Consider the following 96,163-nt stretch of genomic DNA (forward strand, 5'->3'; position numbering starts at 1 on the left):
TCAACTTCGCCCACGGCGAGGTGTACATGATCGGCTCGTACATCGCCTTCATCGCCATCACCCTGCTGGCGATGATGGGGCTGGACAGCGTTCCGCTGATGATGCTCGCCGCGTTCGCCGCCAGCATCATCGTCACCAGTGCCTTCGGCTACAGCATCGAGCGGGTCGCCTACCGCCCGTTGCGCGGCGGCAACCGCCTGATCCCGCTGATCTCCGCGATCGGCATGTCGATCTTCCTGCAGAACGCCGTGATGCTCTCGCAGGACTCCAAGGAAAAGGCCATCCCGACCCTGCTGCCCGGCAACTTCGTGTTCGGCGAAAGCAGCATGAACGGCGTGGTGATCTCCTATATGCAGATCCTGATCTTCGTCGTCACCTTCCTGGTGATGTTCGGCCTCACCCTGTTCATCTCCCGCTCCCGCCTGGGCCGCGCCTGCCGCGCCTGCGCCGAGGACCTGAAGATGACCAACCTGCTGGGTATCAACAGCAACAACATCATCGCCCTCACCTTCGTCATCGGCGCCGCCCTGGCCGCCGTCGCCGCGGTGCTGCTGGGCATGCAGTACGGCGTGATCAACCCCGGAATCGGCTTCCTCGCCGGGATCAAGGCGTTCACCGCCGCGGTGCTCGGCGGCATCGGCAGCATCCCCGGGGCCATGCTCGGCGGCCTGCTGCTGGGCGTCGCCGAAGCCTTCGGCGCCGACGTGTTCGGCGACCAGTACAAGGACGTGGTGGCCTTCGGCCTGCTGATCCTGGTGCTGCTGTTCCGACCTACCGGCATCCTCGGTCGTCCGGAGGTGGAAAAAGTATGAGCCAGTCCCTCAAGCGCGCGCTGTTCAGCGCCCTCCTCGTGATCCTGGTGTCCTATCCGATCCTCGGCCTGAAGCTGCGCACCGTCGGCATCAAGCTCGAGGTCCTCGGCGCCGATGCGCAGACCCTCTGGACCATCGCCGCGGCCGCCCTGGCCATGTTCGTCTGGCAGCTGTTCCGCGACCGCATCCCGCTCAAGCTGGGTCGCGGCGTCGGCTACAAGGTCAACGGCAGCGGCCTGAAGAACTTCCTCAGCCTGCCGTCGACCCAGCGCTGGGCGGTACTCGCCCTGGTCGTGGTGGCTTTCGTCTGGCCGTTCTTCGCCTCGCGCGGGGCGGTGGACATCGCCACCCTGATCCTGATCTACGTGATGCTCGGCATCGGCCTGAACATCGTGGTCGGCCTGGCCGGCCTGCTCGACCTCGGCTACGTCGGCTTCTACGCGGTGGGTGCCTACACCTACGCGCTGCTCGCCGAGTACGCCGGGTTCGGCTTCTGGACCGCCCTGCCGATCGCCGGGATGATGGCCGCGCTGTTCGGTTTCCTCCTCGGTTTCCCGGTGCTGCGCCTGCGCGGCGACTACCTGGCGATCGTGACCCTCGGCTTCGGCGAGATCATCCGCATCCTGCTGCGCAACATGACCGAGATCACCGGCGGCCCCAACGGCATCGGCTCGATCCCCAAGCCGACCCTGTTCGGCCTGACCTTCGAACGCCGCGCGCCGGAAGGCATGCAGACCTTCCACGAGTTCTTCGGCATCGCCTACAACACCAACTACAAGGTCATCCTGCTCTACGTGGTGGCCCTGCTGCTGGTGCTGCTGGCCCTGTTCGTGATCAACCGGCTGATGCGCATGCCGATCGGTCGCGCCTGGGAAGCGCTGCGCGAGGACGAAGTGGCCTGCCGCGCTCTCGGTCTCAACCCGACCATCGTCAAGCTCTCCGCCTTCACCATCGGCGCCAGCTTCGCCGGTTTCGCCGGCAGCTTCTTCGCCGCCCGCCAGGGCCTGGTGACGCCTGAGTCCTTCACCTTCATCGAGTCGGCGATGATCCTTGCGATCGTCGTGCTCGGCGGCATGGGTTCGCAGCTCGGCGTGATCCTCGCCGCGGTGGTGATGGTGCTGCTCCAGGAAATGCGCGGGTTCAACGAATACCGCATGCTGATCTTCGGCCTGACCATGATCGTGATGATGATCTGGCGTCCCCAGGGACTGCTGCCGATGCAACGCCCGCACCTGGAGCTGAAGCCATGAGCCGACCGATTCTCGAAGTGAGCGGCCTGACCATGCGCTTCGGCGGCCTGCTGGCCGTCAACGGCGTCAACCTGAAGGTCGAGGAAAAGCAGGTGGTCTCGATGATCGGCCCGAACGGCGCCGGCAAGACCACCGTGTTCAACTGCCTGACCGGCTTCTACCAGCCCACCGGCGGCCTGATCCGCCTCGACGGCGAGGAGATCCAGGGCCTGCCCGGTCACAAGATCGCTCGCAAGGGCGTGGTGCGGACCTTCCAGAACGTCCGCCTGTTCAAGGAAATGACCGCGGTGGAGAACCTGCTGGTCGCCCAGCACCGCCACCTCAACACCAACTTCCTCGCCGGCCTGTTCAAGACCCCGGCATTCCGCCGCAGCGAGCGCGAGGCCATGGAGTACGCCGCGCACTGGCTGGAGGAAGTCAACCTTACCGAGTTCGCCAACCGCAGCGCCGGTACCCTCGCCTACGGCCAGCAGCGACGCCTGGAGATCGCCCGCTGCATGATGACCCGCCCGCGGATCCTCATGCTCGACGAGCCGGCCGCCGGCCTCAACCCGAAGGAGACCGACGACCTCAAGGCGCTGATCGCCAAGCTGCGCAGCGAGCACAACGTGACGGTATTGCTGATCGAGCACGACATGAAGCTGGTGATGAGCATTTCCGACCATATCGTGGTGATCAACCAGGGCGCCCCCCTGGCCGACGGGACGCCGGAGCAGATCCGCGACAACCCGGACGTGATCAAGGCTTATCTGGGGGAAGCGTGAGCATGCTGAGTTTCGACAAGGTTTCCACCTACTACGGCAAGATCCAGGCGCTGCACGACGTCAGCGTGGAAGTGAAGAAGGGCGAGATCGTCACCCTGATCGGCGCCAACGGCGCCGGCAAGTCGACCCTGCTGATGACGCTCTGCGGCTCGCCGCAGGCGGCCAGCGGCAGCATCCGCTACGAAGGCGAGGAACTGGTCGGCCTGCCCTCCGCCACCATCATGCGCAAGAGCATCGCGGTGGTCCCGGAAGGCCGCCGGGTCTTCTCCCGCCTGACGGTGGAAGAAAACCTGGCGATGGGCGGCTTCTTCACCGACAAGGACGACTACCAGGTGCAGATGGACAAGGTGCTGGAACTCTTCCCGCGCCTGAAGGAACGCTACGAACAGCGCGCCGGGACCATGTCCGGCGGCGAACAGCAGATGCTCGCCATCGGCCGCGCGCTGATGAGCAAGCCAAAGCTGTTGCTGTTGGACGAACCTTCGCTCGGCCTGGCGCCGATCATCATCCAGCAGATCTTCGAGATCATCGAGCAGCTGCGTCGCGAAGGCGTCACCGTGTTCCTCGTCGAGCAGAACGCCAACCAGGCGTTGAAGCTCGCCGATCGCGCCTACGTGCTGGAGAACGGCCGGATCGTCATGCACGACACCGGCGCCGCCCTGCTGACCAACCCGAAGGTGCGCGACGCCTACCTCGGCGGCTGAGCACCGTCCCGCCGGAGACTTCAGCGCATACGAAAACGGCCCTCACGGGCCGTTTTTTTATGCCGAGGCGTACCGGCTACAGGCCGTAGCGCTCGATAGCGTCCAGGTGCGGCTGGGTGTCGACCTCCGCCGCTTCCGCCAGGCGCAGCCAGCACATGCGGTGCGGCCATTGCCCGGTGGCCTCCTGCAACGCCTGGTGCAGGTCGCGCGGCGCCTGCTGCGCAGGTGTCGCGACGGTGAAGTAGATCGCCCGCAGTTCCTCGCCGCTGCTGGCATCGGTGACCTGGTAGTCGCGGTTGCTGTGCACCCAGACCTTCCAGCCGCGCGCGTCGAGCGTTTCGCGGAAGGCGTCGAAGGCCTCGTCGCCCGGATAGACGCCGTCCACCAGCCAGCTCGGCGAGTAACCACCGCTCTCGAGGACGTGCACCACCGCATAGGTGGGAACGAAACGCTTGCGTTCCTCCTCGTCTTCCGGAGCCGGATAGATCAGGCCGGCGTCGAACACCACCCAGTCACCGACCCGCTGGCTGCGGTTGCCCGGCGCGTTCTCGAGGACCCGCGCGGTCACCGGGCCGGTGCGCCGGGCGTAGTAGTCGAGCGCTTCGCCATCCTCGATGTAGCGGACGATCACCCAGCCCCAGTCTTCCTCGATCGGTCCGTCGCCGGCGGCGAACTCCATGCCCATGCCGGCGGCGACCTCGCGCAGCATCGTCCAGTCGCGCGCGGCGCTGGCGGCGGTCATCTGGTCCCACTGCACCGACTGCGGCTCCTCCAGCTTGCCGGCCAGACGCTGGTAGGCCAGCGCCGCCTCGGCGAAGCGATCCTGCTCCATCAGCGCCTTACCCAGCAGGCTGTGGGCTCCCAGCGAGCCGGGAGAAATTTCCAGCACCGATTGGCAGGCGCGCTCCAGCTCCGGCCAGTCGTTGAGTTTCTCGGCCAGCTTGACTTCGCTCCACAGCGCGATCAGCGGCACGCTGTCGGCGTAGAGCCGGCCGAGGCGCTTGACCTGGTCGTACTCGCCGCGGGCCAGCAAGGCATTGAGCAGGTAGTAGGCCAGTTGCTGCTCCTCGTCGGTGTGGCGCTCGACGTACTCCCAGAGCAGGTCGATGGCCTCGTCGTCGGCGGAGCAGGCCTGTAGCGCCGAGGCGGCCACTTCGCGCAAGGCGGTGTCGTCGGGCCGCTCGGCCAGCGCCTGGAGCAGCCACTGCACTTCTTTCTCCGGGTTGCGCGGCGCGTCTTCGCTGCCCTGCGCAGCCAGCCAGTCGAGCAACTCCGCAGCCGGCACCGGCAGCTCCTGCTGCTGCGGCGCGGCATCGATCTCCTCCCTCAACCCGGCGAGCAACTGGCTGGCGCCCCGATCGCGCTGCAACTGTTGAGCATGCTGTTCGGCCAGCGCCAGGTGGCGCCTGGCGCTCCATACCGAACCGCGTTGCAACGCGAGGCGGATGGCCTGGCTGGCAACATCGATGACCACCCGGTGCGCGCCCTTCTGCGAGTAGTGTTCGAGCATCTGCTGCAGGCGCCCGCCGAAGTCCCAGGTGTTGCGCTCAGGGGTCCGTTGCAGCAGCAGGTAGACCGCGCGCAGCCAGATCGTACGGTAGCGCGGGGCAATCTCGGAGAACGGCAGCAGCGCCTCCAGGGCCTCCTCGTCGCGCCCCAGCAACGCCAGGCCGTGGGCCTTGTACAGACGCCGCGGCTGGCTGATGTTGTTCCACTCCGCGCCCTCGACCTTCTCCTCCATCTCGCCGATCAGGGCCAGCGCCTGTTCCGCGCGCCCCAGGTTCAGCAGGATCGCCACGCGCATCTCCAGGAGGCTGTCGAATACCTCCTCGCCGGCGGCGAGGATCTTCTTCTCCTGTTCGGCCAGGAAGGCCAGGGCATCTTCGCCGCGCCCGTCGTCGAGCAGCGCCTCGGCCTTCTCGTTGCTCAGGCAGTGGAAGCAGGCCCAGGTCGGGTCGATCCGCGCCAGGGTCTCGTCGCACACCTCGATGCGTTCCTCCACCCAGCCCGGGCCGTCGACGTTGGCGTAGCACGACGCCAGGTCCTGGGTCACGCAGACCGACTGCGGGCAGGTCTGGGTGTCGTCGCGGTTGGCCAGTTCGAACAGGGAAACGGCGTCGGCCAGGGCGGTCTCACCCTCCAGCTGGTTGCCGACCCGGTTACGCATCTCCCAGTGGCGGACGAAGATTTCCAGCCACGGGTTGTTCAACGTCCGGCTCAGCGCCTTGACCTCCGGCAACAGCGCCTCGGCGCGCTCCACCTCGAGGTCGCAGACGTACGCGGTGAGTTCGTCGATCAGCCGCGCACTCTGCTCCTGGCCGGCCTCACGCAGGTCGGCGCGAAGCTTCTCCACCCAGTTCCAGATATCCATATGCTTCAGTCTCCATCAGGCGTGTTGCGAATTTTCTTATTGCCCCAGCAGGCGCTTCACCGAATCGGCGAGTCCGGCCAGGGCCTGGTTCAGCGAGGTCGCGGGCTGGCCGCGTCCCTGTCCGGCGATGATCACCTTGAACGAGCGCAACAGCAGCGCCGCATGGGCCGCTTCGCCGCGTTCCTCGCCGACGGCCGCGAGCAGCGCCTGCACCGCCGGATTGTCGAGGTTGACGTAGAGCCGGCTCGGCTGGCGATTGTCGAGCCTGCGGGTGAACTGCCGGGCCAGGCGCAACGCCGCGGTGGAAATACGCTTGTCGGCCTCGTCGTCCTCCAGTCGCCGCTTGAGTTCGGCGTCGCGGTCGGGCACCACCACAAGCGGCAATTCCTCGGGGCTGAAGCGGGCGATCACCAGTTGCTCCTCGGCGCCGCCCAGGTGTTCGGCCAGCCAGCCGGTCTCGCGCTCGGGCAGTCGGTCGAGGCGGAACAACTGGCGGTTGCCCTGCTCGGTGCCCAGCTCCACCAGGCGCATCCCCTTGGCCTGCGCCCAGCGACGGAGGAAGGGTACCACCGCATAGCGATTGCCATGGGCCACCGGTACGCCCATGGCACGGAACAGCATTTCCTCGAAGCCGCTGTCGTTGTCCAGCAGCACATGCACCGCTCCGCGCGAAAGGAGTTCGGAAGCCGGGAGGTCGCCCTGGGAGGTGGGTACGCGCAGGCTGTCCATCATCAGCGCGAACAGACGCTCGTCGCACAACGCCGCTCCCAGCAGGGCCTCGTTGTGCCGCAGCAGGACCCGCCGCCAGGCCTCCGGCTGCTGCCGCGCCACCTCGCCGAGCCCGGCGATCAGCGCCTCGGCCAGCGCATGCTGGATCGCCGCGTAATGGTCGTCACGCTGCAGGTCCTCGCGGCTGGCGGTGGGCGTCAGGCGGTTCGACTCGATCACCCCGCCGACGAACCCGGCCCAGGACGGCAGCAGGTCGCGGGCGTCATCGTCGAGCAGCATGCCGCGGAGGAAAACCGAGAGATTGCGGTTGTCGCTGGTGCCATAGGTGCCGCCGTCCTGGATCCACAGCAGACCCTGCACGTCGACCCGCTCGTCCGGGCGCACCGGCAGGCAGCAGATCGGTTCGAAGTCATGTTCGAAACGCGCGGCGAACTCCAGGTCGCGGCGCTGCCGTTGCAGCGGGTGCAGCGCGGCGTCGGCGGCCAGCCGCCACGGCGGCGGCTCCGGGTTGATCGGCTGGGCGTCGCCGCCGACGTGGATCGGCTCGCGCAACAGCACGCAGTAGCGTTCAAGGATCTCGCGCAGGCGCGCGGCCTGGGTCAGCGCACTGTATTCGTCCTGCAGTTCGAGGGTGATCTCGGTGCCTACCGGGCGCGCCGGCATCGGCGTCACGCTGTATTGCTCGGCGTTGCTGGAGACGTAGCAGAAGCCCAGCTCCGGCTGCTGGTAGGACGTGGTCCGCACGCTGACCCGGCGGGCCAGGACGAAAGCGGAGAGGAAGCCCAGGCCGAACATGCCGATCAGCCCGCTGTCCTCGTGGCCGGACTGGCGCAGTCCGCGGGTGTAGCCGACGCCGACGGTGGCCAGGTAGGCGTGGATTTCGTGTTCGGTGAGGCCGGCGCCGGTGTCGACGATGCGCACGGTGTTGCTGGCGCTGTCGCCGATCACCTCGATTCGCGACGGCCCTTGCCAGTCGGGCTGCTCCAGGCGGCGACGGAGGATCGAGTCGTGGGCGTTCTGCACCAGCTCGCGCAACGCCACGGTGGGCGTGGAATAGAGGTGCTTGCTGAGCACCGACATCACGCCGTTGAGGTCGACTCCAGCGCGACGGATCTGGGGAGTGTTCGATTGCGGAAAGCTGCTTTGCATGTCCCTATCCAAGCGTTCGATGAATGGCGTCCGCTCGCGCGCGAGCGGTCCGGTGCGGGATTCTGCCACGTTCCGTCACGTTCCTTGTGCAACGGCGTGCCCGCGATGAGCTTCAGGCCGCACGGAAGCGGCCCGGAGTGCAATAGAGCCGCGTCGCGGCGAAATGTTCAACCCTCCAGGCCGATCAATTGTCGCCGGCTGCGCTCGAACCAGTCGAGCAGGTAATCGGCGAGCACCTGGGTGCGCCGCGGCAGGCCGCCCTGGAACGGATGGACGAGGAACATCGGCGTGCTGCGCGTCTGGTAGTCGCGCAGCAACCAGGCCAGGCGGCCGTCGCCCAGTTCGTCGTGGACCATGTATGACGGCAGCCGGGCGATGCCGGTGCCGGCCAGCGCGGCCTTCTTCAACAGGCTGTAGTGGTTGCTGGCGAGAAAGCCGGAAACCCGTACCCGCTCCAGCCGATGGCGGCGGTGATAGAGCCACTCCTCATGGCCGCTGTAGTGCGAGTTCAGCAGGCACTCGCGCTCGGCCAGCTCGGCCGGGCGTTGCGGCTCGCCATGTCGCGCCAGGTAGGCGGGACTGGCGCAGGTGATTTCCTGCAGGACGAACAGCGGCCGCGCCACCAGCCGGGCGTCCTGCTCGACCCCAGAGCGGATCGCCAGGTCGAAGCCCTCGCCAACCAGGTCGCGCAGGCCGTTGTACAGGTCCAGCTCGACGCGCAGCCGCGGATGGCGCTCCTGGAAGTCCTCCAGCAGCGCGTCGAACAGGGTCTCGCCCAGCGAGACCGGGAGGGTCACCCGCACCCGTCCTTCCGCTCGCTCCTGCAGGCGCGCCACCGCCTGCCGCGCGCGCTCGGCCTGCACCAGCAAGGCCTGCGCCTCGGGCAGCAGCGCGGCGCCGGCGGCGGTCAGCGAAAGACGGCGGGTGGTGCGGTGCAAGAGGGTCACGCCGAGCTTCTGCTCGAGGACGCCAATGCGCTTCGACAGTTGGCCCTTGCTGCAACCGAGGCGCTCGGCGGCGCGGGTGAAACTGCCCAGGTCGTGGAGTACGGCGAAGGCGGCGAGATCGTCCAGGTCCTTCACGATTGTTTCCCTATGAAAACGGTAGGTTGTCGATTGACAGGATTATCCACAGCAAAGGCGACTCTACACTGGAAACCACTCACCTTCACGCAACGAGAGGCCTGTATGAAAATCATCCTGATCGGCGCCAGCGGCACCCTTGGCAAGGGCATCGACAAAGAACTCGGCGAGCGCCACGAGATCGTCCGGGTAGGCCACAGCAGCGGCGATTTCCAGGTCGACATCAGCGACGCGGACTCCATTCGCGCCCTGTTCGAGAAGACCGGTCGCTTCGACGCGCTGGTCGCCGCGGTCGGCAAGGTGCACTTCGGCGCCCTGGAGGAAATGGGCGAGGCGCAATACCAGCTCGGCCTGCGCGACAAGCTGATGGGCCAGGTCAACCTGGTACTGCTCGGCCGCGAGTACGCCAACGACGGGGGCTCCTTCACCCTCACCAGCGGCGTGCTCGCCGAGCAGCCGATCCGCTTCGGCAGTTCGGCGAGCATGGTCAACTGCGCCGTCGAGGGCTTCGTCCGCGGCGCAGCCCTGGAGTTGCCGCGCGGCCTGCGCATCAACGCCGTCAGCCCGACCGTGGTCAGCGAGGCGCTGCCCGGCTACGCGCCCTACTTCCGCGGCTTCAAGCCGGTTCCGGCGGCGGACGCCGCGCTGGGCTACGCACGCAGCGTGGAAGGCGCGCAGACCGGCCAGGTGTACCGCATCTGGTAAGCGATATTTCTCAGGAGAGGCGGTCGGCGTAGCAGGTCGGCGAACTGCCCGGCTGCTGGCGGTCCAGCTCTTCCTCGAGGAACTCGGCCAGCACCACGGCATTGTTGTGCTGCTGGTCGTGGGCGCCGTAGAGCAGCGTCAGGGTGCCCTCGCGAGCGCAGTCGAGCAGGCCCCACCAATGTTCCGGGTGCGCCTGCAACTCGGCGCGGTAGTGTTCACGGAAGCTGTCGAAGAGTGCCGGATCGTGGCAGAACTGCTTGCGCACCTCGTTGGAGGGCGCGACCTCCTTCAGCCAGTCGTCCATGGCCAGGGCTTCCTTGCGGATGCCGCGCGGCCACAGCCGGTCCACCAGTACGCGCCGGCCATCGGCGGGCGACGCCGGTTCGTATACACGCTTGCATTGGATCATCGATCGACTCCCTGGTTGCGATGAAGTCCGATCCGGACTTGAGCTAGGCCCGGACGCTCGGTAACGTGGGCGCATTTTCGATGGAGTCTTCCCTATGCGCCCTGCCCGTCTGCTGGTCTACAGCCTGCTCCCCTTGTTCGCCGCCTGCCAGGTGTGGAAGCCCGAATCGCCGAGCACCAGTGTAGACACCCGCTTCCAGGGCGAACTGGTGAAGATCAACGGCGCGCTGCAATTCCGCCCCTGCACCGAGAAGCGCCTGTTCAGCATCGAGGACGTGGCCAATACCGGCCTGCGCCGCGAAGCCGACAGCCTGTTCGACGACGGCGCCCAGGGCCTGTTCGTCGACCTGCGCGGCACCATGGGACCGGCCAAGGTCCGCGGTACCGACGGCAAGCTGGAGGTCAGCCGACTGTACCGCGTGCAGAACGAGGGCCCCGGCTGCGACGACCCGAACTTCAAGCTGCTGACCTTCGCCGCCAACGGCAACGAACCCTTCTGGAGCGCCAGGGTGAACAACCAGGGCCTGCGCCTGGACCGCCCCGAACACGAGACCCTGGCCTTGCCTTACGTCGCCGAGGAACTGCCGAACGGCAGCACCAGCTATTCCAGCGAGGCGAACGGCAAGAAGGTCGAACTGTGGATCGCCCCGTCGTCCTGCACCGACAGCATGAGCGGTGCCTTCAGCAGCTACTCCGCCGAACTGCGCATCGATGGCGAGACGCTGCGCGGCTGCGCCTATCCGGGCGCACTGGGCAAGTGAAGCGAGGGGCCGCGCGACGGCCCTTTCCCTACAAGAGCAATCCGGCCTGCTCCAGGCGCCGCCGCAGCGCCGTCAGGCCGCCCTCGTACTCCCAGTAGGCGACGCGCCCGTGGGAGGCGCTGACCAGCAGGTATTTCTCGCTGATCGACTGGATCCGTTCGATGCGCAGCAGTTTCTCGACGAAGCGTTCCTCGCCGATCTGCTCGACGATTTCCCGGTTGTCCGCGTCGTAGCCGTGGACCATGAAGGCGGCGCGCACCTTGAGGCGGATGAAACTCATCGCACGGCTCTGCGCTGGAGGGAAAGATTGCGATGGCACACCGTCGAGCGCCCCGAGCCGTTCGGCCGCCGCGCCGGATCGGCGTAGGTCTCCAGCTCGACGAAGCCGGCCTTGCGCATCATTCCCGCCGACGCCAGGTTCTCTTCGTGACGATCGATATAGACATCCTCGATGCCTTCGTCGGCCAGTTGGGCCAGCACCGCCTCCAGCAACGCGCTGCCGAGCCCCTGGCCGGCCGCCGCCGGATGCACTACCGCCTCGCAGATGTAGGCCCGCGGCGCATCGGCACGCTGCGGCTGGTAATGGGCGAAATCCTCGGTGCGGCGGAAGCTGGCGAACCCCAGCAGCCGATCGTCGCGCTCGGCCAGGACGGCCCGTACCTCGCCGTCGGCGATGGCTCGCAGATGCGCACGCACCCCCTCCTCCGGCAGATGGTTCCAGGGATTCGGCCCGTGGCTCAGCAGCAGGTCGGTCATGGCCTCGATATCGCCGGTTTCGGCAGCTCGCAAACGGTGCATATCCACTCCTTCAAAGTCCAACCACCAGCAGCCCGTCGGGCAACGCCACGCCGCGCTCGACGCAGGCAGCCAGCGCCTCGACCAGGGGTTCCAGCGCATAGCCCTGCCTGGCCAGCCAGACCGGATCATAATAGGTGGTCGCATAGCGTTCGCCGCCATCGCAGAGAATCGCCACCAGCGACCCCTTCTCGCCGGCCGCGACCATTTGCCGTGCGGCCACCAGGGCGCCGATCAGGTTGGTTCCGCTGGAGCCGCCGACCCGCCGCCCCAGGCGCCGGGCCAGGTAATGCATGGCCGCCAGCGACCAGGCGTCCGGCACCTTGACCATCGCGTCGATCACTTCCGGCAGGAAGGACGCCTCGACCCGCGGCCGGCCGATGCCCTCGATCCGCGAACCGCAATCCAGGGTCAGGCCACGGTCGCCGCTGACATAGGCGTCGAAGAACACCGAACGCTCGGCGTCGGCGCAGAGTACCCGGGTGCAGTGCTGGCGATAGCGCACGTAGCGGCCGAGGGTCGCCAGGGTGCCGCCGGTACCGGGGCTGGAGATCAGCCAGGTCGGGGTCGGGTACGGCTCGTGGCGCATCTGCTGGAAGATCGATTCGGCGATGTTGTTGTTCGCCCGCCAGTCGGTGGCGCGCTCGGCATAGGTGAACTGGTCCATGAAATGGCCACCGCTCTCCCGCGCCAGGCGTTCGGACTCGGCGTAGATCTGGGTGGGGTCCTCCACCAGGTGGCTCTGGCCGCCGTAGAAGGCGATCTGGGCGATCTTTTCCTTCGAGGTGCTGGCCGGCATCACGGCGATGAAGGGCAGGCCCAGCAGGCGTGCGAAATAGGCTTCGGAAATCGCCGTGGAGCCGCTTGATGCCTCGATCACCGGCGCGGCCGGCCTGAGCCAGCCGTTGCACAGCGCATAGAGGAACAGCGAGCGCGCCAGGCGATGCTTGAGGCTGCCGGTGGGGTGGCTGGACTCGTCCTTGAAGTACAGTTCGACGCCAGGCAGGCCGGGAGTCTCCAGAGGGATCAAATGGGTATCGGCGCTGCGCTGGAAATCCGCTTCGATGATGCGGATCGCCTCGCGGGCCCATTGGCGTTGGTCGACGGTCATGGAAACTCCTTCAGTTCAGGACGCCGGCCGGAGGCGGCGGCGGAGCGCTGCGCCACTGGCTGATGGCGACGCCGATGAAGACCAGGCCGGCAGCGAGCATCTGCGGGCCGTTGAGGGTTTCGCCGAGGAACAGCGAGGCGAATACCAGGGTGAAGACCGGGATCAGGTTGATGAAGCCCGAGGCCTGGCTGGCCGGCAGTCGACCGACGCCGAAGTTGTACAGGCCGTAGGCGCCCACCGTGACCACCACGCCGAGATACACCACCGCCTGGATCCCCAGCGCGCTGGGCTGGCTCGGCAGGTCGGCGCTGGCCAGCGCCAGCGGCAGGAAGAACAACGTGCCGACGAAGGCCTGCATGGCGGTCAGGGCGAATGCCGAGTAGCGCGCCGACAGGTGCTTCAGCAACAGGGTATAGCCGGTGGCGCAGAGCATCGCGAGAAGTTCGAAGAAGTTGCCCAGCAGCGGCTGCGGCGCGTGCAGGTCGGGCTCGCCGGCGAGGCTCAGCCAGATCGAACCGAGCACCGCCAGGCCGAAGCCGATCCAGGTCATCCGGCCGATCCGTTCGTGCAGCAGCAACCAGGCCCCCACCGCCACCAGCAACGGCAGCAGCGCGGTGATCATCCCGGCCTGGGCCGCGCTGGTGTATTGCAGGGCGAAGGATTCGCAGAGGAAGTACAGGCAGGGTTCGCAGACGGCCAGGCCGAGCAGGTACTTCCAGTCGCCCGGGCGGTAGTCGATGCGTCCCCGCCAGCGCCAGGCGACGAGGAACACCAGGCTGCCGAGGGCCATGCGACCGAAGATCACCCAGAGCGGCGGCAGTTCGCGGAAAGCGACCTTCAGCACCACGTACGAACTGCCCCACAGCGCCATCGCCAGGATCAGGCAGGCCAGGGCGAACCAGCGCGTCCGAGTCAAGGGAATCTCCACCACGGGCGCCGTCGCGGCGCCGGAAAAAGGACTCCCAGTATAGGCAGCCGGCTAGCCGCGCCGACAGGCACAGAAAGCGGGCAAAACTGTTGCGCCGTGCCTCACTGCTCCCAGGGCTTGCCGCGAGTCTTCTTCTCCAGCGGCAACTGCTGCAGCACCGCGGCCTTGGCCAGCATGTAGGCGCTGACCGGAGCGCTGATGAAGAGGAACAGGCTGATCAGCAGCTCATGCAGGCTGATGCCCGCCTGGCGGTTGGAGAAATAGATCAGCGAGGCGACGATCACCCCGCCGACCCCGAGGGTGGTGGCCTTGGTCGGCCCGTGCAGGCGCATGAAGAAGTCCGGCAGGCGGTACAGGCCGATCGCGCCGATCAGGACGAAGGCGCTGCCCAGCAGGAGGAACGCCGAGACGAGGATTTCCACCCACAGGCTCAGGGGTTCGCCAGTCATTCGATGATGTCTCCGCGCAGCATGTATTTGGCCACCGCCACCGTACCGACGAAACCGAGCACCGCGATCAGCAGCGCCGCCTCGAAGAACAGGTCGCTGTCGCGCCAGATGCCGTACAGCACCAGCAGGGCGATGGCGTTCACGTAGAGGGTGTCCAGCGCCAGAGCCCGGTCCGGCAGGCACGGCCCCTTGACCAGGCGCGCCAGGGTCAGCAACAGGGCCAGGCCGAGCAGCGCCAGGCACAGCGGGATCACGTAAGCGAGCATGGGAAGATCTCCTTCAGCGGCGCTTCGTAGCGTTGCTTGATCTCGGCGATCAGCGCCGCCTTGTCCGGCACGTCGAGGCCGTGCACCAGCAGGGTCTTGCGGTCGTCGCTGAGGTCCGACGACACCGACCCCGGGGTCAGCGAGACGATGCTCACCAGCACGCTGATGGCGAGGTCGTTCTCCAGCTCGATCGGCACCTCGACGAAGGCCGGACGCAAGCGCTCGATCGGTCCGAGGGTCAGGCGGGCAACCTGGACATTGGCGACGAGGATGTCCCACATCACCAGCACCAGCAGCTTCAACAGCAGCAACGGATGCCACTCCTGGCTGCGCCCGACCAGCAGGCGGTTGGTCAGCAGCGGAATGCACACGCCGAGGAAGGCGCCGAGCAGCCAGTGGCCGATGGCGAAGGAATCCACCAGCAGCAACCAGACCAGCAACAGCAGGACACTAAGCACGGGATGAGGCAATACGCGAAGAAGCGGACGCGGCAACGAACGGCTGATCATGCGGCACCTCCGCGGGTGATGATCTGGCGATACAGGTCGAGGTCGTGCAACTGCGCCGCGGTGGCCTGGACGTAGGCCAGCAGTGGCTTCGCAGCGAACACCAGCAACGGGCCGGCGGAGAGCAACAGGATGCAGGCGAACAAGCGGCCGTGGTCCAGTTCGGCGCTACCGAGCACGGTATGCCCGGTACGCCAGAACAGTGTGCTGCCGGCCCGGCTCAACGCCACCAGCGCCACCAGGCCACTGCCCAGTACCACGCTCCACAGGGCCAGCGCCTGGCTGCCGGGAGCGACCGACTGCAAAAGCATGATCTTGCCGAAGAACCCCGACAATGGCGGCAGACCGGCGACGGCGATGGCACCGATGAAGAAGGCCCCGCCGAGCAACCGAGGGTTCTGCAACGCCGGGCCCTGGACCAGGTCGCCGGCCTTGTCGCCGCGCTGGCGGGCGACCAGGTCGGCGAGCAGGAACAGGCCACCGGCGATCCAGGTACTGTGCAGCAGGTAGTACAGCGACGCCGCCAGCGCCCGCTCGCTGCCCAACGCCACGCCAGCCAGGAGGGTTCCGGCGGAGACCACCACCAGGTAGGCCAGCAGGCCTTGCAGGGTCCGCGCCGCCAAGGCACCGATCGCGCCCAGGCCGAGGGTCGCCAGGGCCAGCGGCCAGAGCCAGGCCTGCGCCAGGTTGGCCAGCTCGCCGGCGGCCTCACCGAAGACCAGCGTGTAGACCCGCAGGATCGAATAGATGCCGACCTTGGTCATGATCGCGAACAGCGCCGCCACCGGCGCGCTGGCCGCGGCATAGGCGCGCGGCAGCCAGAAGTACAGCGGCAACAGCGCCGCCTTCAGGGCGAACACCACCAGCAGCAGGAGCCCGGCTGCCGCCAGCAGCGGCGCGCGCTCGGCATCGGCCATGGCGATCTTCTGCGCCATGTCGGCCATGTTCAGGGTGCCGGTGAGGCCATACAGGGTACCCACGGCGATCAGGAAGAACGCCGAGCCGACCAGGTTGAGGATCACGTAGTGCAGGCCCGAGCGCACCCGCTCCGCGCCGCCGCCATGCAGGAGCAGCGCGTAGGAGGCGATCAGGAGTATCTCGAAGAACACGAACAGGTTGAACAGGTCGCCGGTCAGGAAGGCGCCGTTGATACCGAGCAGCTGGAACTGGAACAACGCGTGGAAATGCTTGCCCAGGCGGTCGTCGCCACGCAGCGCGTAGATCAGCGCGGCGCTGCCGAGCACCGCGGTGGCCAGCAGCATCAGGGCGGCGAGACGATCGAGCATGAGCACGATGCCGAACGGCGCCGCCCAGTTGCCCAGGGCATAGACGCTCAGGTCGCCGCTGGCGGCCGTGCGCATCAGCAACAGGCTCAATGGGATCAGCGCCAGCGCCGCGAGCAACGACAGGCCGCGCCGCCAGCGCTCGGCCAGCGGCAACAGCAACAGGCTGCCGGCAAACAGGGGGAGCAGGATCGGCAGGATCAGCCAATGGCTCATGGGCGCGGCTCCTCCTCGTCCGGGCGTCCATCTACGTGGTCGCTGCCGAGGTCGCCGAGGCCACGCAGGGCCAGGACCACGACGAAGGCGGTCATGGCGAAGCCGATGACGATGGCGGTCAGCACCAGCGCCTGCGGCAGCGGGTCGCCATACTCGCCGGGAGTGCCGATCACCGCGACGCTGCCGCCGAGCCGGCCCATGGCGAACAGGAACAGGTTGACCGCGTAGGAGATCAGCGTGAGACCGAGCACCACCGGGAAAGTCCTCGCCCGCAGCAGCAGGTAGACGCCGCTGGCGGTGAGCAGGCCGAGGGTGATGGCGAACAGGGCTTCCATCAGAGCGCCTCCTCTTGTGCGACGGGTTCAGGCATCAGGCTGAGCTTGCCGAGGTAGGACAGGATCAGCAGCGCGGCACCGACCACGGTGAGGTACACGCCGAGGTCGAACAGCATCGCCGTGGCCAGCTCGATCTCGCCGATCAGCGGCAACTCGAAGTGGCCGAACGCGGAAGTCAGGAACGGATAGCCGAACAGCCAGCTGCCAAGCCCGGTGAGCCCGGCGATCAGCACTCCGGCGCCAGCCATGGCCGCATAGTTCAGCGGCAGGCGCTGCTCGACCCACTGCGAGCCGCTGGCGATGTACTGCAGCACCAGGGCGATGGCAGTCACCAGGCCGGCGATGAAGCCTCCGCCCGGCAGGTTGTGGCCGCGCAGGAAGATGAACACCGAGATCAGCAACGCCAGCGGCAGCAGCACCCGCGACAGGGTTTCCAGGATCAGCGGGTGCTTGGCGTGGGCCCAGTTGCGCCCCTGCGGGTCGCAGGTCGGCTTGTGCAGGGCGAAACCGGCGAGCATCGCGTAGATGCCGACGCCGGCGATCGCCAGCACGCTGATCTCGCCGAGGGTATCGAAACCACGGAAGTCCACCAGGATGACGTTGACCACGTTGTAGCCGCCGCCCCCGGAGACGCTGTTCTCGACGAAGAATCCGGCGATGCTCTCGTAGGGCCGGGTCAGCACCGCGTAGGCCAGCAGCGCCACCAGCATGCCGACCCCGCCGGCCAGCGCCACGTCGCGCAAGCCGCGCAGGCTGGAGGACTCCGCCGGAGTGCGCGAGGGCAGGAAATACAGCGCCAGCATCAGCAGGACCATGGTCACCACTTCCACCGACAGTTGGGTCAGCGCCAGGTCCGGGGCCGAGAAGCGAGCGAAGGCCAGGGCCACCAGCAGGCCGGCGACGCTGAGGATCAATAGCGCGACCAGGCGCATGCGATGGAACAGCGCCGTGGCCAGGCCGCTGAAGGCCAGCACCAGCATGCCCAGGGCGGTGATACCGTCCAGCGGGGTCAGCCCGCGCGAGCCGGTCAGCCTCGCCAGCGGCGCCAGCTCGACCGCCACCACGACCAGCGCCGCGCCCAGCAGCCAGGCCAGGTAGCGCTGCAGCGACCCGTTCTCCAGCCAGGCGGTCAGGCGCGCGGCCAGGGCCACCACACGTTGCACCTGCTGCTCGAAGACCAGCTTGGCGTCCACCTCCGGCAATCCGGCATACCAGTTGAACAGCGGCTTGCGCAGGACATAGACCAGCACACCGCCAACCAGCGCCACCACGCTCATCAGCAATGGCAGGTTGAAACCGTGCCAGATCGCCAGGCTGTATTCCGGCAGTTGCCCGCCAAGGCTGGCACTGGCGGCGGCGGCCAGCAGCGGCGCCACGGTGTAGGCCGGCAGCATGCCGACCAACAGGCAGAGGAACACCAGGATTTCCACCGGTACCTTCATGTAGCGCGGCGGCTCGTGGGGCGGGAACTTCGGCAACCGGGCCGGCTCGCCGTTGAAGAACACGTCGTGGATGAAACGCAGCGAATAGGCCACCGAGAACACCCCGGCCAGGGTCGCCACCGCCGGCACCAGCCAGTTGAAGCTGCCCAGCAGGTTCTGGCTGAGGGTTTCGCCGAAGAACATCTCCTTGCTGAGGAAGCCGTTCAGCAGCGGCACCCCGGCCATCGCCAGGGAGGCGACGATGGCCAGCACCGCGGTATGCGGCAGGTACTTCCACATCCCGTTGATCAGGCGCATGTCGCGACTGCCGGTCTCGTGGTCGATGATCCCGGCGGCCATGAACAGCGAGGCCTTGAAGGTCGCGTGGTTGATGATGTGGAACACCGCGGCGACGTTCGACAGCGGGGAGTCGAGGCCGAACAGCAGGGTGATCAGGCCCAGGTGGCTGATCGTCGAGTAGGCCAGCAGCCCCTTCAGGTCATGCTGGAACAGTGCCATGCCGGCGCCCAGCAACAGCGTTACCAGGCCGCTCAGGCTGACCAGGTAGAAGAACCACTCGGTGCCGGCCAGCGCCGGATACAGCCGGGCCAGCAGGAACACGCCGGCCTTGACCATGGTCGCCGAGTGCAGGTACGCGGAAACCGGGGTCGGCGCCGCCATCGCGTGGGGCAGCCAGAAATGGAAGGGGAACTGCGCCGACTTGGTGAACACGCCGAGCAGGATCAGGATCAGTACCAGCGGATACAGGGCGTGGGCGCGGATCAGCTCGCCAGCCGCGAGGACCTCGGTGAGTTCGAAGCTGCCGGCGATGTGGCCGAGCAGCAGCACCCCGGCCAGCAGCGCCAGGCCGCCCCCTCCGGTAACGGTCAGGGCCATCCTCGCACCCTTGCGGGCGTCGGAACGGCTGCCCCAGAAGCCGATGAGCAGGAACGAGGACAGGCTGGTCAGCTCCCAGAAGAGCATCATCAGCAAGAGATTTTCCGCGAGCACCACGCCGAGCATGGAGCCCATGAACAGCAGCAGGAAAGCGAAGAAACGCCCCATCGGCTCCTGTTCGGAGAGGTAGTAGCGGGCGTAGAGGATCACCAGCAGGCCGATGCCGAGGATCAGCAGGGCGAAGAGGAAACCGAGGCCGTCCAGGCGCAGGCTGAGGTTGATGCCGATTTCCGGCAGCCAGGAATAGCTGGCGGTCAGGGTCTGCCCGGCGAACACCGTGCCGCGCTGCCCGAGCAACAGGACCAGGCCGATCAGCGGCGCCACGCCGGCGGACGCCGCGCACAAGGTGCGGCCGCCACGCTCGGCGAGCAGGGGCAACAACGCCCCCATGAACGGCAGCGCGATGATCAGCGCCAGAATCATGGGCTACTCCTCTTCGGTGGCGGAGCCCCCGGCATGCCTGGCCGGCGGTGCTTCCCCGCGGTTGTCGGTGCGCGGCCGGATCGCCAGCAGCTCGAAGCCCCGCCCGCCACCGGCAGGCGCGGCGCAACGGAGCTGCGATTATCGCAATCTATCGAACGAACGTCATGGATTGAATTATTACAAAATTCAGGCGTTCCGACTGCCGGAAAGCCGAAAAAAACTCTGCAACGGCAACGACTTGAAGCTTAGCAAGACAACCCCGGCAATGGCTCGGCGACACAACGAAAACGGCCGGCGAAGTGCCGGCCGTGGGACAACGAGGGAAGAATCAGTGAGCGACGCGGCTGGTGCCGTTGACGGTCAGGATGCGCACGCGCTCGCCGACGCGGAAGATCTGGCCCTGGTCGACCTGCTGGACGTAGGCGCGGGTGCTGCCGTCGTCTTCGCGCACGGTGATCTCGACGCCCTGGGTGCGCGTCAGGCCTTCTTCGGTAGCCGCGCCCAGCAGGCCGCCAGCGACCGCGCCGATGATGGCCGCGACGTAGCTGCCCTTGCCGCCGCCCACCGCGCTGCCGGCGACACCGCCGACTCCGGCACCGGCGATGGAACCGATCGGGGTCTTGGTGCCTTCGATCTTGACCGGGCGCAAGGCCTGGATGGTGCCCATGCGTACAGTCTGCACGGTACGGGCTTCCTCACGGCTGTAGGTATCGCCGGTGAGGCTGGATTGGCAGCCGCCAAGAGCCAGGGCCATGGCGGTGAAGGAAGCAACGATCAAGGCAGACTTGCGCATAACGGCATCTCCGAAAGGGATAACTGACGAATATTAGACTCTCCCGCAGCCGCTCCTGTCACCTGGCCGGCGCGAGATAATCGAATCGATTCAGCAATGGTACAGGTTCGTTCAGTTTCGACCGAACCCTCCCGCTTTCATCGGCGGGACCGATCGGCTAGGGTGAGCGCCCGCAGAAGGAACAGCCATGGACTATTTCATCATCGTCGTCACCACCGCCGCCGGCCTGTATTTCCACTGGTGGATCTACTGGCGCATCCGCCGCTGGATGGACCGCGACCTGGCGCTGTCATTCGCCGGCGACGACCCGCAAAAGCGTGACTATCTGTTACAGCGGCTGGCCGAGGCCAAGGCCAGCAAGGTGAAGCGGCGCGACCTGCCGGCCTGGCTGGAGCGCGCCGCCGCCGACTACCCTTCCCGCGAAGCCTGAGCCAGGCGCCAGAGCCGGGCGATCTGCTCGGCGCGCGCCTCCAGTTCCGCCGCCGCTCCGGCACAGGCCTGCTCCAGGCTGATCGGTCCCGGCGCCAGGCTGAACGCCGCATCGATGCCGGCGTCGTGCAGGCGCTGGTAGCCGTCGCCCAGGCTGCCGGCCAGGGCTACCACGGGAACGCCGGCCTGGCGCGCGATCCGCGCCACGCCCACCGGGGTCTTGCCGTGCAGGCTCTGCGCATCCAGGCGGCCCTCGCCGGTCAGCACCAGGTCGGCACCGACCAGCGCATCGGCCAGCCCGGCCAGCTCCGCCACCAGTTCGATGCCTGGGCGGAAACGCGCGCGGAGGAATGCCCTCGCGGCGAAACCCAGGCCGCCGGCGGCGCCGACGCCCGGCACCCGGCTGAAGTCCTCGCCAAGGGTCGCCGCGACCACCTTGGCGAAGTGCGCCAGGGCGGCATCCAGTTGCGCCACCTGTTCGACGCTGGCGCCCTTCTGCGGACCGAACACCGCCGACGCGCCGCGCGGCCCGCATAGCGGGTTGTCGACATCCGCGGCGACTTCCACCGCGACATCCACCAGGCGCGGATCCAGCCCGCCCAGGTCGAGACTGTGCAGGCCAGCCAGCGCGGCGCCGCCGGGCGCCAGTTCCTCGCCGTCGGCAGCCAGGAAACGCACGCCGAGCGCGCCCAGCAGGCCGGCACCGGCATCGTTGGTAGCGCTGCCGCCGAGGCCGAGGATGATCTTCCGCGCCCCGGCGTCCAGCGCCGCACGGATCAGCTCGCCAGTGCCACGGCTGCTGCTGCGCGTGGCGTCGCGGCGGTCGCGCGGGACCAGGTGCAAGCCGCTGGCGGAAGCCATTTCGATCACTGCGGTGGCGTCGTCCAGCCAGCCCCAGTGCGCCAGGGTCGGCTCACCGAGCGGGCCTTCGACCCGGCATTCGCGACGTTCGCCGGCGGTGGCGGCGAGTACCGCATCGACCGTGCCTTCGCCGCCGTCCGCCAGTGGCCGCAGCAACACCTCGGCCTGCGGGAAGACTCGCCGCCAACCGCGGGCGATAGCCTCGGCGACGTCGGGCGCGGACAGGCTTTCCTTGAACGAATCAGGAGCAATCACGATTTTCATCAGTCACCTCACAGGGCCGGGAGTCCCCGGCCCCGCTTCAATCAGAGCAGCACAAGGCTGAGCAGCCATACCGCGAGCATACCGGCGATACCCTGGACCAGGGTCGCCAGGGTCTGGGCGCGATAGGCAGTGGATACGGTCATGCGGCTGAACTGGGTGACCACCCAGAAGAAGCTGTCATTGGCGTGGGACACCGTCATCGCCCCGGCACCGATCGCCATGACCGTCAGCACCCGGCCCATCTCGCTGTCCAGGCCGAGCTGCGGCAGCAGCGGAGCGACCAGCGCCGAGGTGGTGACCAGCGCCACGGTGGTCGAGCCCTGTGCGGTCTTCAGCGCGGCCGCCACCACGAACGGCATGAACAGGCCGATGCCCAACGCGGACAGGGTGCTGCCCAGGTAGTCGCCGAGCGGAGTGATCTTCAGCATCGCACCGAAGGCGCCGCCGGCGCCGGTGATCAGCAGGATCGGCGCGGCCGACTGGATGCCTTCCACCACGCGCTCATGGAACTCCTCGCGCTTGCTCTGGCCCTTGAGCAGGGTGCAGGCCAGGGCCAGGCCGACCAGCAGGGCGATCACCGGTTGACCGAGGAAGTTCAGGCAGGCGAACAGTACGCCCTCGCCCAGCGGCTTGCTCGGGAATACCGCGACCGAGCCAAGGCAGATCAACAGGATCGGTACGAAGATCGGCGCGAACGCCTGGGTCGCGCTGGGCAGCTTGCCGTAGCGGGCACGCAGCTCGCTGAAATCCTCTTCGGTCTGGACGACCTGGCCGTCGTCGACCAGGGGAATGTCCTTGCCGACGAAGCGATTGGCCCACCACATGCCGGCCATCGCGGTGACGAAGGCGACCACCAGGCCGACCACGATCACCAGGCCAAGGCTGGCGTCCAGGCCGAGGTTGCCGGCCGCGGCGATCGGTCCCGGGGTCGGCGGCACGAAGGTGTGGGTGGCGTAGAGACCGGTGGCCAGGGCCACGCTCATGGCGATGGTGGATATCTTCATCCGCGCCGCCAGGGCGTTCTTCAGCGAGTTGAGGATGACGAAGCCGGAATCGCAGAACACCGGGATCGACACCAGGTAGCCGATGATCGACATGGTCAGGGTCGGGAAGCGTTCGCCGAGCAGGCGGATCACGCTTTCCGCCATGGTGATCGCCGCACCGCTGCGCTCGAGGATCACCCCGATGATGGTGCCGAGCACGATGACGATGCCGATGTAGCCGAGGATGCTGCCGAAGCCGCCGGTAACGGTCTTGACGATTTCCGCCGTGGGTACCTGGTAGGCGAAGCCGGCGATCAGCGCGGCCGCCAGCAGGGCGAGGAACGGGTGCAGCTTGAGTCGCGTGGTGGACAGGACGATAAAGGCGATCAACGCCAGCAGGATCAGGACCAGGGTCATGAGCCGCCTCCTTGTTGTTATGGGTGTGGGATGGGCGCCCAGGGGCGGGTCATTTTCGCTCCGTCGGGACCGGACACGCCTTGTGCAACGGCCAGAGGAAGACGGCGCTGGAAGGGGAACATTTTGTGCGACTGCACAGTGAATCGATTGATCCGCCCGTTACCCGCGGCGCGGAACGAGCAATTGCAGCCCCAGCAACAATTGCTGGCGGTGCTCCAGGCGAGCGAGATCGAGCCCGCTGATCGAAGCGATGCGCTCCAGTCGGTAGCGCAGGCTGTTGCGATGGATTCCCAGCGCCTGGGCACAGGCCTGGGCGTGCCCGTCATGGGCGCACCAGGACTCCAGGGTAGCGGCCAGCGAACCTTGCGGATCGTGGTCGAGCAACCGCTGCAAGGGCGCCAGCAGCTGCCGCACCTGCCAACTGTCGCGCTGGCTGAACAGCAGGCTGGCGAGGCGGTGTCCGTCCAGGGTCACGACCCGCCGACCGGGCAACCGGCTGCGCGCATAGTCCAGCAGGTCGCGCGCGGCGCAGGCCGAGGCGCGCAGCTCGGCCAGGTCATGCGCCGGGTCGCCGGCACACAGGCGCGCCACGCCCCAGCCGCGCGCGTCGGCGCGCTCCAGCCAGTGCTCGAGCGTATCTGCGTGGGCTACCGGCCGGCACCAGAACACCAGGCGCTCGCCCAGCGCCGCGCTCCAGTGCTCCGCCCGGCCGCCGAGTGCCGCCAGCAGGCGAGCCTGGCAAGGCAGCGGATCGGCATGCTCGGGCAGCTCCAGGAAGACCGCCTGGCGCGGCCAGTGCATGGCCAGCCCCAGGTGTTCGGCATCGGCCGCCAGCGCCCCGAGGCCGTGGCCGGGATCGAGCAACTGGCGCAGCCAGGCTTCGTGACGCTGGCGTTGCCAGTGTCGCTCGTCCTGCATCTGGCGCTGTTCCATGAGCATTTCCGCTGCCATCCGCACCAGCTCGGCATAGGGCCGGACCACCTCCGGCGCGCCGGTGATGCCGAGCACGCCGACCAGCCGCTCGGCGTGCAGCAACGGCAGGTTCACCCCTGGCCGCACCCCGCGCAGGCAGGCGGCGGCCTGCTCGTCGATTTCCACCACCCGCCGGTTGGCCAGCACCAGTTGCGCCCCTTCGTGGCGGGTATGCAGGCGCGATGGATCGCCGCTGCCGATGATCATGCCCTGGGCATCCATCACATTGATGTTGTGCGGCAGGATGGCCATCGCCCGATCGACGATGTGCTGCGCCAGCGTCGAATCCAGTTCGAACATGGAGGACTCAGGGCGCCAGGCGTTCGCGCGACCAGCCGCCGTCCTGGCGTCGATAGTCGAGACGGTCGTGCAGGCGGCTCGGCCGCCCCTGCCAGAACTCGATGCGCTGCGGCAGGAGACGGTAGCCGCCCCAGTGCTCGGGACAGCTCGGCGGCTGGTCGGCGAAACGCCGCTCGGTGTCCGCGAGCAGCCGTTCCAGCTCGGCGCGATCGGCGATGACCCGGCTCTGCGGCGAGGCCCAGGCGCCCAGGCGACTGCCCAGCGGACGCACCTGGTAGTAGGCGTCGGATTCCTCGGGAGTGACCTTCTCGACGTTGCCTTCGATGCGCACCTGGCGCTCCAGCGCCGGCCAGAAGAAGGTCATGGCCGCCCGCGGATTGGCCGCCAGTTGCTGGCCCTTGGCGCTTTCGTAGTTGGTGAAGAAGGTGAAGCCGCGCTCGTCGAGGCCCTTGAGCAGGAGGATACGGCAATGCGGATAGCCGTCGGCGTCGACGGTGGCCAGGGTCATGGCGTTGGGTTCGACCGGCAGGCGCTCGGTCTTCACCGCGTCGTCGAACCACTGGCGGAACAGGCTGAAGGGATCGCTAGGGGCGTTGGCCTCGCTGAGGCCATCGCGGGTGTACTCGCGGCGCATATCGGCCAGGGACTGGGTCATGGCGCATCTCCAGGGGGAAATGCGCCATAGCTTAACCGCAGACTCCGCCTCGCGCTTGATCCGGGACAATGGCGCCAAGCGCCCTGCCCCGGTTCGGCTCAGTTGCCCTGGGCCAGGGACAGCAGGCTGGCGCGCTGGGTATAGAGCACTTCGACGCGACGGTTCTGGGCACGGCCGGCGGCGCTGGCATTGTCCGCGCGCGGCATGTCGGAACCGACCCCCTTCAGGCGCAGCTGGTCGCCTTTCAGGCCGCTGAGGCGGAAGATCGCCGCCACCGACTGGGCACGCTCGAAGCTCAGCTTGTCGTTGACCGCCTTGCTGCCGGTGCTGTCGGTATGGCCGAGTACCAGGATACCGCTCTGCGGATCGGCCTGGGCCATCTTGGCGACCTTGCCCAGCGGGTTGAGGGTGATCGGCATCAGCATGGTGTGGCGCTTGGGATTGAACGAGTAGTCGGCGGGGGCGATGACGATCAATGCGTTGTCGCGGCGTTCGAGGGTGAACTCGCTACCGGCGATCGCTTCGCGCAGGGCTTTCTCATGAGTATCCAGCCACTCCTTGGTGACCTTCTGCTGGACCAGTGCCGGCTTGCCCGACGCCTTGCTCGCCGAGCTGGCGCCGAACGGCCACCACCAGGGGTTGGCGGCCTTCGGCTCGGCTGCGGCGGCGACTTCTTTCTTCGCCGCGGCGATCTCGGCCTTCTGCTCCGCAGCCTTGGCGGCTACGTCCCGACCGCCTTCGTCCTTGCCGAACGGCCACCACCAGTGGCTGGAGCCGACATGCTCGGCTTCGGCCTTCTGTTCCGTGGCCTGCTTGGCGACGGTCTGTCCGTCGTCCTTGCCGAACGGCCACCATGAATGGCTGGAAGCCTGCTCGGCCGGAGCCTTGGCTGGCTGCGAGGAAGCATCCTGGGTCTGGAAATAGCTGCAGCCGGAGGCGGTCATGCAGAGAAGAAGCGTCGAGGTCTTAAGCAGTTTCATACGTCGGGGTCCGTTGGAAGTGAAAGAAGGCGAGCCCGATGGAACATTCGGCTCAACCGCCGGTCACATCGCAGCGATGCCGGAGTCGATCCACTGCCCCGGCAACGCCCTATCTCATACGACGCTTTAGATTGTGTCGCTAAGCCATTATTTGGCAATGAAATTTAGCGTCGAGCCGACAAGCGGTTAAAAGTTAACCAACGGATTACAGACACTCCCCCGCGACACGCGCCAGCTGTTGCGCCCGCGGATCCATCAGCACGTACGGCCCCAAGGCGTTGCTGACAAAGGAAAAAGCCAGGTCGCGCTCGGGATCGGCGAAGCCGATCGAGCCACCCGCCCCAGGGTGGCCGAAGGCCTTGGGGCCGAGTCCGTAGGTCGCATTGGCCACGCCCGGTTGGTCGAGCATGGTGCCGAGGCCGAAGCGGGTCCGGGTCAGCAAGGTCCGATCCTCGCCTACCGCGTGTTCGTGGGCCAACTGGCCCAGCAGTTCATCTTCCAGCAAACGTCCCTGCAACAGGCCGCTATAGAAGCCGGCGAGCGCGCGCGCGTTGCCATGGCCATTGGCGGCCGGCTGCTGCATGCGTCGCCATTCCGGCTTGTTGGTGCTGGTGAGGATCGACGGCGGATTGGTGAAGGCGCGGGTGGTCAGCGCCAATGGCTCGCTCATCATGGTCTTCAGCATGCGCTGGGCGGCAGCGTCGCCGAGGCTGCCCTTGCTCCGCGCCATGTGGGCGACGCGGCCGAACTGGCTGTCGTCCAGGCCGATATGGAAATCCAGGCCCAGCGGTGTCGCGGTACGCGCCACGATGGCCTCGCCCGGCTCGCGGCCGTCGACCCGGCGGATCACCTCGCCGAGCAGCCAGCCGTAGGTAATCGGTGCATAGCCGTGCGCTTCGCCGGGCGTCCACCAGGGCTCCTCGGCGGCCAGTGCCGCGGTCATCGCCTGCCAGTCGTAGAGTGCCTCGGGCGGCATCTGCTTGCGCAGCGCCGGCAGGCCGGCGCGATGGCAGAGCAACTGGCGCACGCTGATCGCTGCCTTGCCGGCCGCGGCGAACTCGGGCCAGTAGCGTGCCACCGGCGCGTCCAGTTCGAGCTTGCCCTCGGCCACCAGTTGCAGCACGGCAACGGCGGTGAAGGTCTTGGTGCAGGAGAACAGATTGAGGATGGTGTCGCGCTGCCAGGGCTGCTCGCCGTCCTTGTCCGCGACGCCGCCCCAGAGGTCGACCACCGTCTCGCCACCGACCTCCAGGCACAACGCCGCGCCGCGCTCCTGCGGATTGTCGAAAAGCCGGGCGAAGGCCTCGGCAAGCGGGGCGAAACGGCTGTCACAGTGGCCTTGGGGCGTCATGGGCAAGTTCCGGTGGGAAAGTGGTCGGGGCATTCTTCCAGCCCTCGGCGGCCTTGTGAACCCTGACATAAGAGGGGTTCGCCGCAAGCGGGCGGCGGTGAATGCGCGCTCATGAACCGGCTGAATCCTCGCGCGTCGGCGGAGGCTCGACGGCAGGCATGGAACTGGCCATCGCCGACAGTCGCGACAGGGCGGCAAGGTTGCTTCGGCGCACCGTGTCGACGAAGCCGGCGAACGGCAAGCCCGTGATCCCGACCAGGCCGATATGGCCGTTCTCGCCGTCCAGCAGGCGCCCGCTGGCCGGTTGGTCGAGGTACTGGAACCAGTGGGCGCCGACGATATACGGACTCTTCAGCGCCGCCTCCAGGAACGTTCGGTAGGAGTCGCCGCGCGCCCGCTCATTGGCCGCCTCGCTGACGCCACCCCAGAACGGACCGCGATCCCGCGAGCCGAAGTGGAACTCGCTGATCAGCACCGGCTTGTCCAGCCGCGCCAGCAGGGAGTCGTCCAGGCCCTGCCCGGGCAACGGCGTATAGAGGTTGAAACTGAGCAGGTCGCAATACCGGGCGCAGGAGGTGATCGCCTCGGGAGTGCTGACGGCGAAGCGGCCGCCGAGCAGGAGGTGGTTCGGTGCGTGCCATTGCAGGGCGTCGCGCAGGGTCTTGAAGTAAGCGTCGGCATACAGCCGGAGGAAGGCGCTGTAGTCCTCGGCGATGGCCGGATGCCCCTCGCCCGGCAGCGGAGCCGCGTAGCCCGGCGCCTCCAGGGCCTCCCAGGCGGCCAGCTCGATGCCCCAGGCCTGGGCCAATACCTCATGGCGCAGGTACTTGGCTTTCAATTGCTTGACGAAGGCGCGCTTCGCCGGACTGTCCATGGACAGCCTCAAGGCTCCGAAAGCGAGGCCGTAGCGCGCCTGGGCCGAGCCGTCGCGCCCGGCCCAGGCCAGTTCGTTGTCGGCGTAGTAGCCGAGCAGCCAGGGATCGTCGCGGTGGTCGCGAGCAGCGATGGCGATGACGCGCTCGGCGGCCATGGCGAAGCGCGGGTCGAAGGGATCGGGCATGGCTCCCCACCAGTCGAAACCGCTGCTGACCGTGGCGTAGTCGCCGGCGATCGACAGCGGCAGGCTGTAGGGCATCCGCGCCTGTGCGGCGAGCGCCGGATCGCTCCAGTTGCCGAGGCTGTTGAAACCCCATGCCGAGAGGCGCTCCAGGGTGCGCTGGCGCCATTCGCCGGCGAGCTGGTCGGCGCTCGCCTGGGGAGCGATGCGCTGGCGATTGGCACCGAGGAAATCGAACCAGCGGCCATGCCCGAAGCGCCGCGCGGCCTGCGCGGCGACGCCGCGGCGGTCGTCGCCCTCACCGAAGAATGCCGCCAGCGGCTCACCCTCCGCCGGCAGTTCGGCGAACATCGGCTCGCGTCCCTCGACGTAGGTCCGGCTGCCGTCGGCGGTCACCGCATTAACGCCCAGCGACCAGAACGGATGTCCTTCCGGAGTAACCAGCCACCAGCGCCCGCCACGTTTTTCCGTGCGGAAGAAACCGCTGGCTTCGAACACCGGCCCACCCAGCAGGCCGCCGAAACGGTCGCGCGCCGGTGTCTGCCGTTCCCAGTCGCGGAGCTGTGCGGCCTCGGCCGCATAGGCGCTGCGCAACTGTTCGTCGGAACGAATCTTTTCCGGCCAGTCGGCGCGGCTGTACTGGCCATAGCGATCGATCAGGCCGGTCAGGATGCTCCGCTCCACCGCTCTCCCTGCGCGTATGCCGAAACGTCCGAGCAGGATGCTCTGGGGAGCTTGCGGCGAGCGCAGGGACAGGCTCAGCGCCCCGACCCTGGCGCGGTCCAGCGAGCCCTCCACGCGTGGCGCCAGCAGCACCCGCTGGCCTTCGACCATCTGCGGCATCGGCGGCCCCGCACGCATGCCCAGAGCCTCTGGCGAAACCGCCCGCAACGGCACCAGCAGGGTCTGCGGCGGGCCTGCCGGAAGCTCGATGGATGCCTGCAACCCCGGCGCACCCTGCTCGCCCTCGATCGCGACCTCCAGGGTCATGTCCCAGCTCATGGCGTTCTGGATGCGCAGGCTCAAGTAGTCCGCTGCGGACCAGTCCCAACGGCCCTGCGCCGGACTCATGCGCAAGGTGGGCCGTTGCGCCGGGCTGAAGGTGACGCGACGGAGAATGTCGCCCTCCGGGGTGGCCTCCGCCGTCACGCTGGGCAGGTCGGCATCCTCCAGGGTGATGCCGACCACGGCCATCGGCTTGACGAAGTTGAACAGCACCTGCTGGGTGTCGTTCGCCGCCAGCGGCGCGGCCACCGCGAGCAGGCCGAGAAGCAGGGGAAGATGCCAACGCGAACGGATCATGAAGCCTGTTTTCCTTAACTCCATCCCGGCATGGACAAATGCCGGGAATTTCCCGATGCGGCTCGGACGTGAAGGCTGGCGCCCTCCGCGCAGATCAGCGCGTCAGGCGATTTCCCGGCGGAACGGCGGCAATGCATTGAGGATAGCCTTGCCGTAGCGCTGGGTGACCACGCGGCGATCCAGCAGGGTGATGGTGCCGCGGTCCTGCTCGGTGCGCAGCAGCCGCCCGCAGGCCTGGACCAACCGCAGCGAGGCGTCTGGCACGGCGATCTCCATGAACGGATTGCCGCCGCGCGCCTCGATCCACTCGGCCAGCGCCGCCTCCACCGGGTCGTCGGGTACCGCGAAGGGAATCTTGGCGATCACCACGTGTTCGCAATAGGCCCCCGGCAGGTCCACGCCTTCGGCGAAGCTGGCGAGGCCGAAGAGCACGCTGTCCTCACCGTCGTCGACTCGCGACTTGTGCTTGTTCAGGGTTTCCTGCTTGGACAGGTTGCCCTGGATGAACACCCGCTTGCGCCAGTCGCGGTCGAGACCGTCGAAGACCTCCTGCATCTGCTTGCGCGAGGAGAACAGCACCAGGCTGCCGCGCGCGCCCTTCACCAGTTCCGGCAGCTCGCGAATGATCGCCGCGGTGTGCTCGGCGGCGTTGCGCGGATCCGCCTTGAGGTCGGGGACCCGCAATACCCCGGCCTCGGCATGGTGGAAGGGGCTCGGCACCACCGCGGTGACCGCGTTGCGCGGCAGGCCGGCGCGCATGCGGTAGCGGTCGAAGGTGCCCAACGCGGTCAGGGTCGCCGAGGTCACCAGCACGCCATAGGCGACGTTCCACAGGTTGCGGCGCAGGGTCTCGGCGGCGAGGATCGGGCTCGCGTTGGCTTCGATGTCGTAGAAGCTGCCGCTCTCGGCGAGGGTCAGCCAGCGCGCCATCGGCGGGCTGTCCTGCGGGTCCTCGCAGGTGAATGCGGTCCACAGTTCCCAGTTGCCCTGGGCGCGCGCCAAAAGACTACCGAACAGCGGGTACCACTCTTCCGCCTGGTGGCTGGCGATGCCGCCGGCGCCTTCGCCGTCCATCGCCTCCTTGAGGATATCGGTGAGACGGGTGAACAGGTCGGTCAGCTTGGAGAAGCCTTTCTTCAGCTCGATGCCCATCTCGCGGATATGCTCGGGGACCACCCCGCCGACGAAACGGTGACGCGGCCGCTCGCGACCTTCCATGTCCTCGCCGGCGCGAAAATCGCCGATCTCTTCGCAGGCGGTGAACATGAACTGCTGCTGGGTCTTGATCTCCCGGGCCAGCTCCGGCACCTGTTCGATCAGGCGGCCGAGGTCGCCCGGCAGCGGGTGCTGGGCGAGCAGCTTGGTGAGGTTCTTGGCGATCTGCTCCAGCCAGTCGGCGGTAGCGCGCAGGCGGGTGAAATGGGCGAAATGGCCAATCGCCTTGTCCGGCAGGTGATGGCCCTCGTCGAACACGTAGAGAGTCTCGCGCGGATCGGGCAGGATGGCGCCGCCGCCCAGGGCCAGGTCAGCCAGGACCAGGTCGTGGTTGGTGACGATCACGTCGACCTTGGTCATCCCTTCACGCGCCTTGTAGAAGGCGCACTGCTGGAAGTTCGGGCAATGTCGGTTGGTGCACTGGCTGTGATCGGTGGTGAGCTGCGCCCAATGCGCGTCGTCGATCGCCTCCGGCCAGCTGTCGCGGTCGCCGTCCCAGCGGTTGCCGGCCAGGCGTTCGATCATCTGGTTGAACAGCTTGCTGCTGGTCTCGTCGACGTCGATGTTGAAACCGTCGTCGGCGAACAGTTGCGCCGTCGCGCTTTGCGCCTGGCCTTCCTGCAGCAGCACGTCGAGCTTGGACAGGCACAGGTAGCGCCCGCGGCCCTTGGCCAGGGCGAAGCTGAAGGCCAGCCCGCTGTTGCGCAGCAGGTCGGGAAGATCCTTGTGGACGATCTGCTCCTGCAGGGCGACGGTCGCGGTGGCTATCACCAGGCGCTTGCCACTGGCCTTGGCGCAGGCGATCGCCGCCAGGCTGTAGGCCACGGTCTTGCCGGTACCGGTTCCGGCCTCCACCGCGACCACCGCCGGCTCGCCCTCGCGGTGCCCCTCCTCGTCCTCCTTGATCGCGCCGAGGGCCTTGGCCACTTCGGCGATCATCAGGCGCTGGCCATAGCGAGGCTTCAGCTCCTTGGCTTCGAGAAAGCGGGTGTAGGCACCCTGGATCTGGGACTTGAGTTCGGCGCTGAGCATGGAATTCCTGGGCCCGGCGCGCAGCGGAAGGCGAATCCGCCGGCGCGCCATAGCTGGATAAATTTTCAGTGGTTCGACAGGGCGGCTATGATAACGCGCTTCGTCACAACCGCCAGCGGAGATCGCCGAATGACCCCCTACGCCCTCGTCTACGCCCTGCATGTCCTGGCCGCCCTGGTCTGGGTCGGAGGCATGTTCTTCGCCTGGACGATTCTTCGTCCGGCGGCCGTCGCCGCGCTGGAGGCCCCAGCCCGCCTAGGCCTGTGGCTGGAGGTGTTCCGCCGTTTCTTCCATTGGGTCTGGGCGGCGGTGATCCTGCTGCCGATCAGCGGCGTCGGCATGCTGCACCTGAGCTTCAACGGTTTCGCCGGCGCGCCGCGCTACGTACAGGTAATGATGGGGCTCTACGTCGCCATGCTGGCTCTCTTCCTGCGGGTGCAGGCGCTGCAAGTGCCGGAACTGCGCCGCGCGGTGCAGGCCCAGGACTGGCCGGCCGGCGGGCAGGCGCTGGGGAAGATCCGCCGCACCGTTGGCTTCAACCTGCTCCTCGGCCTGTTGCTGATAGCCCTGGTAGCGGCACGCCCGAGCCTCTGAACCGGCGAGGCGCCGGCAGCCGTGCTGCCGGCCTCTCCTCAGAAGCGCACGACGTCCAGGCTGCCGTCGCTGCCGTTGGCGCCGTTCGCGCCGTCCTCTCCGCTGCGCCCCGCACGACCGGCATCCACCGAGTAGATCCAGCAACCGGTGTCGTTATCCGCCGCACCCGGTTTGCCGGCCTTGCCTCCGGCGCCGCCGACGCCGCCTTGCAGACGGGTTTGCAAGCGCTCCAGAGGAAAATCGCCCGGCACTTCCAGACGAATCCGACCACCCGCCCCGCCCGGACCGCCGTCGCTTCCGGATTGGCCGTCGCCACCTTTCAGCGCGCTGCCCCAGAGGCAGCCGGAGGCCTTGCCGGAAGCCCCGTCCAGGCCATCGTAGCCTGGCGCGCCGACGCCACCGCGGGCGTCCAGCAGCAGGCTTTCCACCTCCACCGCCTGCAGGCGCAAGGTCAGGTCGCGGCCGTTACCGGCGCTTTGCCGGAAGGTGCCGGTCGCGCCGGGCGCGGAAATGATGCTGCCATCGGCCAGGTGGCCGCTGACGACTTCGATGCTGATTCGCTCCTCGCCCGGCGCCACGCCGATCCGGGCGTTCTTCGCCATGTGCAGTTCCTCGATGCGCAGGACGCTGACCTCCAGCGGAATCAGCAGGGCGGCATCCTCGCCGATCTCCACTCTGCGCAGGCGCAGCTCCTGGGCCCGCTTGGGCAGGCGCATCACCGAGTTCGCCTGAACCTTCACGGTTCCGCCGATACCCTGCTGGCGTGCCGTCGGCGCCTCGGCCGAAAACGCGGCGCCAGCCCAGGCCAGGGGAACGACCAGGAACAATCCGAGCATGGCCTTACGCATGATCGTCCTCCTTGTCCTGCGGCAACTCGCTGGCCGGGCTCAGCGCCGGCAACGCAAGCATGTGGAAGACCCCGAACAGCAAGACCTGGAGACGGTCCAGCCAGGGATGCGCACGCGCTTTCAGGCGTCGTCCGAGGACGAGAATCTCGATCAGGTGGATCAACAGGATCAGGCCGCCGGCTATCGACAACAGCCAGTTCAGCGGATAGGCGAACGGATGCAGCAGATTGACCAGCACCGCGCCCCAGAACACCAGGGTCACGAGCTTGCCCAGCCCGAGAAACGCTTTCATGGAACTCCCCCCAAGACATCGTGTGCGGGGGAACATACTCGCCAGCCCGCCGCGGCGCCAGCCATGAACGAAAACGGGGGCTTCGACGCCCCCGTTCTGCTCCGCGCCGCCAGCGTCATTCGCGCTTGATGAGGATTTCCACCCGGCGATTCTCGGCCCGCCCTTCGCGAGTCTTGTTGTCGGCGACCGGCTGGCTTTCGCCCAATCCCTGCACGCCGACGATGATGCTCGAAGGCACCCCGGCATCGATCAGATAGTTCGCCACGGCATTCGCGCGCCGTTCCGACAGCTTCTGGTTGTAGGCATCGGAACCGACGCTGTCGGTATGCCCGGTGATACTCAGGCGCGTACTGGCCGCCTCGCCTTTCAGGCGTTCGGCGATGCCGTTGAGCTTCTCGCTGTCGGCGGCGTCCACCTTCGACGAATCGAAGGCGAAGTGCAGGTCGCGCACGACAATGGTTTCTTCCTTGACGACAGGAGGCGGCGGCGCGACTTCCTCGACCGGCTGCGGAGGCGGCGGCGCGACCTGTTCGCCGGCACCGTGCACCCAGCAATAGGCGGCACCGACGCCACCGCCGATCAGGGCGCCCCAGCCGGCCCAGCTGCTGCTTTCGATCGCGCCCAGGCCGGCGCCGGTAACACCACCGACCGCCGCACAGGTCGGCCAGTCGCTTTTCTGCAACCCTGCGCAACCGGTCAGCAAGCCGCTGACCAGAATCAGGGGTAAAGCGGTCCTCGTGATGCTCATTGGAACTCTCCTCGTGGATCGGTTGTAACCGACAAATAGGGAGTAAAGACCCCAGCCGAAAAAAGCGCCAGCACTAGGCCATGCAGGCGCTTCAGGCTAGTCTTGGCGAATCCCAGGAGAGTGTTTTCCCATGAGCGAACCGATTTCTCCCCGCACCCCGCAGCAGGCCCTGGCCGCGTTGCTCGCCCGCTACGCGCCGAAGCGCTTGCTGCTGGTCGGCGCCAGCCGGCTGCCGGCGGTGGAGGCCTTCATCCACAACCATCCCCAGTGCCAACTGGCGCACAGCCCGGCGGCGGCATTGCCCGCCGAACTGGCCGGCCAGCGCTTCGACCTGGCGCTGTTCGTCGATTGCCTGGAACACCTGCCGCAGCGCACCGGTCTGCAGTTGCTCGCGGGCGTGCGCAACCTGAACGCCAGCCGGGTCGCCGTACTGGTCGACCTCGAGGCCAGCGACTGGCAGGAAACCGACTTCTTCGCCCTCGCCATGCAGAACAGCGAACGCTTCCAGCGCGAAGGCCAGACGCTGACCCTGTACACCTACGACCTGTACGAATACAAGCAGGTCCCCGATTGGCTGAACGCCAAGTTCTGGGCCAACCCGGAAAACTTCGGCAAGTACTGGTGGTAACCATGACCCAACCCTCCTGCCCCTGCGGCAGCGGCGACCCGCTCGACGATTGCTGCGGCCGCTATCACCAGGGACATCCCGCGCCCACCGCGGAAGCCCTGATGCGCTCGCGCTACAGCGCCTATGCTCTCGGACTGGTGGACTACCTGCGCGACACCACGCTGCCGGCGCAACAGGCCGGCCTCGATCTCGACGGCATCCGCGCCTGGAGCCACGGCAGCACCTGGCTCGGCCTGGAGGTGGAAAACCACGAGGTGCTCGGCGGCCAGCCGGAACATGCGCGAGTCACCTTCGTCGCGCGCTGGCACGACGCCGAGGGGGAACATGCCCATCGCGAATGTTCCGGCTTCGTCCAGCGCAACGGTCGCTGGTACTTCCTCGATCCGACCGTGGCCCTGAAACTCGGCCGCAACGACCCCTGCCCCTGCGGCGCCGGCGGCAAGCTGAAGAAATGCTGCGGTCCATGGATCACCTGATGCATTCGCTCGCCAGCTATATCCGCGCCATCCATGCCCTGCCCTCGCCAGTCTCGATAAGCGATGCGCAGGTCGAAGAGCAACAGCGCTGCGAGGACGGCGTCGAGATCCACAGCTGCGAAGCGCTCTACCGTTTCGACAACGGCGTGCGCCTGCGCCAGCACTGCGAGCGCGACCTCCTGCCAAGCAGCGGGGCCTGCGAGGAATGCTGGATCGGCTACGAAGTGCTGGATTTCGCCGGGCGGGAAATCAGCCCACGCCACAAGCACTTCGTCAACGCCTGCCAGGAACGCTTCTGGTTGCGCATGCACGCCTGAGATACAGCGCCAGGCGGCGCGGTTTGGGCGTTGACGAGCGCTCGGGTAGAATGCGCAGCCTTTTCATCCGGGCCCCATCCCCATGCTGCTGACCGTGCTCTACATCATCGCCATCACCGCCGAAGCCATGACCGGCGCGCTGTCGGCCGGCCGGCGCAGCATGGACCTGTTCGGCGTGGTGCTGATCGCCTGCGTCACCGCCCTGGGCGGCGGCTCGGTACGCGACATGCTGCTGGGCCATTACCCGCTGACCTGGGTCCGTCACCCGGAATACCTGGCGCTGACCGCAGTCGCCGCGCTGGTCACGGTGTTCATCGCGCCGCTGATGCGCCACCTGCGCTCGCTGTTCCTGGTACTCGACGCGGTCGGCCTGGTGGCCTTCACCCTGATCGGCTGCCAGGTCAGCCTGGAAATGGGCCACAGCCTGCTGATCGCGGCGATCAGCGGGGTGATCACCGGGGTGTTCGGCGGCATTCTCCGCGACATCCTGTGCAACGACGTACCCTTGATCTTCCGCCGCGAACTCTATGCCAGCGTGTCCTTCGCCAGCGCCTGGTGCTACCTGATCTGCGTGGAGCTGGAACTGCCCTCCGAGCAGGCGATGCTGATCACCCTGTTCAGCGGCTTCCTGTTCCGCCTGCTGGCCATCCGCTTCCACTGGGAAATGCCCAAGTTCGTCTACCAGGACGATTTCGACCACTGAGGCAAGCGCCTGCCCCTGGTCGACGCGTTCCTCCACCCCGCGCCTGTCCCCGATGCCACGGCCCGCGACGCGGTTATCCGCCCCACGCCCTGGCTTGTCGCAGGCCGCTGCCCGCCTCAGTCCTGCAGGCGCAGGTGGCTGGTGTCCGGAGCCGGAGCCGCTGGCTCGGGGCGTGCCTGGCCCATGTCGCTACCGACCGGGGCGACGCTGAAGCGGCTCAGGTCGAGCTTCGGCGCCTCGGCTTCGGCCTTGGCGTCCTGTAGGTCGGCGCCTACCGGAGCCAGGCCGAAATCCGGCGCATCGACCTCGGCGAACGCCGCCATGTAGCCGTCCCGCGGCGCTACCTGCAAACGCCCGGAGGGCGCGCTGTCCCGCGCAGCGACGCGGGCCTGTGGGGCTTCCACGGCGGCCTGCTGCGCAGGCGGCGGCGCCATGACCACCTCCTCGATCTCCATCTCGGCGACCACGGCGATCGCTCCCGCTCGCTCCAGCACGCTGCGGTATTTTTCCGCGGAGGCGGCATCGAGGTTGTTCTTGATCACCACCCGGCGGCCGGAGAACAGCAGTTCGATACGCTGCGCGTCGGCCTGGAACAGCTTGGCCAGGTTGGCCTTGACCACCTCGGGCCGGGCGCCGGCGACCAACTGGCCGGAAAAGGCGATTTCAAAGCGGCTCATTGGCATCTCTCCGAGTGAAGGGCCGCTCGGCATGGCGGCCCTGGCGTTTCGTCGAACGATTGTACCCATCGACAGCCACGCGTGGAGTGACTGGGTCCGGCAAATTGGCCGGCGGGTCCGTTCAGGTTAGCCGAGCCGGTCACGCCAGCCGACGGGAAGACTTGCACGGGCGTACGCGCTTCTCCATGCTCCCCCGACTGCGCTACCGGAAACATATGGACACAGGCCTGTACCTGAAACATCTTTCCTCTATACAACAATAAGTTGCAGCACAATCACTGCTTGTTAAACTGGGGCGTCTCGGGGGGAATAGCATGAATTACCAGGCGCAAATGATAAGAATTATCAGCCTAATAATGGCGTGGGGAGTTCTCTCCAATCTCTCGGGCTGCAGCTGGATGACCGGCAGCTTCGAAGACCCCGACGTCAAGCTGCTGAAGGTGGAAGTGGTCAAGGCACGCTTGCTGGAACAGGAGTTCGTGATGCGCTTCCGCATCGACAACCCCAACGATTTCAGCCTGCCGGTACGCGGCCTGCAGTACGCCGTGCAACTGAACGACATCCAGCTCGCAGAAGGCGAGTCCGGGCAGTGGTTCACGGTTCCCGCCCACGGCCACGAGGTATTCGACGTGCCGGTGCGAACCAATCTCTGGCGCCACATGAAATACATCGTCAAGCTCCTCGAGCGTCCCGAGGAGCCGATCCGCTACCGCCTGCAGGGCGAAGTGAAGACCGGACTGATGTTCGGCCGCAGCGTGCACCTGAGACGAAATGGCGAGATAATTCCCGGCGATTTCATCCCAGAATAGGTCCACCATGAGTCAGGAACCCCACGTACACGGCCCGAACTGCAACCACGACCACGATCATCATCACGATCATGGCCATGGTCATGTCCACGGTCCGCACTGCAACCACAGCCACGAGCCGGTGCGCAATCCGCTCAAGGCCGTAGGCCGCAACGATCCCTGCCCCTGCGGCAGCGAGAAGAAATTCAAGAAGTGCCACGGCGCCTGACCCTTCGCACGCGCCGGCATCCGAAGGCCCGCTGAGCAGCGGGCCTTTTCGTTGGCGCGCCACCAGCCCCGCCGGGGCGTCATGCGCGACAGCGGTTTGCATCGAACCTAGGTTCCTGGCGTAGAGTCTTCCGTTCGTAGCCCATCGACGAGCCGGAGACGCACCGATGATCGACCTGTACTACTGGACCACCCCGAACGGCCACAAGATTACTCTTTTCCTGGAAGAAACCGGCCTGCCCTACGCCATCCATCCGATCAATATCAGCCAGGGCGACCAGTTCCAGGCGGATTTCCTGAAGGTGTCGCCGAACAACAAGATTCCCGCCATCGTCGATCGCCAACCGGCCGACGGCGGCGCTCCCCTGCCGCTGTTCGAGTCCGGCGCCATCCTGCTCTATCTCGCGGAAAAGACCGGACGGTTCCTCGCCAAGGACCTGCGCGCGCGCCAGGAAACCCTGCAGTGGCTGTTCTGGCAGATGGGCGGGCTGGGGCCGATGGCCGGGCAGAACCACCATTTCAACCGCTTCGCCCCGGAGAAGATTCCCTACGCCATCGACCGTTACGTCAAGGAAACCGCGCGCCTGTACGGCGTTCTCGACCAGCGCCTGGCGGACCGCGCCTTCGTCGCCGGCGACGACTACAGCATCGCCGACATGGCCATCTATCCGTGGATCGTCCCGCACCAGTGGCAGGAGCAGGATCTCGCCGACTTCCCACACCTGCAGCGCTGGTTCGAGAGCATTCGCCAGCGTCCGGCGACGCAACGCGCCTATGCTTTGGTGGAGCGCATCAATCCGCCGCAGTAGCGAGTCCCGAGCCGGCCTGCGGACGTCCTCGCGGACGACCGCAGGCGGAGCTTGCGCAGCCCTGCGCTCCTCACTAACGTAGCGCCTCTCGACGCGACCACTCCCGCAGGAGCCCCCACCCCATGGCCTCGCCAGCCTTCATGCGTTTTCTTCCCCGTTGCGGCGCTGCCGCGGCCTTCGGCACCCTCCTGGGCCTGGCCGGTTGCCAGTCCTGGCTCGACGATCGCTACGCCGACAGCCTGCCGCCGACCTCCGGCGTACAACCGATCAAGGGCCTGGCGCAAAACGTATCGATCCGGCGCAACGCGCTGGGCATGCCACTGATCGAAACCGGCACCTTCCATGACGCGTTGTTCGCCCTGGGCTACGTACACGCCTCCGACCGCCTGAGCCAGATGGTCAGCCTGCGCCTGCTGGCCCAGGGACGGCTGGCCGAGATGGTCGGCCCCGGCGCGCTGGAGATCGACCGTTTCATGCGTACCGTGAACCTGCGCCAGGCCGCGGAGATCCAGTACAGGAACGCCTCGCCGCGCCTGCAACGCTTCTTCGAGGTCTACGCGCGCGGGGTCAACGCCTACCTGTATCGCTATCGCGACAAGCTGCCGATGGACCTGGCCCAGTCCGGCTACCGTCCGGAATACTGGAAGCCCGAGGACTCGGCCCTGGTCTTCGCCCTGCTCAACTTCGGCCTGGCGGTGAACCTACAGGAAGAAGTCGCCTCGCTGACGCTCGCGCAGAAGGTCGGCAGCGACAAGCTGGCCTGGCTGACGCCGACCTATCCCGACGAAAACCTGCCGTTCGACGAGGCGGAAAAGCTCAAGGGCCTGCGCCTGGACGGGCAGGTTCCCGGCCTCGCGGGCGTCGAGGGCGCGGCGCGGCAGGTCGCAGCGCTGAGCATGCTCGGGGTCGCCGCCTCGAACAACTGGGCTATCGCGCCACAACGCAGCCGCAGCGGCAAGAGCCTGATGGCCAACGACACCCACCTGCCGCTGAGCATGCCGTCGGTGTGGAACTACGTACAGATCCGCTCGCCCAAGTACCAGGCCGCGGGCGTTTCCATCGCCGGTCTGCCGGGCGTGGTGGCGGGCTTCAACGGCAAGCTGGCCTGGGGCATGACCATGGTCCTGGGCGACAACCAGGATCTCTACCTGGAACAGTTGCGACGCCAGGGCAACCGGCTCTATTACCTGGCCGACGGCAAGTGGCAGCCAACCCGCGAACGCCAGGAAACCTTCTTCATCAAGGGCCAGCGGCCGATCCGCGAGGTCATCCACGAAACCCGCCATGGCCCGCTGCTCAACAGCGCCCTGGGCGAACGCAAGAACATCCTCCAGCCGCTGCCGCTGAAGAGCGGCTACGGACTGGCCTACCGGAGCATCCAGCAGGAAGCCGACAAGACCCTGGACGGCTTCTTCGACCTGTCGCGGGCCAAGACCATCGAGCAGGCCTTCGACGCCACCCGCGAGATTCGCGCGATGCCGCTGAACATCGTGTTCGCCGACGAAAAGCACATCGGCTGGCAGGTCACCGGACGCTATCCGAACCGCAAGGAGGGTCGCGGCCTGCTGCCCTCCCCTGGCTGGGACGGCCGCTACGACTGGGATGGCTATGCCGACCCGATCCTCCACCCCTCCGACCAGGACCCGCAGCAGGGCTGGCTGGGTACCGCCAACCACCGCACCGTGCAACCCGGCTACGGCGCCCAGTTGTCCAACTCCTGGTACTACCCGGAGCGCGCCGAGCGCATCGCCCAGCTCGCCGGTGCCAGCAAGAGCCACGACACCCAGAGCATGATCCGCATGCAGTACGACCAGACCTCGCTGTTCGTCGCCAAGCTGCAAGCCATGTTCGACAATCCCGGCATGGCGGCGCCGCTGCGCCAGGCCATCGACGCCTTGCCGGAGGCGCAACGCAGCCGGGCGCGGGAGGCCTACGACCGGCTGATGGCGTTCGACGGCAAGCTGACAGCCAGCTCCAGCGACGCCGCGCTGTACGGCGCCTTCCTCCACGAGAGCGCCAGGCAGATATTCCTCGACGAGCTAGGACCGGAAGACGGTCCTGCCTGGAAAGCCTTCGTCGAGACCGCCAACCTCTCCTACTCGGCGCAAGCCGACCACCTGCTCGGGCGCGACGACAGTCCGTTCTGGGACGATACCCGCACTCCGCAGAAGGAGGACAAGCCGGCAATCCTCGCGCGCAGCCTCGCCGCCGCCGTGGAGTTCTGCGAACAGCGACTGGGGAGCGAGCGCAAGGCCTGGCAATGGGGCAAGCTGCACACCTACGAATGGCGGAGCGACAGCTCGAAAATGGCCCCCTACCTGGGCGCCGGCGAGCGCGCCGGACTCGGCGCGATCAAGGGCTATCTCGATCGCGGGCCCTATCCGGCCGGCGGCGACCACACCACGCTGGACGTATCGGCCTACGGCTGGGGCCAGGACTTCGACACTTGGCTGATCCCGGCGATGCGGCTAATCGTCGACTTCGGCCAGAGCGAACCGATGATCGGCGTGAACAGCAGCGGCCAATCCGGCAATCCGGCCAGCCCGCACTACGCCGACGGTATCGACGCCTGGCTCAAGGGGCGCTACGTCAGCTTCCCGTTCCAGCCACAGAACCTCGATCGCGTTTACGGCAACAAGCGGCTGACGCTCACTCCCGCTCGCTGAACGGACGGCGCGGAACTTTCCTCCGCGCCGTGGCTCTGAACAGCCGACTTACTCCATGATCATCTTCAGGGCGTCCTTCCGGACGCCCTTCTTTTATCCCCCTCCCGGAAAGCCTCCGTTTTCTCGAAAGCCCGGGCACGGGATCGAACTGATCTCACTCCTCTCCGGCCTCTTCCACGGGCGCCACCAGCGCCCGGTCCAGCCAGTCCGTCGGCAGGCTCTTGCTGGCGCGGGCACCGAGCAGCTTGAGTTGCTCGCTGCGACTGATCAGGTTGCCACGTCCCTCGGTGAGCTTGTTGCGCGCCGCGGCATAGGCCTTGTCCAGTTGCTGCAGGCGTGAACCGACCTCATCGAGGTCCTGGACGAAGAGCACGAACTTGTCATACAGCGAACCGGCACGTTCGGCGATTTCCCGCGCATTCTGGTTCTGCCGCTCCTGGCGCCAGAGGCTGTCGATTACCCGCAGGGTGGCCAGCAGGGTGGTCGGGCTGACGATCACGATATTCTGCGCGAAGGCGTCCTGGAACAGGTTCGGCTCGGCCTGCAGGGCCGTCGAGAAAGCCGCCTCGATCGGCATGAACAGCAGGACGAAGTCGAGGCTGTGCAACCCTTCCAGGCGTCGATAGTCCTTGCCGGAGAGGCCTTTCACATGGTTGCGCAACGACGTTACGTGCTGCTTCAGCGCCTGCTGGCGCAGCAGATCGTCGTCAGCGGCGATGTACTGCTGGTAGGCCGTGAGACTGACCTTGGCATCCACCACCACCTGCTTGTCGCCGGGCAGGCGGATCAGCACGTCCGGCTGGAAGCGTTCGCCCTCGGCGCCCTTCAGGCTGACCTGGGTCTCGTATTCCCGGCCTTTTTCCAGGCCTGCATGCTCGAGCACCCGCTCCAGCACCAGTTCGCCCCAGTTGCCCTGGGTCTTCTGGCCCTTGAGCGCGCGGGTCAGGTTGGTCGCTTCCTCGCCCAGGCGCAGGTTGAGCTGCTGCAGACGCTCCAGTTCCTTGCTCAGGGAGAAACGCTCGCGCGCTTCCTGCTGGTAGCTTTCCTCCACCCGCTTCTCGAACGCCTGGATGCGCTCCTTCAGTGGATCGAGCATCTGCCCCAGGCGCTGCTGGCTGGTTTCGGCGAAACGCTGTTCGCGTTCGTCGAAGATCTTTCCCGCCAGTTCGGCGAACTGTGCCCGCAACTCGTCGCGGGCCGACTGCAGGTCGGTCAGGCGCTGCTGGTGGCTTTCCTGCTGCTCGCGAAGTTCCGCAGCCAGCGCAGCCCGTTCGGAAGCCAGGCGACGCACTTCCTCTTCCCGGCCCTGGCGCTCGCTGGCCCAACGTGCCTCCGCCTGGGACGCCCGTTGCCGCTCCTCCCCCATCAACTCGGCTTCCCGACGCAGCGCGGCGACCTCGCCGGCGAGCCTGGCATGGCGCTCGCCGAGTTGCTGGTAAGCCTCCCTGCTGGTCTCCAACTGCGCATTCAGCCCGTCCTGGGCCAGTTGCGCGGTCGCCAGTCGCTCACCGAGCAAGGCTATCTCGCGCTCCGCCAGGCTGGCCCTTCTCTGTAGCTGCCATGCCAGGCCGGCCAGGGGAATCGCGGCAGCCAGCAGGCCAAGCAACAGGTTCGGTAGATCGACGGGCATGGGGCACTCCAGCGGAAAACGACGCAACACCCGCCTGGCAGGCGCGCGTGCAGCGGATTCTAGGTTCTTGGGAAAAGACCGTCGAGCGAATAGCGCCGCGCCGAACGAGTACTCCACTTCCGAGCTGTGCGTAACCCCATGCGCAGGACATTTCAGATACTTCCGTAACGGAAGCCATCGCCCTGCGCCCTTCGCCGCCGGGACATTTCTGCTTCCACGGCATTTTTGTCGCGGCTACAGGGCTTGCCTTGGAGCGTGCGATGTGCTGTCGAGCAAGCGCTTGGGAAATCCACAGATCCTGTGGATAACCCAGTGGAAAAGCCCCTAAAAAACTGCCGAACCCCCGATGGAGTGGGGCTATGGGACAGATTGACGATTTTTTCACCAACTATTTTTATCGTTATTTTTCAAAAAGTTACGTTTCAAACATGAAAAATCAAGCGTTTAGAGCCTAACGCTCTCAACCCTTGACAAGCTGCTTTCCATTTGTGCACAAATTTTCGCCGAAGCCTCTTGCCGCCCCATTGCAGGGCAATGCCGTTCGAAATCCCCAGCCACTCTTTCCCTCGGGGCATGCAGGCCAGCAGCCCCGCCCAACCAGCAGGTTGCGGCCTCCAGACGGCGACCCCGGATCGCTGACAACCGTGCGACCCTCCACTCACGCCGGATGCGGCAACTTTCCGTCCACCAGGAACAGCTCCCAGGAGAAGATTTTCGGCGACCCCGGCACATGCGCCGGCTTGAAGGCCACGTAACCGGCCGTGGTTTCGCACAGCCAGGGCGTCAGGTTGCGAGGACGCTTTTCGGTGAAGGCCGCGGGCGTGAACAGGGCGACATTGCAGCCGCGCTCCGGGCAACGCGCCGAACGGTATTCGAATGCCTGCACCCCGGCGCTGCGCATGGCACTCCCCAGTTCCTGGGGAGCGCGGTAGTCGGCGATGTCGGTCAGCGCAGCCTCGTGATCGGAGAAAGGCGGCGCCTGCAGACGGATTCCCCGCTCCACCTTCCAGCCCGCCTCGAACGAAGCGTGCTCGGACAGAATCCTCCCGCTCGGTGGCGGCACCGCCATGCCACTCCACAGGACACAACGGTAATACGCGCTTTCGGCCATGGCCGTTTCCAGCTTCAACGCGGCGTAGAACAGGCTTGGCTCGTGACGACGGCCAAACCGCGACCCCCAACGCAAGGGCGGATAACGGAACGGGGTCTTCAACAGGTAATGCAATGGCTCGGCATCCGCCGGCACCGGCGGCTTGCTCGACTCGAGCAGTTCCTCGAGCAACGCCTGTTCTTCCAGGGTGTCGACCAATTGCAGGGTCGCCACCTGCTCCTGGCTCTCCACCAACCGCACCAGCCGCCCCTGGAGCGGTCGGACATGCCGCTCACCCTTGCACTGTCGCCAGATCTCGCTCACCTTCCGCCCCTCGCTTCCTGTGGTGTCGGATGCCAGCGTAGCGGCACCGCAGTCTCCATTCAGCCAGGCGTGTCGCCTCTGGCTGCCAGCCTTTTCCGTGACAGGCGTAGGCCCCCGTACAGGCGCGCCGGGCATCAGACCTTGCCGCGGATCGCATCGAGGTATTCCAGCACATGAACCAGGCCCTGCACCTGTCCCATCAGTGCCAGCGGCTCGCCCGCCAGGTGATGGTTGGGAGTGCGCAGGAAGTGGCGCATGTCCTCCTGCTGCCCGCCGAACAGGGCATACAGTGCGCGATAGACTCGCACCAGCAGCAGAGCCAGCTCGCCGGTCTTGCTGTCCACCCGCAGGCCCTGGGTCTTCCAGCGGCTGATGGCGCTGCGATCGACGCCGACGATGCCGGCCAGTTCGAGCTGCGTCAGCCCCAATTGCTCGCGCGCGGCCAGGACGGCCTTGGCCAGGACAGCATCGGCGCTGGGACGTTCCTTGATGAGAGCGCTCATGACGATCTCCTCATGTGTGTTTACAACAAACTATCATTATTTTGCTGAAAACACACCTTGATTCGGTCGAACCTAGAGAACCACGCGCAAGCATTGACCGGCGTGATAGAGAGAAAAACCCATCTCGTAGGCGCAACTGCGCAGCCTGGCCGCGGGGACGGGCTTCATGTCACTGAACGGCAACGGCAATGTCGCTCGCTCGCCGCTCAGCAGGTAGTCGGCGAACGCCTTGCCCACTACCGTACCGGTGGTCACGCCGCGTCCGTTGTAGCCGGTCACCGCCAGCAAGCCTTGCGCAGGCTCGAACAGGCGCATCAGATGATCGGGGGTGAAGGCGATGCAACCCGTCCAGCTGTACTCCCAGTTGACCTGGCCCAGGTCGGGAAAGTAATGGCTCTGGATTCGATCGGCCCATTGCCGCAGGAACCAGGCGGGCTTGTTCGCGCCATTGCCGAGGCTTCCCAGCAACAGGCGGCCCTGGGCATCGCGACGGATGCTGCTGAGCACCGTTCTGGTGTCCCAGGAACCCTGGCCGTGAGGCAGGATGCGCTCGGCCGCGGCGCCGTGCAGCGGCGCCGAAGCCACCTGGTAGTAGTAGCCGGGAAAGAAGTGCCGCCTCAGGTTGGTCCACTCGCCCTCGGTATAGGCGTTGGAGGCGATCACCACCTGTTCCGCCAGTACCGCCCCCGCGGCGCTGCGCACCGCCCACAGCGCGCCCTGCCGCTCCAGGGCGAGCACCGGCGAGCGCTGGTACAGTTGCCCGCCCCGCTGTACGACGGCGGTGGCCAGTCCGCGCGAATAGGCCATGGGATTGAGAGTGCCGGCGCGTCGGTCGAGCAACGCCGCGCTGATTCGCCGGGTGCCGCAGGCCTCGTGGCAAGCCGCGCCGGTCAGCAACTCCAGCGGAGCACCGCGGCGCGTCCACTGCGCGTGACGGCGTTGCAGATCGGCCACGCCGCTGGCGTTGTGCGACATGTGCAGGGTGCCCTCGCGGCGCAACTGGCAATCGATGCCGAGGCGTTCGATGGTCTCCATCACCAGCGTCGGCGCCCGCCCCAGCACGGCGTTGAGCTTTTCTCCCTGCTCGGCGCCGAGGGTGGCGACCACCTCGTCCGGGGGAATCCAGGTGCCGGCGTTGATCAATCCGACATTACGTCCCGACCCGCCGTGGCCGACCTCGTACGCTTCCAGCACGCACACCGAACGGCCCGCCTCCAGCAGGTGGAGCGCCGCCGAAAGCCCGGTGAAACCGGCGCCGATCACACATACGTCGGCGCACTGCTCGCCGTTCAGGCTCGCCGCTCCGGACAGGCGAGGCGTAACCACTTCCCACAGACACCGTTGCTGCAAACCGCCCATGCGCGACTCCGCTGCCAGCCTCATTGCCATGCGGCGGGAGCCCGCCGCGCCCCGTTCAATCGAAGGTGATGCCCTGTGCCAGCGGCAGCTCGCGGGAATAGTTGACGGTGTTGGTCTGCCGTCGCATGTAGGCCTTCCAGGCGTCCGAGCCGGACTCGCGACCGCCGCCGGTCTCTTTCTCGCCGCCGAACGCCCCGCCGATTTCCGCCCCGCTGGTGCCGATGTTGACGTTGGCGATCCCACAGTCACTGCCCGCCGCGCCCTGGAACAGTTCCGCCTCGCGCAGGTCGGTGGTGAAGATGCACGACGACAGTCCCTGGGGAACCTCGTTGTTCAGGCGCAGGGCCTCGTCGAAATCGCGGTAGCCGACCACGTACAGGATCGGTGCGAAGGTCTCCGTGCGCACCACTTCGGTCTGTCCCGGCATCTCGACGATGGCCGGCGACACGTAGTAGGCATCCGGATAGCGCTCCTGCAATTGCCGCTCGCCGCCGAACACCCGTCCCCCCTGCTCGCGGGCTCGCGCCAGGGCGTCCTGCATGGCCAGGTAGCTGCGTTCGTCGATCAGCGGCCCGACCAGGTTGCCCTCCAGCGGATGACCGATACGGACCCTGGAATAGGCTGCCTTGAGGCGCTCGACTATCTCGTCCTTCACCGACTCATGGGCAATCAACCGGCGCAAGGTGGTGCAGCGCTGCCCGGCGGTGCCCACCGCGCCGAACAGGATGCCGCGCACCGCCAGGTCGAGGTCGGCGCTTGGCGCCAGGATCATCGCGTTGTTGCCGCCCAGTTCGAGGATGCAGCGAGCGAAACGCGCCGCCACCCGCGGCGCCACTTCGCGCCCCATGCGAGTGCTGCCGGTGGCGCTGACCAGGGCGACGCGACGGTCGTCCACCAGGGCTTCGCCGGCCTCGCGGTCGCCGATCAGCAATTGGCTCAGGTGCGCCGGCGCATCGCCGCCGAAGGCCCGCGCGGCACGCTCGAACAGTGCCTGGCAGGCCAGTGCGGTGAGGGGGGTCTTCTCCGAAGGCTTCCAGACCACGGAATTACCGCAGACCAGCGCCAGCGCGGTATTCCACGACCACACCGCGACTGGGAAGTTGAACGCGCTGATCACGCCTACCACGCCCAGCGGGTGCCAGGTCTCGCGCATGTGGTGGCCGGGACGCTCGGATGCGATGGTAAGACCGTACAACTGGCGCGAGAGGCCCACCGCGAAGTCGCAGATATCGATCATTTCCTGGACTTCGCCGAGGCCTTCCTGGGTGATCTTGCCCGCCTCCCAGGACACCAGTTCGCCGAGTTCGGCCTTGTGCCGACGCAATTCCTCGCCGAACAGCCGCACCAGTTCACCACGGCGCGGCGCCGGCACCTGGCGCCAGGCGCGGAACGCCTGTTCGGCGCGCTCGACCTTGGCGGCAACGGCGGCGCGCCCCTCCAGTCGCACCGCAGCCAGGCGACTGCCGTCGATGGGGGTATGCACGGCAAGCTCGCCATCGCGAAAAGCATTGGGGTCGAGGCCGAGACTGCGCAGCAATCCGTCGATCATGTGAGGTTCTCCTGGCTGTTCGTTTCCGCTCGTTTTAGTCGGTTTGCCCGGTAGCGACAAACGACCTTTATTCGCCACGTCATTCCGAGTTTTCATACTGGCTCCGAGCTGTCGCGATCCGCCGTCTTTCCCGTACCATGCACGCCTTCGCCGGCCAGCCCCCGCCTACCCGACATGGACAAGAAACAGCTGTTGCGCCTGATCACGGAAAAGCTCGCCGCGGACCTGGAAATCGCCGTCCGCGCCGCGCAGACCGCCCATGAGACGGCAACCCACGAAGAGAACGTCGCCGAGAACAAGTACGACACCCTCGGCCTGGAAGCGGCCTACCTGGCCGCCGGGCAGTCGCGCCGGGTCGAGGAGATCCGCCAGGCGCTGGGCCTGTACCGCAACCTGGTGCTGCGCGATTTCGACGAGGAACAGGGCATCCAGCTCACCGCGCTGGTCACCCTGCTGAACGCCGACGGCAGCCGGCGAACAGTGTTCCTCGGCCCTGAGGCGGCCGGGCTGAAGATCGATTGCGAAGGTCGCGAGGTGTTGGTCATCACGCCTCGCTCGCCACTGGGCCAGAGCCTGGTCGGCAGGCACCCGGGCGACGAGACCGGGGCGAAGGACTCCCTCCTTGCGGTGGAAATCCTCGCCGTCGACTGAGGCTACTGCTGCGGCGCACCGCAGGCGCCGCAGAACTTCGCGCCCGCCGCGAGATCGGCGTTGCAGGCGATACAGCGCAGCGGCGCCAGGGCGCCGCCGCAGCCCTGGCAGAATCGTGCCGTCGCCGCATTCGCGGTGCGGCAGGCGGGACAGGCCATTCCCGCCGCGACTGGCGCCGGCGGATAGCCGCCCTGACCGCGGTGATGACCGCCGCCGTGATGACCACCGCCCTGTCCATGATGACGCCCACCCATCAACAACCGTTCGAAGAACCCCATGGCACAACCCTCTCGTCTGGATCTGACGGCTTCCAGTGAAAAGGCTGTAGCCACTACAGGGTCAATGGCGCGGAAACATCGGGAAACTCAAGTCCACTTCACCACAGCGGCAACGCGTAGCTGACGATCAGCCGGGTCTCGTCGATGTCGTTGCCGAAATCGCTGCGGAAGGTGCCGTTGCGCAACTTGATCCCCAGGTTCTTCAGCGGCCCCGATTGCACCAGGTAGGCGATATCGGTGTCCCGCTCCCATTCCTTGCCGCGCCCACCGCCGTCCAGAAGGTCGATGTGTTCGCCACGCAGGTAGCGGCTCATGAATGTCAGGCCGGGCAGGCCGATGGCGGCGAAGTCGTAGTCGTAGCGCAACTGCCAGGAGCGCTCGTCCTTGTTGGCGAAATCGCCGATCTGCACGAAGTTGACCAGATACGGATCGGTCCCGCCCAGGTAGGCGAAGCCGCTATCGCCGGACATGCGCTGGTAGCCGAGGCCGAAGGCGTGGCCGCCCAGGCGATAGGTGAACAGCGCATTCAGCGCGCGATTGTCGACGCGGCTGCCGCCCTCGTCGGTGGAACGCGCCCAGCGGATGTCGGACTTCAGCGACTGGTCATCGGCGAGCGGCAAGAGGTGCTGCACGCCGAGATAATGCTGGCGGTAGAAATCCTCCAGGTTGGCGTAGTGGTAGCTGCTGCTCAGGCGCTCGCTCCAGCGGTAGGTACCGCCGGCGAAGTCGAAGCGGTCGCTGCCGGGGTGCCGGCCCGCCAGTACGTTGCGCTTGTTGCCGCGGGTGATGCCGAGGTCTTCGGCGTTGGTCGAGTCGCGCTGCTTGACCTGGCGCAACTGGCCGAACTGCAGCGCCAGCCCGTCGATCTCGTTCACTTCCAGCAGTCCGCCCTGGAAGGTTTGCGGGTGCAGGCGCGTGTCGTTGAACTGCACCACCGGCAGCCTGGGCATCAGGGTGCCGATCTTCAGCGTACTGTGCGAGACCCGTAGCTTGGCGGTCAGGCCCAGGCTGGAATAGTCGTGGGCGGCGCGCCGGTCGCTCGTCGAATACGGCAACAGACCGCTACCGGATCGCTCTGGCGAGGAGTCCAGCCTGACACCCAGCAGGCCCAGCGCATCGACACCCAGGCCGAAGAGCCCCTCGGTGTAGCCGGACTCGTAGCGCAACAGGAAACCCTGCGCCCACTCCTCCGAATAGGACTGGCTGGCGCCGGGCTGGCGATAGTCGCGATTGAAATAGAAATTGCGCAGTTCGAGGCCGGCCTTGCCGTCGGCGAAAAACTCCGCCTGGGCGAACGACGGCAGCAACGCCAGCCCCGCGGCCAGCATCGGAACGGGAAGAATTTTCATTGTTGTTGTCTCTTCGTCGTCAGTGGATAGACACGGCGCCGCGGCCACTCCCTGCCGCGACCGCCGTGGCGGAGCGGATCAGACCCCGGCGAGCATGCCCTCCAGGCGTTGACGCACCAGTTGGCGCGCCTGCTCGACGATGTCCCTGAGCAACTCGGCGCAGGCCGGTTCGTCGTCGATCAGGCCCTGGACCATGCCGGCCGACCAGATCCCCAGGTCGGTATCGCCCTGCTGGTACACCTGGCGACCGCGCTGGCCGCTGACCAGCGCGGCGATATCGGCGTAGCCGGCGCCGCCGCGTGCCTCGATCGCCAGTACTTCCTGGCTGATCGCGTTGCGCGCCACCCGCGCGGTATTGCGCAGGGAACGCATGATCAGGTCGGTGGAACGCTCGTCGGCCGCACGGATCGCCGCCTTCACCGCAGGGTGTATCGGACATTCGCGAGTGGCCAGGAAGCGCGTGCCCATGTTGATCGCGTCGGCACCCAGCGCCAGCGCCGCGACCAGGCCACGTCCATCGGCGAAACCGCCGGAGGCGATGATCGGCACGCGTAGCCGGTTGGCCGCGGCCGGCAGCAACACCAGGCCGGGGATGTCGTCCTCGCCCGGGTGGCCGGCACACTCGAAGCCGTCGATGGAGACGGCGTCCACACCCAGTCGCTCGGCCTTGAGCGCATGGCGCACGGCGGTGCACTTGTGGATCACCTTGACGCCGTGTCGACGGAATTCGGCGATGTGCTCGCCGGGGTCGTTGCCGGCGGTTTCGACGACGCGGATTCCCGCCTCGATGATGGCTGCGCGATATTCGGCATAGGGCACCGGCTTCTGCGTCGGCAGCAAGGTCAGGTTGACCCCGAACGGCCGATCGGTCAGCTCGCGGCAGCGGGCAATCTCCGCAGCCAGTGCCTCCGGGCTCGGCTGGGTCAACGCCGACAGCGTCGCCAGGCCACCGGCGTTGGCCACCGCCGCAGCCATCTCGGCACGGCCGACCCACTGCATGCCGCCCTGCATGATCGGGTGTTCGACGCCGAAGGTCTCGGTGAAACGGGTCCTGAACACGCCCATGGATTGCCTCCTCGGTCAGATCGGGTCCCAGGAGAACACGTCCGGGCTGCGCGCCAGGTCCATGAAGCTGCCGCGCAACGCCGGCATGCCGTGCTCGGCGATGCTCTCCGGGGTCCAGCCGTGCTCGCTATGCACACTGCGCAGCGGCCGGCTCTGGCTCATCAGGAAGAGTTCGTGGTGACGCGCGGCGAACACCTGGCCGGTGACCTCGCGGGCGGCGTCGGACGCCAGGTAGACGGCCAGCGGCGCGTTCTTCTCGGGGGTCATGCGCTGCAGCTTGTCGACGCGGGCCTTCTGCTCCGGGGTTTCGGCCGGAATCGAGTCGGTCATCCGGCTCCAGGCGAACGGCGCGATGCAATTCGAACGCACGTTGTAGCGCTGCATGTCGAGGGCGATGGATTTGCTCAAGGCGACGATGCCCAGCTTGGCCGCGGAATAATTGGCCTGGCCGAAGTTGCCGATCAGCCCGGAAGTGCTGGTCATGTGTACGAAGGCGCCGGCCTGCTGGGTACGGAAGCGTTCGGCGGCGGCCCGGCTGACGAAGAAGCTGCCGTTGAGATGGACATTGATCACCGACAGCCAGTCGTCGGCGCTCATCTTGTGGAAGATCGCATCGCGCAGGATGCCAGCGTTGTTCACCACGATATCCAGACGCCCGAAACCGTCCATGGCGCATTCGACGATACGCCGCGCGCTGTCCCAGTCGGCGACGCTGTCGGTGTTGATCAGACCTTCACCGCCTCGCTGGCGGATCAGGCCAAGGGTCTCTTCGGCCGGCGAGGCCGACCCGCCCTCGCCCTGTAGCGATACGCCGATATCGTTGATCACCACCCGTGCCCCGGAATCGGCCAGGGCCAGGGCGATCTCGCGGCCGATGCCGCCGCCCGCGCCGGTAACGATCGCGACCTTGCCTTCATTGAGTCTGCTGCTCATGGGTAATCCTCTTCGTCCCGTGGATGTCGTTCGGTTGCGCTCAGCCCGGCAGGCCGAGGACGCTCTTGGCCAGGATGTTGCGCTGGATTTCGTTGCTGCCGCCGTAGATGGTGGTCGGCCGCGACTGGATGAAGATCCCCGCCGGATGCAGCTCGGGGTCTTCGGCGAAGGGCTGTAGCAGGGCCGAGTCCTCCCCGGCGACCTCCAGGCCCAGCTCGCTGATGCGCTGGAACAGTTCGGACTGGAAGATCTTCAGCATGGATACCTCCGGGCCGAGGCTCTCCCCACGCCGCAGGCGTTCGGCGAAACGCTCGTAGAGCGCCTTGTGGCTGTCCAGGTCCATGCTCAGCGCGGCGAAGCGGCGCGCGAACAGAGGGTCGTGCCACAGTCCCAGGTGCCGGGCCAGGCGCTCCAGGCGCTGGAGGGCGAAGGTGGACTGCTTGGGCGAACCGAGGAAGATCCGCTCGAAACCGAGCAGCGCCTTGGCCATGCTCCAGCCCTGGTTGATTTCGCCGACCAGGCTGTCGTAGGGCACCCGCACGTCGTTGAAAAACACTTCGCAGAACTCGCCGTGCAGCTCCAGGTTGAGGATCGGCCGCACCTCGATGCCCGGGCTGTCCATCGGCACCAGCAGGAAGCTGATGCCGTGCTGCGCCTTGGCGCTGCGCTCGGTGCGGACCAGCAGGAAGATCCAGTTGGCCTCCGAGCCCATGGTCGTCCAGGTCTTCTGTCCGTTGATCACCCACTCGCCGTTTTCCAGGCGCGCCTCGGTGCGCAGGCTGGCCAGGTCGGAGCCGGCGTTGGGCTCGCTGTAGCCCTGGCACCAGATGTCTTCGCCGCTGAGAATGCGCGGCAGGAAGCGCGCCCGTTGCGCCTCGTCGCCATAGCGGATCAACAATGGGCCGAGCATGGTCACGCCGCTGTCGGGCAGGCGCGCGCAGCCGTACTCCTCCATTTCCTCCATCATGATCAGTTGCTTGCCGGCGCTCAGCCCCATGCCGCCGTACTCCCTGGGCCAGCCGGGACACAGCCAGCCCTGGCGCGACAACAGCAGGTACCACTCGCGGGTTTCCTCGCGCCCCAGGCGACGGGGCGGATTGCGGATGCGCTGCGGATAGTTGGCGGCGATCCACTCACGGACCATCAGGCGAAAGGCGTTGTCGTCGAGACTGTCGTAGTCGGTCATCTCAGTTTCCTCTGAATACGGGGGGACGCTTGGCGAGAAAGGCCGCCTTGCCCTCGGCGTGGTCGGCGCTGAGAAACAACTGGCTCTGCAACTCGCCCTCCCGCTCCAGCAATAGGTCAAGGCCCTCGGCGAGCAACGCCTTGGTCATCGCCAGGGGCAACGGCGCCTGCTGCTCCACCCGCCCGGCCAGTTCCAGCGCCATCGCCAAGGCGCCGCCAGCGGCGCAGAGGCGGTCGGCCAGGCCGATGCGCAGTGCCTCCTCGGCCTCTACCACCTGGCCGAACATCAGGATCTGCCGTGCCCGCCCCCAACCGATGCGCGCCGGCAAGGTATGCAACTGGCCAAGGTCGGCGAGCAGCCCGACCTTGCCGAAGCCAGCGGCGAAGCGGGCGCCGGCGCCGCAAACGATGCTGTCGCAGGCCAGCGCCACGGACAGCCCGGCCCCCACCGCCCAGCCCTCGACCGCGGCGATCAGCGGCTTGCCCATGCGCACCATCTGCCGCACCAGCCGCGCGTTGTCCTGCATTCGCGCCCTGCCGGCGGCCAACTCGGTCACCCGCATGTCGCCCAGGTCGCCGCCGGCGCAGAACACCTCTTCGCCACCGGTCAGCAGCACGCTGCGGATCGATGGGTCGCATTCGGCCGCCTCCAGGGCCCGCAGCAATTCCATGCGCAGCGCCGGCGACAGTGCGTTGCGCCGGGCCGGGTTGTCGAAGCGCAGCAGGCGCACCGTGCCGCGCGTTTCCTGCAACAAACCGCTCATCAGGCCACCTCCCGCTGTAGCAGCGCGGCGTAGCGCGCCTTGTGGAACGCCAGCGAGCCGTGGGCATTGAGCAGTACCATGGCGCGGCGCAGGAACAGGCCGATGTCCGCCTCGTCGGTGTAGCCGATGCCGCCGTGCAACTGGATGGCCTGGCGGGTCACCAGCAGAGCCGCTTCCGAGGCCCGTACCCGTGCGCTGGAAACCTGCCGCTGGCGCTCGCTTTCCGACGCCCCGGCATCGATCGCGGCGGCGGCCTGCTCGACCATGGCGCGCGACAGTTCGATCTGGATCCTCAGGTCGACCATGCGGTGCTGCAGCGCCTGGAAACTGCCGATCTCGCGGCCGAACTGGCGACGTACCTTGAGGTACTCCAGGGTTCGCTCGAAGGCGCCATCCATCAGTCCGACCAGATAGGCCGCGCAGGCCAGCGCTGCCTCGTCCAGAACCTGTTCCGCCACCTCGCCGGACAACCACCGTGCCGGCGCATCGCGGAAACGCAGGCGCGCCAGGTGAGCGCCATCCTGGGTCGCCTCGCAGAGCAGTTCCACGCCATCGGCATCGCGCTCGACCAGCGCCAGGCCCTGCTCGCAGGCCACCAGCCAGGCATCGGCGGCGCCAGCCAGATGTACGTGAGCGACTTCGCCGTGCAGCCGCCCTTCCTGCATACGAGGGCGCCGCCGCCCATCGCGGTAGGCGATGCCCGCCGGCAGGACCAGCCGCTCAGCGGCCAGCAACGCAACGCGCTCGTCTTCCGGCAGCAGCGGCGCCACCAGCCCGGCCTCGATCAGCGGCTCGGGCAGCAGGCCGCGCCCCAGCGCCTCCAGCAACGCCGCGTATTCGCTCATGCCCAGGCCGCTGCCGCCCAACGCTTCATCCAGGCGCAGCGCCGGCCAGCCCATGGCGCAGACCTCGCGCCAGGCCTGGCGGTCCACCCCGCTACCGGTGAAACGACCGCGGCGCACGCGGGTCAGGTCGCCGTCGCGCGGCACCAGCGAAGCCGCGCTGTCGCGGATCATCCGCAGACGCTGCTCGCGCTCGCCGGCCCACTCGTCTTGCTCACTCATCTGTTCGCCCTCCTGTCGATACGCCGACCGCCCGTCCGTCATCTGCACGGGCGGCGCCGGCTTGTCCGCGCGGAGCGACCGCGCAGGCCGTGGTCCGGACGCGCGACGGATGGCTCCGCTGCCGCGCCGCCGGAACTCCGCTACGGCTTAGCCGCGCGGTACCTGAAGCTGCCCGAGGCCATGGCGATGACCTCGCCGTCCTCGTTGCAGATTTCCGCCGTGCAGAAGCAGATCGTGCGGGTCCGCCGCACCACCCTGCCAACCGCACGAAGCTCGCCGCGGGCGCTACCCATGAAGTGGGTAGCCATGTCGATGGTCACCATCGAGCAGTCCGGCAGGCAGGCACGGATCGCCTGGGCCATGGCGGCGTCCAGCACCGACATCAACACCCCGCCGTGGAACTGTTGCAGGTAGTTCATCAGTTCCGGGCGATGCCCCAGGCGCACCCGCGCCACCCCGTCGGCATCGGTCCAGCGCTCGAGGCCGATGAACTCTTGGAAGCTGGCGGGCCGCTGCTCCGCCGCTGGCTGTCGTGGAAAAGAACTCATGGATGTGCACTCCTTCCGCAGGATCAGGCCTTGGCCGCGCGCCGCTCGGCGGTATCCACGGCACTGCCCGGCGCTTGCCGTCGGGAAGCGCTCTCGGCATCGCGGGACTCGCGGTTCGGGTCGTAGAGCCGGTCCGCAATGAACAGCGCCGGGATCAGCCCGGTGAGCACGTAGGTGATGCCCATCACCAGGAAACCCGCGCCGATCGACACGTGGGTGGCCAGCAGGCCGATGCCGGCGGGCGCCACCGCCGCGCCGATACGACCCAGGTTGTAGGCGGTGCCCACCGCCGAGCCGCGGACGCGGGTGGAGAAGCTCTCGGTCATGTAGGTGGCCAGCACCCCGACCGGAACGCCGTAGATGAAGCCGAAGGTGATGAGGATCCAGAGGATGTTGGAGGGCGAGTGGTAGAACACGATCAACGGCATGAAGGCGGCGCTGCCGATGGCCCCGGCGGCGAAGGTCAGGCGCCGGCCGAAGAGATCGGCGCAGACACCGGCGGCGACCTTGCCGAGGATCATCGCGCTGTAGGTGCCGACCATGTAGCCGGTCATCGACTTGAAGTTCATCCCCAACTCGCTCTCCAGGTAGGACGGCATCCAGTTGTTGGTGCCGTAGTAGCCGAACAGCAGGAAGCAGGAGGTGAGGCTCCAGAGCAGGAACATGCCGCGCGTTTCCGGATCGCCCAGCATCCGTCCCAGCGGGCCGGCGCCGCCAGCCTCGGCGTGGCTCTGCGGAGCCGCGCCGGGACGCTGGCGCCCGGCCTGGGCCGCGAGCCAGGACGGCGACTCCGGCACCCAGGGCCGCAGGGCCAGGCAGACCAGCGCCGGCGCCACGGCGGTGAAGAACAAGGTGCGCCAGCCGAACTCGGGGATGATCTGCCCCGCCAGCAGGGTCGCCACCAGGTAGCCCACGGTCCAGCCGGCCTGCATGGCGGCGAGGATGGTGGTGCGGTACTTGGTTCCGACGCACTCGGACATCAGGATGTTGCAGGCGACGAACAGCGAGCCGAGGCCGAGCGAGGCGACGAAGCGGATCAGCGCGAACTGCCAGTAGTTCTGGGTCAGCCCCAGCAACGCGGTACCGATGGAGAACAGCACGATGGTCCAGGTCACCACTCGCACCCGGCCGAAGCGGTCGCAGCACCAGCCGCCATAGATACCGCCGACGGCCATGCCGGCGAGAGTCAGGCTGCCGAGGGAGCCGGCTTCGAAGTTGCTCAGGCCGAATTCGGCCTTCAGGCTGTTGAGGCTGTAGGCCAGGAACATCAGGTCGACGCCGTCGGCGAGCAGGCCGAGGAAGCAGAAGACGAAGGCGATCAGCATGGTGCGCCGGGAAATGGCCGGCGCCGGGTTCGGGGAAGGCGCGGTTGCATTCATTATTCTTGTTCTCGCAAGCAGGATTTCGGTTGATCTTCACGGCAGCCCGACGGTCGTTCCCTCGCGCCACCGCCCTTCGCTTCAGTCCGGCCGCTCTGGCGGCGGACCTACCCGGCCGTTGTCCAGCACCACCACATCGCGCTCGACGACGCGAGTGCGGAACGAGCCGTCGCTCCACATCTCGGTACGCAAGGTCTCGCCGGGAAACACCGGAGCCGAGAAACGCACCTGCAGATGTCCCAGTTGCTCCGCGCGGTAGTCGGCGAGCCCGCGCAACACCGCGTGGAATGCCACGCCGAGGGTGCACAGGCCATGCAGGATCGGCCGCGGGAAGCCGGCCCGCAGCGCTGCCGCGGGCTCCGCGTGGAGCGGGTTGTCGTCGCCGTTGAGGCGGTAGTACAGGGCCTGCTCCGGACGGGTCGGCAGGTCGAGTCGCAGGTCGGGCGTCCGTTCAGGCAAGCGATGCGGCATTTCCGGCACCTGCCGGGAACCACCGAAGCCGCCGTCGCCGCGAAGGAAGGTGGTGCTGCGGGCGACAGCCAGCACCTCGCCGCTGAGCGCGTCGCTGAGCACCTTCTCGCTGTAGAGCAGCGCGCCCTTGTCGGCGCCCTTGTCTACCAGACCGGTGACCCGGGTCCGACCGATCACCTCGCCTTCCGCCGGCAACGGCCGCCGCCACTCCAGGCGCTGCTCGCCGTGAACCAGGCGCAGCGCGTCCACGCCAGTCGCCGGATTGCCCAGCCAGAAGCCCGGATGACCGAGCACCAGGGCCATGCACGGCAATGCCTGGAGATCGCGGCACGGATCGACGTAGACCAGTTGGCGCTCGTCCAGCGGGTCGCCGCCCAGACCGAGGGTCAATGCATAGAAGGCGCTGTCGCGCCGGCTGTAGCGCTGGCGTACTTCGGGGATCGGGTAGTTCAGGAGCACCTCAGGATCGAGCGCCATCGGCCACCTCCTCGACTTCCAGCACCGCATCCACCGCCCAGGCGCCCTGGCCCTCCGGCAAGGCGATGACCGGGTTGAGGTCCACCGAGCGCAAGCGCTCTCCCGCCTCCCAGGCGAACCGCGAGAGATTCGACAGCAGCCGTGCCAGCGCCGCGACGTCGGCCCGCGGCCGGCCACGCGCGCCGAGCAGGAGCGGCGCGCCTCTGATGCTACGGATCATCGCCTCGGCTTCGTCGACCTCGAACGGGCAGCGGCGGAACACCACGTCCTGCAGCACCTCGACGAAGATCCCGCCCAGGCCGAACAGCGCCACCGGGCCGAACAGCGGATCGCGCTGGATCCCCATGAAGCACTCCACCCCACCCTGCAGCTGACGCGCCACCAGGACGCCATCGAGACGCGCCTGCGGCGCCTTCTCGGCGGCCCGGCGCAGGAGCAGTTGGAAACCGGCGCGTACCGCGTCCGCATCGCTTACGCCAAGCAGCACGCCGCCGATTTCCGACTTGTGCTGGATGTCCGCCGAGGCGAGCTTCAGCACCACCGGGTATCCGATGCCCTCGGCGAAGGCAACCGCCTCTTCGGCACTGCCCAGCACCGCCTCGGCGGCGGACTCGATACCGGCGCGCGCCAGCAGGCGCTTGGCCTCGGCTTCGCCGGGCGTGGAGGCGGGCAACTGTAGCCCGCCGGCAGGCCGGCGCAGGCGCAACGGCCGGGCGAAGGCTTCGCCGAGCCGCCCCATGGCCTGGATCGCCACTACCGCCCGGGTGGGGTCTTCGAACAGTGCGAAGCCGGCCTCCTCGTAGGGTGCCAGCTCCTCCCCCTCGCCCATCACCGAGACCACGAACAGACGCTCGGGATGAGCCTCCTTGATCCGCCGGAACTGCTCGGCCAGACGCGCGCCGATGGAGGCGGCGGTGCCGGCCTGGGTGAAGAAGGCGAGCAGCGAACGGTAGCCACCGTCGACCACCATCGACTCGGTAAAGTCGCGCACCAGCGTCAGATCGTTCAGGGCCTGCGCGGTGCAGTCCACCGGGTTGATCGGCGACGCGAAGGACAGCCGTGCCTTCAGCCGCTCCTGGGCCATGTCCGGCATCGGCGGCATCGGCAGGCCGACCTCCTCGGCGGCATCGCTGACGATGATCCCGGCGCCGCCGCTGACGGTGATCATGCCGAGGCTGTTGCCCACCGGATAGATACGCCGGGTGGCGAGGTAGGCGATGTCCATCAGTTCCTCGGTGGTCCTGGCGCGGATCACCGCATAGTCGCCCAGCACGGCGTCCAGCACCTTGTCGTCGCCGGCCAGCGAAGCGGTGTGGGACAGCGCCGCGCGGCTACCCAGGGCGCTGCGCCCGACCTTGTGCAGGATCACCGGCTTGCCGGCGCGATGCGCGGCCTCCAGGGCGGCGAGGAAGCTGTCGACGTTGCGGATGGATTCGGCGTAGGCCATCACCACGTCGATCTCCGGCGACTCCACCAGCCAGCCGATGCTGTCGCCCAGGGTGACGTCGGCCTCGTTACCGGTGGCCACGCAGATAGGGGTTCCCAGGCGGCGCTGGCGCGCCATGCCGAGCAGGTGCGCGCCGTAGGCGCCGGACTGGGTGGCGATGCCTACCCGGCCGGGCAGCGGTACGCCACGTTCCAGGCTGGTGGAGAAGAACGCGTAATAACCCAGGTTACTGTTGAACGCGCCGAGCGCATTCGGACCGAGCAGGCGCATACCGTGCTCGCGGGCAGCGGCTACCACCGCATCCTGCATCGCCGCGCCGGCCTCGCCGACCTCGCTGAATCCGGAAGAGAACACGATGGCACTGCGCGCCCCCTGGCGGCCTAGCGCCCGGACGGTCTCCAGCACCTGAGGCGCAGGCACCGCGACAATCGCCACGTCCGGTGCCTGCGGCAGCTCCGCAACGCTGGCGAAGGCCGGCAGCCCCTGGATTTCAGCACGATTCGGATTGACCGGGAGGATTTGCCCGGCATAGCCATGGCGCAGCATGTAGGCGATGGGACGGCCACCGATGCGGGTCGGGTCGCTGGAAGCGCCGATCACCGCGACCGAGCGTGGTTCGATCAATGGAGTAAGACTGGCGAAACGGGGAGCGTCGATGAGCTGTTGCGAGTGGTTCGCTGACATGGGTTCACCTGATCCGTTTGTCTGTGGCCGGCACGACAACCTTCTCGCGGGCGAGCGCGCCCGCGGGACGCCGCCACGGCAGCGCCCGGAAGGACTGTCGGCCTGGGGTCTAGAGCGTGTCGCCGGTGCCAAGCAACGCGGTTACCTGGCTGGACAGCGTGCCGCCGTTGCCGTGCAGCAACGCCACGTCGGCCTTGGCCAACTGCCGCTCGCCGGCCTGGCGGCGGAGCTGGGTCACCGCCTCGATGATCAGGAACATCCCGTACATCCCCGGATGCACGCAGGACAGCCCGCCACCGTTGGTGTTCACCGCCAGCTCGCCGCCGGGCGCGATGCGTCCGCCCTGGACGAATGGGCCGCCCTCGCCCTTGGCGCAGAAACCCAGGTCCTCGAGGAACAGCAGGGTGTTGATGGTAAAGGCGTCGTAGAGCATCACCAGGTCGATGTCGGCGTGCCGCACACCGGCCATCTGCATGGCTCGCGGAGCGCTTTCCGAGGCCGCCGTCACGGTGAGGTCGGGCATCGACACGATCGAGCGATGCCACTGCGCTCCGGCCGCGCCAAGGAAGTACACCGGCGCATTGGGCAAGTCGCGGGCGCGCTCGGCGCGCACTACCACGCAGGCGCCACCGCCGTCGGTGACCAGGCAGCAGTCGGCGGCGCTCAGCGGGTCGCTGACCATCCGCGCGGCAAGGACGTCATCGACGCTCAACGGCCCGCGGGCGAATGCCCCGGGATTCAGGTTGGCCCATTGCCGGGCAGAGACCGCCACCTCGGCGAGCTGCTCGCGTGTGGTGCCGTACTGGTGCATGTGCCGGCTGGCCGCCAGGGCATAGGCGGTGATCGGGTGGCGCGGCTTGTAGGGCGTCTCGTGCCATTGTGGCTCGCTCATCGATACCAGGCGGCCGCCGGCGCTTCGCTGGTTGGAGCCGTAGCAGATCAGCGCAGCGTCGCAGAGACCGGCCTCCAGTGCCAAAGTGGCCTGCAGCAGGTGCAGCTCGAAACTGGAGCCGCCGATATTGGTGCCATCCACGAATTTCGGGCGGATGCCGAGGTATTCGGCGACCGACAAGGTGGGAAAGGCATGGGAGCTGGTGGCGGCGAAGATCGCGTCGATGTCGGAAAGCTTCAGGCCGGCATCGGCAATGGCCCTGAGCGACGCCTGGCCGAGCAGTTCGATGGCGCTGTAGCCCGGCGCCTCGCCGACGCCGGCGCTACCGATGCCGACGATGGCGGTCTTGCCACGGATGGCCGCGCTCATGGTCGTCCCTCCTGGTGGGGAACGAACACCACGACATTGGCACCGTCCTGCTCGACGATGCGCACCTGCACACGGGTGCCGATCGGCAGGCTCTCGTGCCCGTCGATCCGCGACATCATGCGCACGCCCTCGTCCAGGTCGACCAGCGCGACATTGTGATTGCCGCCGCGGGAGCGATTGACAGTGATCGCGTAGAGCGTACCCAGGCCGCTGGCGGGAACCCACTCGAGATCAGTCTCGCCGCTACCCGGCACCAACTGGCGCGGGTAGAACACATGGCGACCGCTGGAACGGCTGCGCTGCAACATGAAACGGCCCTGGGCGAGAAACGCAAGGTACTGCGCCTCAGGTCCCGGAGTACTGCCATCGGGAAGATCTGCCACGAGGTTTCTCCTTTGTTCTTGTCGACCTTTGCTGCAAAGTGCATCGCGCTGGACGCCGAACCGGATACTGCTTCCGTCCCCGGTTGTACGTTCCGGAAGGCCAGAATATATTCACTATCGTGAATGTCAATCACAATACTGAATGAAAAGAGGAAAAATGACCAAGGACGCCACAACCAAAGGCACCAGCAGCAAAGATGTCGGCGCGGTAGTGAACGCCATTCAGATACTTCGCCACCTGGCCCACGCCGACGGACCGCAAGGCGTGGCCGCCATCGCTCGCGCCACCGGCATCAGCCCGAGCAGCGCCTTCAATATCCTGCGCACCCTGAGCAACGAACGGCTGACCTCCTTCGACGATGCGGGCAAGACCTACCAACTGGGCCTTGGCCTGTCGGAACTGGCCGTAGGATTCGTCGGACGCAGCTATGCCGACCTGATCCAGCCAGAGCTGGAGCGACTGAGCCTTGCCCACCACATCCTCATCGCCCTGTGGCAAGTCACCGACGATGCGCACATCCGCGTCATCGCCCTTGCCGCACCGCCCGTCGCCCACGTCAACGTCGCCGTCGGCACGCGCCTGCCGGAACTGGTCGGCGCCGCCGGGCGTTGCATTGCCGGCCTGCGCGAACTGCCGGAGGACGAACTGCGCCGCCGACTGACCCGCGTGCGCTGGGAAAATCCGCCGAGCTTCGAGCGCTACCAGGCCGAAGCGACCGAGGCCGTCGAGCGCGGCTGGGCTATCGACCAGGAACACCTCTACCGCGGCGTGAGCATGGTCGCCAGTGCCATCACCGATCGCGACGGACAACCGCGCTTCGCCATCTCCGCGATCGGCATCAGTGCCCAGCACCAGCCCGACGACCTGGAACGGATCGGCACCAGCCTGCGGGATACCGCGCGCTTCGTGAGCCGCGCGCTATTTCCCCAGGGCGAGGCACTGAAGGAGAAATCCTGAAATGGCATTCAACCCATTGAAAGATTAGCCGGCCAGCCGTCATCGACCCTCGACGCCGGTACCATCCTTCAACCCGAGGACCGGCAGATAACGGAGAAAGCGCCAGAATCGCTTCAGCGTCACCCGGTCCCACGCTCGCAGCGGCACCGAGCGGAACAACTGCCAGGCATATCGCCCATCCTGGACAACAGCCTTCTTCAGCGCCTTGTTCAGGATCAGTTGCCGGGCCCGGCGATAATTCGGGTGAGCCCGATAAGGCTCGATGGCTTGCATATCCGCCTCGTAATTGAGCTTGTACCTGCCGGACAGACCGCTTCCATGCCGGCGATAACGCCCCATGTAGGCCGGCAGTCGATGAATTTCATAGCCCTGCGCCGCGATCCTGAGGGTGATCTGGAAATCCTGCACGCGAATCGACGGGTCGAAGAAATCCGCCCGCTTCATCGCTTCCATGCGGTAGAGCGCCGTCAGCGGCATGACCACCAGGGTCTCGGCCAATGCTGCATCGAACCCCCAACGCTCCACACAACCCTCGCTGAAACCGTCTCGCGCCACTTCGTTACCGGCACTGTCGATACAGATATTGAAACCGCCCACGCACCCGACCTCGGGGTGCGCAAGCAAGTAGTCGACGCGCGTGTCGAGCGCTCCAGGCAGGAGAATGTCGTCCAGGTCGGGAGTCATCACGAACTCGCCCCGCGCATGACGCAAACCGTGATTGAGCGCGTCGCTCACCCCTCGGTTAGCCTGGCGGTAGAGTTGGAAACCGTGACGCTCGCGGAGCATGGCGAGACGCTCATAGGTGTCGTCCGTGGATCCGTCATCCACCACAATCAACTCGAGATTGGGATAGCCCTGCGCGTAGATGCTGGCGATCGCCTCGTGCAGATACTTCGAGATATTGAAACAGGCGCAAACGACGGAAACGAGCGGACGCATTTCTTCCTCCCCAGCCCCGTCTCCGGGACTCGGCACAAACCGATATCCTGGCTGTCCGCCGGAGGGAAACCGTGCCATGCAGCTCGGCCACACATCCGCGGCGCCTTCAAGCGCCGGGATACTAAGAAGAACCGCACCGACCATCGAAACCGGCAGGTCGCCCGACCCGGCGCCCGAAGGACAGAAAATCGGAAGCGGTGGAGAAATGCGCGCTCAGCGCACCCACGAAACCCAGGCAGAGCGGGACGACCACCCAGAGGAGAAGGAAGGGCAGAACCAAGGAAGGGCCCGCAGCATTCCTAGGAAAGCTGCACGACCTGGCCGGCACCCGAAACCATGGCACGGCTTTTTCGCCCGCCCGGCAGAGGGGATGCCCGAACACTCGCCAGAAAAGACAAAGCCCCCGGAACGCCAGGCATTCCAGGGGCTTTGCTCATATGTAATGGCGGAGAGATAGGGATTTGAACCCTAGGAGCCATTGCTGACTCAACGGATTTCGAATCCGTCCCGTTCGACCACTCCGGCATCTCTCCGTGCGGCGCGCATGATACCAGCTTGTACGAAGAACGCGAAGCTTTCTTGAAGATTTTTTCGCGTTCTTTCAGATGGTTGCGCGCGTTAGGAGGTTAAAGCGGCACGCCCAGGCGCTTGGCTACCTCTTCGTAGGCTTCGATCACATCGCCGAGGCCCTGGCGGAAGCGGTCCTTGTCCATCTTCTTGCGGGTTTCCTTGTCCCACAGACGGCAGCCGTCCGGGCTGAACTCATCGCCGAGGACGATCTGGCCATGGAACAGGCCGAACTCCAGCTTGAAGTCCACCAGCAGCAGGCCGGCGTCGTCGAACAGCTTGTTCAGCACTTCATTGACCTTGAAGGAATAGGTCTTCATCTGCGCCAGTTGCTCGGGAGTGGCCCAGCCGAAGGCCTGGACGTGGGATTCGTTGATGAACGGATCGCCCAGGGCGTCGTTCTTCAGGAACAACTCGAAGGTGGGAGGAGTCAGGGCGATGCCCTCTTCCACGCCGAGACGACGCACCAGGCTACCGGCGGCGAAATTGCGCACCACGCACTCGACCGGGATCATGTCGAGCTTCTTCACCAGGCACTCGGTATCCGACAGCAGCTTGTCGAACTGGGTCGGAATGCCGGCAGCTTCCAGCTTCTGCATGATGAAGGCGTTGAACTTGTTGTTCACCGCGCCCTTGCGATCGAGCTGTTCGATGCGCTTGCCGTCGAAGGCGGAGGTGTCGTTGCGGAACAGCAGGATGAGACGATCGGCATCGTCGGTCTGGTAAACCGACTTGGCTTTGCCGCGGTAGAGTTCTTCGCGTTTTTCCATGATGGGCTCCGCTTACGGGTAATAGGGCCTAGGCGATCTCGCGCCAATCCAGGCCTGAATGCTGATCGGCCACCTGCAGCCAGCCCGGATCGCACCCGAGGGTGTCGACGAAGGTTTGCCGGGCCAGCTGCGGCGAGTTGTTCTTTTCGCTGAGATGGGCCAGCACCAGGTGCTGCATGCGACCCCAATCCAGCTGCTTCACCAGTTCTGCGGACTGATGGTTGTTCAAGTGCCCTCGCGAACCGCCTACGCGGGCCTTGAGAAAATAGGGATACGGGCCACCGGCAAGCATCGTGCTGTCGTGGTTGGCCTCGACCACCAGAGCATCCACCGCACGATAGCACTCCAGCACCTCGGCCGTGGCCACTCCCAGATCGGTGAGCATGCCGAAGCGCCGCTGTCCGTCGGACAGCACGAACTGGGTAGGCTCGCGGGCGTCGTGCGAGACGCCAACCACCTGCACTTCCAGCCCGCGGATCGCCAGGCGCTGGCCGGCCCTCAACAGCTCGGCGGGGTGCACCGGGCGGCGCATGCCGCTCAGGGTACCCGCACTGAGATAGACCGGGATTTGGTAATGCCGCGCCAGCAGTTCGACGCCATGGATGTGATCGGCGTGTTCGTGCGTGACCAGGATCGCGTCCAGCTGCGCGGGGCTCAACCCCAGGCGCGCCAGACGCTTGATGATTTCACGCAGCGGGAAGCCGCAATCGATCAGTATCCGGGTGTCAGAACTGCTCACCAAGGCCGAATTGCCCCGGCTTCCGCTGCCCAGAACCGCGAACCGCATTGCGCATGCTCTCCTGGAGTTTTTCCAGTACGTTTTGCGCGACATCGGCCGGCGCAGAGGTGTTGATGTCCTTGTCGACGGTGACCTGCACGGCGTCGCTGACGGTGGTCAGGCGGACCTGGTAGCGCTGCGCCTTGGCGTCTTCCTCTTCCTTGGTCTTCTCGCCGCCGCCGAACAGGCGACTGAAGAACCCGGGCTTGTCTTCGTCGGGCTTCTTCGCCCCTTCGGCGATGTTCACGTAGTACACGCCAAGGCTGCGGTTGAGGTCGTCGACGCGGATATCGGCGTTATCCAGGGCACGCCCGACGCTGACCCAGGAGCGGTCGAAGTCGGATTGCAAGGTCAGCACCGGGTTGCCGCTGCCGTCCTTGCTCAACTCGAAGGTGCCGGGCGTGTCGTAGATCGAGTTGGCTGCCAGCAGGGAGACCGAGCCGCCCTGCTCGGCGCTGCGCGCCATGCTCGCGACCATCTCGTCGAGCAGCGCCGCGTCGAGGCTCGGCGCCACCGACTTGCTCGGCCAGCTCGGGCTGCTGGTGTCACCGGCGGCGCGGGTCTGGCTGAGCACGTAGACCTCGCTGGTATTGCTTTGCACGCCGGGCTCGATACGCACCCGAACCCGTGCCTGGCCGTCCGGCTCGACACCGCTCACGCGGCTGCTAAGGCGGCGTGCCAGCGGCGCGGAAAGCTGCGACAGCGATTGCCAGTCGGAACTGAACTCGCCGGTCTGCGGGCGCTCGTCGGCGATGCGGAAACCGTTCTCCTCGAAGAACTGCCGGGCCACCGGCCAGACTTCCGCCGGCGGACGCTGGGCCACGACCCAGCGGCTATCGCCGCTGCGCTGCAGGCTGTAGTCGCTGATGTCGCCGGCGTTGGCCAGCGGCTGCGGACGCGGAACCTCGTACTCACCCTCTTTTTCGTGGGTGGTGGCGACGTTCAGCGGAATCGGCAGCAGCGGATCGAGCGGCTTGCTGTGCACCCCTTCGGGCAATTGCATGGGAGGCGTCTCGCGGGCGCCGAGGTAGTCGTCGCCGCGGTCGCGGAAATAGCCCTCCGGCCCCCACAGCCAGCCGCAGCCGGAAGTGTTGCCGATAACCAGGGCGAGGGCGGTCAGTCCAGCCAGTCGCTTCATTGCGTGGAGCTCCTTGATCAAGCCAATACGCCGGTCTGGCGCATGGCCTGACGCAGCGGCTCGTGGCAACGCGGGCTGAGCCAGGTCAGGGGCAGGCGGATGCCCTCGGGGATCAGACCCATCTCATGCAGGGCCCACTTCACCGGAATGGGGTTGGATTCGATGAACAACGCCTTGTGCAGCGGCATCAGGCGGTCGTTGATGGCGCGCGCGGCAGCGGCGTCGCCGCGCATGGCGGCGGCACACAGGTCGCTCATGGCGCGCGGCGCGACGTTGGCGGTCACGGAGATGTTGCCCTTGCCACCCAGCAGCATCAGCTCGACGGCAGTGGCGTCGTCGCCGGAATAGACGAGGAAGTCCTTGCCGACGCGCTCGATGACTTCCTTGGCGCGTTGCAGGTCGCCGGTGGCCTCCTTGATGCCGATGATGTTCGGCACCTTGGACAGGCGCTCGACGGTCTCCGGAAGCATGTCGCAGGAGGTACGCCCGGGCACGTTGTAGAGGATCTGCGGGATCGCAACGGCTTCGGCGATATGGCGGAAGTGCTGGTACATGCCTTCCTGGGTCGGCTTGTTGTAGTACGGCGTCACCAGCAGGCAGGCGTCGGCGCCGCCGCTTTTCGCGGCCTCGGTCAGCGCCACCGCCTCGCGGGTGGAGTTGGCGCCGGTGCCGGCGATCACCGGGATGCGGCCCTTGACCTGGTCGACCACGCGACGGATCACCTGGATGTGCTCTTCCACGTCCAGCGTGGCCGATTCACCGGTGGTGCCGACGGCGACGATGGCGTTGGTGCCTTCCTGCAGGTGGAAGTCCACCAGCTTGGCGAGGCTGTCCCAGTCCAGTCGACCCTGAGCATCGAAGGGGGTGACCAGTGCCACCATACTGCCCGCAATCATGCAACCGCTCCTGCCGCGAAATTAAAGCGGTAATGGTACTGTCGGCGGCAGGCCTTGCACAAGACGAGCGCCACCTCGTCGGAAGCCGCTGACAGGCGGCAGACGTTTCCCTCGGCGGCGCTTTTCGCTACCCTTCCCGCTTTAGGTACGGCCCGTGCCGCCAGCGTATTCCAGGAAAGTTGAATGTCCACCAGCCAACCCCGCGAACAATTCCTTCTGATCAGCGCCCTCGGCCCCAATCCGATGGAGCTGACCACCCTGCTCTGCCGCGCCTGCGTCGAGAGCCGCTGCGCCGTGGTCAGCAGCCGCCTGACCCGCCACGGAGAGTTCAGCGCCCTGGTGCTGCAGATCTCCGGAAGCTGGGATGCCCTCGCCCGCCTCGAGGGCAGCCTGCCGGCCCTCACCAAGCGCGGCGACATCACCCTCAGCATGACCCGCAGCAACGCCCACGTGACCCGCGCCCAGGCGTTGCCTTACGTGGCCTATGTCAGCGCGGTGTATCGCCCGGACATCCTCAACGAACTCTGCCAGTTCTTCATCGACCACAACATCGAGCTGGAGAACCTGACCTGCGACACCTACCAGGCGCCGCACACCAACACCACCATGCTCAACGCCACGATTACCGTGACGCTGCCCGCCGGCACCCAGATCAGCTGGCTGCGCGACCAGTTCCTGGACTTCGCCGACGCCCTGAACCTGGATGCCCTGATCGAACCCTGGCGCCCCCAACACCCCTGAGGAGCCGAGCCATGCCGGTCGCAATCGACAAACCCGTACCCGACTTCACCGCCCCCGCAACCAGCGGCAAGGAGGTGACCCTGTCCGCGCTGAAGGGCAAGCAGGTCGTCCTGTACTTCTACCCGAAGGACAGCACCCCCGGTTGCACCACCGAGGGCCAGGGCTTCCGCGACCAGTACGCGGCGTTCCAGAAGGCCAATACCGAGGTCTTCGGCATCTCCCGCGACGGCCTGAAGTCCCACGAGAACTTCAAGTGCAAACAGGAATTCCCCTTCGAGCTGATCAGCGACAAGGATGAAGCGGTCTGCCAGCTGTTCGACGTGATCAAGCTGAAGAAGCTCTACGGCAAGGAATACATGGGCGTCGACCGCAGCACCTTCCTGATCGACAGGGACGGCGTACTGCGCCAGGAGTGGCGCGGCGTGAAGGTGCCCGGGCATGTCGACGCGGTTCTCGCCGCCGCCCAGGCGCTCAACGGCGCCTGAGCCCCGCCCCGAAAAAAAAGGCCGCATCCGCGGCCTTTTTCATTTTTCATGCGGCCGATGCTATCGCGTGGCTGCCAGAGTCTCGGGAAGGTCCTTGGGCCAGGCATCCAGCACCGCTTTCACCAGGGTCGCCAGGGGGATCGCGAAGAACACGCCCCAGAAGCCCCAGAGCCCGCCGAACAGCAACACCGCGCAGATGATCGCCACCGGGTGCAGGTTCACCGCCTCGGAGAACAGCAGCGGCACCAGCACGTTGCCATCCAGCGCCTGGATGATCGCGTGGGCCACCATCAGATAGATGAACTGGTCGCCCCAACCCCACTGGAAGAAAGCAATCATCGCCACCGGTACGCTCACCACCACCGCGCCGATGTACGGCACCACCACCGACAGGCCGACCAGCAGGGCCAGCAGTGCTGCGTAGTTGAGCCCCAGGTAGGCGAAGGCGATGTAGGTCACCGCGCCGGTAATGACGATCTCGATGACCTTGCCGCGAATGTAATTGGCGATCTGCTGGTTCATCTCGGCCCAGACCTGTTTCATCAGCCCGCGCTCGCGCGGCAGGTAGCGGTGGAACCAGGTATGGAAGCGCTTCTTGTCCTTGAGGAAGAAGAACACCAGGATCGGCACCAGCACCAGGTAGATCATGACGTTCACCACCACCGGCAGGCTGGCCAGCGACGAGGTCAGCGCCCACTGGCCGATCTGGCCGAATTCGCCGCGCGCGGTCTCGATGGCCTTGAGCACCTGCTCCTCGCTGATCAGGCTGGGATAGCGCTCGGGCAGCATCAGCAGCACGCTCTGCCATTCGCCGAGCATCCGCGGCAGTTCGTTGAACAGGGTGAACAATTGCTGCCAGAGCAGCGGCAGCAGGACCACCAAGAACAGCGCCAGCAAGCCGAGGAACAAGCTGTAGACCAGCCACACGGCGAACAGGTGCGGCACCCGGAAGCGTTCCAGCATGCCGACCACGCCCTGGATCAGGAAGGCGATCACCATCGCCGCCAGTACCGGCGCGAGCATCCCGCCGAAGGCGAGGATGACGCTGAAGCCGAGCACCAGCATGATCGCCAGCACCACGGCCTCCTCGTCGGAGAAGTAGCGCTGCATCCAGTCGCGTAACACCTTGATCATCGGAAATCCTGAATCGGAACGGCGAAAGCTCCGCTAACGCTTGCGCAGCCAGTATCGATAGACGCCTTCGGCGGCCTCTTCGCGCAGCAGTTCATGGCCGGCGAGCTGGGCGAAGGCCCGGAAGTCTCGCTGCGACCCGGCATCGGTGGCGATCACCTTGAGCACCCCGCCGCTGGGCAGGCGGTTCAGCTCCAGCTTGGCCTTTAGCAGGGGCAGCGGACAATTGAGACCACTGGCATCCAGCTCCGCGTCACATACCAGGGGGGATGAATCGTTATCCGTCATGACAGCCTCTCCCGAAGGGCCGACAAGCATACCCAAGCCTATCCGCCGCTGGCCAGTTGAAACGGCGCTCGAAGTCCAACAGCTTCGGGTCTCGGGCAGATACCTAGGCAGTGCCGATAACCAACGGCTAAAGTAAGGCCTTTGCCAACCTGAGCCTCCTGCATGAATGTACTGCGCCCTGCCCTGTTGACGCTCGCCTGCATGCTCGCTTCGCCGGTCATGTCGGACGATCTGCCCTCCCTGGGCGACGCATCTTCCTCGATCGTTTCGCCGGAGCAGGAGTTCCAGCTGGGCCGCGCCTGGCTGAGCATGCTGCGCAACCAGGTCGATGCGATCTCCGACCCGCAGCTCAAGGACTTCGTCGAAAGCAGCGTCTACCGGCTGGCCGAAACCAGCGACCTGCAGGACCACCGGCTGGCCTTCATCCTCATCCGCGACGCACAGATCAACGCCTTCGCCGCGCCCGGCGGCGTGATCGGTGTCAACGGCGGGCTACTGCTCAACGCCCAGACCGAAGGCGAGTATGCCGCGGTGCTGGCCCACGAACTCGGCCACCTGATCCAGCGCCACTTCGCCCGCGGCATCGAGGCACAGCAGCGCATGCAACTGCCGGTGATGGCGGCGATGCTCGCCGGCATCGTCGCCGCAGCCGCCGGCGCAGGGGATGCGGGTATCGCGGCGATCGCCGGGACCCAGGCGGCGGCGATCCAGAACCAGTTGCGCTTTTCCCGGCAGAACGAGCAGGAAGCCGACCGCGTCGGCGTCACCAACATGGTTCGCGCCGGTTACGATCCGCGCTCGATGCCGAACATGTTCGAGCGCCTGGCGCGGCAGTATCGCTACGACGGCAAGCCGCCGGAGTTCCTCCTCACCCACCCGGTCACCGAATCGCGTATCGCCGACACCCGCAACCGCGCCGAACAGTATCCCCAGGGCGGCAAGGAAGACAGCCTGCGCTACCAGCAGATGCGCGCGCGCACTCAGTTGCTCTTCGAGGAGACCCCGGGGATGGCCGGCAAGCGCTTCCGCGCCATGCTCAACGACAATCCCAAGCTGGATGCCGCGCGCTACGGACTGGCCATCTCGCAGACGCGCATCGGCCAGCTCAACGATGCCCGTGACAACCTCAGGCAATTGCTGGCGAAGGCACCCAACGACGTCGCCTACAACCTGGCCCAGGTCGAGCTGGACATCACCGCCAACCGCCTGCCGGATGCCGACCAGCGGTTGAAGAAGATGCTCGCCCAGTTCCCCAGTAGCTACCCGCTGAAACAGGTGCGCGCCGACCTGATGCTGAAGATGAGCAAGCCGCAGGAATCGGAGGAGATCCTCGACGACCTGAGCAAGGCGCGGCCGCTGGACCCGGATGTCTGGAACCGCCTGGCCGAGGTGCGCAGCCTGACCAACAACGCCATCGGCGTGCACCAGGCCCGGGCCGAGTACCTGTCTCTGACCGGCGACTACCAGGCCGCCATCGAGCAGCTCGATTTCGCCAAGCGCCGCGCTGGCGGCAACTTCCAACTGGCTGCGCGACTCGACGCTCGCCAGCAGGAAATTCGCCAGCAGGAAAAGATGGTCAAGGAAATGTTCCGCTGAGCGGCATATCCGAGGAAAAACACCCGGCGAAGCTCATCGAAACAGGGAGTTGGGCGAACAACCGCACCGCGCTTACTCGCCCTACGCAGCGGGACGCCCTCGCCAGGATCAGGCGTTCCCGGCCTGGCGCAGGCGCGCGGCCTGGGTGAAGTCGAGCATGCGCTTGAGCGGACGGACCGCCCGCGGGATCAACGCCGGGTCGACGAAGATTTCCCCGCTGCCCTCGCGCAGGCAGGCCAGGGTCCGCTCGAGCGTGTTCATCGCCATCCACGGGCAGTGCGCGCAGCTGCGGCAGGCGGCGCCGTTGCCGGCGGTGGGGGCCTCGATGAAATCCTTGTCCGGGCACAACTGCTGCATCTTGTAGAAGATGCCGCGATCGGTGGCGACGATGAAGGTCTTGTTCGGCAGGGTCTGCGCGGCCTTGATCAACTGGCTGGTCGAGCCCACGGCATCGGCCAGCGCGACCACGCTTTCCGGCGATTCGGGGTGGACCAGGATGGCGGCGTCCGGGTAGAGCGCCTTCATGTCTTCCAGCTGCTTGGCCTTGAACTCCTCGTGGACGATGCAGGCGCCGTCCCAGAGCAGCATGTCGGCCCCCGTCTCGCGCTGGATGTAGCGTCCCAGGTGCTGGTCCGGTGCCCAGAGGATAGGCTCGCCGTTGTCCATCAGGTGTTCGACGATCTCCACCGCGCAACTGGAGGTCACGACCCAGTCGGCGCGTGCCTTCACCGCCGCGGAGGTGTTCGCATAGACCACCACGGTCCGTTCCGGGTGCTGGTCGCAGAATGCCGAGAATTCATCCACCGGGCATCCCAGGTCGAGCGAGCAGGTCGCTTCGAGGGTCGGCATCAGCACACGCTTCTCAGGGTTGAGGATCTTCGCCGTCTCGCCCATGAAGCGCACCCCGGCCACGACCACCGTCTGCGCCGGATGCTGGTTGCCGAAACGGGCCATCTCCAGCGAATCGGATACGCAACCGCCGGTCTCCTCGGCCAACGCCTGGATCACCGGGTCGCAGTAGTAATGCGCCACCAATACAGCATTTTGCGCCTTCAGTTCGGCCGCGATCGCCGCGCGATGCTCGGCGCTCTCCTGCTCGCTCAACACGCGGGGTTGCTTGGCGGCCAGGTGGGCCTGGACCAGGAGTCGTTCGGAAATGTGCGTCATAGTCGCTACACCTGAAGGCGCAACAGCGCGTCTCTCGATTTTATACCCGGCGGCAGGCTGGACCGCCGGGAGCTGACGATTGCAGGTTTCGGGCACGGCACCCGCGACACCCTCGAGCGAAGCTCGGGGTATCCGCCTGCAAGGCCGCGGATTCTAACCGCATAGGTCGCGCCAGGGCCATCCCGGCGTCCGTACCGGCCTGGCCGGTGGCTACGCTAACAAAAGACATAGGTTTCGGTCGTTAGACCTACGCGACATAATTTTTTCGTTTCTTAGAACCGTCCCTAGCTCGGCTCGCTCCACGACCGAACACGACATGCCGGCATGCCAGCGTTAATACTTTGGTATTAGTCCCTTGGTATTAGCGTTAAATAACCGGTAAATATCCGGATTTTCTTTTCGTCGAATTTACGAGCAATATGAAACATATTTCGTTGAAATAAGCTCTTCTTTCACATAATTATAAAAATATCCTGAAACAGAGCCGTCATCCCTCACCTCCAAAACGACGACTCCCCGTGCCGTGCGCCCGCCGCGCAGAAAGCGAGCCGGCGGCCGATTCCACCCTCGCACGCCAGCCCTTGCGCTTCACTGACCGACGGGAGGTTTCCCCGATGAAAACGTCATCCAGAAGACAAGTTGAAACACTCGGGCGCTATCTATCGAGTCCTCGACGCTTCTTCCACAGTAGCGGCAACCTGACCCGATCAAGGGAAGCGGCACGCGCCACCCAATAAAAGGAATAAGGGATGCCTATTCATAACCTGAATCACGTGAACATGTTCCTCCAGGTCATCGCCTCCGGTTCGATTTCCTCCGCTGCGCGGATCCTGCGCAAGTCGCACACCGCGGTCAGCTCGGCGGTCAGCAACCTGGAAATCGACCTGTGCGTGGAGCTGGTCCGTCGGGACGGCTACAAGGTCGAACCCACCGAGCAGGCGCTTCGCCTGATCCCTTACATGCGCAGCCTGCTGAACTACCAGCAGCTGATCGGCGACATCGCCTTCAATCTCAACAAGGGTCCGCGCAATCTCCGGGTGCTGCTGGACACCGCCATCCCGCCGTCGTTCTGCGATACGGTGAGCAGCGTACTGCTCGACGATTTCAACATGGTCAGCCTGATACGCACCTCGCCCGCCGATAGCCTGGCGACGATCAAGCAGGACAACGCGGAAATCGATATCGCCATCACCATCGACGAGGAACTGAAGATCTCCCGCTTCAACCAGTGCGTGCTCGGCTACACCAAGGCGTTCGTCGTCGCCCATCCGCAGCACCCGTTGTGCAATGCCTCCCTGCACAGCATCGCGAGCCTGGCCAATTACCGGCAGATCAGCCTCGGCAGCCGCTCCGGGCAGCATTCGAACCTGCTGCGGCCGGTCAGCGACAAGGTGCTCTTCGTGGAAAACTTCGACGACATGCTGCGTCTGGTGGAAGCCGGCGTCGGATGGGGCATCGCGCCGCATTATTTCGTCGAGGAACGCCTGCGCAACGGTACCCTGGCAGTCCTCAGCGAACTCTACGAACCGGGCGGCATCGACACCAAGGTGTATTGCTACTACAACACCGCGCTGGAATCCGAGCGCAGCTTCCTGCGCTTTCTCGAAAGCGCCCGCCAGCGCCTGCGCGAACTCGGCCGCCAGCGTTTCGACGATGCGCCGGCCTGGCAACCGAGCATCGTCGAAACGGCGCAGCGCCGCTCAGGCCCGAAGGCGCTCGCGTACCGCCAGCGCGCCGCACCAGAGTAGAGCGTTCTCCAGCAGACGCTGGCCGTGGGTGGTGAGAATCGACTCGGGATGGAACTGCAAGCCCAGCTGTCGATTGCGCGGATCGGCCATCGCCATGATCTCACCATCGGCATCGGCCAGGCAGTCGAAACCTTCCGGCAGGCGACTGACCACCAGCGAGTGGTAGCGCGCGACGCGCAGGTCAGCGATGCCGTCGAACAGCGGGTGATGCTGATCGAAACGCAGGGACGTGCTCTTGCCATGCAGCGGTTTCCTCGCCTCGCCCACCGCGCCACCGGCGGCCAGCGCCAGCGCCTGGTGGCCGAGGCAGACGCCGAGCACCGGCAAGCGCCCGCGGGCCCAGGCGAGCAATTCCAGCATGCAGCCGGCGTCTTCCGGCCGACCGGGCCCCGGCGACAGCACCAGCAGTTCGCAACCGTCGGCCAGCAATGCCGCCTGGATCGTCGGCAACGGCGTATCGTTGCGCATCACCCGGACCTCCGCGCCGAGCAGGCAGAACTGCTCGACCAGATTGTAGGTGAAGGAATCGAAGTTATCCAACAGCGTGATGCGCATCGCGCTCTCCCCTTTCGCGTTCGGCAGCGGCCACGGCGGTCAGCACCGCCAGCGCCTTGTTGCGGGTTTCCTCGGCCTCCAGCCGTGGATCCGAATCCAGCACCACGCCGGCGCCTGCCCGGACCCGCGCGATACCTTCGCGGACCTCGGCGGAGCGGATGACGATGCTGGTATCGAGGTTGCCGGCGCTGTCGAGAATGCCGATCGCGCCACCGTAGCTGCCGCGATAGCCATCCTCGTACTGCCGCAGCAACTGCATGGCACGGACCTTCGGCGCACCGACCAGGGTGCCCATGTTCAGGCAGGCACGGTAGGCATGCAGCGCATCCAGTTCGCCATGCAGTTCGCCAGCCACGCGCGAGACCAGGTGCATCACGTGGCTGTAGCGATCCACCTTGAGCATGTCGCGCACCTGCCGCGTACCGCTGCGGCAGACCCGCGCCAGATCGTTGCGCGCCAGGTCGACCAGCATCATGTGCTCGGCGATCTCCTTGGCGTCCAGGCGCAACTCCGCTTCCAGGCGATTGTCCAGTTCCGCATCGATGGCGCCCCGGGCATCGCGTCCGCGCGGGCGAGTGCCGGCGATGGGGTAGAGTTCCACCTCGCGACTCTCCGCGTCGTACTTCAATGCCGACTCCGGCGAAGCGCCGAACAGGCAGAAGTCCCCCGCATCGAGGAAGAAGCGGTACGGGCTGGGGTTGCGCAGGCACAACTGGCGATAGGCCCGCCAGGGGTCCGCGCACGGCATGCTGAAGCTGCGCGACGGTACGATCTGGAACACGTCGCCGGCCCTCACGTGGGCCTGCAGGCGCTCTACCTGGCGGGCAAAGCTCGCATCGTCCAGGTCGACCTGGTAGTTGCCGGCCCGTACGCCTGCCACCGGCGACTCGGAAGCCTCCTCCACGGCGCCATGGAATTCGTCGGCACACTGGCGCAGGCTGGCGGCCAACCGGTCGTGCCCGGCCGGATCGTGGACGAACGCCTGCAGCGAAGTCCGGCGCGCCAGGTGATCGATGTCCAGCAGCAACTCCGGCACCAGGAACAGGTAGTCCGGGCAATGCCGCGCAGGTTCGGCCGGCGCCGGCAAGGGTTCGAACTGCTCGGCCAGGTCGAAGCTGAACAGGCCGCCCAGCAGCGCGGGCCCCTCCGCGTCGCCCAGCGTTCCGAGCACGCGGCGCAGCGCCTCCAGGCTGGACAGGCCATGCAGGCGTCGCCACTCGTCCGCATGCGACTCTTCCTGGGGGAAGCGCCAGTGCAGGGTGTCGCCGTCACGCAAGCAGGTGACCTGGGCCGGACAGGCCTCGCTCAACGGTGCCAGCAAGGCGCGTCCGTTGGCGTTCAACGCCCGCAGCACTACATCGCGCCCCCAGCACTCGATGCGCAGGCAGCTGGAAAGGATCGCCACGCTACGCCGCGCAGCCTTGCTGTCCACGTCGAAGCAGTCGAACAGCATCCGGTTGGCGCCGGCCATGCGCCAGATCGACAGCGCCTCCGGCCCCAGCGTGCGGTACTCCAGACTTTCTTCCAGTCGATAGCCAACCCCGCTCACGAGCCATCTCCCCGCGCCCATGGGCGACTGGCCTGCGCGACGCTAGCGCGCAACGGCATGTTCATCATCGATAACCCCCTTTTCCCCCAATTGCGACCGCTGCCGTCGGCGGCGATCGCCGCAATGGATGTCCCGCCTCAGTCCAGAGGCAGCGCCTGGCGGGAGAGAATCTCCAGCATCCGGCGCATGCTCCCCAGGTGCAGTTCGCCGGGCAGGAAGTCGACGCTCTGCCCACCCCAGGCGCGGTGCAGCTCCTCGCTCAGTTCGTCGAGGGACTCGCCCATGGACTGGCGCCAGAGCAACCGCCGGCACAGGCGCAGACACTCGGTATAGGCCGACTCGGCCCCATCCGCGGCCAGCCGCCCCCGCAGCAGGCCGCCGTGTCCCGGGATCAGCTGCAGCAGGGTCGGCAGACGCTGCAGACGTTCCAGGGACTCCAGGTAAGCCTCCATGTCGTCGAACACCAGCGGCCGCCACACCCCCTCTGCCTCGTCGAACTCGCCCAGGGCATCGCCGCAGAACAGGCGTCGGCGTCGCACGTCGTAGAAAACCACGTGATCGTCGCTGTGGCCGTGGGCCTCTATGACCTGCAGGCGATGCCGCGGTCCCAGCTCCAGCCACTCGCCGTCGGCTACCGCGCGAACCGGCAGAGCGTCCGAGGCACAGGCCTCGGGCAACCGCTGCTCCGCACGCAACAGTTGCCGGTTCAAGCGCTCGACCACCCGCACCGCGCTTTCCGACTTCCAGGCCTGGCAGGTCCGCTCGGACGCCAGGACCTGTACGTTCGGCAACCGCGGACACAGGTAGGGCAGCAGGCCGCAGTGGTCATAGTGCTTGTGGGTGATCAGCCAGTAGTGCACCTGGGACGGGTCGGCGACCCAGCGGCACAGGTCCGCCCAAACCAATTCGGCATCCCGGCTGATCCCTCCTTCAACCAGCGCCCAGCTCGCCTCACCGAGACGCAGCAGAAACACCGGCACCTGGACGTCCCCCAACAGGCACAGGTCATCATCCAGTTGACCGGGAGCCGAAAGCCTCAACATGGCCGGTTCACCTCCTCAGGTTTACGGTACAGCGCCGCGCCCCAGGTCGCGCCGGAACCGTAGGTCAGGACCAGCACCCGCTGTCCGGGCTGGATGTCCGGCCAGAACATCGCCAGCGTGACCGGGGTCGAGGCCGAAGCCATGTTGCCCAGACGATCCACGGTCACCGCGAACTTGTGCTGGGGAATGCCCAGTTGCTCCTGCACCGCATCGAGGATGCGCAGGTTCGGTTGATGGCAGATCACATGGTCGATGTCGTCCAAGGTCAGCTCATGGGCCACGAGCATTTCGCCGGCGATCCGTACCAGGGTCTGGCTGGCATGCTCGAACATCGGCCGGCCGCGCATGAGGAACTCGCCCCCGCCCTCGCGCAGGACGTTCTCGTCGAGGAAGGTCGGCGAGGCACTACCCGGCGCCGCGGTCATCAGCAGGTCGAAGTAGTTGCCGTCGGCGCCCAGGCGCAGGTCCAGCAGTCCGTCTTCGAGACTCTCGCCGGCGCTGACCACCACCGCGCCGGCACCGTCGCCGAGCAGGATCGACAGGTTGCGGCCGCGGTCCGAACAGTCCATGCGCTTGGACAGCACCTCGCCGCAGACCACCAGGACATGCCGTGCCAGCCCGGCGAGGATCTGCCCGCGAGCCATCTGCAAGCCGTACAGCAACCCGCTGCACTGTGCCCGGATATCCAGCACCGGGATGTGCCGCAGGCCCAGCAGCGGCTGGATCAGGCAGGCCTGGGACGGGTCGTGGTGGTCCGGCGACAGGGTGTTCACCAGCAACAGGTCGATGTCCTCCGGCAGCAGCCCGGCAGCCTCGATGGCCTGGCGCGCCGCCGGTACCATCAGCGCGCTGACCGCCTGTTCCGGCTCGACGTGATAGCGGGTGCGTACGCCGGTGCGTTCAACGATGAACTCATCCGACGTGTTGATGCGCCCTACCAGGTCATGATTGCTGACCTGGCGTTTCGGCAGGCTGAAACCCAGCCCGGCCAGGATCGGATTACCCATGTACAGCCCTCCTCGGACACCGTGGTTCAACATGGCTATGCCTCAGCACACCAGCACCTCGCCCAATTGCCAGACCTGGGCGGCGAAACCCCAGCCGGTGGCTGCGCCGGCCATGACGATACGATCGCCGGGGCGGATCTTGCCCTCGCGCAGGCCGGTCATCAGGGTGTACGGGATGGAAACGGAGATCATCACGCCGGTATCGCCCATCGTCAGCTGGTACTGCTCCGGACGGGCACCGATGCCCTCGGCCCAGGCTTTGACCAGGAACGGCGCTGGCTGGTGGAAGACGAAATAATCGATGTCATCGCTGCCCAGGCCGGCCTTTTCCAACGCCCGGCGCATCGCGATCGGCACGTTGGTCGGGACGAAGCTGGCCATCTTGTTCTGGCCGTCGCTGAACAACGAGAAATACAGCCGCGGCTTGGCCTCGCCGGTCGGGTTTTCCGGCAGGCGCCAGCGACCGGTGGCCACTTCATAGAACGTGGCGTCGCTGTGTTCGGCCGAAGCCAGCAGATCGCAGCTGTCGTCGTCGCCGCGGGTCAGCAGGGCCACCGCGCAGCCATCGGCGAACAGGGTCGAGGTACGCGAGGTGAAGTCGAGCAGGTTGGAGATGTACTCGCTGCACACCACCAGCACTTTCTCGGCCTTGCCCTGGCGGATCATGCTCGCTGCCAGGCGCAGGTTGAGCAGGAAGCTGGCGCACTCCATCTGCGAATCCAATGGCAGCGCCCGGCTCAGGCCGAGCTGCTTGGACAGCACGTTGGCCATGCGCGGATAGAGACGCCCGCGCAGGTCCGGCAGGACATCGCCGGCGTCGGTCATGATCGGCGAGGAAGCCGAACAGATCAGCATGTCCACGCTATCCGGCGCGGTATCGCTGCTGCGCAGCAGGCGCTCGGCGGCCCGGACCACCAGGCTGAACTCGTTCTCACCGTTCCGCGGGTCGAAATAGCCCCGCCGATTGACGCCCCAGAATTGCCACCAGGACTCGCTGAGGTCCGGTACCGCAGCGAACACCGGATCGTCGTTTTCGTAGCTGCGAGCCGGAAGTTCACAGGTGATCGCTGCCAGTTTGACCTTATGCATGAGCTTCTCCCGCCAGTTCCAGGGTCACGCCCTCCACCACCATGCCGAACGGATCGAAGCTGATGAGCAGCAGTTCATCCAGACGGTCGCGCTGTGCCGCGCGCAGTTGCGACGCCAGCTCGAACGGCCCCAGGCAACGACCATCGGGCCGTCCCTGGCCGAACCATTCCTCGCGCACCCAGTTCAGTTGCGGGAAGTCCCCGGCCAGACGGGTGAATCCGGCGCGTACCGCTTCGGGCAATCCAGGTTGGGCCGGCAGGTTGAGGTGCCCCTTGACGTCGCCTACCTGGCGAATATCGGTATTCAGCGGAATGCTCAGCGGCAGCCATTCCTGCGCCGGATCACCGCCCAGCGCACCGCGACGGAACGCGGCCTTGCCGGTCGGCCGGCAGAGCAGCGCCAGGGCGCCGTCGGCAAGGGCGAAGCCGGACTCGCTGTCCACTTCCAATCCCTGGCTGGATTCGCCGCGCACGACCAGGACGTTGCGATAGCCCTGGTCGCTGGCGAGGGTATCGACCACGTAGAGGGCGCGAGCCAGGCTCGAGTCGGTGAGGTCGAAGACATGCGCGCGATTCGCGCCGAGGACCTTCTGCAACGGATGGCCGATCTTCGGCGCCATGATGTCGCGGTTCTCGATCAGATGGTCGGGAGACAGGGCGAGGCCGACGATCAGGTCGATCTCCTCGGGCTTGACCGCCGCCTCGTCCAGGGCTTCGCGAACCGCCGGCAGCAAGCGCTGCATCAGCATCTCGTCGCCCTGGGCGCGAGGGCGTTCGCCTCCCAGCGGCCCCTCCAGACACACATAGGATGGGGGCAGGTTCACCCCCACAGCCTGAATCAACATGCCCGTTCCTCCGGAAGGTTGTCGTGATAAAGGGTGTCGGCCAGGTGGCGCAGCTCGGCGCGCGCCAACTTTCCGTTGTCGTTGCGCGGCAAGGCCGGCAGCACATGCAATTGGCTAGGCAGCATGTGCGAGGGAATCTGTTCGGCGAGATGCTGGTCGATACGCTGCGCCAGCAGGATCTGGTTGTCGTCCAGCGGAGTGGCCAGGGTGACGAACAGGGTCGGACGCAAGCCGTCGTGCAGCCGGCAGGTAGGAACCAGAACCGCCTCGCTCACTTCCGGCAGATGACGGCAGATCGCCTGCTCGACCTGGGTCGGCACCACCCAGCGGCCATTCACCTTGAACAGATCGTCTTCCCGCCCACAGTGGCGGTAGGCACCCGACTCGTCGCGCTCGAACAGGTCGCCGGTGCGATACCAGCCACCTGCGAAGCGCGCCTGCTGCTCTTCGCTGGCCCGCCAGTAACCCGGACTCAGCCCAGGGCCACGCACCAACAGCACGCCTTGCTGGCCCGCTTCCTCGATAGTGTGTCCTTCGCGGTCCACCAGCCGGCACTCATAGCCAGGCAACGGCAGCCCGGTGCTGTCGGCACGCGCCTGCCCCGGGCGGTTGGCGAGGAACACATGGCCGACCTCGGTAGCCCCGATGCCGTCGCAGATCTCCAGCCCGTGCGCGGCCCAGAATTCGAACTCGCCGCGCGGCAGCGGCGAGCCGGCGGAAAACGCCAGGCGCACGCTGCTCAACAGCTCCCTGGCCTGCGCACGCAGCGAGGCATAGATGGCTGGCACCCCAAACAGGACCCAGGGGCGGAAGGCGACCAGGTTCTCCAGGACCCGCTCCGGGCTCGGCCAGGTATCGTCGAGCAGCGCCGAGGCTCCGCTGAACCAGGGAAAGAACAGGCTGTTGCCCATGCCATAGCCGAAGAACATCTTGGGAATCGAATACAGCCGGTCCCCCGCCTGCAATGCCAGCAGCTCCGTAGCGAACGCCCGACAGAATCCGAGCGTGTTGCGCAGGCTGTGCATCACCCCCTTGGGCGCCCCGGTGGAACCCGAGGTGTATTGCAGGAAACAGGCTGCCGCCGGGTCCTGGCGATGGAAGGCACTCCAATCGAGGTCCGCAGGACCGACCAGCGCGTCCAGCGAGAAATCGTCGAGCAAAGGGCGACCGGCGGCCGCACGCAGGGTCAACGGCGCCAAAGGACCGCTCAGCGACGGTGCATCGGCTTCACGCACCACCAGGCTGGCCTGGCAGTCGGCAGCGATATCGGCCAGGGCCTGCTCGCGGGACTTGGGGTTGATCACGGCGGGAATGGCGCCGACCGCGATGCAGGCCAGGAACAGGCAGGCCAGCGAAGGCGAGTCGTTCAACGCCAGCACCACGCGATCGCCGGGCTTGAGCAGGCGGGCCAGTTGGCTGGCCTGGGAGAGAATGTAGGTCCGGCATTGCAGCCGGCTGAGAGTCTGGCCCCGATAGTGATAAACGGCGGTATCGGGATCGAAATCGAGGCGGAACAGAACCTCGGTCAGGTTGGCCAATGTGGACATGACAGAACGTTCCCTCTTCAGCGATATGCATCCGGATCAGGAGATACCTGAGCCAGAGCGCTTGCTTTGTCAGGAACGGGAAACTAGCGGCGCTGGGCGAAGCGCGATATTCGGAGTCCGAACGAAAAAGTTTCGGGGAGAAGAACCACGGGCTTCGTAGGCCGCGGCAATCGGCGCGATCCAAACCGCGAGAAATTTGGCACACCCACCGGGCTGCGCGGGATCCGAGAACGGCAACCAAGCAAGAAGGGCGGCAGCCTTTTTACGCAAGAGCCCATTGGCCAGACAAAAACCGTTACAACCCTTGCTCGAGGCCTCGTCCGAACCCATGAGATGGCAAACCAATGACAACCCACTTTGCTCGGCAAATCGCCTCCCAGATCTCACAGTTCGAGGCGCTCGGCCTGGGCTCCAAGGGGGCGACGGCATGCCTGGAAGCAGGCGGCCATCCATCGGGCCGATAGCGCTCCGCCCCGCCTCGCCTGCCATTTGCAGGCTTCCCTGTTGAAATCCCATTGCGTAGTACATTGGGCGAGCCTGCCGAAGAGGACACCTACATGCCCCATAGCTACAGGAAAATGGAATCGCCGGTCGGGACACTGACCCTGGTAGCCAGGGACGATGCCTTTCTGGTCGCGATTCTTTGGCAGCATGAGCGTCCCAACCGAGTACCGCTGGACGAGATGCGGCTCTCCGAGGACAGCTCCCTCCTGGCGGAAACCGAACGCCAGTTGCGGGAATATTTTTCCGGCAAACGTTCCCGGTTCGAACTCCCGCTCGACTTCCAAGGTACCGAATTTCAGAAAAAGGTCTGGTCCGCCCTGCTCACCATTCCATTCGGCGAGACCCGCAGCTATACGGAAATAGCCGTGCAGATCGGCAGCCCCAACGCAGTACGGGCGGTTGGAGCCGCCAACGGACGGAACCCACTGTCCATTGTTGCACCTTGCCATAGGGTGATCGGAGCCTCTGGCGGCCTCACCGGTTTCGCCGGTGGGTTGGCCGCCAAGCAGTGGTTGCTGCGTTTGGAAACCCGAGGCAGGACACCAGACCTGTTGAGCATGATCGAGGACGAGTGAGCTGCCGCTTGCCCTCGCGCCCGGTGTTCACCGGAAAAATCCTCGCCTTTTGACTTGACCCGACTGCAGCGGGGACATTTCAGATCGAGGACCGACGGCAACTGAGCGCAACTCGTTCGTACGTCAGGTCCTTGTTCCTGGGCGGCAACTGATAGTCGACGGAACAGGAGCCATCGCTCCAGCGAATGGACAGGCGCCCCTGGTCCTCGATACCGAACACCAGCAAACGGGACAGGTTGTCGACCATTCCCACGACCCGCTCTTCCTTGTCGTATGCCTGTGCACCGAAGGGAATCTTTCCTCCAGACTCCATGCTCAGGACGAACTGCACCCGCCGACCGGACTCCGCGGAGAAACGCTTGGCAACCACGGCGCCCCGGGTCGGCACGGCCATTTGCGTGCTGTCGCTGATCTCGGTATCGCTTCCAAGGGTATTGGTATCCAGGTTCACCCAGTTGTAACGATAGGGTTGCATGTAGGGGAGCACGGCATAGCCACGGCCGTCGGTGCGAACCGAAGAGTAGCCGTCGAGGCCGACGCCGCCAACCTCCGGAACCTCCACCAGGCCGAACGTTTCCCCCACCGGCTGGCCGAAGGTCACTCCCCCCGGATGCACCACTACCGAACCGCTTGCTCCCAGGTTGATCTGCTTGTTGTCACGCCCCTGGCTGTAATTGGCGGACAACTTGGCCTTGGACGTGTCCCAACCCAGGCCGACGCTGCCGGAGTTGCCGCCGTCCTTGCTGTAGTTGGCCTGTGCGCTGTAGTTGAACGCATTGGCTTCATCCAGGTATCCGGAGATACCGGTGTTCAGACTCGAATCACCATGCTGTGAACTCACGGCATTGGCATATACCTGACTGGAGCGTGCGCTACCGCCCAAGGGGATGCTGACGGAGGCCGTGAACTGGGTATCGGAGCGCCCGAACGACCCCGTCTCCTGGGTACGGGAAACCGCCAGGCTGTAGCTCGCGCGCTTGATGCCGCTGCTGAAGCCGAACTGCACGCGACGGCTGCTGCCGGGGCGATTCCAATATGTGGTTTCGCCCGCCGTGAGATAGAGCGAACTGCGTCGGAACAGCGTCTGGTTCACCGTCAGGTCTATGCGGCTCTTCTGCCGACTGGAACTTGAGCCATAGAGGTAGCTCTCGTCGGACATGTCGTCGATATGCTGGCTGAGAGTACGGTAGCCTTCCGTGGAATAGCGATAGCCCACCACGGTAAAGCTGGTTTCGGTGGCGTTGATGGTCTTGGAATAGAGAAGCCGCAGACTCTGCCCCTGGTTGCGCCCACCCCGTCGCGTGCGGGACTGGCTATGGGTCACGTCCGCAGAAAGACCGCCCAGGGGCGTGTTGAAGCCGAGGCCCAGGTTGGTGGCATTGTACTTCTCCGCAGCCAGCAGGCCGCCAAAGCCGGTAACCCTGTCGGACAAGCCATACACAGCCGATCCCTGGAGCAGGTTGACCGACGGCTGGCCGTCATTATGGTATTCACCGGCGGCCAGGCCATAGCGCAGGTTCCCCTTGCGGGTCATGACCGGCAGGTAGGAATAGGACTGCTTGAAGGACCGCTGGCGTCCGTCCGCCTCGATGATCTTGACCTCCAGGTCGCCATTGGAGCCGCTGGGATAGATGTCGGTGATCTCGAACGCACCGGGCGGTACGTTGGTGGAATAGATCACGAAGCCATTCTGACTCACCTCGACCGTCGCATTGGTTTCAGCGATACCGCGCACCACCGGGGTATAGCTGATCTCGTTGTCGGGCAGCATGCCGATATCGGATTGCAGTTGCACGCCGCGCATACGCACGCTCTCGAAAGCATCCCCCTGAGCGGAGGTATACAACTCACCGAGGGACAAGGTCCCCTTCAGGGCACGAATGTCACGTTCCACATAGGTACGGTTGCTACTGAACTTGTTGCGCATGCCGGTACCTCCGCTCAGGGAAGAGTCGTTGCGCAGGCGCCAGCCAAACAGGTTGAAGCCGTTGCGCAGACCCAGGTAGCGGTAATCGCTGTTCTGGCCAAAATTGGTGTTGCGCGTGAAGTTGGCCTGGTAGTTGGAAAACAACGCGGTGACGCCGTCATCCCAAAGAGAGGGATCCACATAGCCACGCGAGTGCCGCTGTACATACAGCTGTGGAATGCTGACCAGCAGGGAAAGGCTGTTGACGTCGAACTCTACGGATGCACCGGGGATGAGTTCGGCGACATTCAGGGGCGTATTGTTTTCCAGGTTGGCCGGAATGAGCTTGTCCCGAGTCAGCCGGGCGATATCGACCCCAATCTCCTTGAGCAGGCCCATCCGAATGATCGGGCGAACGCTTCCGGTGTCGGGATCGGCACTGAACACGACATCTTCGCGTCGGATCATGATCTGGTTCAAATGAATGTCGACGCTGTAAGTGCCGGGCGACACCGAGTTGCCGTTCTCGAAATACTTCAGTTCAACGGGCGCCCCGCCCTCGTTGTTCAGGAACTCGGCGTTGAATTCCACCGCGGAAGTTACGGCAGGCAAAGCCAATCCCAAGGCCACGAGACAGGAAGACCTGGAATAGACGGACACCTTGAGGTCGAACCTTTTCCTAAATATGGCCACGCGAATATTCCTTGGACTAATTTCCGACAAACCGGAAAAACCCATCCATAGGGGAAGTTAAGAGCAGCTCTTCTGCCCTTCTGCTCTTCTGAGCTTCAGTCGGATAAGGAGCTGGAATGTTTATCGAGGCCGCCATAGTCATTTACGCTCTGGAACTCGATATTTCCAGAAACGCCGGGGGGAGTTCCCTTGATTTCGAATCGGCGACTCGACTTCGGCGCGACCATGTCGGCATCAACGACATAGGAGGCATTGCCAGCTTTTAATTTCACGTTGGCGAAAGAGACATGAAACGCAGTATCGTTGGAAACTTCGACAACCGACTTGCCACCCTGCCGAACAAGACGCCAGATCAACTTTCCAGGCGCTTCGGCGGAAGTTCCCGACAAGTTATCGGGGCGGTAGAAGACCTTGATACGCTGGCGCAAAGCTATCTGCAACGTATTAGCCGACGCAGATTTTTGCGGAATTTCCTGGACGTTCAGGCGGAATACGGATTCCCTGTCGCTCGGCAAGCCTTCCCCTTGAAACAGGATACGCAGGGTTTGCTGCTTGTTGCCTCCCAAACGACTTAGGGCAGGCGTGATGGCAAACGGGACCTCGCGATTATCTGCCCCATTATCAGCCTCTACCCAGGATTGAATCATCACGTCCTTGGAAGCCTGGTTCCTGACCAGGATTGCAGCCTCCTTGGCAGGCGCCTGCAGAACGACCCGGGTTCCTCCCAGTGTGATTCCCGCATTGGCAAGGGTGGAAAAAAGCAAAAGGATGCCACCCCAGATAACTCTGGAAGAAAATGGATATTTCATGACGAACTCACACCTCATGGAGCGGGGTATATACATACCCCGCCCATGTAGCAGAACTTAGTTGTATTCCAGGGTGAAGGGCAGGGAGCCGTTGGCAACACCTGCCGTAGCGGCCGCAGCGCCAGACTTTACGTAAGCAGCCCGCAGATTCAGATTGGCGCTGTAAAGGGTGATGTCTTGGCCTTCGCCATCTTTTTCAACCCTGGAATTCAAGGGTGCATCAATGGTCTCGTTCGCCGACAGGTTCAGCAGCTTGCCATCGGAACCATAGATGCCAATACCGACGCCAGTGGCAGTGGAGTCTTTACCAAGCTTCAGCAGGCTTTCGTTGTGCGAATCGATGCCGGTACCGGACATCGGGTCGAACTTCAGCTTCACGGTGGTCAGACCGGTACCGGTCTTGCCACAGTCCAGGTTCAGATTCAGGCTGGTACCACCAGCGATGCTGCCGCCCGCGGTGCCGCTCAGCGAGTCGATGCTGATCTTGCCGAGGTTTACGTCGATGGTCTGGTTGCCCGCTGCACCGCCAACGGTGGTGCCAGCACCTCCAGTGATGCTGCAAGCGGCCGCGGTGATTTCACCTTTGAAATTGATGGTGCCGTCTGCCGCCATGGCATTGCCGACGACCAGGCTGGCTACTGCGGCAGCCAGAATGCTTTTCATGGAAATGGACACGATTGAGCTTCCTTTTGACAGTGAAAGTGTTGCGATTTTTGAACTCTATAAGAGCCAGCAACATTCTCCGAAAAGCCGAATAGAACGACAACGAAGCACTTCCCAGGCAATCGTGTGAAACTTCCCCAGTGCTTGTATGAAGTTTCCTACAAGCGCCAAAAACCTCGTAGTTAAAAACCCTCCGACACCACAAGCTCGCTGCCACCAACAGCCAAAGACAATGAACGATCCGAAAGAAGCGCCATCAGCTTCGATAGCGCCTCTTATATGGAAGAATGAAAAACCAAGACAAATCAAAGCAAACCCAGCAAGTACCCAATTACCCCATTGCCCCAGCAGCAAACGCGGAGCTTATGGGTTCGAGAAATCCATGCTGGAGAATAGAGGCGATTCAGGTTATGGAGAGACCTGAACAGCTTCTGAAAGTTCTATCCGTCCCGATCTCTAGAGCCTTGCCAATTCGGTTGAGATACTGATTTCGAACGCACTTAGTTTGCCTTCCAATGAAGAGGCCAGATTGGCTATCCGCTCGGAAGACTCCGATGGGTTCTGGCAAGCCTTTTCAAGGCAGGAACAAGACTCGACCAATAGGCTGCTGCCCACCACCCTCGCAGCCCCTTTTATCCTGTGCGCAAGTTCGGCCACTCCTTGCAGGTCTGCGAGTTCAAGCAATTCCGCCAACCGAGTACGATCATCCCGACTGCTGGCCAATAAAGTTTCCAGCAACCGCCGCAATGCAGCCGGCTCGCCGCCGGTAATGGCCTCCAGCGAACGAATGTCGAAAAGACTTTCCATCGGCGATTCCGAACCAAGCGCTTTCATACAGACTCCATCGATATGCTTAAAGGAAGGTCACTGCGCATTGCGCTGTCCCGCCTGCGGGACTCCAGGCATCCGTAGAACGACAAGGCCGTATATGCCGTCCGGGCCAGTTATCCGCAAGCAGCATAAGGGAATTGCCTCCGCCTCTGCCGTCCAAACAGGGGAGCATCGCTTGTTGCGCCTCATCGAACGGCCCCAAACGGCCCTGGAAACGCTCATGGCCGGCACGGAGTCTACCTTTGCCAGCCGACCGCAGCCGGCCCGACCGCTCGTTTCGGGGAGGGAAACTCCTACGGTAAGTCTGTGCGAAGAGGCGTCATCAGTTGCGACCGCCTGACGGTTCGAAGCGAACCTGGCAGTGGAGCCATCGCTGCGACACGCGAACCTGGGTTACGCGCATGTGTTGGAAAGCGACGGTCGCAACCAGGGTTTGATGAACCACTATTGGCGTGCACAGGCATACGAGGAAGACGCAGGGAACACCTGGTTGAAAACCAGCTCTACAGATCATCGAGCAGCGAGGGTTCTATCTATGGCACAACCATTGGACGGCTCGCACGACGCGGACCACCCGAAGGCCGAAAAAACGGAAGGAAAGGTGCCATCGGTCAGCGATCCCAGGGCCCTTGCCCATCTTCTGGAATTGATACTGTCCACCGCCCAGGCCGGTCTCGCCTTTTCCAAGGACCGCTTCGACATCGGACGCTTTCGCGCGCTCCAGCATGCCGTCGCCGAATTCATCGCCAGCGACCAGGGGGTAGCGTACGAACGGGTCGAGAACTGGATCGCCCTGGACAGCCACTACCCGACCCCGAAACTGGACGTCCGTGCGTTGATCCTCGACTCGCAACAGCGGGTCCTGCTGGTCCGCGAGGCCTCGGATGGTCGCTGGACCCTACCGGGCGGCTGGTGCGACGTAAACGAGTCGCCGGCAGATGCGGTAGTTCGCGAAACCCAGGAAGAGAGCGGACTGGAAGTCCGAGCGATACGCCTGTTGGCATTGCTGGACAAGCACAAGCATCCCCACCCTCCCCAACTGCCGCATGCGTTGAAAGCTTTCTTCTTCTGCCACGTCACCGGTGGCAGGCTTCAGCAACAAACGGACGAAACGTCGGCGGCCGAGTACTTTCCGGTGGACGCCTTGCCGCCGCTTTCCGAGCACCGGGTACTGGCCTCGCAGATCCAGACGTTATGGCAGCGAATCCGCGCAGGAACGCCAGAGGCGCTTTTCGACTAGGCTGCAGACCTCATGGAGTCATCGCGCGGCAGACGGCCTGACCCCAACGGCGTCCAGCAGGCGCACCCGGCAGATCGACCGACCAGCCGATGAGCGCCTGCCGCCCTCCCCCATCGCCGGCAGCTTGACGCCGCCAACAGCGGTGCAGCGTGCCTTCCGAGCAGTAAAGCCAGCCCGTCGTTCTCGCTCGAATGCGTGCCGGAGCGCACCCGAGGCGTCAGCCGCCCGACCATCCCGAACGTGCCGATAGAGCAAGCTCCGAGCGAGTTTCCCCCGCTTCGTCCATAGCTCATCCGTGCTAGTCGACCCTCACCTTGGGATGCACCTATGATTCGTCCCTTGGATGACCCTCCGCGGTCGGGAACAAGACATTCAAGGACGAACTCATGGGCAAACCATTCCTTCATGCTCGGCGCTGGCTGCTGCCGCTCGCCTTCATCTGCACGGCAACGACTGCGGTCGCCGAAAGCACCGGCGACTACTGGATCGTCTACGGCAAGGGCGAACGCTACAACAACGAGGTATTCGTCGCCAACGCCACCGGCATCTTGCAGCAACCCAAAGGTATCCAGTCGGCGCAGATCATCCAGCTATTCGAAGACCGGTCGATGCCGACGCTGACGGCCTACGAGGTCCAGTTCAAGTGCAAGGAGCGCAGGGTTCGCTTCGACAACGCGCGCGCCATGCGCCGCATCGACAACGTCATCACCAACGTGAAAACCGTCGACGGCTGGATCGACCCGGAGAAATACGATTATTGGCTGCAACGCTCGTTCGCCTTCGTCTGCGCCCCGGCCATCCGCGACAACAACCAGATGTTGCCGCTGGGCAAGATGCCCATTGCGCGCATGGTGCAGACCGTCCAGGCAATGTTCGTCGAACTGCAGGGCGTCCAGGCCAAGAAACAGACCATGCGCGATCTGGATGCGATGCTCGGCAACGAGTAGAAATGAAGGAAGGCGGCTTGCCGCCCTCCTCCGGAGCGCCACGGAGCAGGTCAGCGGCATGCCGCTCGCAGCGTCCTGCCGGCCGTAGCCAGCGCCGCGACGAATAGCCAGAATGTGTCTCTATGCGAGGAGCGCGCGGAGCTGCGCGGGGACTTCCATGACTTCGCGGGTATCCGGGGAGACACAGACCTGCGTCAGACTCGCAGTGAACGCCACCACGTCCGGCGAAAGACGTCCTTCGACTGAAAACGAGAAAGAATGCGTCCCCACGTTCGACACACCCACTCGCAGCGTGAGTTCGTCGTCCCAGGTGACCGGATGCAGGAATTCCAGGGAGAACGCTCTCGCCGGGGGAAGAATCCTGAAACCCAGGAGGGTTCTGAGCCCCGGGCCTCCCAGCCAGACCCCGAGCGCCTCCTGCACCGCTTCCAGCACGAAGTATGAAAAACGTGGCGTATAGACGATCCCTTCGGGATCACAGTCGCCAAACAGTACCGTTCTTTTTATGAAAACCGGGGTCGGCATCGCGTCACTAATCCAGTCGCGAGGAAAGGAGCTTCACTCTATGAAAGTCAAGGCCCACTGACAAATCCTCGGATAGCCATGCACCTGTTCACCAGGCTGCATGGAAGCAGACTGGCAGGCACACGACTGTGGTTGCCAGTGCCGATATAACTGGCGAAAGCACGAAACCAGCCGCTCGTTCTGGCGCGCTGTGGATCGGATATCCGGACTCCAGAAACAGAAAAGCCCACCTCGAGGGCCTCGGCTCGTTGAACCAGGATGGGGCTCGGTAGAAATGGTGTTGGCACGACAACTCATTGCAGCATGAACAGATAGGCCACCTTCGGGTGGCCCATCTATTAGAGAAATTACCAACTGCGGATTTTATTGGCAGTATCGCTCCTTCCCCTTGCGTTCAAACGAACACTAACGCGCTGGTTTGTATCTGAGCTGGAACCAACTCACCCGTGGGCTCTAGCAATGGCACTAATCGTGAATGTCCTTCCCGCAGCCTATCGTGCAAGCGGTTCAGTGCATCCACATCGTCAACGCCATCACGTGCCTCAGCCCAGAGCACAAGTCTACCGGCATCGTCCGCCGCAAGTTTCACCGGTGCCAAGGATGAGAATGGAGAGTTCACTTGTAACAATTGCAAGATCACACCCAGCGGTAACCCTGAAGGCACAAGTCCCAACTCGACGACGAAAAGCCAACCGCCCTCGAGGCGCTCCATAACCAGTTCCGGTCCCTCTGCCGGTTGCAGCCGCAACGTGGCATCGTTGCTCGAGGGAAGTCTCAAGCCCCACTGTGCCAGCCATGTATCAATCATGTGAACTCCTTATTCCGCCAAGCCTTAGCCATCTCAACGGTAGTCGAACTCAAGGGTTTGCCGAAACGCAGGAAGCCTCGTGCCGAGTAGTTGTCGACGATATCGTTCAGCGCTTGATTGATTTCCGCCGGACTGGTGGCATGCCGTAGCTGCTCCTCCGCCCGACGTAACAGAGCTACGTTGGAATCCGGCTGGCCAGGGCGATACAGAGAGGGGAAGATAACTTCCTTACGAATGTTCTCGGCAATAACCGCCACTTTGCGGCGCTGCGCCTCTGCTAACGCAGCGGCGAGCACCGGCGACTGCACCGTCTGCCCGCGCATGGCATCGAGTAACTGCTGATGATCAACGTTATCAGCATGGTTCAACTCAGCTGCCAACCATGCTAGGCGTTCCGGAGTATCTGCCAGCGCATCGAGTCGCTGAAGAGCGGAGCGCATAGCCTCGTCCAACTTGAGCCTACCCGCCAAGCCATTGGCGCTAACGATAGCGACAGTCAGCTCGGTGAACGCATCCCGCGCCTTCTGGCGAAAAGCCACCGCCCCGTCTGTGATCTCCGGGTTCTGTTGAGCAACACTGGTGAGCATACTGTCATCAAGTGCCAGCAGCGCCTCGTCGAGAGAAGCGAAGGTATGACGCTCTGAAGCCTGAAGACGTTTCTCCAGATGTTCACCGACTCGCTCCTGGAGGCGCTCCTGAAGATGCGCCTTGATCTCGTCCGGCATGGTGAAGTTCAAGGTGCCACCGAGCATGCCACTGAAATCACCGCGCTCGCTCTTCAACGGCACCACAACGGTTTGCTCGCGCAATTCCTCCAGGCCCTCGAGCTGCAGCATTTCGCGCGCCTGCAGGGCAGGCACCCCGACGACCCAGCCCTTGAGCGCGCCGCCCCTAGTACCTCGGTCGGGCGCTACCTCCCCAGCTTCGCCCTCGAACTCAAGGATCAGGTTGTCGTTGCGCCGCAGTGGCCCGCTGTCAAAATTCTTGTCGATCATCTCAGGGACCGGCACGTTAATCATCACCCCGCCATCCTGGAATTCTGTCCACTCTACGCCGGCCTGGTACGGCTGATCACTCAAGCTGACCTTCTGGAACACTCCTGGGAAGGAACCGGAGATATGTGCCGCCTGGGCGACCTCCAGATCCGGTGTGTGGCTGGCATTGAACACCACTAATTGCGGACGCCCCTCGAACATGGCCGTACCTGTGATGTTCAGCGTCTTAATCTGGGGAATGTAAGCACTCAACCGATCTAGATCGCCAAAGGTGACTCCGGAGCCGGACTGCAATCTGCTGGCGATGGCGGCAACGGTCGGCTGGCGTGCAACCTCTGGATGCGTAGCGATCTGTCCGAGCACGGCCTTGCGTGTCTCGTCGCGCAATAGGCGTTCTAGGGGCTCAGCCCGCGAATCTATGCGTGGGAGTACATTGAGCAGCAACTCAGAGAAGCCGCCGATCTTGTTGCCCAAGCCCTTTTTCAGCGATGCGCCGATCTCGCTGCTAATGTGTTGGAACAGCTTCAGCTTCTTGTTCGAGCTATCGAGCAGCGAAATAAGATCCATCTTGTCGGAAAGGGTCTTGAACGCCGCCGGGCTCATACCTGAGGCCAAAAGGGCGGCGGTGATGCCGCCAGCGGACGAACCGGACATGCTGCGGATGCCATCGAGCATGCCTTTCTCTTCTAGCGCCAGCATTGCTCCCGGGTATGCCGCACCTTTGGCACCACCGCCGCTTAGGACCAGACTGGTCAATGGTGGCCGACTGAGCTGTAGCTCGGTGACTCCGTTCTCAAACTGGCGCAGAGTGATCTGCCGCGGCCCTGCCGAGTCAGTCAGAGTACGGGACTCCCCTTGCCCTTGGGGACTGCTGAAACGCACGTCACTAACGCTTTCCGGCAACTTCCCGGAAAGTATTCCCGGCGTGCTCTTTAGGGCAACCCCGAGACCTTGCCCTGAAGGTTCCTGACGCAAGCTGGCGGACTTATGCGCTGCCTGCGACGGGGTTTCGACAGGCTCCTGATTCAGCGAGGAGGCAGTAGCCCCCAACGATTGGATATGCATGTTCGCTCCTTGAAATACCGAGGGTTCGGAGCAAATATTAGGAAAACCGGCCATAAGGTTTTGCCAGTTTCGGACGTTTTTTTATCAGTTCGGACTGGCCTGCCCCCAGTTTTAGTACCGCTGCCTAGTTAGTAGGCTATGGGGTTGATATCAACTTTTCCCGCTTCAGCTGCTGCTGGTTGGTTCGCCACTTCGCAGCAAACTCTGCCGGGGAGAGATTGCCAATGGCGCTGTGTGGTCGGTGCTCGTTGTAATCCCGCCAAGCCGCGATACGGATTCTGGCTTCGACCAGCGAGCAGTGCTCATTGAGGCATTCGCCCCGGAACTTGCCGTTGAATGACTCGATGAAGGCGCTCTGCGTGGGCTGGCCAGGCTGAATCAGCTTCAACTTGATGTCACGCTGACAGGCCCACTGATCAAGCGCCTTGCCGGTGAACTCGGGGCCCTGGTCGGTGCGGATCGCCTGCGGGTAGCCGCGAAACCGCGCCACCGCGATCCTCCGCCGCCTCACCATCAAGCCGGCGGCTCGGTACAGCCGGTAAATCCGCTTGTGGTTGACCTGCACGCCACAGCAGGATGTGCAGGCGGCGTTAGCCACAGCGTCGATGCTCCTGGGCCAGTTCCACCAGTTGGGCGTGCAGCTCGGTCGGTACACTGGCCTCGACCCGCTTGAGGAAGTCGAGAAGAACGCTTCTGCACTGCCGTCTCCTGCTTGGAAAACGGACTCTACTAAGTTCAGCGTGGTACTGAAGTTGGGGAGCAGGTCACGTTTGCTACGCCTGCAGAATGGTTTCAGGTCCTTAGAAACAGAAAAGCCCACCTAGATAGGTGGGCTTTTCCATATTGATATCACATCGATACGGGCTTCATATTTGGCCCATACGGCTGTTGGACAAGTAAAAGGCGTAACACCCCTTTCTATATCTATGCAACACGCCGTAGAGAAATGGTGGGTCGTGTAGGATTCGAACCTACGACCAATTGGTTAAAAGACAATTGGCCTAGGTCTCTCTAGGAAGGGTTTTAAAGCCCCGTACCGATTTAGCTGAGCAGCCTCTAATGACCCCATTAGAGGCTATCTCAATGAAAGCGACCTCGGTTGTATCCACCAAGGGTGGTGTAGGGAAATCCACCACCGCCGCCAACCTCGGTGCATTTTGCGCCGATGCAGGCATACGAACCCTCCTCATCGATCTGGACCCCGTCCAGCCCTCCCTATCCTCGTACTACGAGCTTCCGGAAGTTGCCCAGGGCGGCATCTACGACCTGCTCGCCGCCAACATAACGGACCCGGCGAGGATCATCTCCAGGACGATTATCCCCAATCTGGACGTCGTGATTTCCAACGACCAGAACAATCAGCTCAACAACCTACTGCTCCAGGCGCCCGATGGCCGGCTACGCCTGGCGAACCTGATGCCCGCTCTGAAAGAAGGCTACGACCTGGTGCTGATCGACACCCAGGGTGCGCGCTCTGCTCTCCTCGAGATGGTGGTGCTGGCATCGGACCTGGTTGTTTCCCCCCTCCAACCCAACATGCTTACCGCCCGTGAGTTCAACCG

The 96,163-nt window shown here is 65.5% G+C and carries 93 protein-coding genes, 1 tRNA gene and 1 pseudogene; 26 read left to right on the forward strand and 69 right to left on the reverse strand.

The window, feature by feature from the left end; all coding sequences use genetic code 11:
• The 4 genes from livH to HMPREF2924_RS19635 form a co-directional block, all read left to right on the forward strand.
• A partial coding sequence (gene livH, locus HMPREF2924_RS19620; protein ID WP_049289542.1) for a high-affinity branched-chain amino acid ABC transporter permease LivH occupies positions 1-812 on the forward strand: 812 nt, incomplete at its 5' end.
• A complete protein-coding gene (locus tag HMPREF2924_RS19625) occupies positions 809-2,062 on the forward strand; it encodes a high-affinity branched-chain amino acid ABC transporter permease LivM (protein ID WP_003082131.1) in 1,254 nt (417 codons plus the stop codon). The genes livH and HMPREF2924_RS19625, both read left to right, overlap by 4 nt.
• Entirely contained in the window at positions 2,059-2,826 is a 768-nt protein-coding gene (gene livG, locus HMPREF2924_RS19630; protein ID WP_003082125.1) for a high-affinity branched-chain amino acid ABC transporter ATP-binding protein LivG, read from the forward strand. Before HMPREF2924_RS19625 ends, livG begins: the two co-directional genes overlap by 4 nt.
• Positions 2,827-2,828: 2 nt before the next feature.
• Positions 2,829-3,530, forward strand: a complete 702-nt coding sequence (locus tag HMPREF2924_RS19635) for an ABC transporter ATP-binding protein (RefSeq protein ID WP_003133983.1) — start codon at positions 2,829-2,831, stop codon at positions 3,528-3,530.
• Positions 3,531-3,606: 76 nt separating this feature from the next.
• On the opposite strand, the gene HMPREF2924_RS19640 is transcribed toward HMPREF2924_RS19635, so the two are convergent.
• The 3 genes from HMPREF2924_RS19640 to HMPREF2924_RS19650 all read right to left on the reverse strand — a co-directional run bounded on the left by HMPREF2924_RS19640 (position 3,607) and on the right by HMPREF2924_RS19650 (position 8,861).
• On the reverse strand, positions 3,607-5,901 hold the full coding sequence (locus HMPREF2924_RS19640) for a tetratricopeptide repeat protein (RefSeq protein ID WP_003133985.1): 2,295 nt from the start codon (positions 5,899-5,901) through the stop codon (positions 3,607-3,609).
• 36 nt (positions 5,902-5,937) lie between these two features.
• Positions 5,938-7,848 (reverse strand): ATP-binding protein, encoded by a 1,911-nt coding sequence (locus HMPREF2924_RS19645; protein ID WP_003133986.1) that lies wholly within the window; start codon positions 7,846-7,848, stop codon positions 5,938-5,940.
• A gap of 98 nt (positions 7,849-7,946) precedes the next feature.
• Positions 7,947-8,861, reverse strand: coding sequence for a LysR family transcriptional regulator (locus HMPREF2924_RS19650; RefSeq protein WP_003133988.1), 915 nt, complete (start codon positions 8,859-8,861; stop codon positions 7,947-7,949).
• A 105-nt stretch (positions 8,862-8,966) separates the two neighbouring features.
• Here HMPREF2924_RS19650 and HMPREF2924_RS19655 point away from each other — a divergent pair, with 105 nt between their 5' ends.
• On the forward strand, positions 8,967-9,566 hold the full coding sequence (locus tag HMPREF2924_RS19655) for a short chain dehydrogenase (protein WP_003108693.1): 600 nt from the start codon (positions 8,967-8,969) through the stop codon (positions 9,564-9,566).
• Between the two features lie 10 nt (positions 9,567-9,576).
• Here the strand turns inward: HMPREF2924_RS19655 and HMPREF2924_RS19660 are convergent, their stop codons facing one another.
• Positions 9,577-9,975, reverse strand: coding sequence for a DUF488 domain-containing protein (locus HMPREF2924_RS19660; RefSeq protein ID WP_003086382.1), 399 nt, complete (start codon positions 9,973-9,975; stop codon positions 9,577-9,579).
• 94 nt (positions 9,976-10,069) lie between these two features.
• Here HMPREF2924_RS19660 and HMPREF2924_RS19665 point away from each other — a divergent pair, with 94 nt between their 5' ends.
• Entirely contained in the window at positions 10,070-10,735 is a 666-nt protein-coding gene (locus HMPREF2924_RS19665; protein WP_003082099.1) for a COG3650 family protein, read from the forward strand.
• A 28-nt stretch (positions 10,736-10,763) separates the two neighbouring features.
• Here the strand turns inward: HMPREF2924_RS19665 and HMPREF2924_RS19670 are convergent, their stop codons facing one another.
• From HMPREF2924_RS19670 to HMPREF2924_RS19720, 11 genes are all read right to left on the reverse strand, one after another.
• Positions 10,764-11,015: a hypothetical protein gene (locus HMPREF2924_RS19670; protein WP_003082096.1), complete on the reverse strand. Its 252-nt coding sequence runs from the start codon at positions 11,013-11,015 to the stop codon at positions 10,764-10,766.
• Positions 11,012-11,533: a GNAT family N-acetyltransferase gene (locus tag HMPREF2924_RS19675; protein ID WP_003086379.1), complete on the reverse strand. Its 522-nt coding sequence runs from the start codon at positions 11,531-11,533 to the stop codon at positions 11,012-11,014. The genes HMPREF2924_RS19670 and HMPREF2924_RS19675 overlap by 4 nt, the downstream gene beginning before the upstream one ends.
• A gap of 10 nt (positions 11,534-11,543) precedes the next feature.
• Positions 11,544-12,641 carry a PLP-dependent cysteine synthase family protein gene (locus HMPREF2924_RS19680; RefSeq protein WP_003086377.1) on the reverse strand — a complete coding sequence of 366 codons (1,098 nt, stop codon included), beginning with the start codon at positions 12,639-12,641 and terminating at the stop codon, positions 11,544-11,546.
• Between the two features lie 10 nt (positions 12,642-12,651).
• The gene (locus tag HMPREF2924_RS19685) at positions 12,652-13,557 is read right to left on the reverse strand and encodes a DMT family transporter (RefSeq protein WP_003134004.1); all 906 of its coding nucleotides are present in this window, start codon (positions 13,555-13,557) and stop codon (positions 12,652-12,654) included.
• 113 nt (positions 13,558-13,670) lie between these two features.
• A complete protein-coding gene (locus HMPREF2924_RS19690; protein WP_003086373.1) occupies positions 13,671-14,018 on the reverse strand; it encodes a Na+/H+ antiporter subunit G in 348 nt (115 codons plus the stop codon).
• Positions 14,015-14,284 (reverse strand): K+/H+ antiporter subunit F, encoded by a 270-nt coding sequence (locus HMPREF2924_RS19695; RefSeq protein WP_003082079.1) that lies wholly within the window; start codon positions 14,282-14,284, stop codon positions 14,015-14,017. Before HMPREF2924_RS19695 ends, HMPREF2924_RS19690 begins: the two co-directional genes overlap by 4 nt.
• A complete protein-coding gene (locus HMPREF2924_RS19700) occupies positions 14,269-14,793 on the reverse strand; it encodes a Na+/H+ antiporter subunit E (RefSeq protein WP_003134007.1) in 525 nt (174 codons plus the stop codon). The genes HMPREF2924_RS19695 and HMPREF2924_RS19700 overlap by 16 nt, the downstream gene beginning before the upstream one ends.
• Entirely contained in the window at positions 14,790-16,289 is a 1,500-nt protein-coding gene (locus HMPREF2924_RS19705) for a monovalent cation/H+ antiporter subunit D (RefSeq protein WP_003086369.1), read from the reverse strand. Before HMPREF2924_RS19705 ends, HMPREF2924_RS19700 begins: the two co-directional genes overlap by 4 nt.
• Positions 16,286-16,624, reverse strand: a complete 339-nt coding sequence (locus HMPREF2924_RS19710) for a Na+/H+ antiporter subunit C (RefSeq protein WP_003082068.1) — start codon at positions 16,622-16,624, stop codon at positions 16,286-16,288. Before HMPREF2924_RS19710 ends, HMPREF2924_RS19705 begins: the two co-directional genes overlap by 4 nt.
• Entirely contained in the window at positions 16,624-19,425 is a 2,802-nt protein-coding gene (locus tag HMPREF2924_RS19715; protein WP_003108684.1) for a monovalent cation/H+ antiporter subunit A, read from the reverse strand. The genes HMPREF2924_RS19710 and HMPREF2924_RS19715 overlap by 1 nt, the downstream gene beginning before the upstream one ends.
• A gap of 328 nt (positions 19,426-19,753) precedes the next feature.
• Positions 19,754-20,218 carry an outer membrane lipoprotein gene (locus HMPREF2924_RS19720; protein WP_003082056.1) on the reverse strand — a complete coding sequence of 155 codons (465 nt, stop codon included), beginning with the start codon at positions 20,216-20,218 and terminating at the stop codon, positions 19,754-19,756.
• Positions 20,219-20,405: 187 nt separating this feature from the next.
• Here HMPREF2924_RS19720 and HMPREF2924_RS19725 point away from each other — a divergent pair, with 187 nt between their 5' ends.
• Positions 20,406-20,648, forward strand: a complete 243-nt coding sequence (locus tag HMPREF2924_RS19725; protein WP_003082053.1) for a hypothetical protein — start codon at positions 20,406-20,408, stop codon at positions 20,646-20,648.
• Here HMPREF2924_RS19725 and HMPREF2924_RS19730 read toward each other — a convergent pair.
• From HMPREF2924_RS19730 to dinG, 8 genes are all read right to left on the reverse strand, one after another.
• Complete coding sequence (locus tag HMPREF2924_RS19730) at positions 20,627-21,772, reverse strand: glycerate kinase (RefSeq protein WP_003134009.1); 1,146 nt, start codon at positions 21,770-21,772, stop codon at positions 20,627-20,629. The two genes, HMPREF2924_RS19725 and HMPREF2924_RS19730, sit on opposite strands and share 22 nt — an antisense overlap.
• Before the next feature lie 41 nt (positions 21,773-21,813).
• Positions 21,814-23,172, reverse strand: a complete 1,359-nt coding sequence (locus HMPREF2924_RS19735) for a GntP family permease (RefSeq protein ID WP_003086363.1) — start codon at positions 23,170-23,172, stop codon at positions 21,814-21,816.
• A gap of 159 nt (positions 23,173-23,331) precedes the next feature.
• Positions 23,332-24,444, reverse strand: a complete 1,113-nt coding sequence (locus HMPREF2924_RS19740; RefSeq protein ID WP_003112517.1) for a CdaR family transcriptional regulator — start codon at positions 24,442-24,444, stop codon at positions 23,332-23,334.
• 7 nt (positions 24,445-24,451) lie between these two features.
• A complete protein-coding gene (pdxH, locus tag HMPREF2924_RS19745; RefSeq protein ID WP_003108674.1) occupies positions 24,452-25,099 on the reverse strand; it encodes a pyridoxamine 5'-phosphate oxidase in 648 nt (215 codons plus the stop codon).
• A 98-nt stretch (positions 25,100-25,197) separates the two neighbouring features.
• Positions 25,198-26,079, reverse strand: coding sequence for an OmpA family protein (locus tag HMPREF2924_RS19750; RefSeq protein ID WP_003108672.1), 882 nt, complete (start codon positions 26,077-26,079; stop codon positions 25,198-25,200).
• 205 nt (positions 26,080-26,284) lie between these two features.
• On the reverse strand, positions 26,285-27,430 hold the full coding sequence (locus HMPREF2924_RS19755) for an EstA family serine hydrolase (RefSeq protein ID WP_003086355.1): 1,146 nt from the start codon (positions 27,428-27,430) through the stop codon (positions 26,285-26,287).
• A 109-nt stretch (positions 27,431-27,539) separates the two neighbouring features.
• Positions 27,540-29,813: a hypothetical protein gene (locus HMPREF2924_RS19760; RefSeq protein WP_003134013.1), complete on the reverse strand. Its 2,274-nt coding sequence runs from the start codon at positions 29,811-29,813 to the stop codon at positions 27,540-27,542.
• 78 nt (positions 29,814-29,891) lie between these two features.
• Positions 29,892-32,036 carry an ATP-dependent DNA helicase DinG gene (gene dinG / locus HMPREF2924_RS19765; RefSeq protein ID WP_003086351.1) on the reverse strand — a complete coding sequence of 715 codons (2,145 nt, stop codon included), beginning with the start codon at positions 32,034-32,036 and terminating at the stop codon, positions 29,892-29,894.
• A gap of 129 nt (positions 32,037-32,165) precedes the next feature.
• Between dinG and HMPREF2924_RS19770 the strand changes: the two genes are divergently transcribed.
• Positions 32,166-32,630 carry a CopD family protein gene (locus HMPREF2924_RS19770; protein WP_003082024.1) on the forward strand — a complete coding sequence of 155 codons (465 nt, stop codon included), beginning with the start codon at positions 32,166-32,168 and terminating at the stop codon, positions 32,628-32,630.
• A gap of 38 nt (positions 32,631-32,668) precedes the next feature.
• Here the strand turns inward: HMPREF2924_RS19770 and HMPREF2924_RS19775 are convergent, their stop codons facing one another.
• The 3 genes from HMPREF2924_RS19775 to HMPREF2924_RS19785 all read right to left on the reverse strand — a co-directional run bounded on the left by HMPREF2924_RS19775 (position 32,669) and on the right by HMPREF2924_RS19785 (position 34,518).
• Positions 32,669-33,478, reverse strand: coding sequence for a hypothetical protein (locus HMPREF2924_RS19775; RefSeq protein ID WP_023094838.1), 810 nt, complete (start codon positions 33,476-33,478; stop codon positions 32,669-32,671).
• Positions 33,471-33,770 carry a DUF1145 domain-containing protein gene (locus HMPREF2924_RS19780; protein ID WP_003086345.1) on the reverse strand — a complete coding sequence of 100 codons (300 nt, stop codon included), beginning with the start codon at positions 33,768-33,770 and terminating at the stop codon, positions 33,471-33,473. Before HMPREF2924_RS19780 ends, HMPREF2924_RS19775 begins: the two co-directional genes overlap by 8 nt.
• Before the next feature lie 115 nt (positions 33,771-33,885).
• Complete coding sequence (locus HMPREF2924_RS19785; RefSeq protein WP_003082015.1) at positions 33,886-34,518, reverse strand: OmpA family protein; 633 nt, start codon at positions 34,516-34,518, stop codon at positions 33,886-33,888.
• Between the two features lie 130 nt (positions 34,519-34,648).
• Here HMPREF2924_RS19785 and HMPREF2924_RS19790 point away from each other — a divergent pair, with 130 nt between their 5' ends.
• The 4 genes from HMPREF2924_RS19790 (at position 34,649) to HMPREF2924_RS19805 (ending at position 36,642) form a co-directional block, all read left to right on the forward strand.
• Positions 34,649-35,146, forward strand: coding sequence for a DUF6231 family protein (locus HMPREF2924_RS19790; RefSeq protein ID WP_003086343.1), 498 nt, complete (start codon positions 34,649-34,651; stop codon positions 35,144-35,146).
• 2 nt (positions 35,147-35,148) lie between these two features.
• Positions 35,149-35,622, forward strand: coding sequence for a YchJ family protein (locus tag HMPREF2924_RS19795; protein WP_003125052.1), 474 nt, complete (start codon positions 35,149-35,151; stop codon positions 35,620-35,622).
• Positions 35,622-35,939: a hypothetical protein gene (locus HMPREF2924_RS19800; protein WP_003134026.1), complete on the forward strand. Its 318-nt coding sequence runs from the start codon at positions 35,622-35,624 to the stop codon at positions 35,937-35,939. Before HMPREF2924_RS19795 ends, HMPREF2924_RS19800 begins: the two co-directional genes overlap by 1 nt.
• An 82-nt stretch (positions 35,940-36,021) precedes the next feature.
• Entirely contained in the window at positions 36,022-36,642 is a 621-nt protein-coding gene (locus HMPREF2924_RS19805) for a trimeric intracellular cation channel family protein (protein WP_003081997.1), read from the forward strand.
• Positions 36,643-36,758: 116 nt separating this feature from the next.
• On the opposite strand, the gene HMPREF2924_RS19810 is transcribed toward HMPREF2924_RS19805, so the two are convergent.
• A complete protein-coding gene (locus HMPREF2924_RS19810) occupies positions 36,759-37,319 on the reverse strand; it encodes a hypothetical protein (RefSeq protein ID WP_003123185.1) in 561 nt (186 codons plus the stop codon).
• Positions 37,320-37,633: 314 nt separating this feature from the next.
• Between HMPREF2924_RS19810 and HMPREF2924_RS19815 the strand changes: the two genes are divergently transcribed.
• The 4 genes from HMPREF2924_RS19815 (at position 37,634) to quiP (ending at position 41,810) form a co-directional block, all read left to right on the forward strand.
• A complete protein-coding gene (locus tag HMPREF2924_RS19815) occupies positions 37,634-38,128 on the forward strand; it encodes an LEA/WHy family protein (protein ID WP_003123186.1) in 495 nt (164 codons plus the stop codon).
• 7 nt (positions 38,129-38,135) lie between these two features.
• Positions 38,136-38,336, forward strand: coding sequence for an SEC-C metal-binding domain-containing protein (locus HMPREF2924_RS19820; RefSeq protein ID WP_003081984.1), 201 nt, complete (start codon positions 38,136-38,138; stop codon positions 38,334-38,336).
• A gap of 166 nt (positions 38,337-38,502) precedes the next feature.
• Entirely contained in the window at positions 38,503-39,144 is a 642-nt protein-coding gene (locus HMPREF2924_RS19825) for a glutathione binding-like protein (protein WP_003134030.1), read from the forward strand.
• Between the two features lie 122 nt (positions 39,145-39,266).
• Complete coding sequence (gene quiP / locus HMPREF2924_RS19830) at positions 39,267-41,810, forward strand: acyl-homoserine-lactone acylase QuiP (protein WP_003134033.1); 2,544 nt, start codon at positions 39,267-39,269, stop codon at positions 41,808-41,810.
• 154 nt (positions 41,811-41,964) lie between these two features.
• Here the strand turns inward: quiP and rmuC are convergent, their stop codons facing one another.
• The 5 genes from rmuC to HMPREF2924_RS19855 form a co-directional block, all read right to left on the reverse strand.
• The gene (gene rmuC, locus HMPREF2924_RS19835) at positions 41,965-43,326 is read right to left on the reverse strand and encodes a DNA recombination protein RmuC (protein WP_003134034.1); all 1,362 of its coding nucleotides are present in this window, start codon (positions 43,324-43,326) and stop codon (positions 41,965-41,967) included.
• Positions 43,327-44,098: 772 nt separating this feature from the next.
• Positions 44,099-44,854: an RES family NAD+ phosphorylase gene (locus tag HMPREF2924_RS19840; RefSeq protein ID WP_003086331.1), complete on the reverse strand. Its 756-nt coding sequence runs from the start codon at positions 44,852-44,854 to the stop codon at positions 44,099-44,101.
• A gap of 134 nt (positions 44,855-44,988) precedes the next feature.
• Positions 44,989-45,357, reverse strand: coding sequence for an antitoxin Xre/MbcA/ParS toxin-binding domain-containing protein (locus HMPREF2924_RS19845; RefSeq protein ID WP_003086329.1), 369 nt, complete (start codon positions 45,355-45,357; stop codon positions 44,989-44,991).
• A 72-nt stretch (positions 45,358-45,429) separates the two neighbouring features.
• The gene (locus tag HMPREF2924_RS19850; protein WP_003134035.1) at positions 45,430-46,716 is read right to left on the reverse strand and encodes an L-pipecolate oxidase; all 1,287 of its coding nucleotides are present in this window, start codon (positions 46,714-46,716) and stop codon (positions 45,430-45,432) included.
• 55 nt (positions 46,717-46,771) lie between these two features.
• Entirely contained in the window at positions 46,772-48,265 is a 1,494-nt protein-coding gene (locus tag HMPREF2924_RS19855; protein ID WP_003086325.1) for an L-piperidine-6-carboxylate dehydrogenase, read from the reverse strand.
• Positions 48,266-48,439: 174 nt separating this feature from the next.
• On the opposite strand from HMPREF2924_RS19855, the gene HMPREF2924_RS19860 reads away from it, so the two are divergent.
• Positions 48,440-48,916 (forward strand): GreA/GreB family elongation factor, encoded by a 477-nt coding sequence (locus HMPREF2924_RS19860; RefSeq protein ID WP_003134036.1) that lies wholly within the window; start codon positions 48,440-48,442, stop codon positions 48,914-48,916.
• Between the two features lie 2 nt (positions 48,917-48,918).
• Here HMPREF2924_RS19860 and HMPREF2924_RS36090 read toward each other — a convergent pair whose 3' ends face one another.
• From HMPREF2924_RS36090 to HMPREF2924_RS19920, 13 genes are all read right to left on the reverse strand, one after another.
• Complete coding sequence (locus HMPREF2924_RS36090; RefSeq protein WP_023088486.1) at positions 48,919-49,194, reverse strand: zinc ribbon domain-containing protein; 276 nt, start codon at positions 49,192-49,194, stop codon at positions 48,919-48,921.
• Positions 49,195-49,292: 98 nt separating this feature from the next.
• On the reverse strand, positions 49,293-50,543 hold the full coding sequence (locus HMPREF2924_RS19865; protein ID WP_003134037.1) for an OprD family porin: 1,251 nt from the start codon (positions 50,541-50,543) through the stop codon (positions 49,293-49,295).
• 78 nt (positions 50,544-50,621) lie between these two features.
• A complete protein-coding gene (locus HMPREF2924_RS19870; RefSeq protein WP_003086306.1) occupies positions 50,622-51,608 on the reverse strand; it encodes an NADH:ubiquinone reductase in 987 nt (328 codons plus the stop codon).
• Between the two features lie 15 nt (positions 51,609-51,623).
• Positions 51,624-52,541 (reverse strand): SDR family NAD(P)-dependent oxidoreductase, encoded by a 918-nt coding sequence (locus HMPREF2924_RS19875; protein WP_003086302.1) that lies wholly within the window; start codon positions 52,539-52,541, stop codon positions 51,624-51,626.
• Positions 52,542-52,581: 40 nt separating this feature from the next.
• The gene (locus tag HMPREF2924_RS19880; RefSeq protein WP_003086301.1) at positions 52,582-53,727 is read right to left on the reverse strand and encodes an acyl-CoA dehydrogenase family protein; all 1,146 of its coding nucleotides are present in this window, start codon (positions 53,725-53,727) and stop codon (positions 52,582-52,584) included.
• A 1-nt stretch (position 53,728) separates the two neighbouring features.
• Positions 53,729-54,490 (reverse strand): enoyl-CoA hydratase/isomerase family protein, encoded by a 762-nt coding sequence (locus tag HMPREF2924_RS19885; protein WP_003086299.1) that lies wholly within the window; start codon positions 54,488-54,490, stop codon positions 53,729-53,731.
• Entirely contained in the window at positions 54,490-55,554 is a 1,065-nt protein-coding gene (locus HMPREF2924_RS19890) for an acyl-CoA dehydrogenase family protein (RefSeq protein WP_023094152.1), read from the reverse strand. The genes HMPREF2924_RS19885 and HMPREF2924_RS19890 overlap by 1 nt, the downstream gene beginning before the upstream one ends.
• Before the next feature lie 140 nt (positions 55,555-55,694).
• Complete coding sequence (locus tag HMPREF2924_RS19895; protein WP_003158192.1) at positions 55,695-56,102, reverse strand: PaaI family thioesterase; 408 nt, start codon at positions 56,100-56,102, stop codon at positions 55,695-55,697.
• 23 nt (positions 56,103-56,125) lie between these two features.
• Positions 56,126-57,481, reverse strand: a complete 1,356-nt coding sequence (locus tag HMPREF2924_RS19900; RefSeq protein ID WP_003134039.1) for an MFS transporter — start codon at positions 57,479-57,481, stop codon at positions 56,126-56,128.
• An 81-nt stretch (positions 57,482-57,562) separates the two neighbouring features.
• Positions 57,563-58,429, reverse strand: a complete 867-nt coding sequence (locus HMPREF2924_RS19905) for a MaoC/PaaZ C-terminal domain-containing protein (protein WP_003086287.1) — start codon at positions 58,427-58,429, stop codon at positions 57,563-57,565.
• Positions 58,413-60,560, reverse strand: coding sequence for an acetate--CoA ligase family protein (locus tag HMPREF2924_RS19910; RefSeq protein ID WP_003086285.1), 2,148 nt, complete (start codon positions 60,558-60,560; stop codon positions 58,413-58,415). The genes HMPREF2924_RS19905 and HMPREF2924_RS19910 overlap by 17 nt, the downstream gene beginning before the upstream one ends.
• A 109-nt stretch (positions 60,561-60,669) precedes the next feature.
• Positions 60,670-61,821: a thiolase gene (locus HMPREF2924_RS19915; RefSeq protein ID WP_003134040.1), complete on the reverse strand. Its 1,152-nt coding sequence runs from the start codon at positions 61,819-61,821 to the stop codon at positions 60,670-60,672.
• Positions 61,818-62,204: a Zn-ribbon domain-containing OB-fold protein gene (locus HMPREF2924_RS19920; protein WP_023107037.1), complete on the reverse strand. Its 387-nt coding sequence runs from the start codon at positions 62,202-62,204 to the stop codon at positions 61,818-61,820. Before HMPREF2924_RS19920 ends, HMPREF2924_RS19915 begins: the two co-directional genes overlap by 4 nt.
• Before the next feature lie 157 nt (positions 62,205-62,361).
• On the opposite strand from HMPREF2924_RS19920, the gene HMPREF2924_RS19925 reads away from it, so the two are divergent.
• Positions 62,362-63,162, forward strand: coding sequence for an IclR family transcriptional regulator (locus HMPREF2924_RS19925; protein WP_003112543.1), 801 nt, complete (start codon positions 62,362-62,364; stop codon positions 63,160-63,162).
• Positions 63,163-63,201: 39 nt separating this feature from the next.
• Here the strand turns inward: HMPREF2924_RS19925 and wapB are convergent, their stop codons facing one another.
• The 6 genes from wapB to dapA all read right to left on the reverse strand — a co-directional run bounded on the left by wapB (position 63,202) and on the right by dapA (position 68,250).
• Positions 63,202-64,194 (reverse strand): 1,2-glucosyltransferase WapB, encoded by a 993-nt coding sequence (wapB, locus tag HMPREF2924_RS19930; RefSeq protein WP_003134041.1) that lies wholly within the window; start codon positions 64,192-64,194, stop codon positions 63,202-63,204.
• A gap of 350 nt (positions 64,195-64,544) precedes the next feature.
• Positions 64,545-64,634 (reverse strand) — tRNA-Ser (locus tag HMPREF2924_RS19935).
• 93 nt (positions 64,635-64,727) lie between these two features.
• The gene (gene purC / locus HMPREF2924_RS19940; protein WP_003108622.1) at positions 64,728-65,438 is read right to left on the reverse strand and encodes a phosphoribosylaminoimidazolesuccinocarboxamide synthase; all 711 of its coding nucleotides are present in this window, start codon (positions 65,436-65,438) and stop codon (positions 64,728-64,730) included.
• A gap of 28 nt (positions 65,439-65,466) precedes the next feature.
• Positions 65,467-66,225, reverse strand: coding sequence for an MBL fold metallo-hydrolase (locus HMPREF2924_RS19945; RefSeq protein WP_003086273.1), 759 nt, complete (start codon positions 66,223-66,225; stop codon positions 65,467-65,469).
• Positions 66,164-67,354 carry an outer membrane protein assembly factor BamC gene (gene bamC / locus HMPREF2924_RS19950; RefSeq protein WP_003086271.1) on the reverse strand — a complete coding sequence of 397 codons (1,191 nt, stop codon included), beginning with the start codon at positions 67,352-67,354 and terminating at the stop codon, positions 66,164-66,166. The genes HMPREF2924_RS19945 and bamC overlap by 62 nt, the downstream gene beginning before the upstream one ends.
• A gap of 17 nt (positions 67,355-67,371) precedes the next feature.
• Entirely contained in the window at positions 67,372-68,250 is an 879-nt protein-coding gene (gene dapA / locus HMPREF2924_RS19955) for a 4-hydroxy-tetrahydrodipicolinate synthase (protein WP_003086270.1), read from the reverse strand.
• A gap of 183 nt (positions 68,251-68,433) precedes the next feature.
• Between dapA and HMPREF2924_RS19960 the strand changes: the two genes are divergently transcribed.
• Positions 68,434-68,991 carry a glycine cleavage system transcriptional repressor gene (locus HMPREF2924_RS19960; protein WP_003086267.1) on the forward strand — a complete coding sequence of 186 codons (558 nt, stop codon included), beginning with the start codon at positions 68,434-68,436 and terminating at the stop codon, positions 68,989-68,991.
• Between the two features lie 11 nt (positions 68,992-69,002).
• Complete coding sequence (locus HMPREF2924_RS19965) at positions 69,003-69,476, forward strand: peroxiredoxin (protein WP_003086262.1); 474 nt, start codon at positions 69,003-69,005, stop codon at positions 69,474-69,476.
• A 60-nt stretch (positions 69,477-69,536) separates the two neighbouring features.
• On the opposite strand, the gene HMPREF2924_RS19970 is transcribed toward HMPREF2924_RS19965, so the two are convergent.
• Both HMPREF2924_RS19970 and HMPREF2924_RS19975 read right to left on the reverse strand, forming a co-directional pair.
• Positions 69,537-70,610, reverse strand: a complete 1,074-nt coding sequence (locus HMPREF2924_RS19970) for an AI-2E family transporter (protein ID WP_003086260.1) — start codon at positions 70,608-70,610, stop codon at positions 69,537-69,539.
• Between the two features lie 33 nt (positions 70,611-70,643).
• The gene (locus HMPREF2924_RS19975) at positions 70,644-70,895 is read right to left on the reverse strand and encodes a sulfurtransferase TusA family protein (RefSeq protein ID WP_003086258.1); all 252 of its coding nucleotides are present in this window, start codon (positions 70,893-70,895) and stop codon (positions 70,644-70,646) included.
• 162 nt (positions 70,896-71,057) lie between these two features.
• Between HMPREF2924_RS19975 and HMPREF2924_RS19980 the strand changes: the two genes are divergently transcribed.
• Complete coding sequence (locus HMPREF2924_RS19980) at positions 71,058-72,491, forward strand: tetratricopeptide repeat protein (RefSeq protein ID WP_003134042.1); 1,434 nt, start codon at positions 71,058-71,060, stop codon at positions 72,489-72,491.
• A 108-nt stretch (positions 72,492-72,599) separates the two neighbouring features.
• On the opposite strand, the gene nadA is transcribed toward HMPREF2924_RS19980, so the two are convergent.
• Positions 72,600-73,658 carry a quinolinate synthase NadA gene (gene nadA / locus HMPREF2924_RS19985; RefSeq protein WP_003112547.1) on the reverse strand — a complete coding sequence of 353 codons (1,059 nt, stop codon included), beginning with the start codon at positions 73,656-73,658 and terminating at the stop codon, positions 72,600-72,602.
• Between the two features lie 749 nt (positions 73,659-74,407).
• Between nadA and mvfR the strand changes: the two genes are divergently transcribed.
• Positions 74,408-75,406, forward strand: a complete 999-nt coding sequence (mvfR, locus tag HMPREF2924_RS19990) for a multiple virulence factor transcriptional regulator MvfR (RefSeq protein ID WP_003108614.1) — start codon at positions 74,408-74,410, stop codon at positions 75,404-75,406.
• Here the strand turns inward: mvfR and phnB are convergent.
• The 7 genes from phnB to pqsA form a co-directional block, all read right to left on the reverse strand.
• Positions 75,359-75,961: an anthranilate synthase component II gene (phnB, locus tag HMPREF2924_RS19995; protein ID WP_003086250.1), complete on the reverse strand. Its 603-nt coding sequence runs from the start codon at positions 75,959-75,961 to the stop codon at positions 75,359-75,361. The two genes, mvfR and phnB, sit on opposite strands and share 48 nt — an antisense overlap.
• Positions 75,939-77,531: an anthranilate synthase component 1 gene (locus HMPREF2924_RS20000; RefSeq protein WP_003134044.1), complete on the reverse strand. Its 1,593-nt coding sequence runs from the start codon at positions 77,529-77,531 to the stop codon at positions 75,939-75,941. The genes phnB and HMPREF2924_RS20000 overlap by 23 nt, the downstream gene beginning before the upstream one ends.
• Before the next feature lie 116 nt (positions 77,532-77,647).
• Positions 77,648-78,553: a 2-aminobenzoylacetyl-CoA thioesterase PqsE gene (pqsE, locus tag HMPREF2924_RS20005; protein ID WP_003134045.1), complete on the reverse strand. Its 906-nt coding sequence runs from the start codon at positions 78,551-78,553 to the stop codon at positions 77,648-77,650.
• Positions 78,547-79,560, reverse strand: a complete 1,014-nt coding sequence (pqsD, locus tag HMPREF2924_RS20010; protein ID WP_003086245.1) for an anthraniloyl-CoA anthraniloyltransferase — start codon at positions 79,558-79,560, stop codon at positions 78,547-78,549. Before pqsD ends, pqsE begins: the two co-directional genes overlap by 7 nt.
• Before the next feature lie 42 nt (positions 79,561-79,602).
• Complete coding sequence (pqsC, locus tag HMPREF2924_RS20015; protein ID WP_003108612.1) at positions 79,603-80,649, reverse strand: 2-heptyl-4(1H)-quinolone synthase subunit PqsC; 1,047 nt, start codon at positions 80,647-80,649, stop codon at positions 79,603-79,605.
• Complete coding sequence (gene pqsB / locus HMPREF2924_RS20020) at positions 80,642-81,493, reverse strand: 2-heptyl-4(1H)-quinolone synthase subunit PqsB (protein WP_003108611.1); 852 nt, start codon at positions 81,491-81,493, stop codon at positions 80,642-80,644. Before pqsB ends, pqsC begins: the two co-directional genes overlap by 8 nt.
• On the reverse strand, positions 81,487-83,040 hold the full coding sequence (pqsA, locus tag HMPREF2924_RS20025) for an anthranilate--CoA ligase (RefSeq protein WP_003134046.1): 1,554 nt from the start codon (positions 83,038-83,040) through the stop codon (positions 81,487-81,489). The genes pqsB and pqsA overlap by 7 nt, the downstream gene beginning before the upstream one ends.
• Positions 83,041-83,597: 557 nt before the next feature.
• Between pqsA and HMPREF2924_RS20030 the strand changes: the two genes are divergently transcribed.
• Positions 83,598-84,119: a methylated-DNA--[protein]-cysteine S-methyltransferase gene (locus HMPREF2924_RS20030; RefSeq protein ID WP_003086236.1), complete on the forward strand. Its 522-nt coding sequence runs from the start codon at positions 83,598-83,600 to the stop codon at positions 84,117-84,119.
• A gap of 79 nt (positions 84,120-84,198) precedes the next feature.
• Here HMPREF2924_RS20030 and HMPREF2924_RS20035 read toward each other — a convergent pair whose 3' ends face one another.
• The 4 genes from HMPREF2924_RS20035 to HMPREF2924_RS20050 form a co-directional block, all read right to left on the reverse strand.
• A complete protein-coding gene (locus HMPREF2924_RS20035; protein ID WP_003134047.1) occupies positions 84,199-86,718 on the reverse strand; it encodes a fimbria/pilus outer membrane usher protein in 2,520 nt (839 codons plus the stop codon).
• Between the two features lie 95 nt (positions 86,719-86,813).
• Complete coding sequence (locus HMPREF2924_RS20040) at positions 86,814-87,527, reverse strand: fimbrial biogenesis chaperone (RefSeq protein ID WP_003134048.1); 714 nt, start codon at positions 87,525-87,527, stop codon at positions 86,814-86,816.
• A 57-nt stretch (positions 87,528-87,584) separates the two neighbouring features.
• Positions 87,585-88,202, reverse strand: a complete 618-nt coding sequence (locus tag HMPREF2924_RS20045) for a fimbrial protein (RefSeq protein WP_003086231.1) — start codon at positions 88,200-88,202, stop codon at positions 87,585-87,587.
• A 444-nt stretch (positions 88,203-88,646) separates the two neighbouring features.
• Complete coding sequence (locus HMPREF2924_RS20050; protein ID WP_003134050.1) at positions 88,647-89,024, reverse strand: Hpt domain-containing protein; 378 nt, start codon at positions 89,022-89,024, stop codon at positions 88,647-88,649.
• A gap of 598 nt (positions 89,025-89,622) precedes the next feature.
• Between HMPREF2924_RS20050 and HMPREF2924_RS20055 the strand changes: the two genes are divergently transcribed.
• Together HMPREF2924_RS20055 and HMPREF2924_RS20060 are read left to right on the forward strand one after the other, a co-directional pair.
• Positions 89,623-90,261: an NUDIX hydrolase gene (locus tag HMPREF2924_RS20055; RefSeq protein ID WP_003086228.1), complete on the forward strand. Its 639-nt coding sequence runs from the start codon at positions 89,623-89,625 to the stop codon at positions 90,259-90,261.
• A 386-nt stretch (positions 90,262-90,647) separates the two neighbouring features.
• Positions 90,648-91,208, forward strand: a complete 561-nt coding sequence (locus HMPREF2924_RS20060; protein WP_003108605.1) for a hypothetical protein — start codon at positions 90,648-90,650, stop codon at positions 91,206-91,208.
• 120 nt (positions 91,209-91,328) lie between these two features.
• On the opposite strand, the gene HMPREF2924_RS20065 is transcribed toward HMPREF2924_RS20060, so the two are convergent.
• From HMPREF2924_RS20065 to HMPREF2924_RS20080, 4 genes and pseudogenes are all read right to left on the reverse strand, one after another.
• Positions 91,329-91,733: an acyl-CoA thioesterase gene (locus HMPREF2924_RS20065; RefSeq protein ID WP_003108604.1), complete on the reverse strand. Its 405-nt coding sequence runs from the start codon at positions 91,731-91,733 to the stop codon at positions 91,329-91,331.
• A 394-nt stretch (positions 91,734-92,127) separates the two neighbouring features.
• A complete protein-coding gene (spcU, locus tag HMPREF2924_RS20070; protein ID WP_003134054.1) occupies positions 92,128-92,541 on the reverse strand; it encodes a CesT family type III secretion system chaperone SpcU in 414 nt (137 codons plus the stop codon).
• Positions 92,538-94,601, reverse strand: coding sequence for a type III secretion system effector cytotoxin ExoU (gene exoU / locus HMPREF2924_RS20075; RefSeq protein WP_003134060.1), 2,064 nt, complete (start codon positions 94,599-94,601; stop codon positions 92,538-92,540). The genes spcU and exoU overlap by 4 nt, the downstream gene beginning before the upstream one ends.
• Before the next feature lie 136 nt (positions 94,602-94,737).
• Positions 94,738-95,314, reverse strand: a pseudogene (locus HMPREF2924_RS20080) (integrase core domain-containing protein); the annotation flags it as partial.
• 370 nt (positions 95,315-95,684) lie between these two features.
• On the opposite strand from HMPREF2924_RS20080, the gene HMPREF2924_RS20095 reads away from it, so the two are divergent.
• A partial coding sequence (locus HMPREF2924_RS20095) for a ParA family protein (protein WP_141765551.1) occupies positions 95,685-96,163 on the forward strand: 479 nt, incomplete at its 3' end.

The sequence above is a fragment of the Pseudomonas sp. HMSC063H08 genome, assembly GCF_001813645.1.
GTDB classification, from domain to species: Bacteria; Pseudomonadota; Gammaproteobacteria; order Pseudomonadales; family Pseudomonadaceae; genus Pseudomonas; species Pseudomonas aeruginosa.

What these genes read in the sequence shown, in the direction of transcription:
- HMPREF2924_RS19815 (WP_003123186.1), top strand. Translation starts at nt 37,634, where the DNA reads ATGAATTACCAGGCGCAAATGATAAGAATTATCAGCCTAATAATGGCG.
- HMPREF2924_RS19675 (WP_003086379.1), bottom strand. Translation starts at nt 11,533, where the DNA reads ATGCACCGTTTGCGAGCTGCCGAAACCGGCGATATCGAGGCCATGACC.
- exoU (WP_003134060.1), bottom strand. Translation starts at nt 94,601, where the DNA reads ATGCATATCCAATCGTTGGGGGCTACTGCCTCCTCGCTGAATCAGGAG.
- livG (WP_003082125.1), top strand. Translation starts at nt 2,059, where the DNA reads ATGAGCCGACCGATTCTCGAAGTGAGCGGCCTGACCATGCGCTTCGGC.
- nadA (WP_003112547.1), bottom strand. Translation starts at nt 73,658, where the DNA reads ATGACGCACATTTCCGAACGACTCCTGGTCCAGGCCCACCTGGCCGCC.
- HMPREF2924_RS19730 (WP_003134009.1), bottom strand. Translation starts at nt 21,772, where the DNA reads ATGAAAATCGTGATTGCTCCTGATTCGTTCAAGGAAAGCCTGTCCGCG.
- pqsB (WP_003108611.1), bottom strand. Translation starts at nt 81,493, where the DNA reads ATGTTGATTCAGGCTGTGGGGGTGAACCTGCCCCCATCCTATGTGTGT.
- HMPREF2924_RS19740 (WP_003112517.1), bottom strand. Translation starts at nt 24,444, where the DNA reads ATGTTCGAACTGGATTCGACGCTGGCGCAGCACATCGTCGATCGGGCG.
- HMPREF2924_RS19805 (WP_003081997.1), top strand. Translation starts at nt 36,022, where the DNA reads ATGCTGCTGACCGTGCTCTACATCATCGCCATCACCGCCGAAGCCATG.
- HMPREF2924_RS19900 (WP_003134039.1), bottom strand. Translation starts at nt 57,481, where the DNA reads ATGAATGCAACCGCGCCTTCCCCGAACCCGGCGCCGGCCATTTCCCGG.
- HMPREF2924_RS19965 (WP_003086262.1), top strand. Translation starts at nt 69,003, where the DNA reads ATGCCGGTCGCAATCGACAAACCCGTACCCGACTTCACCGCCCCCGCA.
- HMPREF2924_RS20040 (WP_003134048.1), bottom strand. Translation starts at nt 87,527, where the DNA reads ATGAAATATCCATTTTCTTCCAGAGTTATCTGGGGTGGCATCCTTTTG.
- pqsC (WP_003108612.1), bottom strand. Translation starts at nt 80,649, where the DNA reads ATGCATAAGGTCAAACTGGCAGCGATCACCTGTGAACTTCCGGCTCGC.
- HMPREF2924_RS19780 (WP_003086345.1), bottom strand. Translation starts at nt 33,770, where the DNA reads ATGAAAGCGTTTCTCGGGCTGGGCAAGCTCGTGACCCTGGTGTTCTGG.
- dapA (WP_003086270.1), bottom strand. Translation starts at nt 68,250, where the DNA reads ATGATTGCGGGCAGTATGGTGGCACTGGTCACCCCCTTCGATGCTCAG.
- HMPREF2924_RS19680 (WP_003086377.1), bottom strand. Translation starts at nt 12,641, where the DNA reads ATGACCGTCGACCAACGCCAATGGGCCCGCGAGGCGATCCGCATCATC.
- HMPREF2924_RS19980 (WP_003134042.1), top strand. Translation starts at nt 71,058, where the DNA reads ATGAATGTACTGCGCCCTGCCCTGTTGACGCTCGCCTGCATGCTCGCT.
- HMPREF2924_RS19850 (WP_003134035.1), bottom strand. Translation starts at nt 46,716, where the DNA reads ATGGGCGGTTTGCAGCAACGGTGTCTGTGGGAAGTGGTTACGCCTCGC.
- quiP (WP_003134033.1), top strand. Translation starts at nt 39,267, where the DNA reads ATGGCCTCGCCAGCCTTCATGCGTTTTCTTCCCCGTTGCGGCGCTGCC.
- HMPREF2924_RS19970 (WP_003086260.1), bottom strand. Translation starts at nt 70,610, where the DNA reads ATGATCAAGGTGTTACGCGACTGGATGCAGCGCTACTTCTCCGACGAG.
- HMPREF2924_RS19825 (WP_003134030.1), top strand. Translation starts at nt 38,503, where the DNA reads ATGATCGACCTGTACTACTGGACCACCCCGAACGGCCACAAGATTACT.
- HMPREF2924_RS19875 (WP_003086302.1), bottom strand. Translation starts at nt 52,541, where the DNA reads ATGAGCAGCAGACTCAATGAAGGCAAGGTCGCGATCGTTACCGGCGCG.
- HMPREF2924_RS19885 (WP_003086299.1), bottom strand. Translation starts at nt 54,490, where the DNA reads ATGAGCGGTTTGTTGCAGGAAACGCGCGGCACGGTGCGCCTGCTGCGC.
- phnB (WP_003086250.1), bottom strand. Translation starts at nt 75,961, where the DNA reads ATGCGCATCACGCTGTTGGATAACTTCGATTCCTTCACCTACAATCTG.
- HMPREF2924_RS19725 (WP_003082053.1), top strand. Translation starts at nt 20,406, where the DNA reads ATGGACTATTTCATCATCGTCGTCACCACCGCCGCCGGCCTGTATTTC.
- HMPREF2924_RS19750 (WP_003108672.1), bottom strand. Translation starts at nt 26,079, where the DNA reads ATGAAACTGCTTAAGACCTCGACGCTTCTTCTCTGCATGACCGCCTCC.
- HMPREF2924_RS19625 (WP_003082131.1), top strand. Translation starts at nt 809, where the DNA reads ATGAGCCAGTCCCTCAAGCGCGCGCTGTTCAGCGCCCTCCTCGTGATC.
- HMPREF2924_RS20030 (WP_003086236.1), top strand. Translation starts at nt 83,598, where the DNA reads ATGCCCCATAGCTACAGGAAAATGGAATCGCCGGTCGGGACACTGACC.
- HMPREF2924_RS19735 (WP_003086363.1), bottom strand. Translation starts at nt 23,172, where the DNA reads ATGACCCTGGTCCTGATCCTGCTGGCGTTGATCGCCTTTATCGTCCTG.
- HMPREF2924_RS19660 (WP_003086382.1), bottom strand. Translation starts at nt 9,975, where the DNA reads ATGATCCAATGCAAGCGTGTATACGAACCGGCGTCGCCCGCCGATGGC.
- HMPREF2924_RS19710 (WP_003082068.1), bottom strand. Translation starts at nt 16,624, where the DNA reads ATGGAAGCCCTGTTCGCCATCACCCTCGGCCTGCTCACCGCCAGCGGC.
- HMPREF2924_RS19860 (WP_003134036.1), top strand. Translation starts at nt 48,440, where the DNA reads ATGGACAAGAAACAGCTGTTGCGCCTGATCACGGAAAAGCTCGCCGCG.
- HMPREF2924_RS19960 (WP_003086267.1), top strand. Translation starts at nt 68,434, where the DNA reads ATGTCCACCAGCCAACCCCGCGAACAATTCCTTCTGATCAGCGCCCTC.
- HMPREF2924_RS19870 (WP_003086306.1), bottom strand. Translation starts at nt 51,608, where the DNA reads ATGGGCGTGTTCAGGACCCGTTTCACCGAGACCTTCGGCGTCGAACAC.
- pqsD (WP_003086245.1), bottom strand. Translation starts at nt 79,560, where the DNA reads ATGGGTAATCCGATCCTGGCCGGGCTGGGTTTCAGCCTGCCGAAACGC.
- dinG (WP_003086351.1), bottom strand. Translation starts at nt 32,036, where the DNA reads ATGCTCAGCGCCGAACTCAAGTCCCAGATCCAGGGTGCCTACACCCGC.
- purC (WP_003108622.1), bottom strand. Translation starts at nt 65,438, where the DNA reads ATGGAAAAACGCGAAGAACTCTACCGCGGCAAAGCCAAGTCGGTTTAC.
- HMPREF2924_RS19800 (WP_003134026.1), top strand. Translation starts at nt 35,622, where the DNA reads ATGCATTCGCTCGCCAGCTATATCCGCGCCATCCATGCCCTGCCCTCG.
- HMPREF2924_RS19855 (WP_003086325.1), bottom strand. Translation starts at nt 48,265, where the DNA reads ATGATCGACGGATTGCTGCGCAGTCTCGGCCTCGACCCCAATGCTTTT.
- HMPREF2924_RS19915 (WP_003134040.1), bottom strand. Translation starts at nt 61,821, where the DNA reads ATGAGCGCGGCCATCCGTGGCAAGACCGCCATCGTCGGCATCGGTAGC.
- bamC (WP_003086271.1), bottom strand. Translation starts at nt 67,354, where the DNA reads ATGAAGCGACTGGCTGGACTGACCGCCCTCGCCCTGGTTATCGGCAAC.
- HMPREF2924_RS19820 (WP_003081984.1), top strand. Translation starts at nt 38,136, where the DNA reads ATGAGTCAGGAACCCCACGTACACGGCCCGAACTGCAACCACGACCAC.
- HMPREF2924_RS19895 (WP_003158192.1), bottom strand. Translation starts at nt 56,102, where the DNA reads ATGAGTTCTTTTCCACGACAGCCAGCGGCGGAGCAGCGGCCCGCCAGC.
- HMPREF2924_RS19775 (WP_023094838.1), bottom strand. Translation starts at nt 33,478, where the DNA reads ATGCGTAAGGCCATGCTCGGATTGTTCCTGGTCGTTCCCCTGGCCTGG.
- HMPREF2924_RS19665 (WP_003082099.1), top strand. Translation starts at nt 10,070, where the DNA reads ATGCGCCCTGCCCGTCTGCTGGTCTACAGCCTGCTCCCCTTGTTCGCC.
- HMPREF2924_RS19670 (WP_003082096.1), bottom strand. Translation starts at nt 11,015, where the DNA reads ATGAGTTTCATCCGCCTCAAGGTGCGCGCCGCCTTCATGGTCCACGGC.
- HMPREF2924_RS19770 (WP_003082024.1), top strand. Translation starts at nt 32,166, where the DNA reads ATGACCCCCTACGCCCTCGTCTACGCCCTGCATGTCCTGGCCGCCCTG.
- HMPREF2924_RS19785 (WP_003082015.1), bottom strand. Translation starts at nt 34,518, where the DNA reads ATGAGCATCACGAGGACCGCTTTACCCCTGATTCTGGTCAGCGGCTTG.
- HMPREF2924_RS19790 (WP_003086343.1), top strand. Translation starts at nt 34,649, where the DNA reads ATGAGCGAACCGATTTCTCCCCGCACCCCGCAGCAGGCCCTGGCCGCG.
- HMPREF2924_RS19880 (WP_003086301.1), bottom strand. Translation starts at nt 53,727, where the DNA reads ATGACCGACTACGACAGTCTCGACGACAACGCCTTTCGCCTGATGGTC.
- HMPREF2924_RS36090 (WP_023088486.1), bottom strand. Translation starts at nt 49,194, where the DNA reads ATGGGGTTCTTCGAACGGTTGTTGATGGGTGGGCGTCATCATGGACAG.
- HMPREF2924_RS19715 (WP_003108684.1), bottom strand. Translation starts at nt 19,425, where the DNA reads ATGATTCTGGCGCTGATCATCGCGCTGCCGTTCATGGGGGCGTTGTTG.
- HMPREF2924_RS19655 (WP_003108693.1), top strand. Translation starts at nt 8,967, where the DNA reads ATGAAAATCATCCTGATCGGCGCCAGCGGCACCCTTGGCAAGGGCATC.
- HMPREF2924_RS19700 (WP_003134007.1), bottom strand. Translation starts at nt 14,793, where the DNA reads ATGATCAGCCGTTCGTTGCCGCGTCCGCTTCTTCGCGTATTGCCTCAT.
- HMPREF2924_RS19975 (WP_003086258.1), bottom strand. Translation starts at nt 70,895, where the DNA reads ATGACGGATAACGATTCATCCCCCCTGGTATGTGACGCGGAGCTGGAT.
- HMPREF2924_RS19635 (WP_003133983.1), top strand. Translation starts at nt 2,829, where the DNA reads ATGCTGAGTTTCGACAAGGTTTCCACCTACTACGGCAAGATCCAGGCG.
- pdxH (WP_003108674.1), bottom strand. Translation starts at nt 25,099, where the DNA reads ATGACCCAGTCCCTGGCCGATATGCGCCGCGAGTACACCCGCGATGGC.
- HMPREF2924_RS19795 (WP_003125052.1), top strand. Translation starts at nt 35,149, where the DNA reads ATGACCCAACCCTCCTGCCCCTGCGGCAGCGGCGACCCGCTCGACGAT.
- HMPREF2924_RS19760 (WP_003134013.1), bottom strand. Translation starts at nt 29,813, where the DNA reads ATGGAGTTAAGGAAAACAGGCTTCATGATCCGTTCGCGTTGGCATCTT.
- HMPREF2924_RS20060 (WP_003108605.1), top strand. Translation starts at nt 90,648, where the DNA reads ATGGGCAAACCATTCCTTCATGCTCGGCGCTGGCTGCTGCCGCTCGCC.
- HMPREF2924_RS19690 (WP_003086373.1), bottom strand. Translation starts at nt 14,018, where the DNA reads ATGACTGGCGAACCCCTGAGCCTGTGGGTGGAAATCCTCGTCTCGGCG.
- HMPREF2924_RS20050 (WP_003134050.1), bottom strand. Translation starts at nt 89,024, where the DNA reads ATGAAAGCGCTTGGTTCGGAATCGCCGATGGAAAGTCTTTTCGACATT.
- HMPREF2924_RS20000 (WP_003134044.1), bottom strand. Translation starts at nt 77,531, where the DNA reads ATGGGCGCGGGGAGATGGCTCGTGAGCGGGGTTGGCTATCGACTGGAA.
- HMPREF2924_RS19755 (WP_003086355.1), bottom strand. Translation starts at nt 27,430, where the DNA reads ATGACGCCCCAAGGCCACTGTGACAGCCGTTTCGCCCCGCTTGCCGAG.
- pqsA (WP_003134046.1), bottom strand. Translation starts at nt 83,040, where the DNA reads ATGTCCACATTGGCCAACCTGACCGAGGTTCTGTTCCGCCTCGATTTC.
- pqsE (WP_003134045.1), bottom strand. Translation starts at nt 78,553, where the DNA reads ATGTTGAGGCTTTCGGCTCCCGGTCAACTGGATGATGACCTGTGCCTG.
- HMPREF2924_RS19945 (WP_003086273.1), bottom strand. Translation starts at nt 66,225, where the DNA reads ATGCGGTTCGCGGTTCTGGGCAGCGGAAGCCGGGGCAATTCGGCCTTG.
- spcU (WP_003134054.1), bottom strand. Translation starts at nt 92,541, where the DNA reads ATGATTGATACATGGCTGGCACAGTGGGGCTTGAGACTTCCCTCGAGC.
- HMPREF2924_RS19720 (WP_003082056.1), bottom strand. Translation starts at nt 20,218, where the DNA reads ATGCGCAAGTCTGCCTTGATCGTTGCTTCCTTCACCGCCATGGCCCTG.
- HMPREF2924_RS19905 (WP_003086287.1), bottom strand. Translation starts at nt 58,429, where the DNA reads ATGGCGCTCGATCCTGAGGTGCTCCTGAACTACCCGATCCCCGAAGTA.
- HMPREF2924_RS19810 (WP_003123185.1), bottom strand. Translation starts at nt 37,319, where the DNA reads ATGAGCCGCTTTGAAATCGCCTTTTCCGGCCAGTTGGTCGCCGGCGCC.
- HMPREF2924_RS20065 (WP_003108604.1), bottom strand. Translation starts at nt 91,733, where the DNA reads ATGCCGACCCCGGTTTTCATAAAAAGAACGGTACTGTTTGGCGACTGT.
- HMPREF2924_RS19910 (WP_003086285.1), bottom strand. Translation starts at nt 60,560, where the DNA reads ATGTCAGCGAACCACTCGCAACAGCTCATCGACGCTCCCCGTTTCGCC.
- HMPREF2924_RS19890 (WP_023094152.1), bottom strand. Translation starts at nt 55,554, where the DNA reads ATGAGTGAGCAAGACGAGTGGGCCGGCGAGCGCGAGCAGCGTCTGCGG.
- HMPREF2924_RS19845 (WP_003086329.1), bottom strand. Translation starts at nt 45,357, where the DNA reads ATGAGCGCTCTCATCAAGGAACGTCCCAGCGCCGATGCTGTCCTGGCC.
- HMPREF2924_RS19925 (WP_003112543.1), top strand. Translation starts at nt 62,362, where the DNA reads ATGACCAAGGACGCCACAACCAAAGGCACCAGCAGCAAAGATGTCGGC.
- mvfR (WP_003108614.1), top strand. Translation starts at nt 74,408, where the DNA reads ATGCCTATTCATAACCTGAATCACGTGAACATGTTCCTCCAGGTCATC.
- HMPREF2924_RS19705 (WP_003086369.1), bottom strand. Translation starts at nt 16,289, where the DNA reads ATGAGCCATTGGCTGATCCTGCCGATCCTGCTCCCCCTGTTTGCCGGC.
- HMPREF2924_RS19695 (WP_003082079.1), bottom strand. Translation starts at nt 14,284, where the DNA reads ATGCTCGCTTACGTGATCCCGCTGTGCCTGGCGCTGCTCGGCCTGGCC.
- HMPREF2924_RS19640 (WP_003133985.1), bottom strand. Translation starts at nt 5,901, where the DNA reads ATGGATATCTGGAACTGGGTGGAGAAGCTTCGCGCCGACCTGCGTGAG.
- HMPREF2924_RS19865 (WP_003134037.1), bottom strand. Translation starts at nt 50,543, where the DNA reads ATGAAAATTCTTCCCGTTCCGATGCTGGCCGCGGGGCTGGCGTTGCTG.